Source organism: Gottfriedia solisilvae (assembly GCF_002128405.1).
Classification (GTDB): domain Bacteria; phylum Bacillota; class Bacilli; order Bacillales; family Bacillaceae_G; genus Gottfriedia; species Gottfriedia solisilvae.
In genome coordinates, this window is the sequence record NZ_NETJ01000002.1 from 574326 (window position 1) to 689668 (window position 115343).

The 115343-nt window shown below is 32.7% G+C and carries 140 protein-coding genes, 1 pseudogene and 1 riboswitch (1 of these 142 only partly in view); of the genes and pseudogenes, 114 read left to right on the forward strand and 27 right to left on the reverse strand.

Features of this window, described 5'->3' with window-relative positions:
• Nucleotides 1-498: 498 nt before the first annotated feature.
• From CAB05_RS07495 to CAB05_RS07635, 29 genes and pseudogenes are all read left to right on the forward strand, one after another.
• A pseudogene (locus CAB05_RS07495) lies at nt 499-1335 on the forward strand (DUF4822 domain-containing protein); the annotation flags it as partial.
• Nucleotides 1336-1944: 609 nt separating this feature from the next.
• Entirely contained in the window at nt 1945-2415 is a 471-nt protein-coding gene (locus tag CAB05_RS07505; RefSeq protein ID WP_087999200.1) for a helix-turn-helix domain-containing protein, read from the forward strand.
• A gap of 24 nt (nt 2416-2439) precedes the next feature.
• Entirely contained in the window at nt 2440-2742 is a 303-nt protein-coding gene (locus CAB05_RS07510) for a hypothetical protein (protein WP_087999201.1), read from the forward strand.
• 96 nt (nt 2743-2838) lie between these two features.
• Complete coding sequence (locus tag CAB05_RS07515) at nt 2839-3087, forward strand: hypothetical protein (protein ID WP_087999202.1); 249 nt, start codon at nt 2839-2841, stop codon at nt 3085-3087.
• A gap of 273 nt (nt 3088-3360) precedes the next feature.
• A complete protein-coding gene (locus CAB05_RS07520; protein ID WP_371870369.1) occupies nt 3361-3669 on the forward strand; it encodes a hypothetical protein in 309 nt (102 codons plus the stop codon).
• A gap of 185 nt (nt 3670-3854) precedes the next feature.
• Nucleotides 3855-4379, forward strand: coding sequence for a hypothetical protein (locus CAB05_RS07525; protein WP_087999203.1), 525 nt, complete (start codon nt 3855-3857; stop codon nt 4377-4379).
• A 245-nt stretch (nt 4380-4624) separates the two neighbouring features.
• Entirely contained in the window at nt 4625-5260 is a 636-nt protein-coding gene (gene pnuC, locus CAB05_RS07530) for a nicotinamide riboside transporter PnuC (RefSeq protein ID WP_158093209.1), read from the forward strand.
• Nucleotides 5235-6209: an AAA family ATPase gene (locus tag CAB05_RS07535; protein WP_087999205.1), complete on the forward strand. Its 975-nt coding sequence runs from the start codon at nt 5235-5237 to the stop codon at nt 6207-6209. Before pnuC ends, CAB05_RS07535 begins: the two co-directional genes overlap by 26 nt.
• 204 nt (nt 6210-6413) lie before the next feature.
• Nucleotides 6414-7223: a class I SAM-dependent methyltransferase gene (locus tag CAB05_RS07540; RefSeq protein ID WP_087999206.1), complete on the forward strand. Its 810-nt coding sequence runs from the start codon at nt 6414-6416 to the stop codon at nt 7221-7223.
• A gap of 481 nt (nt 7224-7704) precedes the next feature.
• Nucleotides 7705-7938, forward strand: a complete 234-nt coding sequence (locus CAB05_RS07545; RefSeq protein ID WP_087999207.1) for a hypothetical protein — start codon at nt 7705-7707, stop codon at nt 7936-7938.
• 247 nt (nt 7939-8185) lie between these two features.
• Nucleotides 8186-8623, forward strand: coding sequence for a VOC family protein (locus CAB05_RS07550; protein ID WP_087999208.1), 438 nt, complete (start codon nt 8186-8188; stop codon nt 8621-8623).
• Nucleotides 8624-8854: 231 nt separating this feature from the next.
• On the forward strand, nt 8855-9058 hold the full coding sequence (locus tag CAB05_RS07555) for a nucleic acid-binding protein (protein ID WP_087999209.1): 204 nt from the start codon (nt 8855-8857) through the stop codon (nt 9056-9058).
• 64 nt (nt 9059-9122) lie between these two features.
• Nucleotides 9123-10055, forward strand: a complete 933-nt coding sequence (locus CAB05_RS07560; protein WP_087999210.1) for a GNAT family N-acetyltransferase — start codon at nt 9123-9125, stop codon at nt 10053-10055.
• 164 nt (nt 10056-10219) lie between these two features.
• The gene (locus CAB05_RS07565; protein ID WP_087999211.1) at nt 10220-10684 is read left to right on the forward strand and encodes a hypothetical protein; all 465 of its coding nucleotides are present in this window, start codon (nt 10220-10222) and stop codon (nt 10682-10684) included.
• A gap of 368 nt (nt 10685-11052) precedes the next feature.
• Nucleotides 11053-11598 carry a GNAT family N-acetyltransferase gene (locus CAB05_RS07570; RefSeq protein WP_087999212.1) on the forward strand — a complete coding sequence of 182 codons (546 nt, stop codon included), beginning with the start codon at nt 11053-11055 and terminating at the stop codon, nt 11596-11598.
• A gap of 340 nt (nt 11599-11938) precedes the next feature.
• Nucleotides 11939-13282 carry an FAD-binding oxidoreductase gene (locus tag CAB05_RS07575; RefSeq protein ID WP_087999213.1) on the forward strand — a complete coding sequence of 448 codons (1344 nt, stop codon included), beginning with the start codon at nt 11939-11941 and terminating at the stop codon, nt 13280-13282.
• Nucleotides 13283-13675: 393 nt separating this feature from the next.
• Entirely contained in the window at nt 13676-14176 is a 501-nt protein-coding gene (locus tag CAB05_RS07580) for a hypothetical protein (protein ID WP_087999214.1), read from the forward strand.
• 19 nt (nt 14177-14195) lie between these two features.
• A complete protein-coding gene (locus CAB05_RS07585; RefSeq protein ID WP_087999215.1) occupies nt 14196-14699 on the forward strand; it encodes a hypothetical protein in 504 nt (167 codons plus the stop codon).
• Between the two features lie 248 nt (nt 14700-14947).
• Nucleotides 14948-15385: a VOC family protein gene (locus CAB05_RS07590; RefSeq protein ID WP_087999216.1), complete on the forward strand. Its 438-nt coding sequence runs from the start codon at nt 14948-14950 to the stop codon at nt 15383-15385.
• Between the two features lie 252 nt (nt 15386-15637).
• On the forward strand, nt 15638-16378 hold the full coding sequence (locus CAB05_RS07595) for a DUF2161 domain-containing phosphodiesterase (RefSeq protein ID WP_087999217.1): 741 nt from the start codon (nt 15638-15640) through the stop codon (nt 16376-16378).
• 289 nt (nt 16379-16667) lie between these two features.
• Nucleotides 16668-16997 (forward strand): hypothetical protein, encoded by a 330-nt coding sequence (locus CAB05_RS07600; RefSeq protein ID WP_087999218.1) that lies wholly within the window; start codon nt 16668-16670, stop codon nt 16995-16997.
• A gap of 68 nt (nt 16998-17065) precedes the next feature.
• Nucleotides 17066-17248, forward strand: coding sequence for a hypothetical protein (locus tag CAB05_RS21855; protein ID WP_142283065.1), 183 nt, complete (start codon nt 17066-17068; stop codon nt 17246-17248).
• 283 nt (nt 17249-17531) lie between these two features.
• Nucleotides 17532-18374: a protein-glutamine gamma-glutamyltransferase gene (locus CAB05_RS07605; protein WP_087999219.1), complete on the forward strand. Its 843-nt coding sequence runs from the start codon at nt 17532-17534 to the stop codon at nt 18372-18374.
• 294 nt (nt 18375-18668) lie between these two features.
• Nucleotides 18669-19250 (forward strand): GNAT family N-acetyltransferase, encoded by a 582-nt coding sequence (locus CAB05_RS07610; protein ID WP_087999220.1) that lies wholly within the window; start codon nt 18669-18671, stop codon nt 19248-19250.
• A 237-nt stretch (nt 19251-19487) separates the two neighbouring features.
• A complete protein-coding gene (locus CAB05_RS07615) occupies nt 19488-19883 on the forward strand; it encodes a hypothetical protein (RefSeq protein ID WP_158093210.1) in 396 nt (131 codons plus the stop codon).
• A 191-nt stretch (nt 19884-20074) separates the two neighbouring features.
• A complete protein-coding gene (locus tag CAB05_RS07620) occupies nt 20075-20602 on the forward strand; it encodes a GrpB family protein (protein ID WP_087999222.1) in 528 nt (175 codons plus the stop codon).
• Nucleotides 20603-20759: 157 nt separating this feature from the next.
• Nucleotides 20760-21167, forward strand: coding sequence for a DUF5412 domain-containing protein (locus CAB05_RS07625; protein WP_087999223.1), 408 nt, complete (start codon nt 20760-20762; stop codon nt 21165-21167).
• A 163-nt stretch (nt 21168-21330) separates the two neighbouring features.
• Entirely contained in the window at nt 21331-21960 is a 630-nt protein-coding gene (locus tag CAB05_RS07630) for a CatA-like O-acetyltransferase (RefSeq protein ID WP_158093211.1), read from the forward strand.
• A 309-nt stretch (nt 21961-22269) separates the two neighbouring features.
• Nucleotides 22270-22869, forward strand: coding sequence for a GNAT family N-acetyltransferase (locus CAB05_RS07635; RefSeq protein ID WP_087999225.1), 600 nt, complete (start codon nt 22270-22272; stop codon nt 22867-22869).
• 190 nt (nt 22870-23059) lie between these two features.
• Here CAB05_RS07635 and CAB05_RS07640 read toward each other — a convergent pair whose 3' ends face one another.
• Both CAB05_RS07640 and proC read right to left on the reverse strand, forming a co-directional pair.
• The gene (locus CAB05_RS07640) at nt 23060-23323 is read right to left on the reverse strand and encodes a hypothetical protein (RefSeq protein WP_087999226.1); all 264 of its coding nucleotides are present in this window, start codon (nt 23321-23323) and stop codon (nt 23060-23062) included.
• Between the two features lie 79 nt (nt 23324-23402).
• Nucleotides 23403-24242 (reverse strand): pyrroline-5-carboxylate reductase, encoded by an 840-nt coding sequence (gene proC, locus CAB05_RS07645; protein WP_087999227.1) that lies wholly within the window; start codon nt 24240-24242, stop codon nt 23403-23405.
• A gap of 514 nt (nt 24243-24756) precedes the next feature.
• Here proC and CAB05_RS07650 point away from each other — a divergent pair.
• From CAB05_RS07650 to CAB05_RS07710, 13 genes are all read left to right on the forward strand, one after another.
• Entirely contained in the window at nt 24757-25737 is a 981-nt protein-coding gene (locus tag CAB05_RS07650) for an MBL fold metallo-hydrolase (protein ID WP_087999228.1), read from the forward strand.
• 11 nt (nt 25738-25748) lie between these two features.
• Nucleotides 25749-26537, forward strand: a complete 789-nt coding sequence (locus tag CAB05_RS07655; protein ID WP_087999229.1) for an SDR family NAD(P)-dependent oxidoreductase — start codon at nt 25749-25751, stop codon at nt 26535-26537.
• Between the two features lie 178 nt (nt 26538-26715).
• Nucleotides 26716-28044: an aspartate aminotransferase family protein gene (locus CAB05_RS07660; protein ID WP_087999230.1), complete on the forward strand. Its 1329-nt coding sequence runs from the start codon at nt 26716-26718 to the stop codon at nt 28042-28044.
• A gap of 65 nt (nt 28045-28109) precedes the next feature.
• Nucleotides 28110-28739 (forward strand): CoA transferase subunit A, encoded by a 630-nt coding sequence (locus tag CAB05_RS07665; RefSeq protein ID WP_371870391.1) that lies wholly within the window; start codon nt 28110-28112, stop codon nt 28737-28739.
• Nucleotides 28721-29398, forward strand: coding sequence for a 3-oxoacid CoA-transferase subunit B (locus CAB05_RS07670; RefSeq protein ID WP_087999232.1), 678 nt, complete (start codon nt 28721-28723; stop codon nt 29396-29398). Before CAB05_RS07665 ends, CAB05_RS07670 begins: the two co-directional genes overlap by 19 nt.
• A 244-nt stretch (nt 29399-29642) precedes the next feature.
• Nucleotides 29643-30122, forward strand: a complete 480-nt coding sequence (locus tag CAB05_RS07675) for a PH domain-containing protein (RefSeq protein WP_087999233.1) — start codon at nt 29643-29645, stop codon at nt 30120-30122.
• Nucleotides 30109-31533 carry a PH domain-containing protein gene (locus tag CAB05_RS07680; protein ID WP_087999234.1) on the forward strand — a complete coding sequence of 475 codons (1425 nt, stop codon included), beginning with the start codon at nt 30109-30111 and terminating at the stop codon, nt 31531-31533. Before CAB05_RS07675 ends, CAB05_RS07680 begins: the two co-directional genes overlap by 14 nt.
• 100 nt (nt 31534-31633) lie before the next feature.
• Entirely contained in the window at nt 31634-33070 is a 1437-nt protein-coding gene (locus tag CAB05_RS07685) for an FAD-binding oxidoreductase (RefSeq protein WP_087999235.1), read from the forward strand.
• A 3-nt stretch (nt 33071-33073) separates the two neighbouring features.
• Nucleotides 33074-33616, forward strand: coding sequence for a hypothetical protein (locus tag CAB05_RS07690; RefSeq protein WP_087999236.1), 543 nt, complete (start codon nt 33074-33076; stop codon nt 33614-33616).
• Nucleotides 33617-33913: 297 nt separating this feature from the next.
• Nucleotides 33914-34096 carry a hypothetical protein gene (locus CAB05_RS07695; RefSeq protein WP_087999237.1) on the forward strand — a complete coding sequence of 61 codons (183 nt, stop codon included), beginning with the start codon at nt 33914-33916 and terminating at the stop codon, nt 34094-34096.
• 35 nt (nt 34097-34131) lie between these two features.
• Entirely contained in the window at nt 34132-35640 is a 1509-nt protein-coding gene (locus tag CAB05_RS07700; RefSeq protein ID WP_087999238.1) for an MDR family MFS transporter, read from the forward strand.
• Nucleotides 35641-35779: 139 nt separating this feature from the next.
• On the forward strand, nt 35780-36202 hold the full coding sequence (locus tag CAB05_RS07705; RefSeq protein WP_087999239.1) for an RrF2 family transcriptional regulator: 423 nt from the start codon (nt 35780-35782) through the stop codon (nt 36200-36202).
• A gap of 116 nt (nt 36203-36318) precedes the next feature.
• Nucleotides 36319-37026 (forward strand): nitroreductase family protein, encoded by a 708-nt coding sequence (locus CAB05_RS07710; RefSeq protein WP_087999240.1) that lies wholly within the window; start codon nt 36319-36321, stop codon nt 37024-37026.
• Nucleotides 37027-37091: 65 nt separating this feature from the next.
• Here CAB05_RS07710 and pdxK read toward each other — a convergent pair whose 3' ends face one another.
• A complete protein-coding gene (gene pdxK, locus CAB05_RS07715) occupies nt 37092-37907 on the reverse strand; it encodes a pyridoxine/pyridoxal/pyridoxamine kinase (protein ID WP_087999241.1) in 816 nt (271 codons plus the stop codon).
• A 233-nt stretch (nt 37908-38140) separates the two neighbouring features.
• Nucleotides 38141-38319, forward strand: a riboswitch (Lysine riboswitch).
• 197 nt (nt 38320-38516) lie between these two features.
• Between pdxK and CAB05_RS07720 the strand changes: the two genes are divergently transcribed.
• From CAB05_RS07720 to CAB05_RS07750, 7 genes are all read left to right on the forward strand, one after another.
• Nucleotides 38517-39965 (forward strand): amino acid permease, encoded by a 1449-nt coding sequence (locus CAB05_RS07720; protein WP_087999242.1) that lies wholly within the window; start codon nt 38517-38519, stop codon nt 39963-39965.
• A gap of 168 nt (nt 39966-40133) precedes the next feature.
• A complete protein-coding gene (locus CAB05_RS07725) occupies nt 40134-40832 on the forward strand; it encodes an MBL fold metallo-hydrolase (protein WP_087999243.1) in 699 nt (232 codons plus the stop codon).
• Nucleotides 40833-41390 (forward strand): TetR/AcrR family transcriptional regulator, encoded by a 558-nt coding sequence (locus CAB05_RS07730; RefSeq protein WP_087999244.1) that lies wholly within the window; start codon nt 40833-40835, stop codon nt 41388-41390. It abuts the gene before it with no gap.
• 126 nt (nt 41391-41516) lie between these two features.
• Nucleotides 41517-42518, forward strand: a complete 1002-nt coding sequence (locus CAB05_RS07735; protein ID WP_087999245.1) for a zinc-dependent alcohol dehydrogenase family protein — start codon at nt 41517-41519, stop codon at nt 42516-42518.
• Nucleotides 42519-42673: 155 nt separating this feature from the next.
• Entirely contained in the window at nt 42674-43537 is an 864-nt protein-coding gene (locus CAB05_RS07740; protein WP_087999246.1) for a carbon-nitrogen hydrolase family protein, read from the forward strand.
• 25 nt (nt 43538-43562) lie between these two features.
• The gene (locus CAB05_RS07745) at nt 43563-44234 is read left to right on the forward strand and encodes a GNAT family N-acetyltransferase (RefSeq protein ID WP_087999247.1); all 672 of its coding nucleotides are present in this window, start codon (nt 43563-43565) and stop codon (nt 44232-44234) included.
• Nucleotides 44235-44250: 16 nt separating this feature from the next.
• Entirely contained in the window at nt 44251-44922 is a 672-nt protein-coding gene (locus CAB05_RS07750; protein ID WP_087999248.1) for a GNAT family acetyltransferase, read from the forward strand.
• 91 nt (nt 44923-45013) lie between these two features.
• On the opposite strand, the gene CAB05_RS07755 is transcribed toward CAB05_RS07750, so the two are convergent.
• Nucleotides 45014-45205: a hypothetical protein gene (locus CAB05_RS07755; RefSeq protein ID WP_087999249.1), complete on the reverse strand. Its 192-nt coding sequence runs from the start codon at nt 45203-45205 to the stop codon at nt 45014-45016.
• Between the two features lie 159 nt (nt 45206-45364).
• Between CAB05_RS07755 and CAB05_RS07760 the strand changes: the two genes are divergently transcribed.
• Nucleotides 45365-46300: a VanW family protein gene (locus CAB05_RS07760; protein WP_087999250.1), complete on the forward strand. Its 936-nt coding sequence runs from the start codon at nt 45365-45367 to the stop codon at nt 46298-46300.
• Between the two features lie 203 nt (nt 46301-46503).
• On the forward strand, nt 46504-47634 hold the full coding sequence (locus CAB05_RS07765; RefSeq protein WP_087999251.1) for a GerAB/ArcD/ProY family transporter: 1131 nt from the start codon (nt 46504-46506) through the stop codon (nt 47632-47634).
• Nucleotides 47635-47697: 63 nt separating this feature from the next.
• On the opposite strand, the gene CAB05_RS07770 is transcribed toward CAB05_RS07765, so the two are convergent.
• From CAB05_RS07770 to CAB05_RS07780, 3 genes are all read right to left on the reverse strand, one after another.
• Nucleotides 47698-48081, reverse strand: coding sequence for a VOC family protein (locus CAB05_RS07770; RefSeq protein ID WP_235821390.1), 384 nt, complete (start codon nt 48079-48081; stop codon nt 47698-47700).
• A 65-nt stretch (nt 48082-48146) separates the two neighbouring features.
• On the reverse strand, nt 48147-48821 hold the full coding sequence (gene bshB2, locus CAB05_RS07775) for a bacillithiol biosynthesis deacetylase BshB2 (protein WP_087999252.1): 675 nt from the start codon (nt 48819-48821) through the stop codon (nt 48147-48149).
• A gap of 16 nt (nt 48822-48837) precedes the next feature.
• Nucleotides 48838-49182 carry a YojF family protein gene (locus CAB05_RS07780; RefSeq protein ID WP_087999253.1) on the reverse strand — a complete coding sequence of 115 codons (345 nt, stop codon included), beginning with the start codon at nt 49180-49182 and terminating at the stop codon, nt 48838-48840.
• Nucleotides 49183-49612: 430 nt separating this feature from the next.
• On the opposite strand from CAB05_RS07780, the gene CAB05_RS07785 reads away from it, so the two are divergent.
• On the forward strand, nt 49613-50008 hold the full coding sequence (locus CAB05_RS07785; RefSeq protein WP_087999254.1) for an FtsB family cell division protein: 396 nt from the start codon (nt 49613-49615) through the stop codon (nt 50006-50008).
• Nucleotides 50009-50257: 249 nt separating this feature from the next.
• Nucleotides 50258-50575, forward strand: a complete 318-nt coding sequence (locus CAB05_RS07790; protein ID WP_087999255.1) for a hypothetical protein — start codon at nt 50258-50260, stop codon at nt 50573-50575.
• Between the two features lie 51 nt (nt 50576-50626).
• On the opposite strand, the gene tatC is transcribed toward CAB05_RS07790, so the two are convergent.
• Entirely contained in the window at nt 50627-51361 is a 735-nt protein-coding gene (gene tatC, locus CAB05_RS07795; protein ID WP_087999256.1) for a twin-arginine translocase subunit TatC, read from the reverse strand.
• A gap of 218 nt (nt 51362-51579) precedes the next feature.
• On the opposite strand from tatC, the gene CAB05_RS07800 reads away from it, so the two are divergent.
• The 3 genes from CAB05_RS07800 (at nt 51580) to CAB05_RS07810 (ending at nt 53006) form a co-directional block, all read left to right on the forward strand.
• Entirely contained in the window at nt 51580-52182 is a 603-nt protein-coding gene (locus tag CAB05_RS07800) for a metal-dependent hydrolase (protein WP_158093213.1), read from the forward strand.
• 77 nt (nt 52183-52259) lie between these two features.
• Entirely contained in the window at nt 52260-52697 is a 438-nt protein-coding gene (locus CAB05_RS07805) for a hypothetical protein (RefSeq protein ID WP_087999258.1), read from the forward strand.
• A 12-nt stretch (nt 52698-52709) separates the two neighbouring features.
• Nucleotides 52710-53006: a DUF2653 family protein gene (locus CAB05_RS07810; RefSeq protein WP_087999259.1), complete on the forward strand. Its 297-nt coding sequence runs from the start codon at nt 52710-52712 to the stop codon at nt 53004-53006.
• A gap of 57 nt (nt 53007-53063) precedes the next feature.
• Here the strand turns inward: CAB05_RS07810 and CAB05_RS07815 are convergent, their stop codons facing one another.
• A complete protein-coding gene (locus CAB05_RS07815; protein WP_087999260.1) occupies nt 53064-53258 on the reverse strand; it encodes a YqzH family protein in 195 nt (64 codons plus the stop codon).
• Between the two features lie 166 nt (nt 53259-53424).
• On the opposite strand from CAB05_RS07815, the gene CAB05_RS07820 reads away from it, so the two are divergent.
• The 12 genes from CAB05_RS07820 to CAB05_RS07875 all read left to right on the forward strand — a co-directional run bounded on the left by CAB05_RS07820 (nt 53425) and on the right by CAB05_RS07875 (nt 61926).
• Complete coding sequence (locus CAB05_RS07820; protein ID WP_087999261.1) at nt 53425-54687, forward strand: Y-family DNA polymerase; 1263 nt, start codon at nt 53425-53427, stop codon at nt 54685-54687.
• Between the two features lie 164 nt (nt 54688-54851).
• Nucleotides 54852-55184, forward strand: a complete 333-nt coding sequence (locus CAB05_RS07825) for a YolD-like family protein (protein WP_087999262.1) — start codon at nt 54852-54854, stop codon at nt 55182-55184.
• 82 nt (nt 55185-55266) lie between these two features.
• Nucleotides 55267-55491: a DUF1659 domain-containing protein gene (locus CAB05_RS07830; RefSeq protein WP_087999263.1), complete on the forward strand. Its 225-nt coding sequence runs from the start codon at nt 55267-55269 to the stop codon at nt 55489-55491.
• Nucleotides 55492-55508: 17 nt separating this feature from the next.
• On the forward strand, nt 55509-55724 hold the full coding sequence (locus CAB05_RS07835; protein WP_235821391.1) for a DUF2922 domain-containing protein: 216 nt from the start codon (nt 55509-55511) through the stop codon (nt 55722-55724).
• A gap of 391 nt (nt 55725-56115) precedes the next feature.
• Nucleotides 56116-56949, forward strand: a complete 834-nt coding sequence (locus CAB05_RS07840; RefSeq protein ID WP_087999264.1) for a Cof-type HAD-IIB family hydrolase — start codon at nt 56116-56118, stop codon at nt 56947-56949.
• 323 nt (nt 56950-57272) lie between these two features.
• Nucleotides 57273-57455 carry a hypothetical protein gene (locus CAB05_RS07845; RefSeq protein WP_087999265.1) on the forward strand — a complete coding sequence of 61 codons (183 nt, stop codon included), beginning with the start codon at nt 57273-57275 and terminating at the stop codon, nt 57453-57455.
• Between the two features lie 245 nt (nt 57456-57700).
• On the forward strand, nt 57701-58153 hold the full coding sequence (locus tag CAB05_RS07850; protein WP_087999266.1) for a BclA C-terminal domain-containing protein: 453 nt from the start codon (nt 57701-57703) through the stop codon (nt 58151-58153).
• Between the two features lie 161 nt (nt 58154-58314).
• Nucleotides 58315-58809 (forward strand): DinB family protein, encoded by a 495-nt coding sequence (locus CAB05_RS07855; RefSeq protein ID WP_087999267.1) that lies wholly within the window; start codon nt 58315-58317, stop codon nt 58807-58809.
• A gap of 360 nt (nt 58810-59169) precedes the next feature.
• Entirely contained in the window at nt 59170-59676 is a 507-nt protein-coding gene (locus CAB05_RS07860; protein WP_235821413.1) for a GNAT family N-acetyltransferase, read from the forward strand.
• 22 nt (nt 59677-59698) lie between these two features.
• Nucleotides 59699-59992, forward strand: a complete 294-nt coding sequence (locus CAB05_RS07865; protein WP_087999269.1) for a hypothetical protein — start codon at nt 59699-59701, stop codon at nt 59990-59992.
• 38 nt (nt 59993-60030) lie between these two features.
• Nucleotides 60031-60846: a lipid II flippase Amj family protein gene (locus tag CAB05_RS07870; RefSeq protein ID WP_174567278.1), complete on the forward strand. Its 816-nt coding sequence runs from the start codon at nt 60031-60033 to the stop codon at nt 60844-60846.
• Nucleotides 60847-60984: 138 nt separating this feature from the next.
• Entirely contained in the window at nt 60985-61926 is a 942-nt protein-coding gene (locus CAB05_RS07875) for an aminoglycoside phosphotransferase family protein (protein WP_087999270.1), read from the forward strand.
• 36 nt (nt 61927-61962) lie between these two features.
• Here the strand turns inward: CAB05_RS07875 and srtD are convergent, their stop codons facing one another.
• The 3 genes from srtD to CAB05_RS07890 all read right to left on the reverse strand — a co-directional run bounded on the left by srtD (nt 61963) and on the right by CAB05_RS07890 (nt 63983).
• Nucleotides 61963-62583, reverse strand: a complete 621-nt coding sequence (gene srtD / locus CAB05_RS07880; RefSeq protein WP_087999271.1) for a class D sortase, LPxTATN-specific — start codon at nt 62581-62583, stop codon at nt 61963-61965.
• Nucleotides 62584-62586: 3 nt separating this feature from the next.
• A complete protein-coding gene (locus CAB05_RS07885; protein WP_087999272.1) occupies nt 62587-63609 on the reverse strand; it encodes a processed acidic surface protein in 1023 nt (340 codons plus the stop codon).
• Between the two features lie 173 nt (nt 63610-63782).
• Nucleotides 63783-63983, reverse strand: coding sequence for a CDGSH iron-sulfur domain-containing protein (locus CAB05_RS07890; RefSeq protein WP_087999273.1), 201 nt, complete (start codon nt 63981-63983; stop codon nt 63783-63785).
• A gap of 161 nt (nt 63984-64144) precedes the next feature.
• Between CAB05_RS07890 and CAB05_RS07895 the strand changes: the two genes are divergently transcribed.
• Together CAB05_RS07895 and CAB05_RS07900 are read left to right on the forward strand one after the other, a co-directional pair.
• Nucleotides 64145-64720 (forward strand): GNAT family N-acetyltransferase, encoded by a 576-nt coding sequence (locus tag CAB05_RS07895; protein ID WP_087999274.1) that lies wholly within the window; start codon nt 64145-64147, stop codon nt 64718-64720.
• Nucleotides 64721-64789: 69 nt separating this feature from the next.
• On the forward strand, nt 64790-65953 hold the full coding sequence (locus tag CAB05_RS07900) for an iron-containing alcohol dehydrogenase (RefSeq protein ID WP_087999275.1): 1164 nt from the start codon (nt 64790-64792) through the stop codon (nt 65951-65953).
• A gap of 74 nt (nt 65954-66027) precedes the next feature.
• On the opposite strand, the gene CAB05_RS07905 is transcribed toward CAB05_RS07900, so the two are convergent.
• A complete protein-coding gene (locus tag CAB05_RS07905) occupies nt 66028-66960 on the reverse strand; it encodes an alpha/beta hydrolase (RefSeq protein WP_087999276.1) in 933 nt (310 codons plus the stop codon).
• A gap of 21 nt (nt 66961-66981) precedes the next feature.
• Nucleotides 66982-67227, reverse strand: a complete 246-nt coding sequence (locus CAB05_RS07910) for a zinc ribbon domain-containing protein (RefSeq protein WP_167374463.1) — start codon at nt 67225-67227, stop codon at nt 66982-66984.
• A 101-nt stretch (nt 67228-67328) separates the two neighbouring features.
• On the opposite strand from CAB05_RS07910, the gene CAB05_RS07915 reads away from it, so the two are divergent.
• The 8 genes from CAB05_RS07915 to CAB05_RS07955 all read left to right on the forward strand — a co-directional run bounded on the left by CAB05_RS07915 (nt 67329) and on the right by CAB05_RS07955 (nt 75167).
• Nucleotides 67329-67634, forward strand: a complete 306-nt coding sequence (locus tag CAB05_RS07915; RefSeq protein ID WP_235821393.1) for a YqkE family protein — start codon at nt 67329-67331, stop codon at nt 67632-67634.
• Nucleotides 67635-68432: 798 nt separating this feature from the next.
• Nucleotides 68433-68939, forward strand: coding sequence for an NUDIX hydrolase (locus tag CAB05_RS07920; RefSeq protein WP_087999278.1), 507 nt, complete (start codon nt 68433-68435; stop codon nt 68937-68939).
• Between the two features lie 39 nt (nt 68940-68978).
• Nucleotides 68979-69755, forward strand: coding sequence for a GNAT family N-acetyltransferase (locus CAB05_RS07925; RefSeq protein WP_087999279.1), 777 nt, complete (start codon nt 68979-68981; stop codon nt 69753-69755).
• Between the two features lie 58 nt (nt 69756-69813).
• Entirely contained in the window at nt 69814-70461 is a 648-nt protein-coding gene (locus CAB05_RS07930) for a hypothetical protein (RefSeq protein ID WP_087999280.1), read from the forward strand.
• A gap of 325 nt (nt 70462-70786) precedes the next feature.
• Nucleotides 70787-71065: a PspC domain-containing protein gene (locus CAB05_RS22655; protein WP_087999281.1), complete on the forward strand. Its 279-nt coding sequence runs from the start codon at nt 70787-70789 to the stop codon at nt 71063-71065.
• A gap of 115 nt (nt 71066-71180) precedes the next feature.
• Nucleotides 71181-71753, forward strand: a complete 573-nt coding sequence (locus CAB05_RS07940) for a hypothetical protein (protein WP_087999282.1) — start codon at nt 71181-71183, stop codon at nt 71751-71753.
• A gap of 342 nt (nt 71754-72095) precedes the next feature.
• Nucleotides 72096-73478, forward strand: coding sequence for an L-cystine transporter (locus CAB05_RS07945; RefSeq protein WP_087999283.1), 1383 nt, complete (start codon nt 72096-72098; stop codon nt 73476-73478).
• A gap of 567 nt (nt 73479-74045) precedes the next feature.
• Nucleotides 74046-75167, forward strand: coding sequence for a low temperature requirement protein A (locus CAB05_RS07955; protein WP_142283067.1), 1122 nt, complete (start codon nt 74046-74048; stop codon nt 75165-75167).
• 112 nt (nt 75168-75279) lie between these two features.
• Here the strand turns inward: CAB05_RS07955 and CAB05_RS07960 are convergent, their stop codons facing one another.
• The 4 genes from CAB05_RS07960 to lepB form a co-directional block, all read right to left on the reverse strand.
• A complete protein-coding gene (locus CAB05_RS07960) occupies nt 75280-75465 on the reverse strand; it encodes a hypothetical protein (protein ID WP_087999286.1) in 186 nt (61 codons plus the stop codon).
• A gap of 630 nt (nt 75466-76095) precedes the next feature.
• Complete coding sequence (locus CAB05_RS07970; protein WP_087999288.1) at nt 76096-76521, reverse strand: SRPBCC family protein; 426 nt, start codon at nt 76519-76521, stop codon at nt 76096-76098.
• A gap of 165 nt (nt 76522-76686) precedes the next feature.
• Nucleotides 76687-76977 carry a hypothetical protein gene (locus tag CAB05_RS21860; RefSeq protein ID WP_142283068.1) on the reverse strand — a complete coding sequence of 97 codons (291 nt, stop codon included), beginning with the start codon at nt 76975-76977 and terminating at the stop codon, nt 76687-76689.
• A 179-nt stretch (nt 76978-77156) separates the two neighbouring features.
• Complete coding sequence (lepB, locus tag CAB05_RS07975; RefSeq protein ID WP_087999289.1) at nt 77157-77789, reverse strand: signal peptidase I; 633 nt, start codon at nt 77787-77789, stop codon at nt 77157-77159.
• Between the two features lie 213 nt (nt 77790-78002).
• Here lepB and CAB05_RS07980 point away from each other — a divergent pair, with 213 nt between their 5' ends.
• The 8 genes from CAB05_RS07980 (at nt 78003) to CAB05_RS08015 (ending at nt 82734) form a co-directional block, all read left to right on the forward strand.
• On the forward strand, nt 78003-78329 hold the full coding sequence (locus CAB05_RS07980; RefSeq protein ID WP_087999290.1) for a hypothetical protein: 327 nt from the start codon (nt 78003-78005) through the stop codon (nt 78327-78329).
• Between the two features lie 258 nt (nt 78330-78587).
• Nucleotides 78588-78929, forward strand: a complete 342-nt coding sequence (locus CAB05_RS07985) for a PadR family transcriptional regulator (RefSeq protein ID WP_087999291.1) — start codon at nt 78588-78590, stop codon at nt 78927-78929.
• Entirely contained in the window at nt 78922-79404 is a 483-nt protein-coding gene (locus tag CAB05_RS07990; RefSeq protein WP_087999292.1) for a hypothetical protein, read from the forward strand. The genes CAB05_RS07985 and CAB05_RS07990 overlap by 8 nt, the downstream gene beginning before the upstream one ends.
• The gene (locus CAB05_RS07995) at nt 79401-79934 is read left to right on the forward strand and encodes a permease (protein WP_087999293.1); all 534 of its coding nucleotides are present in this window, start codon (nt 79401-79403) and stop codon (nt 79932-79934) included. The genes CAB05_RS07990 and CAB05_RS07995 overlap by 4 nt, the downstream gene beginning before the upstream one ends.
• Before the next feature lie 234 nt (nt 79935-80168).
• On the forward strand, nt 80169-80594 hold the full coding sequence (locus CAB05_RS08000; RefSeq protein ID WP_087999294.1) for a GNAT family N-acetyltransferase: 426 nt from the start codon (nt 80169-80171) through the stop codon (nt 80592-80594).
• A gap of 214 nt (nt 80595-80808) precedes the next feature.
• Nucleotides 80809-81297: a DUF2798 domain-containing protein gene (locus CAB05_RS08005; RefSeq protein ID WP_087999568.1), complete on the forward strand. Its 489-nt coding sequence runs from the start codon at nt 80809-80811 to the stop codon at nt 81295-81297.
• Nucleotides 81298-81486: 189 nt separating this feature from the next.
• Nucleotides 81487-81729, forward strand: coding sequence for a hypothetical protein (locus CAB05_RS08010; RefSeq protein WP_087999295.1), 243 nt, complete (start codon nt 81487-81489; stop codon nt 81727-81729).
• Nucleotides 81730-81915: 186 nt separating this feature from the next.
• Entirely contained in the window at nt 81916-82734 is an 819-nt protein-coding gene (locus tag CAB05_RS08015) for an MBL fold metallo-hydrolase (RefSeq protein WP_087999296.1), read from the forward strand.
• A 70-nt stretch (nt 82735-82804) separates the two neighbouring features.
• Here the strand turns inward: CAB05_RS08015 and CAB05_RS08020 are convergent, their stop codons facing one another.
• Nucleotides 82805-83533, reverse strand: coding sequence for a hypothetical protein (locus CAB05_RS08020; RefSeq protein WP_087999297.1), 729 nt, complete (start codon nt 83531-83533; stop codon nt 82805-82807).
• 277 nt (nt 83534-83810) lie between these two features.
• Between CAB05_RS08020 and CAB05_RS08025 the strand changes: the two genes are divergently transcribed.
• The 13 genes from CAB05_RS08025 (at nt 83811) to CAB05_RS08085 (ending at nt 94633) form a co-directional block, all read left to right on the forward strand.
• Nucleotides 83811-83999 (forward strand): hypothetical protein, encoded by a 189-nt coding sequence (locus tag CAB05_RS08025; RefSeq protein WP_087999298.1) that lies wholly within the window; start codon nt 83811-83813, stop codon nt 83997-83999.
• A gap of 330 nt (nt 84000-84329) precedes the next feature.
• Nucleotides 84330-84800, forward strand: coding sequence for a flavin reductase family protein (locus tag CAB05_RS08030; protein ID WP_087999299.1), 471 nt, complete (start codon nt 84330-84332; stop codon nt 84798-84800).
• Between the two features lie 55 nt (nt 84801-84855).
• The gene (locus CAB05_RS08035; RefSeq protein ID WP_087999300.1) at nt 84856-86331 is read left to right on the forward strand and encodes a 4-hydroxyphenylacetate 3-hydroxylase family protein; all 1476 of its coding nucleotides are present in this window, start codon (nt 84856-84858) and stop codon (nt 86329-86331) included.
• A 104-nt stretch (nt 86332-86435) separates the two neighbouring features.
• Nucleotides 86436-87182: an IclR family transcriptional regulator gene (locus tag CAB05_RS08040; RefSeq protein WP_087999301.1), complete on the forward strand. Its 747-nt coding sequence runs from the start codon at nt 86436-86438 to the stop codon at nt 87180-87182.
• Between the two features lie 39 nt (nt 87183-87221).
• A complete protein-coding gene (locus CAB05_RS08045; protein WP_087999302.1) occupies nt 87222-87761 on the forward strand; it encodes a 3-hydroxyanthranilate 3,4-dioxygenase in 540 nt (179 codons plus the stop codon).
• Nucleotides 87746-88786 (forward strand): amidohydrolase family protein, encoded by a 1041-nt coding sequence (locus tag CAB05_RS08050; RefSeq protein WP_087999303.1) that lies wholly within the window; start codon nt 87746-87748, stop codon nt 88784-88786. Before CAB05_RS08045 ends, CAB05_RS08050 begins: the two co-directional genes overlap by 16 nt.
• Nucleotides 88755-89216 (forward strand): RidA family protein, encoded by a 462-nt coding sequence (locus CAB05_RS08055; protein ID WP_087999304.1) that lies wholly within the window; start codon nt 88755-88757, stop codon nt 89214-89216. The genes CAB05_RS08050 and CAB05_RS08055 overlap by 32 nt, the downstream gene beginning before the upstream one ends.
• Before the next feature lie 202 nt (nt 89217-89418).
• Entirely contained in the window at nt 89419-90891 is a 1473-nt protein-coding gene (locus tag CAB05_RS08060; RefSeq protein ID WP_087999305.1) for an aldehyde dehydrogenase, read from the forward strand.
• Between the two features lie 19 nt (nt 90892-90910).
• Nucleotides 90911-91693: a 2-keto-4-pentenoate hydratase gene (locus CAB05_RS08065; RefSeq protein ID WP_087999306.1), complete on the forward strand. Its 783-nt coding sequence runs from the start codon at nt 90911-90913 to the stop codon at nt 91691-91693.
• Between the two features lie 14 nt (nt 91694-91707).
• A complete protein-coding gene (locus CAB05_RS08070) occupies nt 91708-92589 on the forward strand; it encodes an acetaldehyde dehydrogenase (acetylating) (protein WP_087999307.1) in 882 nt (293 codons plus the stop codon).
• A gap of 30 nt (nt 92590-92619) precedes the next feature.
• Nucleotides 92620-93648: a 4-hydroxy-2-oxovalerate aldolase gene (dmpG, locus tag CAB05_RS08075; RefSeq protein ID WP_087999308.1), complete on the forward strand. Its 1029-nt coding sequence runs from the start codon at nt 92620-92622 to the stop codon at nt 93646-93648.
• Between the two features lie 3 nt (nt 93649-93651).
• The gene (locus CAB05_RS08080) at nt 93652-94422 is read left to right on the forward strand and encodes a 2-keto-4-pentenoate hydratase (protein ID WP_235821394.1); all 771 of its coding nucleotides are present in this window, start codon (nt 93652-93654) and stop codon (nt 94420-94422) included.
• A gap of 13 nt (nt 94423-94435) precedes the next feature.
• Nucleotides 94436-94633: a tautomerase family protein gene (locus CAB05_RS08085; RefSeq protein ID WP_087999310.1), complete on the forward strand. Its 198-nt coding sequence runs from the start codon at nt 94436-94438 to the stop codon at nt 94631-94633.
• A gap of 232 nt (nt 94634-94865) precedes the next feature.
• On the opposite strand, the gene CAB05_RS08090 is transcribed toward CAB05_RS08085, so the two are convergent.
• Together CAB05_RS08090 and CAB05_RS08095 are read right to left on the reverse strand one after the other, a co-directional pair.
• The gene (locus tag CAB05_RS08090; RefSeq protein ID WP_087999311.1) at nt 94866-96383 is read right to left on the reverse strand and encodes an MFS transporter; all 1518 of its coding nucleotides are present in this window, start codon (nt 96381-96383) and stop codon (nt 94866-94868) included.
• Nucleotides 96384-96401: 18 nt separating this feature from the next.
• Nucleotides 96402-96866: a MarR family winged helix-turn-helix transcriptional regulator gene (locus CAB05_RS08095; protein ID WP_087999312.1), complete on the reverse strand. Its 465-nt coding sequence runs from the start codon at nt 96864-96866 to the stop codon at nt 96402-96404.
• A gap of 234 nt (nt 96867-97100) precedes the next feature.
• On the opposite strand from CAB05_RS08095, the gene CAB05_RS08100 reads away from it, so the two are divergent.
• The gene (locus CAB05_RS08100) at nt 97101-97607 is read left to right on the forward strand and encodes a GrpB family protein (RefSeq protein ID WP_087999313.1); all 507 of its coding nucleotides are present in this window, start codon (nt 97101-97103) and stop codon (nt 97605-97607) included.
• Between the two features lie 24 nt (nt 97608-97631).
• On the opposite strand, the gene CAB05_RS08105 is transcribed toward CAB05_RS08100, so the two are convergent.
• On the reverse strand, nt 97632-98540 hold the full coding sequence (locus CAB05_RS08105; protein WP_087999314.1) for an aldo/keto reductase: 909 nt from the start codon (nt 98538-98540) through the stop codon (nt 97632-97634).
• A 37-nt stretch (nt 98541-98577) separates the two neighbouring features.
• Nucleotides 98578-98727, reverse strand: coding sequence for a Z-ring formation inhibitor MciZ (gene mciZ, locus CAB05_RS08110; RefSeq protein WP_087999315.1), 150 nt, complete (start codon nt 98725-98727; stop codon nt 98578-98580).
• Nucleotides 98728-98814: 87 nt separating this feature from the next.
• Between mciZ and CAB05_RS08115 the strand changes: the two genes are divergently transcribed.
• The 3 genes from CAB05_RS08115 (at nt 98815) to CAB05_RS08125 (ending at nt 101262) form a co-directional block, all read left to right on the forward strand.
• Nucleotides 98815-99360 carry an NUDIX domain-containing protein gene (locus CAB05_RS08115; RefSeq protein WP_087999316.1) on the forward strand — a complete coding sequence of 182 codons (546 nt, stop codon included), beginning with the start codon at nt 98815-98817 and terminating at the stop codon, nt 99358-99360.
• 67 nt (nt 99361-99427) lie between these two features.
• Entirely contained in the window at nt 99428-100108 is a 681-nt protein-coding gene (locus tag CAB05_RS08120; protein WP_087999317.1) for a DUF975 family protein, read from the forward strand.
• A 170-nt stretch (nt 100109-100278) separates the two neighbouring features.
• On the forward strand, nt 100279-101262 hold the full coding sequence (locus CAB05_RS08125) for an alpha/beta fold hydrolase (protein ID WP_087999318.1): 984 nt from the start codon (nt 100279-100281) through the stop codon (nt 101260-101262).
• A gap of 65 nt (nt 101263-101327) precedes the next feature.
• On the opposite strand, the gene CAB05_RS22660 is transcribed toward CAB05_RS08125, so the two are convergent.
• On the reverse strand, nt 101328-102623 hold the full coding sequence (locus CAB05_RS22660) for a methyl-accepting chemotaxis protein (RefSeq protein ID WP_087999319.1): 1296 nt from the start codon (nt 102621-102623) through the stop codon (nt 101328-101330).
• A 137-nt stretch (nt 102624-102760) separates the two neighbouring features.
• Here CAB05_RS22660 and spoIIM point away from each other — a divergent pair, with 137 nt between their 5' ends.
• From spoIIM to CAB05_RS08180, 10 genes are all read left to right on the forward strand, one after another.
• Complete coding sequence (spoIIM, locus tag CAB05_RS08135; RefSeq protein ID WP_235821395.1) at nt 102761-103444, forward strand: stage II sporulation protein M; 684 nt, start codon at nt 102761-102763, stop codon at nt 103442-103444.
• A gap of 67 nt (nt 103445-103511) precedes the next feature.
• Nucleotides 103512-103961, forward strand: coding sequence for a ferric iron uptake transcriptional regulator (gene fur / locus CAB05_RS08140; protein ID WP_087999321.1), 450 nt, complete (start codon nt 103512-103514; stop codon nt 103959-103961).
• A gap of 226 nt (nt 103962-104187) precedes the next feature.
• Nucleotides 104188-104406 carry a YqzK family protein gene (locus CAB05_RS08145; protein WP_087999322.1) on the forward strand — a complete coding sequence of 73 codons (219 nt, stop codon included), beginning with the start codon at nt 104188-104190 and terminating at the stop codon, nt 104404-104406.
• Between the two features lie 6 nt (nt 104407-104412).
• Nucleotides 104413-105339: a site-specific tyrosine recombinase XerD gene (gene xerD / locus CAB05_RS08150; protein WP_087999323.1), complete on the forward strand. Its 927-nt coding sequence runs from the start codon at nt 104413-104415 to the stop codon at nt 105337-105339.
• 103 nt (nt 105340-105442) lie between these two features.
• Nucleotides 105443-106189, forward strand: a complete 747-nt coding sequence (gene map, locus CAB05_RS08155) for a type I methionyl aminopeptidase (RefSeq protein WP_087999324.1) — start codon at nt 105443-105445, stop codon at nt 106187-106189.
• 359 nt (nt 106190-106548) lie between these two features.
• Nucleotides 106549-107247 (forward strand): TerC family protein, encoded by a 699-nt coding sequence (locus CAB05_RS08160; RefSeq protein WP_087999325.1) that lies wholly within the window; start codon nt 106549-106551, stop codon nt 107245-107247.
• Nucleotides 107248-107463: 216 nt separating this feature from the next.
• On the forward strand, nt 107464-108645 hold the full coding sequence (gene deoB / locus CAB05_RS08165; protein ID WP_087999326.1) for a phosphopentomutase: 1182 nt from the start codon (nt 107464-107466) through the stop codon (nt 108643-108645).
• 12 nt (nt 108646-108657) lie between these two features.
• Entirely contained in the window at nt 108658-109476 is an 819-nt protein-coding gene (locus tag CAB05_RS08170) for a purine-nucleoside phosphorylase (RefSeq protein WP_087999327.1), read from the forward strand.
• Between the two features lie 112 nt (nt 109477-109588).
• The gene (locus CAB05_RS08175; protein ID WP_087999328.1) at nt 109589-110896 is read left to right on the forward strand and encodes a pyrimidine-nucleoside phosphorylase; all 1308 of its coding nucleotides are present in this window, start codon (nt 109589-109591) and stop codon (nt 110894-110896) included.
• Between the two features lie 209 nt (nt 110897-111105).
• Complete coding sequence (locus tag CAB05_RS08180; RefSeq protein ID WP_235821396.1) at nt 111106-112404, forward strand: NCS2 family permease; 1299 nt, start codon at nt 111106-111108, stop codon at nt 112402-112404.
• Between the two features lie 289 nt (nt 112405-112693).
• Here the strand turns inward: CAB05_RS08180 and CAB05_RS08185 are convergent, their stop codons facing one another.
• The 3 genes from CAB05_RS08185 to CAB05_RS08195 are packed head-to-tail and all read right to left on the reverse strand — an operon-like array spanning nt 112694 to nt 114957.
• Complete coding sequence (locus CAB05_RS08185; protein WP_087999330.1) at nt 112694-113701, reverse strand: ABC transporter permease subunit; 1008 nt, start codon at nt 113699-113701, stop codon at nt 112694-112696.
• On the reverse strand, nt 113694-114572 hold the full coding sequence (locus tag CAB05_RS08190; RefSeq protein WP_158093214.1) for an ABC transporter ATP-binding protein: 879 nt from the start codon (nt 114570-114572) through the stop codon (nt 113694-113696). Before CAB05_RS08190 ends, CAB05_RS08185 begins: the two co-directional genes overlap by 8 nt.
• Nucleotide 114573: 1 nt before the next feature.
• The gene (locus CAB05_RS08195; RefSeq protein WP_087999332.1) at nt 114574-114957 is read right to left on the reverse strand and encodes a GntR family transcriptional regulator; all 384 of its coding nucleotides are present in this window, start codon (nt 114955-114957) and stop codon (nt 114574-114576) included.
• 188 nt (nt 114958-115145) lie between these two features.
• Here CAB05_RS08195 and CAB05_RS08200 point away from each other — a divergent pair, with 188 nt between their 5' ends.
• Nucleotides 115146-115343: the beginning of a D-alanyl-D-alanine carboxypeptidase family protein gene (locus tag CAB05_RS08200; RefSeq protein ID WP_087999333.1), read on the forward strand. The gene runs 966 nt beyond the window's last position; 198 of the gene's 1164 nt are visible here — the first part of the coding sequence; the start codon lies at nt 115146-115148; its stop codon lies off the right edge, out of view.

Consider the following 115343-nt stretch of genomic DNA (forward strand, 5'->3'; position numbering starts at 1 on the left):
GTTTTAGACAGGAGGAACAAAGTTAGCTAAGGGGGAAAAATTCTTGAGAACCCTCATTCAAGCCATTTTTATATAAAAGAGATTATACAAATTTTGTTAAAAGTAGGAACAAAATAATTATGATAGGATTCAAATGATACAAAAGTATTCTATCGATTAATTATAAATTAAATTTGGGAGTGGAGGATTTATATGACATTTTCTACAAGTAAAAGAAACAAATTATTGACTACTCTTGCTGCTACTGCAATGCTGTTGACAATTGTAACACCTGCATCTGCGAACAATATGAGTACGCTTCAAACTGCAAAAATAAAGGTAAACAATTATTACAAACTATCTATCAGGAATGTTTCAGATGTTCAGAATTCTGCAAAGATCAAAACAGCTACTTTAAATTATTTGAATAAGAGCTTGACTATTAAGAAATATGCAAATGAAAAAGCTTATTTAATTAAAAGGGTCGAGGCTAAATCACATGCAATTAATAAATATTACAAAAATAATCTATTAGAAACAAAAGGACAGGAAATGTCTAATATTCTAAGTAATACAAATTGGCAAGGTACGAGAGTATACGATAAAAATCACCAGGACTTAACAAAGGAGAATGCAAATTTTATTGGTCTTGCAAAATATGATGGGAAATCAGGAAGATATGAATTTTTTGATGCTAAGACAGGTATTAGTCGTGGAGACACGGGAACTTTTTTTATTACAAGTGATGGTAAGAAGAGAATATTAATTTCAGAATCATTAAAATATCAAGCAGTTGTCGATATGATAAAACTGAACAAAGATATTTTTACTTATAAAAGAATGGGAAAAGATGCTAATGGCAACGATGTAGAGGTATTCGTTGAACATGTTCCATTTAAAGGAAAAAATCTTTCTTTTACTAGTCCGGACAAGCAGTTAGATACTACGACGGGTAAAATTATTAATACCCTTGATGGAGATATTATTTTAGGGAACACACTTTGGAACGGAACAAAAGTTTTAGATGAAAACGGTAATGATATAACAATGTATAATACTAACTTTATTAGTCTGGCTAAATATGATAACAAGTCTAATAAATATGAGTTTTTCAGTCTAGCAACAGGTATAAGCCGTGGTGATTATGGATATTTCGATGTAGTTCACGAAAATAAAATAAGAGCCCATGTTTCTATAGGTGATAATAAGTATGGAGCGGTTCTTGAAATCACAGAACTTAATAAAAATAAATTTACTTATAAAAGAACTGGTAAAGACAAAGAAGGTAGGGACATTACTGTATTCGTTGAACATGAACCTTATAAAGGTCAATATAAGCCAAATTTTAGTTTTTAAAAGTTTGGATTAAACGCTAAGAGTTTAGCTTTACTGTGAATGAGAGATCTGGAAACATTTCAAATTTGATCATTAGCTTATTCATATATTTTATCCAAAGAAGCCATTCCACATATGGAGTGGCTTTTTTGATGTAGTAAAGGAAGATGAACACTTGAAATTAAAAAGGTGGAAAAAGTAAATGGGAAAATGGAAAACGTAGTTCAAGGTATAGCATTCAAGGTATAGCATTCAAGGTATAGCAATAGTAATCATATTAACTTTTATTGATAAAATAACAATTTCTTATTTGTTCAAATACATCTCTATAATTGTAATACTATTTACAGTTATGTATATAGTATCTAAAATCAACGTAACATCTATATTTATTATATTTTTACCAGATTTAATTTTAAAATAAGCAGCTAGTTGTCCAATATCACTTTTTTTAAGAATTAATAAATTCCTTATCGGAATAACGAGAGCAGCCAATGGCTGTTCTTTTTATATTCAAGTATTTACAAAGAGTTGTATAAAGTGTAAAATTACACTATAAGTTAATATAGGTAACTTTTGGGTAACATATACATAATCGTTATGAATTTATCTGTTAGGATGTGAACTAATATGAATAAAGATAAACTAATCGAACTCATCTCACAAAATGTGAGGTTGATTCGCCTAGAAAAAGGGTATTCGCAAGAAAAAATGGCAACCGTTCTTGGTATATCAAAGAAAACTCTAGTTCAAATTGAAAAAGAACGAACATCATTAGGATGGACAAACACGGTAGTAGTTTGTGCTTTGTTCAAGGATAGTATGATTTTAAAAAACTTTTTCGGTGATGAGCCGTTTGAGGTAATAGAAACACTCGCACATGATGAAATGAATACTCCAAAAGTTAAAACGTTAGGAGGGAAACTGTTTTGGAATGAAGTTGAGCATAAAGGCATCTATCGTGTACAACAAAACGTAATTAGTCAACATTATCGTATTTTAGATGATTCAGACTATCGATGGTATAGCTCATTTGAACTGGAAGATGTAATGAATCGTCTTTCTGAATTAATAAACAGTCAATCAAAAGATAATACATAAGAAAATTGAATCAAGGAGTTTAGTATGAAAATTATTAGAAAGATTGGTTTGTATCCATTACTACTCGCAGTAACAGCACTCTATACATCACTTAATCTAAAAGAAATGATAAATTGGGATTCAGGGATCGCAATCTTCGGAATGGGGGCCTATTTAGTTAATTTTCTTTTACTAGTTTCACTAGCATGCCTTTTTGATTTTTTTTATGTTGGTTTAAAAAACAAAAAAATAAAAGGTTATTGGATAAGTTTTACATTAATTTCAATGATTATTATATACACATTTTTTTATACAATAAGTATTCTTATTAATACGAACGTATATTAATTAAGCCTTTAAAATGACAATAGCATCACATAAACTAAATTTAAAAAAAGATTGATATCATGACATTATTACCTTGATAGAAAAGAGAGAAGAAGCATGAAGAAGTTATTAGTTTTTATTTTAAGTTTAATTTATGTTTCCTTAATGTATCAAGGGTCATTGTTTATAATCATCCCTTTATTCGGTGCAGTTCTTATACCATTGGGGCTTTTAATTTGTTACCATAAATCAATTTATAAAGATAATTTAATGGGTAATTTAATGTCTGTATTTTCAACTCTATTAGCTACATTTATAGGGATATTAGCTAATTATTGTGGAGCGTATATAAGATGGGAAATTTGAATAACATTCTTCAACCTGATGCTGAATATCTAATGTATATAAAATTTTTTACATTAATTAATTTGGGAGGAGCATTTATACTCGGATTGCTATTTTTGTTTATAAAAATGTTCCAAAGAAAAAGAAAGATAAGACTAAATTAAATCATTTGTGAATTTATTTCTATTATATAATTATTAATATCTTCTCCAACTAACGAGAGCGTTAGTTGAACTAGCGATCAGTTTATAAAATCTAGTGTGTTATTAAATTAACAAGAAAAGGGATGAAATATTGGATAAGTCAAAGTGGATACCATTGAATGATATCAAGGATGATGAAGAAATATGGGCAGGAGCAAGAGTTAGATTATACGATGTTGGATTGGATACAACTGAAAAAGAAAAAGATTACTATGAATTTATAATTTCATACATTTACGATAATAATGACTATCTTCAATTAACCAATTTAACAACAGGTAAAGCAGGATATGTAACCTTTGTTTTAGAAAAGGATTTACCGAACAACTTTGGATTAGGTAAAACATTAAAATATTTATTAGGTTTAGAAAATGCCTATATTAAATTCGAGTTTGAATAATCAAAAACTAAAAGAAGCACCTAATTTGAGGTGTATCCCTATTATATGTCCTTATTCAACTAATGAGCGCGTTAGCTACATAACGAAAGAAAAATAATAATAAAAAGGCGTTGCTCAGAGCAATGCCTTTTTATTCTATTGTATAATTTAAGTACATCTTGAATGTAGGGGGCAATAAAAGTAGAATGAAAGTTTATAAGGCAAAAATTCAATTAGTATTTTTTTTAATAGTAATTGGTTTTATTTCACTGTTTTTTACAATCATGTTCTCGGTTAGTATAAGTCGATTTACTGTTTCAAATTTCTTCATTTGGATTGGATTAATTGCGCTTACTTATTTTTTATTTTGGTGCTCATACTCTTTGTTTCTTTCGAGAAAAAAAGGAGAAGGAGTCCATTGGGATGATGAGGGGGTAGTAGTTGATTTTGAAGGTAATAAAATTTTTTGGAATGAAATTGAAAATATAGAATTTCATAAATCTGAAAATGAGATGCTTACGAGTTCAACATATATAAGAGTATTCATTTATAAAGAAGAGCAAGTTAGATTGAGACATAAACTCCCATTTAAAAATATTTTTTGGAGATATAGTGGTAGCATAGATTGGATTACGATTGAAAAACCAAAAGAAATGCACGAAGCGCTTATTCAATTTTGGCAAGAAAAAAATAAACTTAGTTCTAACAAAAACGAAAACTCATTTAATTAAGTTTTTTGCAAAGTTCTTCTTCTACTAACGCATGAGTAATTTGAATATCAAGATGGACTGTTTTGTCAGTCCTATTTTTTTAGAATTAATGAGCACTTTAATTGATTATGAGATAAGTATATACATTTAAATATTCCTTTGATCTGTTAAAAATATAGCGGAACTGTACGATGAAAATAGTATTCCACGTAAATTATCAGTTTTCATGAAGTTAAAAGGAAGTTTAAATGAGAAAGGAAAGATGTATGAAAAAAATAATAAATTTTATAATTTTAGCAATATTTATTACGATCTCTTATATTACAAATTCTACTTTAATTGAAATATTAGCAAGTTTATTTGGACTAATATGTATATACCTAGCTGCGAAAGAAAACATTTGGACCTATCCAACAGGAATTATAAATATAATTTTGTTTTTACTAATCTTCTACGATGCAAAATTATATGCAGATATGATGTTACAAGGAATGTTTTTCATATTAAGTTTGTACGGATGGGTGTATTGGTTACGTAATCGTGGTGAGAAAAACGTTCGTCCAACAACAAAACTTAATTTAAGTGGATGGATTTTGGTAATAATTTTGACACCTATTTTATCATTTGTATGGGGATATCTTTTAAATGAATACACAGATGCGAGTGTACCATATTTAGATTCATTTATTGCAACAACAAGTGTAGTTGCTCAAGTCCTACTTTCTTCGAAGAAATTTGAAAATTGGTATCTATGGATCCTAGTGGATATTTTATCAGTTGGACTGTATGCATACAAAGGACTTTATACAATAAGCTTTACATATTTTGTATTTTTAATCATTTGTATTTTAGGTGTTGTTAAATGGAGGAAAGAATATGACAAAGGGGTTTATTCTGGGTAAGTTTATGCCACTGCACCGCGGTCATTGTCACCTTATTCAAACAGCTGTTGATACTTGTAATGAAGTGACTGTTCTCGTTTGTAGTTTGCCAACCGAACCAATCGATGGAAACATTAGGTATGAGTGGGTAAAAAAAGCATTTCCAACAGTCAAAGTTATCCATTTTAAGGAGGTTGTTCCACAAGAACCTATAGAACATCCTCAGTTTTGGGATATTTGGACAGAAATTGTGCAGCGCCATCATCCTGAGCAAATTGATTTTGTTTTTTCTTCTGAAGATTACGGATACAAATTAGCAGAATGTGTAGGTGCAAAACATATTCTAGTAGACAAAGAGAGAAGAGTATTTCCAGTTTCAGGTACGCTGGTACGAAATAACCCTTTTGAGGTATGGGACTATATTCCAAATCACGTAAAACCATATTTTGTTAAACGTATTCTTATTCATGGTGGTGAAAGTTGTGGCAAGAGTACGCTAACTAAACAACTTGCAAACCACTTTGGAACGATTGGAGTACAAGAGTTTGCTAGAGAATGGATCGAAAATAATAACAATGAATTTAACTATAGTGATTTAATTCTTTTTGCTGAAGAGCAACATAAACAAATTGAAGAAGGTGTTCAAGTTGCCAATAAACTACTTTTTGCAGATACAGATAGTATGACGACTAAAATATATAGTGAAGAATATTTTGGTAAAGTGCATCCAAGTGTTGAACTATTATCAGAGAAATCAAATTGGGACCTTGTTCTGTTACTGAAACCTACAATACCTTATAAAGAAGAAATACAACGAAATTTTGGTCATAAGCGTGAGTATATGCATGAACGGTTTCAAAATATTTTAATCGAAAAAGGATTGCATTTCGTTGAAATTGATAAAGTAGCTGACGAGCGAATTAAACAAGCAATAGAGGCTATATATAATTTTTTTGATTTTAAAAATTAAATTTATGGGGTTAATATAAAATAATTAATTTAACAATTTCTTTATTCTCTTATACAACTAACGTATGCGTTAGTTGAACAAGAAAATCGACTATTTAGTTAGTCGATTTTTTTATTGATCTAACTAGCAGTTTTGGTTAAAGAAGGATAGAAATGGTTTTATGTTGAATTGGAATTATACAATGAAAATAGTAGGTGGAATTTTATGAGCAAAATTATAAGTTATTATAATCAGTTTGATGAATGGGGAAGGCTTGAACGTGAACCGATAGAGTTCCAAGTTAACTGGCATTTTATAAAAAAATATTTGCCTAAAACAGGATGTATACTTGATAATGGCGCTGGACCTGGAAAATACTCAATGGAGCTTGCTAAAGAGGGTTTTAAGGTAACATTAACCGATTTAACACCAAAATTAGTTGGAATTGCAAAAAATAAAGCTCAGGAATTTCAATTAGAAGGACAATTTGATGGTTTTTATACTGCTGATGCGAGAGAGCTTAATATGTTCAAAGATGAACAGTTTGATGCATCATTAATGCTTGGTCCTATGTATCATTTACAGGAAGAAAATGACCGTATTCAAGCGGTTCAAGAGTTATATAGAGTAACTAAAAAGAATGGACTTGTTTTTGTTGCTTTTATGCCTAGAATCAGACACATATTTAATTCACTCTTATCTCCAAATAATTGGAAGCCAAACGATAAAGTTGATACTATTCTTCAATTTTCTCAATCTGGTTGTTTCAATCACGCAGATGAGGGACGTTTTACAGGCGCATATTATTTTAATATTGAAGACATCAATCCTTTTATGGAAACGCAAGGATTTGAAAGTGTGGATTTAATTGGTTCAAATGTAGGAGCTATTTTAAGCAATGATAGTTGGAATTATTGGAGAGACAAAGGTGAAACTGAGGTAGAAAAAATTATTAAATTAATTAAAGAAAAAGCAACGGACCCTTATATTCTTGGGATTTCCTCTCATCTACTCTACATTGGCAAGAAAAAGTAAAACTAATATTAATTTAAATTCTTCTAACAAGAGCGTTAGTTCAACAGAATCAAGAGTCGCAAATGCGGCTTTTTTCATTTTAAAAGTCACTTAATCGAATGTATTTTTGAAAAAGGTGATTAAAAGACTTTTGCCGAATAATTGAAAAAATTACAATATTCGTAGGTACAGATGTCATTATATATTCTCGGGGAATTAGAAATGTATGTTTTGCCAATAGTTGCGTTTTATTGGTTTGCACGATTTGTTAAAGCTTATGAATCAAAAAACAAACGTAATTAATGGAAAGCCTTGTTCAACTAATGCATGCGTTAGTTGCAACACGAAAAGCTGCCTAGCAGCCTTTTTTTGTTCAAACTGGTAGTTTATTTAAACATAGAAAGATCGAAGAGAAGGGAATATCATTCAAAGACAAGAATTAACATATAATGGAAAAATAAAGTGGGTCTTATATAAATAATTAAAAAAGGAGGTCAAGTATTTGAAAAAGTCAGTAGGGGCAATTTATGTATTAATTTCTCTATTTATGTTTTTTCTCATTCCACTTGTAGAAAGTTTAAGTAAAACAATATGTAATTCAAGTGCTATTTGTCTAAATAGTGACAATAATTATGCACAAATCGAAGGTGTAATATGGATTCCAATTATTACATTGTTAATTGGAGTATGTATTATTTTTAGTAATGAATTAACAAAGTGGTTCAAACTTAAGTGATAATCTTTGAATACATAAATATTAATTATGTTTAACTTTGTTGACAACTAACACATGCGTTAGTTGAAGAACAAGAAGGTCTAGTTTGGCACTCACCTTTTTTATTATGTAATGAGCAATAAAGCTGAATTAACAAAGAACTAGGCTTTTCTTAATGAATTTAATAGAGGTAATAGAATACGATATTTAATTTGGTATTGTTCATTCTGTAAACCAATAATAATTTTGTCATTGGAGGAAGTTGTGTATGAGCAAAATACAAACATTACGGGGATTTGCGACTATTAATTACTGGGCAGATGATATGGAGGCGGCAAAGGCGTGGTACTCGGAGCTGCTGGGCATTGCGCCTTACTTTGAACGGTCAGGACCAGGTGGTCAACTAGCCTATGCCGAGTTTCGACTTGGAGACTACCAGCACGAACTGGGTCTGATCAATCGTCGTTTCGCTCCTACGCAAGCAACGGCTGGCCCTGGTGGTGTCATCATGTACTGGCACGTAGACGATGTGAAAGCCACACTTAACAAGTTGAAGGAAATGGGAGCGGAAGAATACGAACCGCTCACACATCGAGGTGAGGCGGGATTTATCACGGCTTCCGTAACTGATCCATTTGGTAATGTACTGGGTATTATGTACAATCCGCACTATTTGGAGATGTTGAATACCATAATTAAAGGGTGACCAGAGTAATGGCAATATAAAACATAGAGTTGTATTAAAAAAGATTGATAATCAAAATAATTAGTTTCCTTATACAACTAACACATGCGTTAGTTGAACAACATGATCGACTGTTTAGTCGATTTTTTTATTACTCTAAATGGCAGAATAATTGAACAAGGAAAGCAACACTTTATTGTCGAAATAGGTTAATAGATAAATTTATTAATCAAACTAATAGGAGTGTTTGATATGAAAAGGATTTGTAATCAATGCCAAACTGAAATGATAGAAGAATGTAAAGTAACTGTTGAAGGTGACTTGAGTGGTATTAAAATTAGTCAAAAAGGTAAAGGATTTTTCAATAATATATCAGCAAAAACAAAAGCAGCTATATGCCCAAATTGTGGTTATGTTGCTTTTTATATTGACGAGTACAAAGAATTTAAAAAGTAAATCCTGATGTAACTAACTCATGCGTTAGTTATGTTACTTACTGGAAAAAGGGAGAGAGCAATAAATGGAAAAAGAAGTACAAAAGTTTAGTATTAAACATCCGACAGTAGAAGATGCTCAATCGATTACTGATTTGGTGTCATTATGTGATATTGAGGAAATAGGTGAACCAGATATTACTTTGTCAGATGTCCTGGATATGTGGAATTCTATACAGATTGAAACAGATGCTTGGATTGTACTTTCGACAACTAACGAAATAATCGGATATGGTTTTGTTGAGATAACAGGGGCTAACAGAATGGATACTTGTGTATTTGTACACCCTCAGTATAAAAATCAAGGAATTGGTTCAGTTTTATTAAAGAAAGTAGAGGAACGAGCAAAGGTTTTAGCTAAAGGTAAAGATGGTGGGCAAAAGTTAATGAACCAAATTCCTTTTACTAATACCGCTGCTAGGGATCTGGTAGAGAATAGGGGATATCGATTCAGCAGGTTGTATGAAAGAATGAAAATCGAATTAGAAGGTCAACCAATTCAACCGCTATTACCAGAGGGAATAACGTTACAATCCTTTCAAGCCAATTATGATGAAAATACTCTATTCTCGTTATATGACGAGACATTCCGAGATGCATGGGGTTATACCAAAAAAGATTCATCAACATGGATTTCTCAAAAACAGGGTGAAGGATACGACCCAAGCCTTTGGATTATTGCGTGGAAGGATTCTAAACCAGTAGGATTTTTAATGAGTAGGATGCAAGATGATGGGTTATTTATTGATTTACTAGGAGTAAAAAGTGATTATAGAAAACATGGAATAGGTAAGGCAATGCTACTTCATATATTCGGGCTAGCATACCAACGTAAACAAAAAACAATCTTATTGTTTGTAGATACTGATAGCCTAACAAATGCTAACCGCTTATACCAAAATGTGGGAATGTTTCCCCATTCTCAAACAGCTATTTATATGAAGGAACTTACTATCTAACTGTTTTCTCGAAAAAACCACAGAATATTAGCTTTGTTTAGTTACATAAGGAATAGGTTGCTGAATATATGGAAAAGAAACTGGTTTTTAAGGAATATAAATAGTCATTGAGCATAGAATTTTCAGAAAAAACATAGTATAGATTGGCTGAATGGAGCGGGAATATGAAAAAAAGAGAAATCTTCTGGAGCGTCAGTCTTTTCCTTTCTTTTCTTGGTTTCTATCTCATAGAAAACGTATTTACGATTAAACCTAATGTTATTTCGGGGAATGGGAATCTTGCTATTTTAGCTATACTGTTTTTCTCGCCGATTTTTATTACGAGTTACTTCTTAACATATAAACAGGCAAGGCAAATAGCCAACAATACAAAAAATAGAAAAATAGCAGTCATTCTATCTTGTTTTATCGTATGCTTTACAGTATTGATCTTTATATTAGTAGATTATACAAGTGAACTCTTCGTTGCTTTAGGTGGAACACCTTCTAATCCTGATTCAAGAATTTACCGTTTTGGTTGGTTTAATCAGTATACAAATAGCATCTATTTTAATGTTTATACTTTTTTATTAACACATATAATGGTGGTCATCGTCGGTATCCTATCCTTCGTAAGAAAAAACAATTAGACAACTCGATAACTAAACGAAAAACGCTTGGGAGATCCAAGCGTTTTTCGTTTAGTCGATTTTTTTATTAAGCTTGATAGCAGCAGAGTTAAATTAGAAAAGGTATATTCAATAAGTTGACGAAATGTAATATGTACTGAATATTATTGAACTTAGAAAAATTAAGTTAAGGGGAATTCGTATATATTGAAGAAAATAATTATAGAATCATTTATTTTTATACAACTAACGAGAGCGTTAGTTGCAGAGAACTAAGACTGTTTCGCTAGCCTTTTTATTATTTTAATGGCAGTTTAGTTCAATAAAGTTTTATTTGAATGATGAAATTTTTAAAAGTACATTAGTATAAATTATGAGGTGAGAACTTAATGGAAAATGGATTAATTGAATCTATGAGAATAAAGCTATTACCAGTTTCATTAGAACACTCAAAAGACTTATTTATCGTATATAGTGATGATTTAACAACACAATATGTACCTAGAGAAAGACATACTAAATTGGTAGAAACTGAGGAATTAATATTAAGATTTATAAATTTAGTTAAGGAACAAAAAGGTCTTGTTTATACTATTGTAAATAAAGAAGAACAAACAATTATTGGTAATGCAGGTATATATGGATTAGATTTAGAGAATAAAAAGGCTTTTTTAGGAGCTGTAATACATAGTAACTATTGGAGTAAAGGTTTTGTAACGGAAACTCTTAATAAACTGATTGAAATTTGCTTTAAGGAATTAAACCTGGTCAGAGTTGAAGGGAGTTGTGCAGAAGACAATATCGCTTCAGAAAAAATAATGCAGAAAATTGGAATGACCTATGAAGGAACTTTAAGGTCTAATGTAATTATTAACGGGAAAAATACAAACTCAAAAGTATATTCTATCTTAGATAAAGAATTCTTATGTAACTAACGCATGCGTTAGTTGAACGAGATCACGAGTCGCTAATGCGGCTTTTTTTATTGGACTAACTGGCAGTATTAGTTGAATAGGGAATATTGATATTTTAAATGGAAAACTGATTTAAATTTTAGGAACGACGAACTACTTTAGTCATTACTTTCTTTATAAGGAAATAGGAGCCTTTCATCGTAAAAATGAAGTATAGAAGGGATATGATTGCGTTAGGAGAGGTTTAGATTTTGGTGTAGTCACTTGTATGAGGAATCCACTTTTTTACTTTTTTAACATTGATTGTAAAATAATTCATAAAATATAAAATGTACAAAAGTGTTTATAAGGAGTGAAGTGCATGGGATCTACACAGTTAACAGGTCGAGTAATCTTTAAAGGAGCCCCCGGCTATAAAGAAGCCGTTAAGAATTGGAATCCCTATGTTGATACCTTACCTTATGTCTTTGTTTTTGCTCAAAATGAATTCGATGTAAGTAATGCCATTATTTGGGCCCGTGAGAATAATGTTCCCTTGCGTGTTAGAAGTGGCAGGCATGCTCTTGATAAGAACCTCTCAGTAGTAAAGGGGGGTGTTGTTATTGATGTGAGTGACATGCAGAACGTACACTTAGATAAAATGAATTCAACTGCAACCGTACAAACAGGTATTCACGTGGGCCCACTAGTAAAAGGATTAGCTCGAGAAGGGTTTATGGCTCCCTTTGGAGACAGCCCAACCGTTGGCATCGGAGGAATTACGATGGGGGGTGGATTTGGAGTACTCTCACGATCGATAGGTCTGATAAGTGATAACCTCGTTGCATTGAAAACGGTGGATGCAAAAGGTAGAATTCTTGAAGCAAATCAGTACCGAAATGAGGATTTATTTTGGGCTTCTAGAGGCGGAGGGGGAGGTAATTTTGGATATAATACTGAATACACGTTCAAAGTTCGTCGTGCCCCTAAAACAACAACCGTTTTTAATATCATTTGGCCATGGGAACAATTGGAAACGGTTTTTAGAGCTTGGCAGCGATGGGCACCGTTTGTGGATGAACGATTAGGTTGTTTACTTGAGATTTACAGTAAAATAAATGGTCTATGTCATGCAGAAGGAATTTTCCAGGGTTCAAAAACTGAGCTGATTAAATTATTGAAACCTTTAACAAATGCTGGAACCCCGTCAGAAATAATCATAGAAACATTACCTTATCCAGACGCTATTGATTTCTTAGACCCTGACGAACCAATCCCTGGTAGATCTGATCAGAGTGTTAAATTCTCCTCGGCTTGGGGACTTAATCTTTGGTCTGAAAAACCTATTGCAATTATGAAGCAATTTTTAGAAGAAGCAACTGGGACAGAAGCCAATTTCTTTTTTATAAATTGGGGTGGTGCTATAAGCAGAGTTCCTAAGCACAAAACAGCCTTTTTTTGGCGCAGACCATTATTTTATACAGAATGGACTGCTAGTTGGGAAAAGAAGGCTCAACAAACTATGAATCTTGAATCAGTTGAAAGCGTTAGACAGCAGATGAAACCATATGTAACGGGTTCATATGTCAATGTTCCAGACCAAAATATTGAAAATTTTGGAGAAGCATATTACGGCTCTAATTTTGAAAGGCTGCAAAGAGTAAAGGCGAAATATGATCCAGAAAATTTATTTCATTTCCCACAGAGTATACCACCATCTTTTTAAATAGTTAATTTGTCTTGAAAAAAAAATAAAAGCCCTGCGTTTTAAACTGCACCTAAATTGTTAGAAACCATCAAACAATTTAAGTGCAGTTTTAATATGAAGAAGTTTACATTCTTAATTAACTAACGCATGTGTTAGTGATCAAGACTATGAGTTGCTTTCTGCGACTCTTTTTTTATTGCACTTATGGAAGAGGTAAATAAAGTACAATAATAAATAGGCTAATATGCCTTTGAAATTTGAATGACATTATTGAGAAAATTAAGTAAAATACTAAACACTGTCTTGAAGTAATGAAAGATTGCTAGCTAAATAGTAGGATACAATTGAAAAACTTTTTATATAAGCCAAATTGATATTTTGTTAGTCTAATTTTTAAAGGGGGAATATACAATGAGCATTAAAAATCGAATAAAGCAATTATTTCCGTTAGTAATGTGTTTATCTATTATTACTGCTTGTTCAAATGATTCAAACGAACAAGTAATTTCCAAAAAAAAGGAATCTACGAAATTAAAAAGTGGAAATTTTGTATTGCAAATAAAAACACCCACAGAAGTTAGAATGGGTGATAAATTCGAATTAGAAGGTTCAATTAAATATATTGGAGAGAAGGAAACTTATTTACTTCATGGGAGCAAAGATATTCATTTTGTGATAACGAATGTACATGGACAAAATATTGATGATGATACAGCCTACGCAGGTGTTGGCATGGAAACGAAACTAAAAACAGGGGATGTCTTATCTGAAAAAGAAGGTTATAAAATAAATAAAAAAGGTACATATAATATAGCGGTTATTACTAGTTTTGATGAATCAGTAAGTGGAGATATAGAAGATGGTAAGAGAGTTCAAATGAAAATTAATGGATTAAAGTTAATCGTTAAATAATGAATGGGGGAAAAAGTAAATGCATTTTATTAAAAGAATAAATCCATTGTTAGTATTAACAGTGTGCCTATTTGTTATGAACGGATGTTCAAAAAAACCTGAGATCTCTAATGAAAAGGTAACAACCAAAGTAACAAATGGAGATTTTGTCATAACTGTCAAAACTCCAAAAGAAGTGGAAGTTGGTAAAAAAATAGAACTAGAAAGCTCTATTGAATATATTGGAACGAAGAAAACATATTTAATACATAGAAGCAATGGCAAAGATTTTAATTATTCGATAACAAAAAAACATAGACAAAATATAGATGAAATAATTTATCCTATTCACGGCAATGATCAAAATGTAAAAAGAGGTGATGTAATATCCGAAAAAGAAGTTATTACTAAAAATAAAAAAGGTACATACGAGATTATAGTGGATGTAAATTTTGCAAGTTCAAATAAAGTATATAGTAGAAAAAAAGAAGATTTAAAGCCTATTAAAGTGAAAATTGAAGGATTGCAATTAAAAATAAAATAATAGGTGGATAATGTCCGATAAAATTAGTCATTACTTCAGAACTATTATTCCAAATCAAAATAAAGTCTTGTACAACTAACGCATGAGTTAGTTATATAACTTGATCGACTGTATAGTCGATTTTTTTATTAAGCTAAATGGCAGATTTGTTGAAGAAGGATATTTTCCTGATTTAAGCGAATTAGGATTTCAAACAAACCTTACACGAATACAGGTATTGAAAATAACAGGAACATAGGAGGTAAGATATGAAAATTAACAGAATAGATCATGTGAGTATAAACGTAAATAATCTTTCAGAGGCTAAAGCGTTTTTTCTTGATTTAGGACTTGAATTGCATGCTGAATGGGAAATGGATGGAGAACAGTTGGACAGAATAGTTGGGCTTAATGATGTTAAGACGGCATGTGTAGGATTGGGGATGCCAGATGGTCAGACATGGATAGAGCTAGTCAAATTTTATACACCGTCAGATGAAAAAGATATTCAGCAACCTTTTGCAAATACGCTGGGTATCCGACATATTTGCTTTGCTGTTGAAGATATTGAAGCTATTGTTGCAAAATTGAAAAAGAAGGGCACGGAAATCTTTAGTGAGATACAGCAATATGAAGAAAGTTATAAGTTATGTTACGTTCGTGGTCCAGAGGGAATTATTTTAGAGTTGGCGGAGAAAATCAGATAAATATTGAATGGGACTTTAAATAATTTAGATCTCTAATTTTAAAGATTTCTTCTTAAACTATCTGGTGCGTTATTTGTACAAGAAGAGTGAAAAATAGTAATTATGAAAAATCACAAAGCTGTAATTGTTGATTACAAAACAATTGCGGCTTTTATTATTAAATTTTATTAGCAAATTAACAGAATTTAAAAAACTAAAAAATCAGGATTGTATTATACTTAAATTAATAATTTGAGGGAGTATTTTACAAAAATGAAAAATAAAACGGCAAAGTTATACGAAGTTGATTTATATAAGCCTATTCAAAATTATTTTATTCAACGGGAATATGAGGTTTATGGGGAGGTCAACCATTGTGATTTGATTGCTGTGAAAGAGAATGAACTTATTATTGTTGAATTAAAACTTAATCTAAGTGTGGAACTTCTAATACAAGCGACCAAAAGACAGCGTTTATCGGAAAATGTTTATATAGCTATTCCTAAGCCTAATTACAGTCTTTACTCTAAGAAATGGAAAAATATTTGTTATTTAATAAGAAGGCTAGAGTTAGGACTAATAATCGTTTCATTCCTAAAAAGCAAAGGACAGGTGGAAATAAAAATTACACCATCGCATTTTGATCGTAAAAAAAGTATGCAAATGAATAGGAATGAAAGGAAAAGACTTTTAGATGAAATAAAGGGTAGAAATGGAGACCATAATATCGGTGGGAGTAACAAAACAAAAATTATGACTGCTTATAAGGAAAGTTGTATTCATATTGCTTGCTGCTTTGAACGTTTTGGCCCATTATCGCCTAAAGCACTTCGTAATATTGGTACTGGAAAAAAGACATTATCAATCTTAAATAAAAACTATTATGGATGGTTTACTAGGATTAAAAGGGGAACTTACAGTATTAGCGAATTAGGTAAAAAAGAGGTAAAAGAGTACCCTCAACTTGTACATTATTATTCTGAATTAATAGAGAGCACTTCTGAAATTAAATAATCAGATTTTGGCTTAAAGTAAGAGAGATCTTTTAAGAAGATACAATATTACTAAATCAATTTATCAGACTAACACATGCTTTAGTTGGACATCATGAGTTGCTACGGCAGCTCTTTTTTATTATTCAAGTAACTGGCAGTTGAGTTTCGTAAGGAAGATAAATTATTTTTTTTATTTTGGAAAAAATACCTACAATGAAAGTAGTTGCAACTTTTGCTAGGATATTTTGAATTAAATTATTAGTTTCACTATATTAAATCAAATTGAAAAATATGGAGGCTATACTTATATGCAACAGAATTTATTACATGATGAATTAGTGTTCACAGTCGTTAAAAATAAGGCAAAGATTGATGATACTTTGCATAAGGATCATATGGAAATTTGTTTTTCAAGAAACAAAGTGGGCAAGGGAACCGATTGGGTAGCGAAGTTTATAAAACCAAGTTTAGAAGAAGATACAATTGTAAAAGTTTATGATGATCATTTCAAACTACTAGCCAAAGAACCATTAAAAGAAGGAATAGTCGGCTCATATTATAAAAAGATGTCTATCGAACAATTAAGAGAATTATTAATTGAATACGGGTATCAAGAAATAGAACCAATTATCTACTAATTAAACAAAGCGTATTTCAACCTTTTTATTGGTGGAGTAGGAATTTTATCAGCATTCATTTGTGTGGAATGACACTTATTACAGCAGCAGTTTACTCATTATATGTAGCTAAACCATACGGTGCAGACTATTACTGGCGTTTAGGTCCTTTCGGTTCGGTTTTATTTACTATTGGGCTCATTCCACTGGTTATTAGTTTGATATTCTTTTTTATTGGTATTAATTACATAAAGATAGGTATTAATGAGTAATTTTGTTCAACTAACGCATACGTTAGTTGAACAAAATTATAAGTCGACATTGTGATATTTTTAGACAATATAAACTGTACCTCCAATTGTAAGACACAACTTACAATTGAAGGTGCAGTTTTTTCATGGCTAAGTTTACATTGAATCTTCAGTTCATCTTTAAATTTGTGCTAAACAAAAAAGAACCACTGGGAAAGCTTAGGCGATTATACACTTCAAAACGATGTTTGAATATGATGGGTATAAATGAAAATTAATACTAGATGTTGAAAAGAGGTATATTATGAATCATTTTTTAGAGATGCCCAGTCAACAAAGTGACAAAGGGCCGTCTGACAGTATTGTAAGAATGATTAATCAACGGATGAATGAAGATCCAACAGTAAATGCATATCGATCTATTTATGAGTTTGAACATATGTTGCGAAATAATATTATTTTAAGTGCAAGAGCTATGTATCAAAGTAGAGTGAGGTTTGAAGTATTTGCAAGATCTCGATGTAATCCAAGGTACTGGCATTTAATGAGAAACGGAGGATTCCTATTGAGGGAAGGTGTAAGACCTTCTGATGCGATTAAAGATATTTACTTTAACAGTCCATATTATGCGTTTGAATGTGCAACCGGAATGGTCATTATCATTTACAATGCGGTCCTAAATCTTATCGGCGAATACTTATTTAATCAAATCTTTCAAAACATTTATTTATACGGCTGGCATGCTGATCCTGACCTCGGTATAAATTCACATTATGAGCGTTTTCTTCCAGGTGATATCGTATATTTTAATAATCCGGATTTTAATCCGTTAACCCCTGAGTGGAGAGGAGAAAATGCGGTTGTTTTAGGTGATGGTACTTATTTTGGACATGGTTTAGGAATATTAACAGCTGATCAAATAATTTATGTCCTAAATAAAATGAGAAGGCCAAGAGCATATCGGTCAGCCTACCTGACTAATTTAGTAACAAGACCGAATTTTAATCATTTGGCTGAATTAGCGAATTGGCAACGTGACTATTCAGTTAATAAAAATAAGAGTATAGTTGCCCATTATAACGAAAGTTCGATTTCATTTGACCATTATAAGTACTTGTTAAATTGTAATAAAAGTATCAGGTTTTGAAAGAAACCAGTAAACATTTAAAATATATAAATATCATTTATCCATATGTATAGATAACTACTATAAATATAAATAAATATCTTAAATAACTAACGCTTAGCTTTAGTTATTTAAGATAACGGGTCGCAATTTTGGATCTGACCAATCAGGATTGCCTTGAATATCACGAGGTGCATCTGCAGCTCTATTTCTTATACAATTTTTTGCCAATTTAGTGGTAGAAGGAATTAGTGCCTCTTGTATAGAAATATTGTACAAATCATTTTTTAGTAATATTTAAAGGAGAGTGGCTATTTGGAAATAGATAAAATATTTAGCGATTTTCCTATATTAGAAACAGAAAGACTAAAACTAAGGAAGATAACTTTAGAAGATGTAGAAGATATGTATTCATACTGTTCTAATGTGGAAGTGCCCAAGTACTCTTCTTGGAATCCTCACAATTCTTTATCGGAAACAAAGGATTCTATTGAACGGATAATAAGCCATTGGGAAAACAAGAAATTAGTTCATTGGGGTATCGAATATAAAGAAAACGGAAAATTTATTGGAACGATTGAATTTGTCACATGGGAAACACAACATAAAGTTGCTGAAATCGGATATTGTCTTTCTCAGGATTATTGGGGAATGGGTATCGCGCCAGAAGCCGCAAAGGAAGTTATTAAATTTGGCTTTAACAATATGGACTTAGTTCGTATTCAAGCAAGATGCTATTTAGAAAATATTGGTTCAGCACGAGTAATGGAAAAGGCAGAAATGTCTTTTGAAGGGATTATTAGAAAAGGGCTGTTCGCGAAAGGGAAACATCAAGATTTAAAAATGTATTCAATACTAAAAGAAGAACATCTCTCATCAATTAAAAATAGAAAATAAATAACAATAAGACGTTTAATCTGATTCCAGTCCTTATACAACTAAGGCTCAGCTTTAGTTCAACAATATGATCGACTGTTTTATTCGATTTTTTTACTGTGCTAAATGCCAGTTTAGTTAAATAACAAAAAGGAACATTAGCGGGATTTTTTGTCATTGATACCACAAGGGGCGAGGAAATTGACCAAGAAAAACAATTTTATACAGAACCTAATATTTATTCTTTGTATCATTGTAATGATTGGTACAATATATTATTTTCGCCCTATAAATGCAAATAACGTATTTCCTGAATTGAAAAATGTAGAAAAGATAGCTTTCATTGTGCGGTTTGATGAAAAGAAAGATGCTGAGTTTAAAAATATTGAAATTAAAGAAAAAGAAGTAGATTATTTCATAAATTTATTAGAGATGAGCAAGTATCGAAGAGTATTTGGTGAGACAAATATACAAAGTCAAACAAGTGCGTTTGATATTGCAATAGCTCATAATTCGAGCAATTATTCAATTGTTATTAATAATAAAGGATATGTAGTTGTTAATGAAATGAATAGTAAGAAAAAATATAAAATTTTAAGCTCCAAAAATGACACTTTGATAAAGTTAATTAATGAGATGCTTAATGGCAAATAGCGATAAAAGAAATCTTATTCAACTAACGCTCAGCTTTAGTATAAGAGCAAATGCAGTGGAATTTCAGTTCCTATTAGTTAAAATTCTTTTAGAAATTAATAATGTATTAATTTGATTTAAGAATAAGGTTGTATCGAGCTACTAATCATGCTTTTGTTCATTTGCATCAATAAAAATTTGGGGATGATTTATTGAGAAAAACAAACATAGTTCCATGGACAGCAGAATGGGAAATCTCATACCAAAATGAAGCCGAGATCCTAAGAGATATACTTAATGATGAATTAATTGATATTTACCATATAGGGAGTACATCAGTTAAATCGATCGGCTTCGCGAAACCAATTATAGATATTTTAATAGTAGTAAATAATATTGAATTAATTGATCAGTATAACGTTAAATTGGGGTTACTTGGGTATGAACCACGTGGAGAGAATGGTATATCTGGTAGAAGATATTTTCCAAAAGGTAAAGAAAATAGAACGCATCATGTACATATCTTCCAAGTTGGAAATGAAAATATTAAGACTCACTTAGATTTTAAAGCGTATTTGATTGAACACCCTTCAGTTGCTAAAAGTTATGGGGATTTAAAAATAAAATTAGCAGTACAGTTCCCTGATAACACCAAAGAATATCAATTAGGTAAAGAACAATTCGTAAATGAGTTAGTAAGAAAAGTTAAAAATTGGAGTTCTAAGCGAACTTCTTATTAAACTAACGAGAGCGTTAGTTTAGCAACATGAGCTGCTTATTTGCAGCTTTTTTTTATGAAGTGATTTATATCAGATGTTGTTTTTTAGATAAATATAATTTAATAATAAAATTTTCTGATACAATATCTGTAAATTGGTTTAATATGAGGTGCGGTATTTGACTACTAAAATAATAGAAAATAAACAGAAATGGCAAAATAAAAGACTTAAAACAGTAAAAATAATTCTTTTAGGCAGTCTATTATTTGTCGGTCTCTTAGGATATGGAGTATACTGGGCGTTTTTTGATATGAATAGATTGCCAAAAGGAGATTACCTTACAGAGGAAACATCTCCAAACGGGGTCTATACTCTAAAAGCATACACAAATAGTGGAGGAGCAACGACTTCATATACCATACGTGGAGAATTAGTATTTAACAAACGAAATAATAAAACTAAAAATATATATTGGAATTATCATGAGAACACTGCGGATATCAATTGGATAGATAATGATACAGTAGTTATTAACGGACATACCTTAAATGTTCCTAATGATAAATTTGACTTCAGAAATAATTAATTAATAGATAAAATAGTAATGTATGTAATTTTCCTAATGTAACTAACGCTCAGCAATAGTAGAACCTGATTGTTTAAACAACTCCTTGCTACTTATCTGGCGGGAAAGTTTAATAAGAAATTCATTAGATAAAATGATATTTTTACAAGTTAGGAGTGAAGTAATGTCTGAATATCGTGTAGTAGAATTAGAAAAATGGGAGAGAAAAGAATATTATAATTATTACTTTCCAGTAAATGTTACTCATGAAATGACAACGAAAATAGATGTAACTAATGCCGTTGAATATTGCCAAAAAAATAATTATAGCTTCTATGCCTATATGATTTTTAATATTACGAAATCTATTAACTCTATCGAAAATTACCGTTATGATCTTATTGAAGATGAGTTAGTATGTTGGGATTACCTAGTTCCGGCATTTACTATTTTTGATAAAGAAAAAGAAAAATTTCAATGTATTTGGTTAGATAAATTTGAAAGTATGGATGAATTTCAAGCTGCTTATAAAACAGAAGTTGGAAATTACGTGGGCTCGGATAAAATGTTTCCTAAAGATAAACAACCTTTAAACACCTTTGATATATCTGCTATCCCTTGGGTGAGTTTTGATAATTTTTCTTTAAATATCGCTAATTCTTCTTGTTATTTGAAACCAATATTAACTATTGGAAAGTATACTGAACAGAACGGGAGATTATCTATACCTATTTCTATTAAATCTCACCATGCTACAGTAGATGGATTCCATGTAGCAAAATTTTTTGAAAATCTAACAAAAAATATTGATTAAGTATTGGTTATTGATTCAAATGTTGTTTTTTTTGATTTTCTAAATTTCTAAACAACCTAATTCAATTAATGCATGCGTTAAGTCAATAAGAACACGAGTCGCAAATGCGGCTTTTTTTATTGGACTAACATGCGGTTTAATTTAATTAGAAATTAGTTGAATTATCATAAATTAAGCCAAAAATATGGTGGAAATTTTCATGAAATGAGAGAAGAGAAAATTCCCCCAATTTACTGAAAATTGAAAAATAGGTACACTTAGAACATAGAATTCTATAAGAATAAAATTGCAAAAGGTGAAGGTGATTGTATGATTAACTACAAAGGGGCACCAATGATTGAAACAAAAAGACTTATTTTAAGGAAAATGGAAATGAATGATGCAAATAGAATGTTTGACTTCATATTCTCAGATCATCGCGTAATGGATAATTTAATCAAAGGACCACATAAAACCATTTCCGAAACAATCAATCGACTGACTGAAATTACTAAACAATATGAAAGCGATAAGTTTTGTTATTGGGGAATAGTCCTAAAGGAAAGTGGTGAATTAATCGGAACGATTGACCTTTATAATATCAATGAAGATACCGAAAATTGTGAGGTTGGATACGACATAGGCTTTAATTGGTGGAATCAGGGTTATGGAACAGAAGCATTGCAGGCAGTTGTTGAATTTGCATTCCGCTTTATGAATATTCATAAGATATCGGCAACACACGGTATCGATAACCCTGCATCAGGTAAAATCATGTTAAAAGTAGGGATGAAACGCGAAGGCATTATTAGACATATGATTCGAAAAAATAATCAATACAAGGATTGTGGAATCTACGGCATTCTTCAACAGGAGTATTTACAAATGAATTTGCCTAATCAAAGACCAATATTAAATAAAATAGATTAAACGTCTTTTCCACGAAATTTTCGTTTCCGATTATTAGCAACTTAAATATCTATTGATGTATTGTTATTGAACTAACGCATGCGTTAGTTGAAGTGCATGAATGCTGCTTTGGCGGTCGTTTTATTAATGCTATCCAGTTTAATGTAAAGGTGAAATTATCGAAATATGTATATACAAGAAATGACCACTTCTAGTGGTCATTTTTATTTAGCAATGAATTAATAGTTTGGTTGATTGAATCTAACTTAGTAAGGAAGTCCTTTTTGATTAACAGGAGAGTTGTGTCAAATTGAGAGTAGGATTTGGAGTTCGTTTTTGGTTCAACCATCGAATTCCCAACAATATAACTAATAGTGATAAACCCTACTAGAATGATGAGTGTAATGATTAAAGCGATTGTGATGAGAATACGTTTAATGCTAGCTCGTAATACCTCGTTGCTTGTTAATTTCATAATTAAACTCTCCTCCTTAGGACAACGTACAGTTACCTGTATCATTGTATTACCTAAAGAGCAGAGTCATGACAAGCTTTTAAATTTTTAACATTTTTTCATATTCCTCTTGAATTTCTCTAGAACGAACGGTTGCTTCAATAAAACAGTTTAAAAATGATGAAGCGACTTCGCGGTCTTCTAGCACGGAGATACCTGCTTCAGTTGTTCCGTTTGGACTAGTAACTTTTTTCCTTAATGTCAGTGGTGATTTATTTGTTTCTTGTAGCATGGAAATTGAACCAATTAATGTTTGCTGAATAAATGGTTTTGCAATATCTCGGTGTATACCAAGTGACATTGCTGCTCTTTCAAATTGTTCAACCACGTAATATATATAGGCAGGTCCACTACCAAATAGTCCTGTCATTGCGTGTAATTCGTTTTCTTCAACTTTTGCCACAATTCCTACACGTTCAAATAATCTTTTTGCGATCTGTGCTTTTTCAAATGGTAGTTCATCACTATATGAAATAGCAGTAGCTGATTTCCGAACTAAAGAAGATGTTGTAGGCATGGCTCTTATAATATTTATTGATTCTTTTCCTAATAATTGTCTGATTGTATTAATAGAGACACCTGCAACTAATGAAATGATAAGTTGTTTCTCATTGATTAAATCTTTACATTGTTCAAGTGCTGCTCCTACATCCTTTGGCTTCATAGCTAAAAACACAACGCTAGCACCTGTAATCGCAAGCTGCCTGTTTGAAGTTGCTAATACTCCATACTTGTTATGTAAACTATCAAGACGCTCAAGGTCTTCTTTATTTGTAATGGCAATTTGATCACTCTCAAGATAGCCACTCTCTAGCAATCCAACTATTAATGCTTCTGCAATACTACCTGCACCGATAAACGCAACTTTTCCAAGAAACATTACATTTCACCTCACCTATATTGTAATAGATATTTATATTAGAGAAATGATTTGTATATTCCTTGTTGACATCGTCTAAAAAAATAATTTTATTTTTTTTTTAGGTGATGTTAATGTTTTTTAATGATAATTTAATTAAATATTTAATTTAACAGCTGTTTATATTGAAAAATGTTTACTTTTGAAAAATAACAATCTCTTAAAAGTTAACTAGAATAGATAGTATAAACATTCGGGAAAGAATTGGGACAGGTGAGATGATACAGGTGTATATACCTAATACGAAGCTCTCTACGCGCCCTACATGATGGAGTCTAAAATCAACCAACTTTTTTCATGAAGCTTACTTTTAAGGAGAAAGACATTATTAATTTAGTGAAAGATGATTTATTATTTTAGATAAGTTGATTAAAATGGAGTATAGTTAATAGTAAAATAGAGAAATGATTTGTTTGTCATTCATCTTTTATATATTAGAATATATTTTATATAGATTTACATAAGGAGGCATTACATGATTCCTACTAATAAAATCCACAGTATTACTCTTCCGGTTCCATATGCGATGAAAACAGTAAATGTTTTTTTAGTAGAAGGTGCTTTATTAACTTTAATTGATACAGGAACAAATACACCGGAAACTTTAGAAGTGTTAAAAAGTGGTGTAAAGTCAATTGGCTACGATTTAAGGGATATTGAACAAGTTATCTTAACGCATCATCATCCGGATCATTCTGGACTTCTTGAAGTATTTAAAGAGGATGTAAAGATTTTGGGGCATGAACGAAATAAACCATATCTAACACAAGAACAATCTTTTTTAGACTATTACAATGAATATTTCATTGAAAATGCAAAAAGATACGGTGTTCCAAGTCTATTTGTTCAAAAAATGCCTCGTTCTATTAAAAAAATCCCGTACTCTTGCAAACGTTCATTAACTGATGTAATTAGTGAAGGCGATCAGCTAGAAAGCTTATTTAATGTAAAAGTACTTTATACACCTGGCCATGCAACTTCACATATTGCTCTATATAGTGAAGATGATGGAATTGCATTCGGTGGCGATTTACTATTAGATAAGGTGTCGTCAAATCCGTTACTTGAACCACCTTTAGAAGGTGAGCTGGAACGACCAAAGCCATTAATTCAGTATAATCAATCTTTACAAAGAGTAGCTGAGTTACCGATTACGAAATTATATACAGGACATGGTGATCCAGTTACTGATGTAAAAGGTTTAGTCGAGATTAGATTAGAAAAACAAAGAGCTAGAGCAGAAAAAGTATTAGAAATGATCAGGAAGCAACCATTAACTGCATTTGAAGTATGTCAGATGTTATTTCCAAAAATTTATGAAAAACAACTATCACTTACTTTATCAGAAACAATTGGTCAACTAGATTATTTAGAGAATCTTGGTTTTATTCGTTTAGATGAAAGAAATGATGGTATACTTGTTTATAAAGCGAATGAGCATTCAGTCAGTAATTGAGGTGGAAATGTTTGAGGTTAAGGAATCAAACAATCGTTATCACAGGAGCTTCTAGTGGTCTAGGTAGAGACTTAGCATTTTCTGCAGCAGAAGAAGGTGCAAATGTAGTTCTGATTGCGAGAAGAGAAGAAGAACTGAAAAATCTAAAGACAAAGCTAGAAGAAATGTATCCTGTTAAATGTCATTATTTTGTAGTAGATGTGACAGATGAAAATTTAATATATGATGCATTCCATCAAATTGAAGAGCAGTTTGACGGAATAGATGTTTTAATAAATAATGCCGGATATGGTCTTTTTCAAACGGTTGAACAAATGTCACTTCAAGACATGAAGCAAATGTTTGAAGTGAATGTTTTTGGCGTAATGTGCTGCTCTAAGTTGGCACTTTCCTCTATGAAGTTGAAAGGTAAAGGACATATTATCAATATTGCATCTTTAGCAGGAAAAGTGGCGACATCTAAAGCTGCTGCTTATGCTGGTTCGAAACATGCTGTACTTGGTTTTAGTAATGCTTTGCGCCAGGAAGTTGAAAAGGACGGGATATTCATCACAAATGTAAATCCTGGACCAATGGACACACCGTTTTTTGATATCGCAGACGAATCAGGTACTTATGCAAAATCTGTTCGGAAAATGATGCTTGATCCTGAAAAAGTTGCATCAAAGGTGATTTCCTTAATTGGTCAAGATATACACGATGTTGATCTGCCTTCATGGATGGGATTTGGTGCAAAGATTTACTCACTTTTCCCGAAAATAAGCCATCGAGTCATGATGAAGTTTGGAAATAAAAAATAAAATGATATATGTATCAAAAAAAGCTTAGAGACTATTCTCTAAGCTTTTTTTTTGCTTCGTTTCATTATGGTTGTTTAGCACTCCTTTAAGTGAGTGTATTTTCTTTTTATCTAGTCTAACTTTTTGCACGCACAACTATATATAGTATTAAGGATGAATTGAAAGTTGGTGAGGTAGTGTGGCTAAGCGAGAATACTTAATCAAACCGCTAGTAGGAGAAATCTATCCAACAATTGATCGAGGAGAATCAATCTACTTATGGGACAAGCAAGGAAAAAAATATATTGATGGGTCATCAGGTGCTGTGGCTGCAAGTATTGGGCATGGTGTGAAAGAAGTTATTGATGAAATGGTTGGCCAAGCAAATAAGGTGGCATTTGTATATAGGTCACAGTTTACTAGTGATGCAGCTGAAAACTTAGCAAAAAAAATAAGTGAGCTAACCCCAGGTGATTTGAACTGGAGTTTTTTTGTCAACAGTGGGACCGAAGCAACAGAAACAGCTATGAAAATGGCAATTCAGCATTTTCAAGAAAGAGGAATTCATACAAAAACGAAAATCATTTCAAGAATGATGAGTTACCACGGTATAACAATTGGTGCATTATCTATGTCAGGTCACCCGCTTAGAAGAAAACGGTTTACTAGTTTACTTGAGGATTATCCAATGGTTGAGGCCCCTTATTGTAAACGGTGTCCGTACGGTTTAGAAAAAGGCAGATGTGCACTTTTATGTGCGACTTCGCTTGAACGGACAATTCAAAAATTAGGAGCAGAAAATGTAGCTGCTTTTATCGCAGAACCAATTGTTGGTGCAGCAGGTGCAGCATTAACTCCTCCAAAAGGCTATTATGAAAAAATTAGAGAAATATGTACAAAACATGATGTATTGTTTATTGCAGACGAAGTAATGACCGGAATTGGTAGAACAGGAGAAATGTTTGGTATTCATCATTGGAATTGTGTTCCTGATATTTTAGTGCTTGGAAAAGGTTTAGCTGCGGGGTACACGCCTATTGCTGCTGCGGTTGCTAGTGATCGTGTAATGCAGCCTATAATTGAAGGTAGTCGACTTGTCATGAGTGGTCATACATTTAGTGCGAATCCGCTTTCTGCGAGTGTGGCATTGGCAGTATTACATTATGTTGAAAAGTATAATCTAGTCCAAAATTCCAAAAAACAAGGTAAAAAAATAATGAAAACATTAAAAGAATGGAAAAAGCAATTTCCATTCATATTTGATGTGCGTGGTGAAGGATTACTAATTGGAATTGAGCTCGATGAAACTCAATTTGAGAAACATAGTTTAACAACCCACGTTATTGAGATTGCTAGAAATAAAGGACTTTTACTTTATCCGGCTGTAAGTGGACCTAATGGACGTTTGGAAAATAGTTTTTTACTTTCGCCACCACTTGTGATCACAGCGCAACAAGTTGATGAATTATTGATTGTTTTAAAAGAGGTATTTCATGAACTATCTCAGGAAGTGAAAGGGGTCATTTAATGCAAATCAATACATTTGGGAAAATAATTGATATTGAGGAAGCTTTGTCATTCTTTCAAGATGATATGGTACTAATGTTTGGTGGCTTTGGAGGAATCGGTAATCCTCCAACATTGATAAAAGGCATTTTAGAAAAAGGGGTCAAAAACTTAACTTTAATAGGAAATGATACAGGTTTTCCAGATGTAGGTATTGGGCAATTAGTAACAGCCAAAAGAGTCAGAAAGATGGTTACAACGCATATTGGATCAAACCCGAACGCGGGTAAACAAATGACAGATGGTACATTAGATATTGAATTTAGTCCTCAAGGTACTTTTATAGAACGGGTAAGAGCAGGCGGTGTAGGTTTGGGTGGTGTTCTTGTTGATATTGGAATAGATAGTGTAATAGATATCAATAAACAAAGAGTTACTGTTTTAGGTAAAGAATATTTAGTGGAAACACCTTTAACTGCTGATGTTTCAATTGTTTATGCGAAAAAAGCCGATCCATTTGGTAATTTAGTTTTTGACAAAAGTGCACGTAATTCGAATCCATATGTGGCAATGGCTGGAAATATTACGATTGTAGAAGTGGATGAAATCGTTCCTTTAGGTGCACTAGAACCAGAGGAAATCATCGTCCCAGGCGCATTTGTTCATTATATTGTTCAATCGGAAGGAGTGGATTGGAAGTGGGTCTGGGAAAAATAACTGCCCGTGAAGTCATGGCCAAACGAGCAGCACAAGAAGTGAAAAACGGTATGATTGTAAATCTTGGTATTGGCATTCCTTCATTGATTCCGAATTATTTAGCAAAAGATGCATCTGTTATGTTCCACGCTGAAAACGGTGTGTTAGGGATGGGTCCGACTCCTAGGAAGGGGGAGGAAGATGAAAATTTATGCAACGCTGCAGGTCTACCTGTCACGCTAATTCCTGGTTCAAGTTATTTCGATAGCAGTATTGCTTTTGCCATCATACGTAGAGGTTTATTAGATTTAACTGTGCTTGGTGCATTAGAAGTAAGCCAAGATGGAGACTTAGCCAACTGGATTGTTCCAGGTAAAAGAGTACCAGGCATCGGAGGGGCGATGGACTTAGCACAAAAGTCGAAAAAAGTGATCGTTCTAATGAATCATACAAATAAAAATGGCGAACCCAAAATTGTTTCAAAATGTAGTTTACCTCTAACCTCGCCTAAATGTGTTGACTTGATTATTACAGAAATGGCTGTAATTGAAGTGAAAAAAGATAGTGGTGAATTGTGGCTTAATGAAGTAATGGCACCTTATTCAATACGTGATGTGATAGAAAAAACAGGTGCACCACTTTTTGTAAATCAAGATATTATCGTACACAATTGGGAGTAACAAATTCATGTGGGAGCTTTTTGTCGGGTGAAATCCTTCAGTTGGTCGTTGGCTAAATAGGCTCACCACATGAACCCCTCATAATTAATCTGATGTGAAATTCAATCATCTTTTTTTAGAACTTTTTTATCAAATTTTCTAAACATTTTATTATGTTTTGTCGATAAATAGGAGGTTTGTGAAAAGCTTGTCTCATGTTATTATATATAAGTGAGATATTAATGAGATAGAAAAAGGTGATTAAATGAGAGCAGATCCATCTCAAAGACCATCACCGAAAATGAGGTCTGTTTGGAGAATTATTTCATTATTAAGTAGTATTTCTCTACTGGCGCTACCAATCATTTATTATTTTCTGATGAGATACTTTTCATTTCCTTCATTTGTTTTGATGATACTTACTGGTATTGTATTGGCGGCTATTTTATTTTTAACTTTATTTTTACCGTCTTTAAAAATGAAATATACAGCTTATGAGATATACGAAAATGAGCTAGAAATTCAAAAAGGTATGTTCATCATAAAACGAATTATTATTCCAATGGTTAGGGTTCAACATGTTACGACTGAAGTAGGTCCTTTACTTCGCAGATATGGATTATCTACTGTAAATATTTCCACGGCAGCTACCACACATGAAATTGAAGGTTTAGAACACCATGTTGCTGAGAAGCTAAGAGATAAAATCGTTTACTTAGCAAGGATCAGTGATGATGATGTATGAGCCAAAGCGACAACATCCAGCATATATTTTATCAGTTTTAATAGAACAAATTAGAAATATCATTATTCCAATCATTATTTTATTTGTTTCGGGTGATAAAGGATCTATTTTTCAATATTTGTTCGCGATTGTTTTGGTTGTTTTCCCTGTTGTTTCAGCAATTATAAAATGGTATAGATTTACTTATTATGTAACTGAAGATGGATTTAGGATTCGTTCTGGATTATTTGTGATTGAAAACACTTTTATTCAAAAGGAGCGGATTCAGTCTGTTGCCATTAATGCTGGTTTTATTCAACAGCTTTTTCATGTAGTTAGTGTACGAATTGAAACTGCTGGAGGAAAGAAAGCAGAAGGAGTACTGAATGCAATACCAAAGGATGAGGCACTTGCACTCAGAAATGAAATATTACAATTTAAAAAGAAAAAAATAGATGAAGTTCAGACCTCAGAAAAAAGTGAACCGGTTGATGAGTCTTCTGTTGATTTTACAGCGAAAGTGGATTTTAAAAAACTTGTTTTGGCAGGAATTACGTCATTTGAGGTAGGAATTGCGTTTGCAGTTTTAGCTTCTTTATTTTCACAAATAGAGGACTTGCTACCAAACAGTGTTTATGAGGCTATTTATAATCAAATTCAATCTTTTACATATATGATGTTTTTCATCCTATTTTTAGGTTGTTTATTACTTTCTTTGGTATTTACTACGTTAAGATATGTCTTAAAATTTGCTAACTTTACTGTCCATAGAAAAGAATCTCAATTAATGATTACGAGAGGCCTTTTTGAGAAAAATGAATTTAACGTTTCTATCAAGAGAATTCAAGGTGTAGTAGTTGAGGAAGGCATTTTTAGACAATTATTTGGTTATGCAACAATTTATGTAGAAGCGGTTGGAATGGGTGATTCCCAGGAGAATGGGAGACATGTTTTACATCCTTTTATTAAGATGAAACATGTACCAGAATTTTTAACTAATTTTATACCTTCTATTTCATACGATGCCATTTCTCATCGAGCTCCAAAAAGAGCTAGAAAAAGTTACTATTCTTGGAGTATTCTTATTTTCCTCATTGTAGCATTGGCAATCGTTTTACTTCCTTTTGTCCAATTTTGGGCACTAGGACTAGTCTTAATAGGTGTATTTATTGGAGAAATTAGATATCGATATGCTGGCTATACTTTATTGGATCGAACAGTTATATTACAGTCTGGATTTTTCTCTAGAACAACAGCAATTATACCGAGGGAAAGAATTCAAGTATTAATTGGGAAACAAAGCATGCTTCAAAAACGTGCAAAGTTAAAGTCAATTTATATTACGATTCTTTCTAGTCAATTTGGTCGTACATATAAAGTTAAGCATTTAGATGAAAAAGATGTGAATCGAATGATTGGTTGGTTTAGTTAAAAACATTTAAATGTACTATAAAAGACGTGCATACATTTTGTAACACGTCTTTTTTACTGCGCTAATATTTCAATATGTACTTTAAGGGGAGAAAGTCATTTTGTGGAAAAAAATATCAATTGGTTTCATTCTGATTACAGTATTTGTCATAGTGTTTTATACATTGTGGAATAAACCAATTTCGCTTAAAGATGGGATGATTGATGATGTAGCTCATTTGCTTCCGACGAAAATTGATCGAATTGTAAAAGGGAAGGAAATTGAACAACTAAGGAAAATTGTTCTTGATGCAAATAGTCAACATAAAACAGTATCAATTGCAGGGGAGCGCCATAGTCAAGGGGGACATACTTACTATAAAGATGGTGTTGTAATCGATATGAAAACATTTAATAAAGTGAAAAAAGTTGATCCAATCAAAAAAACAGTTGTTGTACAAAGTGGTGCAACTTGGGGAGACATTCAAGAAGCTATTAATCCTTATAACCTGGCTCTGAAAGTAACACAGTCACAAGAAATTTTTTCAGTTGGTGGCTCATTAAGTGTCAATGCACATGGTCGTGATCTTCGTAATCATTCATTAGCTAGTACAGTTAATTGGTTTACATTGCTTCAAGCCGATGGAAACATTATAAAAGTTAGTCGTACAGAAAATAGTGAAATATTTTCATATGTATTAGGTGGTTATGGTTTATTTGGGATTATTCTTGATGTAGAGCTTCAGCTTACTGATAATGAGCTGTATAAGATAGAAACAAGTACAATGGAATATGATAAGTATCCTTCCTACTTTAAAAGTGAAGTATTAGGAAATATGGATGCTAAAATGCATATCGGACGAATTTCAGTTGCACCTGATAGTTTTTTAGATAAGGTATATTCAATTAACTATATGGATACTTCTCGTAAAATGTCTAAGTCAGATAAAGAATTAAAAGAAGATAAATCAGCATTTTTTCCGAAGCTTGCTTTAGGAATGTCTCGAGGATCTGATCAAGGAAAAAATATTTTTTGGGATATTCAATATTATTTTATTGATGCATTAGACGGAAACTTTGAAACTCGTAATAATGTCATGCGTTCTGAAAGTAAGTTTATGGAGTTTGAAGATCGACAAGATACTCAAGTTCTTCAAGAGTTTTTTGTGCCTGTAGATGAATTTATTCCTTATATAGATGATGTAAGAGAGTATTTGGAATCTGAAAATTTAAATGTACTTAACATTACAATTCGATATGTAGAAAAAGATGATGAAACAGTCATGAACTATGCTAAAGAGGATATGTTTGCTTTTGTCATACTCATTCAACATGGAAGAGATCAAAAGTCTATTCAACATGCGAAAAAAGTAGTTCGAAAATGGACTGATATAACGATTCAACATGACGGATCTTATTACCTACCTTACTATCCATATCAAACAAAGCAGCAAATGAAATTAGCATATCCAAGAACAAATGATTTTTTCAAAAAGAAAAGAGAATTCGATCAAAATGGTGTTTTTATGAATACTTTTTACAAAAATTATGGTGAGTAGGATATGAATAAAATAGTAGTCGCAATTTTAAGTGTGGTTGGATTTAGTAGTTCTTTAGTATTTCCATATTACGTTCTCTTTTTAAGAAATATTGGAGATAGTTATGATGTGTTTAGTTTATTGTATGGGCTTTTTTCATTAAGCTTAAGTATTGTTGTCTACTTTGGTGGTAAATTTTTTGAACGATTTTCTCCATATTTATTGATGATGCTTCATTCGTTTTTCTGTAGTTATATATTTTTTTCACTTCATACGATTGAAAATATTAAAATCGTTTATATTGGGCAGGTTTTATTCGGTGGATTTACGGCCCTTTTCAAGCTTGCAGAGAAAAGATTGTTTATGAATGCAACTTCTGAATTTTATCGTAGTTATTTATTTTGGACTTCTTTTGTTACTGCAATTTGTATTATTGGAGTAGGTGTGCTATTTGATTCAATTGATATTCGCTTTATGTTTAATATAGCAGCATTGTTGTTTTTATTAAGTGGATTTGGTCTTGGGGCTAAATTTATTCTAAGAAGTAATAAAGATGATAAGAATTGACTTGTATAGCCAATTTAATATGTTGTAAATGAAAGTTTATACACAACAATGTTTTGTTACTTGTTTTATCGTATTTTTTAATAGATTCTAATTAGATCGTTTTTGCGGTACTAGATATATCACTGTAATACCTCTGTATTTATATAATAGATAGTTTATTAAAAAAATCTAATGTTATTTTTATAAGATGGATATTGTGTAAGTAACGAAACAATGTTATATTATCTAAAAGTAGGCTATGAAATGTATGAAAGTATTTCTATGCCTTTTTAATAGTGATAGAGAGGGAATGATAAAATGTTAAGACATGAAGAGGCTGTCGGTATATTTTACGCTGCATTTGTTATATTAGGATTAACAATAGGCTTAGGAGTTGGCTATTTTACATCACATTTAATTGCTGGTGGATTTCTTGGTTTTGGAATTGGAATAGGTTTAGGTCTTTTAAGCAATGCAATACTGTATATTAATAAAGATTGATTTTTAAAGTTCGAGCGTTAAAAGGAGAGAGAAACATGCAAAAAAGGGAAACAAAATTGGTTCCAGTTATGATTGCATTATTATTAGGAATATTTTTTGCCTCATTAGATAATACGATTGTATCTACTGCGATGCCAACGATGTTAAAAGATCTAGGTGGCTACGATCAGTTTGTTTGGGTAACCTCAGCATACTTAGTAACGGAAATGGCTGGTATGCCTATTTTTGGTAAACTGTCAGATATGTATGGAAGAAAACGATTCTTTATGTTAGGTATTATTCTATTTTTACTTGGATCGATTCTTTGTGGTACTGCTCAGTCTATCGTTCAGCTTAGTATTTACCGAGCAATTCAAGGGATTGGTGGTAGTGCATTAATGCCAATCGCTTTCTCAATCATTTGGGATGTGTTTCCTGTTGAGAAACGCGGGAAAATGAGCGGTATTTTTGGAGCTGTATTTGGTCTTTCTAGTGTTTTAGGTCCATTAATTGGGGCATATATTACAGATTACATTGATTGGAGATTTATTTTCTATATCAATATTCCATTCGGCTTGTTAACACTTGGATTAATCAGCTTTTATTATAAAGAATCAACGAACCATCAAAAACAACAAATTGATTGGTGGGGTGCAACTACATTCGTCATTAGTATTGTCAGTTTAATGTTCGCACTTGAGCTTGGTGGAAAAGAATACGCGTGGGATTCTATTCAAATTTTAGGTTTATTTGGTGCTTTTGCGGTCTTCTTTATCATCTTTTTATTCATTGAAAGAAAAGTTCCCGAGCCAATTATTTCGTTTGAAATGTTCAAAATGCGTCTTTTTGCAGCAAGTAATTTTGTAGGCTTATTTTATGGTGCTGCGTTTATTGCAGCAACAATCTATATCCCGATTTTTATCCAGTTTGTGCAAGGTGGTACCGCAACAAACTCTGGATTAGTACTATTACCAATGATGGTTAGTGTGAGTATTTCTGCTGCATTTGGTGGAGCCTTAGCAAATAAAACTAGCTATCGTAACTTAATGGCAGGTTCTGTCGTCCTATTATTAGCAGGTATTTTATGCTTAGGAACATTATCACCTGATACAACGAAATTCCAAATTGTACTGTATATGATTATTGTTGGACTTGGTGTAGGTGTATCATTCTCAGTTTTAGGTATGGCAGCTATGCACCATTTTGATAATGAAAACCGTGGTTCAGCAAGCTCTACGAACTCATTCCTTCGTGCATTAGGAATGACTGTCGGTATTACAGTATTTGGTGTTATTCAAAGAAATGTCTTTTCAGATAAAATTTCAAGTGCACTTGGGAATAGTGGTGCGCCTCAAAATTTAGATATCAATCAAGCGTTAACACCTGAGGCAAGTAAAATGATTCCTGCTCCGGTTTTAGATAAAATTTCAGAAGTGTTTGCTACTTCTATCGCTCATACTTTCTTATGGACTTTAATTCCAGTTGGTTTAGCGATGATCTCAATTTTCTTAATGGGCAATGAAAAATTATCGAATAAAGAATTACCACAAAGTAATGCATCATAAGTAGGAAGGCTATTTATTGGCCTTCTTTTTTTATTTTTTAAATTCATTTCAATTATAATGCTTGTATTTGCCTTAGCCATCGGAAAGTAGGTTGTCTTTTTTCAAAAATCGTATAGACTAGTATTTGAGGTGAAAGCTTTTGAAAGACAAGGTTTCTAGTACGAAATGGTTTGGACTTGCTCTTCAGTCTTTACTTGTATTGGCAGAGCATGATGGAATTTGTCCAAGTTCTATGATGGCTCAAAAACTTGAAGCACAGTCGACCTTTTTAAGAAAAATTCTTGCCAATTTAGTAAAAGCTGGGATTATTTCAGCAAAAGAAGGGCGAGATGGTGGTTACTACTTAGCTAGAGATGCAAGTGAAATTTCATTAAAAGATGTTTATGATGCAATGAGGTCTGATCCATATTCACAAGGATTTTTAGATGTGAATAGCCATGAATGCTTCACAGCTTCAACTCGTTCAGCTTTATATAATTTAAAAGATGAAATGGAAAGTTGGCTTGTTGAAGGTCTTGCAAAGAAGACTGTCGCTGATTTACTACCAAAAGAAATTAGATAAATAAAATCGAAACATTGTTTCGGTTTTATTTTTTTTTATAAACTGTAGTTGAATTTTATACAGTTAAAGATTTATACTGTATCTGTAAATAATACAGTTTCAAAGGAGAGATTTAAATGACAAAAGTATCATCAGATAGAGAAGAATATTTAAATAAAGTAAATGAAATAGATTTTGGAAACGAGGCTCCTAAACATTTAGATAGTTCTGATTTCTTTACAGTAGCAAAAGAAAGACGTTCAGTACGTCATTATGATCCGAATTTCAAACTAAGTGATGAAGAAGTTCGTGAACTATTAGAAATCGCAGTTCAAGCTCCATCTTCTTCAAACTTACAACCTTGGAGATTTTTAGTTATTAATAAACAAGAAACGAAACAAAAATTACTTCCAATTGCTAATAATCAACAACAAATCGTTGATGCTTCAGTTGTTATTGCAGTTTTAGGTGATACAAAAGCATATGTAAATGCCGATCGAATTTATGATGAATTAGTTGAAAAAGGTATGATGACTCAAGAGGTTAAAGACTTTTATGTAGGCTCAATTGTTAAAAATTATGGTAATTTCCCAGAGGAAATCGCAACAAAAGTAGCGATGATTGATGGTGGATTAGTATCAATGCAACTTATGCTTGCGGCAAAAGCAAAAGGTTTAGATACAGTACCAATGGGTGGCTTTGATCAAGCGAAATTTGTAGAAGCATTCAATGTACCTGAAAACTTCAAACCAGTCATGTTAATCTCTGTTGGTAAGGGAATCAAAGCTGGTTTTGAAAAAGTTCGTTTGACGCTAGATGAAGTTCTTACTTGGGATCAGTTTTAAGAGCAAGGAAAGTAAAAAGAGCATGGTTAAGGGATAGTCCTTAGCCTGCTCTTTTCTTTTGTATTTTATTTTTCTCCATGTAAACGATATGCCATATGGTTTGTTGGACCTACATATTCATTTAATTTAAATGAGTGGCGAATTGCTTCAGTAATATACTTTTTAGCAGTATATATCGCTTCTCTAGGTTCTACTCCTTTAGCTAATTCTGCACAGATTGCTGCAGAATATGTACAACCAGCACCATGTGTATATGTTGTTTCAATTCGGTCAGATTCTAAAAGTTCAATTTTTTCACCGTCAAATAAAACATCAACCGCGTTCTCATGTTGAATTTTGCTTCCGCCTTTTACAAGTACGAATTTTGCGCCTAATGCATGAATCTTACGTGCTGCTTCTTCCATTTGTTCAACTGTTTTAATCGGAGCCATATTTGCTAATTGTGCTGCTTCAAATAAATTTGGTGTTACTACAGTTGATAAAGGAACTAATACATCTCTTAATGCATCATTTGTTTCAGGATGTAAAGCCTCGTCATTCCCTTTGCAAATCATTACCGGGTCAACTACTACACGATTTATATTATGTTTTTTTATTGTTTCTGCTGCTAATTCAATAACTTCTACTGATCCAAGCATTCCTGTTTTCATTGCCTGAATGCCTACACCAACAACGATTGTTTCTAATTGCGCTGCAATTGTACTTATATCAATCGGAAATACTTGATGGTGCCAATGATTATGTGGGTCCATTGCAACTAATGTAGTAATTGCACTCATTCCATATACATTTCTCTCTTGGAATGTTTTTATGTCTGCCTGTAAACCTGCGCCACCACTACTATCTGATCCTGCAAGAGTTAATGCTTTATACACTGTCATATCAAAATTCCTCCTTTGTTCAAACACAATTTTCATTATAGCAAAAAGTACACTAAAAAACAGGAAGTAGGGCAGTTTATAGATGGTAAACAGGAATTATAAATGGAATGGTAACAAGAATTCTAAAGGATTCTTCAGTTGTTTTTGTAGAATTTTGTAGAAAATAATTGACAACTAGATTATTAGATTGGTATAGTGATTTTATAAAATTTAATTAAATATGATCTTTATCTCGTATGGATAGAGGCGCGGTTTTGATGAGTTATTACTTGGAGGTTTATGGAACCTAAGAAAAGTAATGAAAGGCGAAACTGCCGAAGTAACAAAGTTGCCATTCAATTTTGTTGCTGGGCCTATTGCTGAATAAGCGTAGGACTGTCACAAGTTTTACTTGTGGAGGGCTATTGAAGAGATGTTGGCTGTTAGACGCATATAAACTGAGTCTTAAACACGTGAACATTCTTCACGTGTTTTTTTGTGTTTTTTCTAGGAAATTCCAACATTACATAATGTAGGAATTTCTTGAGTAAAATACACAGCAAACAACACTTTTGCGCCCCAAATTCTGCGTAAAGATAGTATTGCAAGAATGAAGAGGAGGCAACAAAGATGGGACAATCAAATCTCCCGCAAAATGAAGGTTCTTTAAAAAGAGGACTTAAAGCAAGACATTTAACAATGATTTCAATTGGTGGCTCTATTGGGACAGGGTTATTTTTAGCAAGTGGCGCATCAATAAGTGAAGCTGGTCCAGGTGGAGCTTTATTAGCTTATTGCTTAATTGGTATAATGGTGTATTTCTTAATGACAAGTTTAGGGGAGATGGCTACTTATCTTCCTGTATCAGGTTCTTTTAGTACGTATGCATCTCGTTATGTAGATCCAGCATTTGGATTTGCGATGGGTTGGAACTATTGGTATAACTGGGCAATCACATTAGCTTTTGAATTAGTTGCTTCAGCAATGTTAATGAAATATTGGTTCCCAAATACTCCTGCTGTACTATGGAGTGCCATTTTCTTAGTGATTATTTTAGGATTAAATTTATTATCAGTTAAAGGTTATGGTGAATCAGAATTTTGGTTTGCTTTAATTAAAGTCGTAACTGTTATTGTCTTTTTAGTAGTTGGTATCGCAATGATTTTTGGAATTTTAGGTGGAGATAGTGTTGGATTTAAAAACTTCACTGCTGGTGGAGCACCGTTCCATAATGGATTTTTAGGTGTGTTATCAATCTTCATCGTTGCTGGATTCTCATTCCAAGGTACAGAGTTGATTGGTGTTGCAGCTGGGGAAACTGAAAATCCAGAGAAAAATGTACCGAAAGCGATTCGACAAATTTTCTGGCGTATCCTTTTATTCTATGTATTAGCAATTTTTGTGATTGGTTTATTAATCCCTTATACTGACCCAGAGTTATTAAGAGGGGACGTTTCAGTAAGTCCATTTACTTTAGTTTTTGAAAAATTAGGTGTAGCTTTTGCAGCTTCTGTAATGAATGCAGTTATTTTAACTTCTGTATTATCAGCAGGGAATAGTGGTACGTATGCCTCTACTCGTATGTTATATACTTTAGCTATTGAAGGAAAAGCGCCAAAATTCTTAACAAAAATTAACAAAAATGGTGTTCCAACAAATGCTTTATATGTAACGCTTGCAGTTGGTTCATTAGCATGCTTAACGTCATTCTTTGGTGAAGGTCAAGTATATACTTGGTTATTAAACTTATCAGGTTTATCAGGATTTATTGCTTGGTTAGGTATTGCGATTTCACATTATCGTTTCCGTAAAGCATATGTTGTTCAAGGAAAAAATTTAAATGATTTACCATATCGTGCAAAATGGTTCCCATTAGGTCCGATTCTAGCATTTTTAGCTTGTTTATTTATCGTACTAGCTCAAAACTATCAAGCGTTCACTGGCAATGTAATTGACTGGCAAGGTGTGCTTGTTTCATACATTGGTATACCAGTATTCCTAATTGTTTGGTTAGGCTATAAATTTAAAAATAAAACAAAAGTAGTTGCTTATAATGAAATGGATTTAAGCAGAAAATAAATTGTAACCCTTCCATCTTTGGTGGAGGGGTTTTTTGTTTGCGTTTAAGCTAGTTTAAGCTTCTATTTTGATTTGATTGGAAATATATTGAAATTAGGTGTTTACAAAAACTAATGGCATTAGTATTATAAAACTAATACCATTAGTTTTTATTTAGGAGGAATTGTGATGAAGGTTACTAAATCTAATTTTCTTTATCAAATCAGTTTTTTACCTAATTTATTCCCTGTAAATTGTTTTTTAGTTGAAGAAGAAAATGAACTTACTTTAATTGATACTGCTTTATCATTCAGTGCTGATAAAATCATTTCTGTTTCGAATGAACTTGGCAAAAAAATTACAAACATTGTACTGACTCATGCTCATGGGGATCATATTGGTTCATTAGATCGTTTAAAATCTATGATGCCTGAAGTTGTTGTATCAATTTCTAAAAGAGATGCGAAATTATTAAAGGGTGATGTTACTTTAGAGCCAAATGAACCCAATTTGCCTATAAAAGGTGGAGTACCTAAAAATATTCAAACCACACCTGATCGATATTTACAAGAAGGTGATACGATTGGGTCATTGTTAGCAATTGAAACACCTGGTCATACACCTGGTTCGATGTCGTTTTTAGATCAACGTACAAACGCTGTGATTGCAGGAGATGCATTTACATTAAGAGGTGGTATTGCAATTTCAGGGCAATTGAACCTTTTATTTCCATTTCCTGCATGGGCAACGTGGAGCAAAGAGGATGCAATCAAAAGTGCTCGTAAAATAAGTCAATTGAAACCAACATTATTGGCAGTTGGTCATGGATCAATGTTAAATAATCCACAAGAAGCAATTGATCATGCATTAAATAAAGGAGATTCGTGAATGTCACCTAGAATTGGTTTAAATTTTAATGAATTACTGAAAACCGCTATTCAGATCGTCGACAATGAGGGGTGGGATGTCTTAACGATTAGCTATTTAGCTAAGAAATTAACGATTCAGCCCCCTTCAATTTATAATCATGTGAAAAATTTAGATGAACTGAAAAATAGTATTGCGCTTTATGGTATCCAGCAGCTTTATGAGGAGCTTCACTCTTCGATTTGTGATCAATCAAAAGAGGCAATTTTTTCTTTAGCTTTTGCATATATACATTTTGCTCGAAAGCACCCTGGATTATATCAATCAACTCTGTCATCAACTCACACTGTAGGTGATGAATACACTGTAGTTGCAACTCGAATTTTAGAGTTGATTATTGAAGTTCTCAAACCATATGATGTAAATGAAATTGATCAAATCCATATTGTCAGGGGGCTAAGAAGTATTCTTCATGGATTTGTTTCACTTGAAGATCATGACGGTTTCGGTATAAACATTCCGATAGACGAGAGTATTAGATATGTATTGAAACATTATATGATGAATATTGTATCTTAAATAAGTAAAAGAACCTTTTAATAATGAAAGGTTTTTTTGTCTTTGTTTTCAGGGTTTCTAATTTATTGAATAAACAAAATATATGTTAAAATATAGAAAATTCGCTATGAGAAAGAAGGAGTAGACATGAACGCAATGGTGATTCATCAGTATGGAAATAGTTCCGAATTTCAAAAAATAGATGTTCCTTACCCGTTTCCTAAAGGAAATCAAGTTCTTGTTAAGATTGCTGCAACTAGTGTGAATCCGATTGATACGAAAATTCGAAAAGGTGTTGTTCAAAACGCATTTCAACCTAATTTTCCAATGATTCTACATAGTGATTTTTCTGGTGAAATTGTAGAAATTGGTGAGGGTGTTTCACGTTTTTCAGTTGGAGATCTAGTATACGGGTTTAATGCAGCAGGCGGAGCCCTATCAGATTACTTATTAGTCGATGAGTCAATTTTGGCAAAAGCACCTAATAATATACAAATTCAAGATTCTGCTAGCTTACCTTTGACTTCAATTACAGCATGGGAAGCTTTAGTTGATAGAGGGAATATAAAAGCAGGAGATCATATTTTAATTCATGGGGGCACAGGAGGAGTTGGGCATGTAGCGATTCAAATAGCTAAATCCTTAGGTGCCACTGTTTCTACTACTGTTTCCTCTAATGAAAAAGCAGCATTAGTCAAATCGCTCGGAGTAGATCACGTCATAAACTATAAAGATGAGCCGGTCTTAGCATACGTTGAGCGTCTGACGAATGGTAAAGGCTTTGATGTTGTCTTTGATACTGTGGGTACTGATAATTTGGATAAATCTTTTCAAGCTGTTAAACAAAAGGGGACGGTTTTAGCGATCGCTGCTCGCTCTACTCATGATTTAACGCCATTACATAGTAAATCCTTATCATTACATGTTATTTTTATCATGCTTTCTCAAAAAACAGAGGAAGGGCGTAAAGAACATGGTGCGATTTTACATAAAATAGCTAATCTTGTAGAGTCCGAAAAAGTAAAGCCACTTATTAATCCAAAGCGTTTTACATTTGAAGAAATAAGTGAAGCTCATAATTATTTTGAAAACAAAGAAGTTGAATATGGAAAGGTAATTGTTGAAAATCAAAGTTTCAAAGTAGAATAAAATATACTTGTTATCCTATAGTAATTAATTATTTATCTTTTCGTAAACTCCGTATGCTATGATAGTTTTAGCATAGGAGTTTTTTGCTCATTTAGTTAAATTATCAAATAAGGTTTATACAATATATATAATTGAAATTGGGAAGAGGGGATTGTATGCAATTAAGAGTTTCAGCTGTTCAATATCATCTCCACACAATCAATTCTTTTGAAGAATTTGTAAATCAAGTGGAGCATTATATAAAAACAGCAGAAGAATTTAGTTCGGATTTTATTGTTTTTCCTGAATTTTTTACAACTCAGCTTATGTCGATTGGCAATGACAAAGGTGAAGCATTAACGATTCAAGAATTACCTAACTTTACTGAGCAATATCGTGCATTATTTATCAAATTTGCTGAGCAATACAAGATGCACATTGTTGCAGGAACTCATGTAATTCGCAAAGGCGATCGATTATACAATGTTGCTCATCTGTTTTATCCGGATGGACGAATTGCAGAACAGGCTAAGCTTCACATTACACCAACTGAAGTAAATGAGTGGAACATGAGCCCTGGTGAAACATTTGAAGTATTTGAGACTGAAAAAGGAAAAATTGCGATGTTAACTTGTTATGACATTGAATTTCCAGAAATCGTTCGAATGGCAAAGGCAAAAGGTGCAGATGTAATCTTCTGTCCTTCATGCACTGATGATCGTCATGGCTTTCATCGAGTTCGTTACACAAGTCATGCTAGAGCAATCGAAAATCAAGTCTATGTTGTAAATACTGGCACTGTTGGTTCGCTTCCAACTGTTGATTTCATGCGTGCTAATTTTGGCCAGGCAGTGGTCGTCACGCCAAATGATATTCCATTCCCGCCAAAAGGTATTTTGGTAGAAGGGGAGATTAATCAAGATATGATTGTTACAGCGGATTTGAATTTAGAGCTTTTATATCAAGTTCGTGAAAAGGGCTCTGTGACTACATGGCGTGATCGCCGAATTGATCTTTACCCAGATTGGGAAACAAATTAAGTAATTCGCATTTGGGGGTTTTAATATGTATCGAAAAGAATTCTTTGTTTTCGACCAAGACAAACCGGTCCCAGTCGTAATCCGTCAATATGTAGAAAAGGACTTTCCTGACTTAATTCGTATTCAACAGGAAAGCTTTCCACCTCCATTTCCATCTGAGCTTTTGTGGAATGAAGAGCAGCTTACTAACCACGTGACTCTTTTTCCACAAGGAGCATTATGTATTGAAGTGAACGGCAAAATGGCAGGTTCAATGACTGGATTACTTGTGAATTTTGATTCGAATCAACCAAATCACACCTGGGACGAGATGACAGATAGTGGATATATTCGTAACCATAACCCAAGTGGAAATACTCTGTATGTTGTTGATATTGGAGTTAGACCAATCTACCGTAAATTAGGTTTAGGCAAGTGGTTGATGTTTTCAATGTATGATATTGTGATTCACTTGCGCTTGGAACGATTGCTCGGGGGAGGACGAATGCCAGGATATCATAAAGTTGCAAAAGAATTGTCTCCCGAGCAGTATTTGGATGCTGTTATAAATGGAGAATTAAAAGATCCAGTTATCTCCTTTTTACTTCGCTGTGGTCGTACGCCAGTCAAAGTAGTAGCAGATTACTTAGAGGATGAAGAATCGTGTCATTACTGTACGTTAATGGAATGGAAAAATCCATTTGCGAATTCAATTTAAGATGGGAGATCAAGTAATGGAATTTAGTAGAATTGTGAATATCAAAGATCCGTTATTTTCACAAATGCATCAATTAATGCAAGATGTATTTCCCCCGGAAGAAGTACTTGAATTTGATCTTTGGAAGGAACCTTTGGAGGACCCTGGTATTCGTGTTTTTGTTGCTGTTCACGAAGGTAAAGTAGTGGGGGCTACAGAGTATCGTTATTACGAGGATTTTAATGTTGCTATGACAGATTTTACAATCATTGGCCAAGCTGGTTTGGGAGTTGGGCCGTTTTTGGCAAAAAAAAGATTAGAAGATTTGCATGCATTAGCTACTGCAAATGGTAAAAAATTATCAGGTATGTTTGCTGAAATCTATGATCCATATCGTGTAGATCATTATGAGTTTGGCGGAGTTAAGCCGATGGATCCTTATGTTCGTCGTGAAGTGTTGGCTCACCTTGGCTATAAGCGTCTTAATTTCTCATATGTTCATCCTTCTTGGAACAATGATGGTGAGGCTATTACAGGTTTAGATCTTTGCTTCCTTCCGATGGATGGGGATATTTATGAGCTACCTACGGACTTAATTGTGAAATTCTTAAAACGTTATTATACTGTTTTACCAAATAAGCCTGAATCATGGTTTACAATGATTGAAAACTTAGAAGCTAAAGAAAAAGTGGAGTTATTATACTTTTAATTTTGGAAATAAAAAGCTTGCCGATAAAGTCCCTGTGATTAGACTAGTCGATAAGCTTTTTTTTATGCCTTTTTTCTCATTAAACTTATGTTTAATCTTCTCTTGCACTATCCTCTGCAATCACTCGTAGTTCTTGATAGAAAAGATCATGATTATGATTGCTTTCTTCATTTTCTGTTTGTTTGTATTTGTCTACAATTTCCAAGAGTTCACCAGTATCTCCTTTGGCATTAATAATTTCTAACAGTTGATTCATGTCATTTGTATACTCATCTTTTTTCATTACAGTACCTCCATTTCTTAAGGTTCGTCATTATTCTTTACTAGCTTCATAAAAAAAACACACCTATGATAGCTTATTTGATTGTTCCTTATTTAAAAGGAGAGAATCACATTAAAGTATAACCTCTTGTTCATACTAATATTGGGAGGTATGCCATTTATGATCCGTACTTGGATAGCTAGTTTCTTTTTATTAACTCAACCTGTTCATCTTCCAGACAGTTTAACGATTAATCAACAAGGACAACCCATTGCCATCGTTAGCCGTGAGAATTTTAACGTGCCTATTCCTGGTATTCCAACGATTGATGAAAATAAATATAATCAATTTATCGACAAACTTGATCAGCAAATTTATCAGGAACCGATCAATGCTAAAATTAATGAACAGGGAAGCATTGTACCTGGGCAGGTAGGGTACAGACTTTATAAAAAGGAGTTTAAAGAGCAGTTTCACTCTTACTTTTATGGAAGTGGCCCTGCAAAGATCGAAGTGCCTGAGTTAGACATTTATCCGAAAGTTGACAGTGAGTTACTTGCTCATATACGGATACAACAGATTGGTCAGTACGTGACTTATTTCAATCCAAACAATAAAAGCCGTTTAAACAATATCTCACTTGCGGCAAAAGCAATTGATAATCATGTTGTTTTCCCTAATGAGATTTTTTCATTTAACCAGGTTGTGGGAAAGAGAAGCAGAGATAAAGGGTACTTGAGTGCTGCCATTATCGTTAAAGGGGAATTATCTGAAGGAGTTGGCGGAGGTATTTGTCAGGTGTCATCAACATTGTTCAATGCTGTGGACCGTGCTGGACTACAAATTGTGGAGCGGTATTCGCATAGCAGGCATGTATCATATGTTCCACCTGGACGTGATGCTACTGTAAGCTGGTATGGACCTGACTTTCGCTTCCAAAACAAATATAATCAACCGATTTTGATTCGAGCTAAGCAATATGGAGGTAGTATTGTTGTTACGCTTCACTCTTCAGATGTCATTAATTACGAAATTCGAAAAGTACCTAAAGCTCCATCGCGTTTACCTAAGGAAATTAATACAAAACCTGAAATACCTAGTTTCAATCCATATTAATATTGAAGACCGGCATGGGAATAATTTTATACATTTCTTTTCTGAAGAATACGAGTTGCTACGGCAGCTTGTTTTTTTTACAGAAGAAATCTCTTCTGAAATTTCAAATTAAACACATGATATGGGAATTTTAGGTAAACATAAAATGGAACGTATTCGGATTGAATTTGTCACTTATGACAGTTAAAAAAGTAGGTAAGTAGATGAATCGAAAAACAACGATTAGTGGTTTTCAATTTTTTTGTATGATTTTTTTGTTTGAAGTTGGAACTTCATCATTATATGGGCTTGCAAGTGATGCGAAGCAAGATGCTTGGATTAGTTTACTGCTTGGTTCACTTTTTGGCTGTATCTTGTTTTATGTGTATATAAAATTATATGAATTGTATCCTCAACAAACGTTTACGAAAGTTACTCAAGAGATATTAGGTGAGTATGCTGGTAAATTAGTAGCAATAGTTTATATGGTCTATTTTATCTATATAGCTGCTAGGGATTTACGCGATTTTGAAGAATTATTAGTCATTACAATTTTTAATGCATCTTCGTTAATTTTGATTGGAATTTTAATGATGTTTATTGTCATGTACGGAGCTCATAAAGGATTAGAAACGTTTGCACGTGCAAATGAATTCATTTTTTTTCTTATCTCTATTATTATTTTGATTATTGTAGGCTTTGAGAGTATTGCTAAGATCTATCAGATCAATAATTTAAGACCCGTTTTGGAAAATGGTTGGAAGCCAGTCATTAAAGCATCTTTCCCACTTGCTACGACATTTCCTTTTGGTGAAGTGATCGTATTTACGATGATCATGCCACATTTAAATAAAACAAATAAGGCATTAAAAGTAGGGATTCCAGCATTGATTTTTTCGGGTATGGTATTAATCTTTTTTACACTTAAAAACATTATGATTTTAGGAGTTTCTGGTTATGAAAGAGCTACTTTTCCACTTTTAACTGCAATTAGTTATATCAATATTGCCAATTTTGTTCAAAGATTGGATCCTCTTATTGTTATTATCATGGTAATCGGTGGTTTTGTTAAAATTTTTCTTTTTTTCTATTGTGCAGTGACATGCTCTGCCGAACTTTTTAAAGTAAAGAAAAGTAGCGATGTTGTTTATCCAATTAGTTTGCTCGTTGTGATTAGTTCTTTATGGATGGCACCAAATGTTCTACATCACTTTAAAGAAGGCTTAGAAATTGTTCCTTTTTACATGCATATACCATTTCAAATGATTATTCCGACGGCTCTGTTAATCATTGCTTTAATACAAAAGAAAACAAAAGTAAAAAACGAAATGGAAGGAGCCAAGAGTGAACCATAAAAAAGGATAGAAATCGCAGAGTATATGTCTGCTTTTCTATCCTTTTTCTGTCTATTTGATGGATTATGAATCCATTGAACTGCAAATTTCGATATAATGTCCATCCGGATCGCCCACATAAGCAACTGTTTGACCCCAAGGCTTTGTAATTGGTTCTTTTATTACTTTTACACCTTTGACGCGTAGTGCTTCTATTGTAGCGACAACATCCTCAGTTACAAAACCAATTTCAAATGTTTGCGAAGATTCAGGTGTACTTTTATAAGTTAATCCAGTCAATTCCTGTACGTTGTCACGCTCGATCAATGCTAGAATTGTGTGCCCTGTGTCTATTTCTACATATGTACCGTGATTCCCACGAACAGGGAAGCCTAATGCTTCTGTGTAGAAAGTAAGGGATTTTTCTAGATTTGAAACATATAAAATTAAGTATCTCATTTTTAACATTTGTTTACCTCCAGAATAATTACTAAATCTCTCACTATTTCTACAGATAACTGAGTTAAACCTTCTTATTCAAAGTGATAAGTGTAGAATGATTCTTTTGCAAAAAACATTTTTAATCGATCGTCTGCAATATCTTCAAATTTTTCAATTGTTGTAATGTCTTTTAACATGGCTTCTGTTTGTGAACGGTGAGCCTTCATTGTTCGAAGTTTTTGACTAGCAACATTCATAATATCATTAACAATGTCAGGTTTGCCTAGTACATCAAAACGCTCTTTCGTGATTGCGATACACCATACAACTGGTCTTTCATCTGAAGCCATTCTGTTAACTGCTTCAATTGCTGCTCTTGCAGTAGCATCATGATCGGGGTGAACACCGTGTTCTGGATAAAAAGTGATCATTAATGTAGGCTGCACATCATCAATCACTTCTTTAATTGCAGATACAACTATTTCTGGATCCTCGAATTCAATTGTTTTGTCATGAAATCCTAGCATTCTTAAATCTTGGATACCCATTTCATTACAAGCGTCTATTAATTCTTTTTTACGAATTTTAGGAAGGGTTTCTCTAGTTGCAAAAAATGGAGTCCCCATGTTGCGTCCCATTTCTCCAAGTGTTAAACAAGCATATGTAACTTGAATTCCTTTGTTTGTAAATTGTGAAATCGTTCCAGCTGCTCCAAATGCTTCATCATCGGGATGAGGGAACACGATTAATACTTTTTCTTCTTTCATTAGTAGTGCTCCTCTCTTAAAATGGTGTATGACTTAATTGTAGTGCAATTGCTAGTTTACCTTCTTCATTATGGCCTGCTAGTAGGAGGCGGTTTTCATCATCAATTTCAAAATCGGTTAAGCCTTCTGCAACTACCCAACCCTCATCAAGCTTTAATCCAACTCTATAAGGACTTTTTCCAGTTACAGTAGCACGGCTGATATTTACTTTTGTATTTCGAATAAATGCATTTACTGTCATGACTTTCTCGTTAAAGTGATTAGCATAAGCACCATTAGTTGTTTCTAAATGTAAATAAACTGTTTGATCTATAAAGTTTTGAAGTGCATCTTGAACTGCACTTAGTTCTAATTTTTGCATCGTTCATACCTCCTATAATGTGTATTATAATCGAACTCTTCTTAAAATGGTAATGAGATGGTTTCGACAATTGGAAACATAAAAAGATCCCTATCAAATTGGGTGATAGGGATTGGGGGGATGTGTATAACATGATTACTAAAATTTAACTGTTTAAATTTTCAGTTAATTTAAATTAAATATACACGATATAAAAATCCTCGTCAACAACTTTAGTTAAAATTTTTAAAATATTCTAAAAATAAAATAGAGACTTTACAATTCTGCAATTTATACCGATTAAATGTATGTACAATAACTCGACAAAATAACGGTACTTTAGTGATAAAAATACATTTTTTTACTTAATTTACCTTTTTTCTCTTTTCTATTAGTTTATTAATTGGTACACTAGACTAGAATAATATTTTTGAAAGTGAGGTAGTTATACGTGAAGGCAGAAGCGCAAAAATTATATAGTCAACAAAGAGAAGTAATAAACAAGCCTTCTCGTAATCAATTTCCACAGGTTCAAAAAGGGAAATCAATTCGACTACATAGACTTGTATTAGCTCTATTATACTTGTCTTTATTTGTTGTAGCTGGAATTTATTGGTTTAGTCAACATCAAATCGTTTCAGCAAAACAAACTGAATTACATAATCTACAAGAAGAACAGAAAAAATTAGCAGTTACGGAAAAAGCACTTGATCGACAAATCAAACTGTTAAATAACCCAGACTATATAGCAAACTATGCTCGCGATGAGTATATGTTCTCTAAAAAAGGGGAAACAATTATCATCGTACCAAAGTCAAAAGAAGAACTTGAACAAAATAATAAATAGTATGTACTTTAAAGATTCTCATTCATATGGGAATCTTTTTCTATTTCTATTATAGAACGATTGTTCTGTAAATGCAAGTGTAAAGTAGAACATATGAATGGGTATTTCGTGAATGAACAAATTATTCCTATTTTCTTACAAATGTCCTTTTTTTGATTCTAATATCCTATGATTTCTACAAAAATTTCACTATTCTGAAAAATATATCTTTGTTATAATTTATATAAGCTTTAAATAAGGAGGATTAACATGTTGAAAAAGTTCATTTATGTATTTGCTATTTTAATTGTACAACTGATTTTGACGTTCCTTGTTAGTGTTCTTTCGGATTCATCTCCTGGTAATTCTGCTATTATGATAGGATTCGCAACGACAATCGTCCTTTATTGGAGAAGCGCAAAAAAACAAAGTTATACACCTTTCCAACAATATCAGTGGTTACGTGCTGTGGGTTTAGAATTAAACGAATTACATAAAGATTTTAAAAGAAAGTTAGCAATTAAAGCTTCGCTAATGTATAGTTTCTCTGGTTTAGTCGTTACGTTGTATTCGTCTCAAATCTTTTAAAAGGTTAGTATAAAAAAAATGGACAAGCATTTTACAATGCTGTCCATTTTTTTATTGCTGATCTTGAACTATTTGCTCACGTTTCATACGTCTTCTATATGCAAAAGTAGAGACGATGATACTACATTCATAAATAATTAGTAAAGGGATGCTTGTCATCATGTCTGATACAAAATCAGGAGGTGAGATTGTTGTCCCGATAATAATTAAAATAAAGTATGCAAATCTTCGTGATTTACGTAAAAATGCTGGTGTTATGATTCCGATACTTGTTAAAAAGAGAATAATAACCGGTAAATCAAAGAAAAATGCAAATGGTATCACTAAATTAAATAAAAAGCTAAAATATCGCTCTGCTGTAAAAGTAACAGTTACGAGTTCAGAACCTATTTCTGTTAAAAATGCTAAAACGTTTGGAAAGATAAAGTAATATCCAAAGGCCATGCCACAAATGAATAAAATAAACAGTGCAGGTATGTATAGCATTGTTGTTTTTTGTTCTTTTATATGTAATGCAGGTTTGACGAATGCCCATAATTGGTATGCAATGACTGGAATGCTACACGCTATAGCGAATACTCCGCCAATCATAAAATAAATCCAAAGGACATCACTAGGACCTAATGCCAATAGCTTTTCATTCAGGCCTCTTACTAGAAAATGAAAAATATCTTTTGTAAAATATAATCCAATTCCTAAAAATAAAACGAATGAAACAATTACTTTTATTATTCGACTTCGAAGTTCATCTAAATGATCAATGACACTCATTTCTTTTTCTTGCATATTTTCCCCCAACGCAAACTGTGAAAGTATTTTATGATAACATCTTAGTTTCCTTCATTTTGTCAGAAAAAAGTTCAATCGTCAATGAATATAAGGGACTTTTAAGAATCAAGTAATTTCCAACTTTTTCTTATATAGTAATAGGCATTCTATTCTTGTCCGACTATAATGAGTTATATGAACATTTATATTTGTTAAGACAAGGAAGGTATGTAATATTGGATGGAAAAAGTCATGTAATTGTAGGATTATTCGCAACAGGAGTAACAATGTATGCAACAAACAATGATGCAATGACCGTTCCACTTATTGTTGGTGCAATCAGTAGTTTGGCTCCAGATTTAGATCATCATAACGGTTCATTAACGAAGAAAGTTTCTACACCACTTAAGATTCTATTTAGCTTTTTATTTTTAGCAGTTTCTTTATTTATCATAATGAAAACGGGGAAATTGATTTATTCTGGATCATGGATATATGGTGTAGGAATATTAGTTCTATTTTTATTTTGTATTAGCTGGCTACGGAATTTAAAAACGATTTTAATGCTGACTGGCTTATTAATTTCATTTATAGGTTGGTTTGCTTTTTATGGAAATTGGTCAATCATTGCACTTGGGCTCTTTATTGCTATTTCTTCAAGGTTAAAGCACCGTGGTCCGACCCATTCTCTTTACTTTTTAGCGATTTGGAGTGGTATTTGCTTTTTTATTCAAAAGGACCTACAAATTGATGGCCTATGGTTAGCTGGGACAGTCGGGTATTTTTCTCATCTTCTAGCTGATCAACTGTTTACAAAACAGAGCATAAAGTGGCTGTAGTTTCTTCTTTCTTACATTTTTTTGATTGAAAACATCCATACTAAAAAAGATGTTGATAATGAAAGAAGGGGCATAATTTGAAGAAAACAAAACTCTGGTTTTTTCCATGTATTATGGGTCTTATTTTAACTTTTTCAATTCCAGTTAGTGCAAACAGTATTTTTCACAATCAGCAAACTGTGAAAGTTTCTGCAAAAACGAGTTTCTCTAGTAAGCAATCATCGATGCAATATGCAGCAAGAAGATCTTATCGCTCAAATAGAAGCTATCGTCCAACTGCTCCTAGATCTAATTATCGTACACCTGGAAATACTGGTAGGAACTTTTTAGGATATGCTGGTGCTTTTGGAATTGGGTCGTTATTTGGTTCGATGCTGCATCCCTTTGGTGGTTATTATGGCGGACAACAATTTGGATTTTCGTTTTTTAGTCTTTTATTTGATATATTAATCATCGTTGCCATTATATGGTTTGTTAAAAAAATCTTTCGTAGGGGAAATAGAAATCATTATTAATTGAGGTGACTGATGAAAATCTATTTAAATGAACAAGACGTGGCAAATGCAATTTGTGTATTTGTTGCCGATTTAGAACGAATCCGCCCCGAAGAAGTGCAAATTGAATTTGTGTTCAATGAAGATGAAGGAGTAAGTTGTCTAGTGAAAATGTATAACCGTAACTTCAATTACGGGGAACAACAAATGTCAGATGCCATCGGTTTTTTTCTTGATGAAGTACATCGATTTTCTTCTCACTCAATGGAAATTATCATTCATTTTCATGAAGATGAAGGAATCACAAGCGAAGTATCATTTACATACTAATAAACCCGAGAGGAACGAATTGTTCTATCTCGGGTTTTTCTATTTTTAAGCTAGATGTTAGGCATAATTTGTTACGTATTCGTAAACAATATCTTGTACTAATTCATGTAACGAACGTTCGCTTTTTTCTTGCTCGGCTAAAATTTGTTTGTACAGTTCATCTAGCATATCATTTGTAATCCACTCTTCATGTTCTCCCCCATATTGCGTTAATGCTCGCTTTATCATTAGCTTTACAAACTGTCCATCCACTTACATCGTTCCTTCCCCCCGAGTTAGTTTAAGTATATCCAAATTTTTCATTACTTCATAGCGAAAAAATTAATTGAAATAGAACGTATATTCGTTTAATATATGTTTATAATAAAAATAAGAACATAGGTTCTGTTATTTTTTGGAAGAATTGGGAGTGATATGTATGAGCGTTTGTTATGAAGAGTTACCACATCATCGTATATTATGCATCGATATGAAAAGCTTTTATGCAAGTTGTTCTGCGGTCATGCTCGAATTAGATCCATTAACATGTTACTTAGCAGTTGTTGGAGATGTTGAAAGAGAAGGTAGTATCGTATTAGCAGCTTCACCACAATTAAAAAAAGAGTTTGGTATTAAAACAGGTTCACGAGTGTTTGAAATTCCAAAAGATCCACGGATTAAAATTGTTAATCCATCAATGGCAAAGTATTTGGAAATATCAACAAACATTGTGAAGTTATTAAATGAATATGTGCCATTAGAGGATTTACATGTATATAGTGTTGACGAATGTTTTTTAAAGGTGGATGGCGTGAAGAAATTATGGGGCGACGCATGGGAAATTGCTGAAAAAATTCAAGCTGACATTTTAGCTCGTTTTAAATTACCATGTTCAATTGGGATTGGCCCTAATATGTTAATGTCAAAGCTCTGTCTCGACTTAGAAGGGAAAAAGAAAGGCATTGCAGAGTGGACATATGAAGATGTAGAAAAAAAGCTATGGGAGGTTAGTCCGCTTAGTGAAATGTGGGGGATTGGTCGAAGAATTGAACGGACCCTTAATTCAATGGGCATTTTTACAGTAGGACAGCTAGCGAAATACCCACTTCACCTGCTTGAAAAAAAGTTTGGTGTGATGGGAAACCAACTATATCATCATGCGTGGGGAGTAGATCTCTCTGAGCTTGGTGCGCCAATTATGAATGGGCAGATTAGTTTCGGAAAAAGCCAAATATTGATGAGAGACTATACAAAAGTAGAAGAAATTAAATTTGTTATTCGTGAAATGTGTGAAGAAGTAGCACGACGTACGCGAAATGCTAAAAAGGCAGGCAGAACAATTACACTAGGAATCGGATATAGTCGCGAGGAGTTTGGCGGAGGATTCTCTCATGCATTTACGATGGATGAACCAACAAATATCACATCGGACTTGTATGAAGTTTGTATGAGACTTTTCGATCAATATTACGAAGGAAAAACTGTGCGACAAGTACTCATTACACTTTCCAATATTGTCAGTGATGAATTGATGCAACTAAATTTATTTGATCAGAAAAAGCCCCAAAAACGAAATCTAGGCTACGTGATGGATGCAGTAAGAAAAAAATATGGATCCAATGCACTTCTATGGGCAGTTTCCTACGCAGAAGGCGGCACCGCACTTGCTAGAAGTAAGCTAGTAGGAGGACATAAAGGGTAACTTGAAAAGTGGAGGCAAATAGTTCTGCCCCGACAAGCGTAAAACGAAGACCGAATCCCAATGTTCGTTACTTGGGACTGCTAACTAGCCAGAATGACATTGAGAAATAGAAGGCGTGATACCAAAACGTTACTAAGAAAGATAGATAAAAGGAGAAGATTGAAATGATTCGTGACCGAGGTACGATCAAATGGACGTCAATGATGTTACCTGAACATGTAAAGATGCTTCGCGACTGGAAAGTGTCACAAAACTATGAACAGCAAAGAGATGTGGATGAGCAGTTATTAGAAGAGATGAATCGCTATCTTCAGCAAGCTGTTTTTGAAGATGAAAATGTACAGATTACGTATTATAAAGATCACCATCATCATAGCGTGAGTGGAAAAGTAGGGAAAATTAATTTACATCAAAATAGACTTTCTATATACGAAGAACAAGCAGGTTATATGGAGCTAATATTAAGTGATATTGTTGATGTAAAGATTGGCACGTGAAGACCCAAATCATAAATATTGTTTGTGTTAGCGAAAAATAACTCCCTTATTTTTATATATACAACGAAAGGGGGAGTTGGAAATGGCGCAAATCGCTACTCAACAACTAACTTTGTATGTAAATTTACATGCAGGAAAAGATGCAGAGGGGAAAAACATCATCAAGAAAAAGGTATACAAAAATGTGAAGGTCGGTGTGGATTTAGAGAAGCTAATCCTGATTGGTAATGCACTGGCATCACTTCAAGATTTACCTGTAGCAGAATTGGAAGTATTAAGTAACGGAGTGCTTTTAAACAATATATAGAAAAGGGGAGATGGAAGATGATCCAAACATTAGAATTAAAATTTTTAAATGAACAAGAGAAAATTGTTACATTAACTGTCGATAATCCTACGATTCCAGTTAATCCAACACTAGTTAAGCAAGTAATGGATAAAATTGTAGCAAATAATGTTTTTACCTCATCTGGTGGAACTGTTGTAGCAGTACAAAGTGCGCGCCTTATTGGTAAAGAAGTCATCGATATTGATCTATGAAAAAAATAAAATGTCCGGACGCTTTAAAATCTGAATTGAAAATGTGAAAAATGGAAGCAACAAGACAGTCTGAAACCTCCTTGCGAATGCAGGAGGTTTTAGTTTGTGACAAAGTATAAAAACTAAGAGATTCAGACTGATTGAAAACGCTTGTCTTTCGAGGCGCAAAGCCGGATGAGGAGCGGAGTTACCTTTGACGGTAATGAGCACCGCAAGCAGGCGAAGCAACGAAGAAAGCGAGCGTTTGTCAACAGTCTGAAACCTCCTTGCGAATGCAGGAGGTTTTTTTATGCGTTATAATAAGAATGTATGAATAAAAATGTTTTTACTAGTAATTAGTGAATACTTAGGCTTAAGATAGTAATAGAATAGTAGAAAAGGAGCGAACGACATGGCATTGATTGCAATTGATATGGATGGCACGCTTGTAAATGGTCAGAATGGAATACCAAAGGAAAACGTAGAAAGCATTCGAGCTGCACAAAAGGAAGGAATCCATGTTGTCATTTCTACAGGTAGAATGTACGAAAGTGCAAAAGAAACTTTGGATGAAGCAGGTTTAACTTGTCCGATTGTTTGTTTAAATGGATCTCAAATTTATGACAATGAAGCCAATATTTTGCATAATGATTCAATGGATAAAGACATATTTGCAAAGACTTTAGCAATTTGTGAAGAGGAAAATAAGACATTTATAATTAGTACAAGTGAAGGTTCTTTTACTAAATGTCGTGATACTTTATATGAAGAGTTTTTTACGAATAAGGAAACTGGAAAAGTTCATAAAGTAACGGCTACTTTAAGAAAGGTTCGTAATTATACATCGGTAGAGGATTTTAAAGATCTTGATGTATATAAGATATTATTTCTTTCGAATGATCCAGAAGTCATTAAAAGAATTCGACTAAGACTTATGCAAGAAGAGAATTTATTAATCACTTCTTCGCATTCAAATAATGTTGAGATTAATGCAGCAAATGTAAGCAAAGGAGCTGCATTGTTAAAACTGGCACCGATTTTAGGTGTAGATTTAAAAGAAAGTATGGCAATTGGAGATAGCTTTAATGATGTATCGATGTTTAATCGGGTAGGTTTTCCAGTAGCAATGGGGAATGCAAAAGAGGAGCTTCAGCGCCAATGTGCATTTGTGACAAAAACAAATGATGAAGCAGGAGTAGCACATGCAATTTATCATTTCTTAAGTCAAAAACAGAAACAAAACTAAATAATATGTGAAAGCCTTATCCATTAATGGATAAGGTTTTTTTGCGTTTAAAAAGACCTTTAAATTTTTTGGAAATCTGTGAGAAAAGATTTACCATCGGAATCCTAAATTTGAACAGGAAGGAGGTGAAATAGGTTGGTTAAAAAACTAGTAAAGGGAAATCTTCCTAGTTATAGAAATAATTAAGTAGACATAGAAAAAGTGATAAAACCGACTAACAATAACTTGGAGTATAGAATCAGTAGGTTGCGTTAGAGCATTATGTTGGTACTAAGAGAAGATGCATAATAGTTATAGAACCAATTTAAAGGAGAGTGGAATCAATGCATTCAATCATTGGCTTTTTACCAATATACTTTCTTATTTTTTATATTGGAATACCGGTAGCTATTGTCTACTTTTTTTATAAGAAATATGAACGTTTAGCGAAAAAAAGGAATGTTGAATTAGAAAAACAAACAGAAGCACTAGAAAGAATTGCTAGTATCATGGAAAGGTCTACGTAAACCTTTTTGTCTAATATCAAGTGCATGAAGTATTATTCGTGATTAGTATAATATCCTACCATCCTTAGTCTTCCAAAGAACTAAGGATTTTTATTTTCCATGTAAATATTGACTAAATTCATGAGAAAATAGTAACGAAAGTGAAAGTAAATCATATTAATAGAGTATAGGAAATATAGACAAGCTTTAAGGACGTTATTTTCAGGTGGAGGATCAATGTCTAATATAATGAATAAGGTGATAGTATGGATTTTGGAAGACATCCAAGACCGCATAGACCAACACCACTAGGCCTAGGTGGAAGACATTTTGCACATATTACAAATAGTAGTGGAGTAATTGCAGTATTGAATGAAGGGACAGACGTTACATTCTCATCTTTCCAAAATATTGGAGAGGAAATCACGATCAATGAGGCAAATGATAGATTAACGATCGAACACCCAGGGAATTATTTTATTATTTATTCAGTAAATACAACTACGGAAACAACACTTTCTACTAGATTACTAGTCAATCGTCGACCTGTAGATGCTACGACAATCACGCCTGTCATCAGTCGAACACAGTATAATAATCAAATTATATTGCCATTAGAAACAGGGGATACGATTTCTCTTCAATTGTTTGGAATTGTAGGATTAGCGACTTTAGCAACAGGAGCAGGAGCTACGCTTACAATCTATAAAATTCATTAATACAGTAAGCCGAGATAGGGTATCTAGGATTCAAAAATGCATTACTGATCATTATGAGGTAGTGCATTTTTTATTGTGTACAAGATAAAATCAAAAAAGGGTAATCATAAAATATAACGAAATAGATAGATGAAGAAATATGTTTGGAAAAGGAGAAATGAATGAGTAAAAAAGAATTGTTATTAGATCAGTTAGCAATCTGTAGAAATGACGAAAGCTGGATTAAGCCTTTAAGTATAGCATTAGAAGGCTTACATAAAGAAGATATAGTTTGGAAGCAATCAGAAGCAATGCATTCAATCCTTGAAATAGTTAATCATTTACATTTTTATAATGAAAGATGGTTAAAGCGATTTAAAGGAGTCTTACCAACAGAAATTGTTGAGCGAAATGCAGATACATTTTTTGAGGTTGATCATGTTACAGAGGAAAGTTGGAAAACGCTTGTTAAAAAGTTAGATGAAGGATTGGCAAGTTGGCAGCAAGTAATAGAGGAGACAACTGAATCAAAACTCCATGAGCATATCCCGACATTTCCAGAAGATGCAAATTGGTGGCAAGCAATTTCCAATCTTTGTACCCATAATACATACCATATTGGACAAATCATCTTTATTCGTAAAGCACAAGGATCATGGCATATTGTAGAAGATTAAGACTGAAGAACTACTCATTAAGCTTTACGCCTCGAAAGACAAGCGTTTTCAATTAGTCTGCTAATCTAATTTTTTGTACTTTGTCTACACATTGGAACACCTATTATGGTGTTTTTTTTTGTGATAGCGAGTGTTAAAGAATTTAATTGGAGAAGCTCTTGAGCCTTTTGAAGGGAAGGAAACAGATAAGTCAATATGTAGGTAAGAATGAATCGTGGGAGCTCACCGCACACTTCATGAAAAAGTGAGCCGAGTATACAACTATCTTTCTATTAAAAGTTACGAAAACAGCCTCCGAAAAAATGAAAAAAATAATTTGAAAATAGTGGTATAATATTCCATAATATAAAAGCATTGGAAGTGTGGAAAGTGCAAATTAGGGAAGCAACACCAATTGATGCAGAGAGGTTTTTAAAATTACTATTGGAAGTTGAAAGTAAAGCAGATTATATGTTATTTGAAGCCGGTGAAAGAAAAACTACAGTGGACAAACAACGCCAGCAGCTAGAAATGATTGAAAAACAGGAGAATGCAACGATTCTTTTAGCAGAAGAAAAAGGCGAATTAATCGGGTATTTAATAACAATTGGTGGTACAACAAATAGGAAAAAACATACTGCATATGTAGTGATTGGTGTATTGGATGGGCATAAAGGGAAAGGAATTGGAACTGCATTATTTGAACAATTAGATGAGTGGGCAATTGTACATAACATCGTAAGATTAGAGCTGACAGTTGTTACACGAAATGAAGCAGGAGTAAATTTATATAAAAAAATGGGTTTTGAAGTTGAAGGAATGAAAAGAAAATCCTTTTTAGTTAAAGATCAATTTTTAGACGAATTTTATATGGCTAAAATACGATAAAAACAACAGGTTGGTGCAGAAGATGAGGTTTATATTAGAAATCATTAGAATCATAGCTATTTTCACTATATTAGGAGCGCTGTTTAGTGGGTTCTTACAATTAATTTATACGAATTTACATGTAACGATCAGCAATCAAAATGGATGGGTCATCGGTGTTAGTATTTTTCTTTTACTATTTGTATTGTATCGAAATAAAATACAATTTTCTGGTTGGTATAGTGGGAAGAAAATGTATAAGCTTTCGAAAAAAACTACACGTTTATTAGTAATTCTATCATGTTGTTTACTGATCTTAGTACCATTCATACATTAAAATACGACTTTAAAAGTTGATGAAAAGAAGTGAAGTTCATGGGAATGATAACGGGAAATGTAATCATGATTTCTTTGTTCATCTTAATTATACATAGTATCGAAACGCTTGCATATTCAGTCAGACTTTCTGGGGCAAGAGTTAAACTGATCGCGTCTGCTTTATCACTATTTAATACAATGGTAATTGTTTCTCGGATGTCAAACATGATCCAACAACCATTTACTGGAGGATTAGTAGATCGTGCGAGAAACAGTCATCAATTAGAATTTATAGACGATCAAATAAGAGTATTGATCGGGGCATCAACTGTTGGGACAATCATTGGTATACTACTGATGCCAACATTTGTAGCTTTATTCTCCAGAGCAATTATTGAATTAAGTAATGAGCGGGGATCTATTTTAACTGTCCTAAAAAAAACATTTACGATTGATATGTTTAAACGAAACTTTAAGCACTTTCGAATGCCTAGATTATCATATTTAAAGGAAATTGATTTAAAAGACATACCATATAAGTTGTTTTTGATTAATTTAATCGTCACAGCAATTTATACGATTGGTGTACTATCAGCCTTATATGCATCTGTATTAGCTCCTGAAAGAACGACAAGTACAGCTATGGCGTCAGGTTTGATCAATGGAGTCGCGACGATATTATTAGCACTTCTAATTGATCCGAAAATATCAGTTTTAGCAGATGATGTTGTAAATAATAGAGGCAGTTATGCAAAATTAAAAGGAATTTCAATCATGATGGTTTCTTCTAGATTATTTGGAACAATCTTTGCGCAAGTGCTATTTATACCTGGGGCGAAGTATATTGCTTGGGTTACACAATTCATGACATAAGAAAAAACTTGCGATATTCATTTAGTTGAATCGCTTTTTTTATTTATCTCGTCTATAAAATTCTAAAATTAATAGACAGAGAATATAGTTTTATTGGAAAATAGTAAACAAGAAATTATATGTAATGGAGAATAAGCGATGATAAAACAAAATGTCCGGTCATCCATTTTAAAAAAATATAATGTTAATGAAAATGATTTCTTAGGCAAGGGGCAGGAAGCAGAGGTTTATTCGTATCATCAAGATCGAGTTTTCAAGTTGTATCGAGTTTCAGCATTTGAAAAACAAAAAATCTTAAAGTCATTTTATGAATCGATAAATGCAAATGTCGTTGATTTCAATTTGCCAAGAATATATGAAATTATAAAAGAAAAAGAAGTTGTCATAACAATCGAGAAACGAATTGAAGGTAGGAATATACAAAAGGATTTGTCTAACTTCGATTACGATCAGTTGAATGCCTTTTTTAAGCAGTACTTATCAACGATTTTAAACATAAAACAAATAAAACTTGAACAGAAAATAGAGGGACATAAATTATTAAAGGATTATGAAATCCCAAATCAGCCAGCAGATTGGAATGAGTTTTTAAAACAATCTCTGATTCAAAAAAATAAAGAAGTAGAAAAATACTTAATAAAGGATGTAAAAGATTACGAAAGTAAATACCTTTATTTTCTAAACGTATTATCCAAGAAATATGAAGGAGAGTATGACTTAATTCATGGAGATTTCTACCCATCTAATCTGTTAGTTAGTGATGAAAGTAAAATTAACGGTGTCATTGATTTTGGGTTAATGACAATGTCTGGTGATTATTTATTTGATGTCGCTTTAAGTTGGATTTTATTTGACCTATATGATGAACTAGGAGCGGTAAAATTAAATCATTACGTAAATATGATCATCGAAACGTTAGGTGAGGAAGTAAAGGGAATTCTATACTTTTACGCACTTTATTATAGTTATTATTCAGCGAATTTCTTTTCAGAAAATTGTAGTGATGGTCACTATGAATGGAGCGTTCGAAATTTAAACAATGAAACGTATTGGGCAGAATTGAAAGATTATATGAAATAACATAAAAAGACTCACTAATCGTAGTGAGTCTTTTCATTATTTATTTACTTCAGATTTTACTAAACCAGCAACAAGTACATAGCGCTGTGGTGCAGGACCGATATAGCGGAAAGGGTAACAAGTACTTACAGTTAAAGTCGGTCTTGGTTTTGGAATAATTACTGTACGATCATCTTTATCAACGATACGAATTTTTCGCACTTCATACGTAAACGTACCAGCTGAAGTTGTTACAATGAGTTGATCGCCAAGTTTCACATCGCCAAGTTGGCGAAATACTGTATCACGGTGACCCGCTAGTACACTATTATCTCTCTCACCTGGTAGAACCGATTTAGCATAATGGCCAATCCCTTTAGAAAGCTCGTCCTCATTAGTACCATGAAATATTGGAATCTCTGCATTGATCCGAGGGATCGTTAATGTTCCCATTTCATCGCCAAATTTTGGAAAAGTCTTATAAAGTGGTTCATTCCTTTTTTTCTGTTCTAACTTTTTTTCTGTTTCTTTATTCACAGATTCTTTAAATTCATCTTTTGTCTGCTTATAAAGCACATATGTTTTAATCATCGTAAAAGCATTTGTCGTAGCGAAAAATAAGCCAACTAGAAAAAGGAAAGCTGAGAGTGTTAAAAGAATTTTCCGTTTACGATTCATCGATTAACGATTAGCGTTTGCTTTTTTACGTAAAGCAAGTGCAGATAACATCATGAATGCACCAGCTAACGCCCACTCAGTTGTGTGAGAAGCAGTTTTTGGTAGTTTTCCGCCATTTTCAGTTCTAGAAATTGTTTGTGGTTTATTCACTACAGTTTTTACATCATCAACTAATCCTGGAATGTCGATTTCAGAGAATAATTCATCTGATAAAACTGCATCTAATAATAAATTACCTGCATTATCAAAAATATCTACATAAAGCTTAACGTTTTCAGCAGTTTCCAATGAATCGTCCATTGTCAGCATTTGAGCAAAAGTAAGAGGTGATTTTACACCGTTTTGTTCAATTGATACTTTCACATCAATTTTTAATGTAGATTGAAGTTCTTTTACGATATTTGCCATTTCAGCTGTTAGTGCAGCTGGAAGTTCTTCAGGCGTTGTTTCCATTGAGAAAATATCTTCATACTGATCAGACAAATCAGTCATTCTCTCAGCTAAAACTTCTAATTTAGCTTCAACTGCAGGATCTTCTGAAACAACATTTTCAATATATTCAGTTAAGGTATTAATTTCATCTTCAGTAATACCCATCATTTCGAAAATATCAGCAAAGTCTTCCATAGTAGGAGAACCAGTATCTTCTTCTTCCATTAAAATTAAATACTCAACATCTGATGTAAAGTAATAAGTATCTAATAAAGTTGCATCTTCATCCATATCATCATAAAAGACTGCAAGTTCTTTCACTTCTTCTTCTGTGTATCCGTACTCATCTAAAAGAGCCGCTAGACTTTCTTCAGTTAAAGGATCCCCTAATGTTTCTTCTAATTCTTCTACAGAATCATAATCTTCAATAGACTCACCATAGTATGAATTTAAGTACTCTTCTAACTCATCTTGAGTCATGTTAATGCTTGTTAAATAAGCATCTAACTCAGTTTGGTCTGGTGCTGCTAAAGCAGTTACTCCTGGTGTAACTAGAGCTGCGGATAAAACGATTGATGCTACGATTTTCTTCATGTTGCTTCCCCCTAAGTATTATCCTATTAGATAAAAAATGAAATGTGCGCAAGTCTATTAGATAGATTATGAATCTTTCAAACTATCATCCAAAATAAGAATAGTGGTATTACACCAAGAGTAAAACCGATTTGTACGAATAACGAACGAATCGGTTTTACAATGTACTTAACTTATTTCGGAGCGCGTACTACAGATTCGAACTTTCCTTTATGTGAAGCATCACAATACGGAAAGTTACTTGATAATCCGCAACGACATAATGAAAAAGCGGCTTTTTGAGGGAATTTATTTCCTTCAGCATCAATTAGCTCAACCGTTCCAGTAACTCGTAAAGGACCATTATCTAGTACTTTAATTTGAACATCAGACATAATATTGCCTCCTAAACACATTTAGATTAATTATACATTAAATTACTATTAAAAAAAAAGGGGGAAATCATACGAATTATACAATTTTGTTATGAATGTTACGAAGGTTACAAGTAAATATGTTATATTAAAGTAATAATTAAAGAATAAAAGGTGAAATCATGATTCGTTTAGCAAAAAAAGAAGATGCAAAGCAAATTGTTCCATTAATCGTACAAGCTATTGAAGATATTGCTTTTATGTTAACAGGAACAAAAACTTATGAAGAAGCAGAAAAATTATTAAAATATTACGTGCAATCTGAGAACAATCGCTTAAGTTATCATAACTGTCTTGTGAAAGTATATGAAGGACAAGTGATTGGTGTCATTATTGCCTATCATGTTTCGGAATTAGCAAAGCTTGATCAAGAAATGCTAGAAATCATCAGTCGAAATGCAAAAAAGGATGCCAAAGTAGATAAAGAAGCAGAAGAAGGCGATTTCTATATTGATACGGTGTCGGTAAATCCAGAATACCAAGGTTTAGGCATTGGTACAGAGCTGTTAAACGGCTTATTGGAACATGCGAAAACAATCGGAGTAAAAAGAGTTTCCTTAAATGTCGATCAAGATAAACCAGCAGCACGTCGTTTGTATGAAAAAGTAGGTTTTGGATATGAAAAGGTTCAACAAATCATGGGAAAACCATACGATTATTTAGTTTTTCCAGTTATTGAAAGAAATATTCGAATCTAAAGTCGTTTCAGATGCATCCTTTCTATGAATTCAGTTAAAATTAAGATGAAAAGAATAGGAGGGAAACGTATGAACTTTTTTACATTTGCAAATCCAACAGAATTAATTTTTGGTAAAGATAGTGTACAAAAACTAAAGGACAAAGCACAAAGCTTTGGAAAAAATGTATTACTTGTTTATGGTGGCGGCAGCGTAAAAAGAAATGGTCTATATGACCAAATTGTAGGGATTTTAAAAGAAGCGGATAAAACAATTCACGAACTAAGTGGGGTTGAACCAAATCCAAGATTATCTACGGTACATAAAGGGATTCAAATTTGTAAAGATGAGCATATCGATTTCATCTTAGCAGTTGGCGGTGGATCAGTTATTGACTGTACGAAAGCAATTGCTGTAGGTGCAAAATTTGATGGTGAGATTTGGGATGTAATTACTCGTAAAGCAGTTCCGACTGGCGCATTAAAATTTGGAACAGTTTTAACACTAGCAGCAACTGGATCTGAAATGAATGCAGGATCAGTTATTACAAACTGGGAAACTAATGAAAAATTAGGATGGGGAAGTAAATTTAGCTATCCAACATTTTCAATCTTAGATCCACAAAACACATTTACAGTTCCACGTGATCAAACAGTATACGGTTCAGTGGATATTATGTCTCATGTTCTTGAGTCATATTTCCATCATGGAACAAATACAAAAATTCAAGACCGTTTTTGTGAAGGGATATTGAAAACTGTCATTGAAACAGCTCCAATTGCAGTCGAAAATTTAGATAATTATGAAGCACGAGAAACGCTTCTTTACAGTGGAACAATGGCATTAAACGGCATACTAAGTATGGGCGTACAAGGAGATTGGGCTACTCATAATATCGAACACGCTGTTTCTGCAGTATCAGATATTCCACACGGTGGAGGATTAGCGATTATATTCCCACATTGGATGGAGTATGTAATGAGTGAAAATGTTGATCGTTTTGGTCAATTTGCAGAAAGAGTTTTCGGCATTGAACAAGGAACAAAATCAAAAGAAGAATGGGCATTAGAAGGAATCAAAGCATTACGTTCATTCTGGAATTCAATCGGTGCACCTAGCAAACTAAGTGAATATGGAATTACAGAAGATCAACTTGAAGAAATGTCAGCAAAAACCGTGAAGTACGGACCATTTGGATACTTTAAAAAATTAGATCAAGAAGATGCTTTAAAAATCTTAAAAGCAGCACTTTAATAGAGAAAAAGGATAGAGAATTAATCTCTATCCTTTTTTGTTATTATGATTAAGTATTTTCGAAAATTTAATTTCTATAAAGTTTTTTGTTTCATAGTCGTTTGTTTCACAATTTCGTCTAAAAAGGATGAAACAGCGACATAGTATTCTGATTTGTTTTCATTCAAGCTCATAGCATGGCCACCATTTTCTGCAAGGAATAATTCTCTTCTTCCTTGAGTTTTCGCATCGTATAATTGCATCGAATGAGAATAAGGGATATATAAATCTGGTTTACTATGAATAAAAAGAATTGGGTTTTTAATATGTGGTATAGCATCTAAAGGAGAAATATCTTTTATCCAAAAACCTTCACGAAGTTTTAACCAAATACTAGCCACAGGCAGAATCAACCATTTAGGAATGTTATATTCAACTTTTAAACGATACACTAGCTGTTCCTCAAATGTAGAAAATGAACAATCAGATATATAAAAATCAGCTGAATCTTCAACAAATCCTGCATACTGTAATAATGTAGCAGCTCCCATTGATTCTCCGTGTATACCAAGTACAATATGACCTTTCAAATCTTTTAAATAATGTATGATAGTTTGTAAATCGTATTTTTCATAAAAACCATAACTAGTTGTATTACCACCTGATTCACCGTGACGTCTATGATCATAGGTTAATACATTAAAACCAAGCTTTAAAAAAAGCTCAACATATTTAATTGAATTATTTTTATTCACAGTTACACCATGCGTAATAATAACCCATTTGTTTGTGTCGTACATTTCATATAAAAATCCTTTTAAATGATATCCATAATGGGATTCAACAGTAAAGGATTGCTTATCAATTGAACGATACCACCCTTCGTCGAATCGTAAATTTTCTGACTCACGCTGGTAGATATAGTCTAATGAATTTGTTTTCATAAACAAAACTTGCTTTGTAAAATAGAAACCAACAATGATAAAGTACACTAAAAAAATGAAAAGGAAAACGATAAAAAACAACATGTTTTAAACATCACTCTTTCTTTAACCAAATAAAATATCTAATATAGTTGAAAGCTCACCACGCGTTTTTCCTTCTAAAATAGAAGGATTATACACTTCTACAAAACCACAGTTTAAACAAGAGACAAATAAATAATGATTATAGTCAATATCAAATAACTTACTTAGACCAGCCCCAGACATTGATACTTCTTTTATTTTAGCATTTGTTTGTTTACACTTTGAACATACAAACTTATCTTTAATCATTTGACCTGCATTAGACATACAAAAACCCCTCTACCTGAAATTTGTTGAACACGAAAAATTAGAATTTTTTGGAAATTAATTTTAACATAAATCAAGTGAATTTCACAAATCTCTATTTCATGATAAAATTAATAAAAATGATTGATAATTACGGTAGGTGGAACAAAATGGCGAAAAAAAGAAAAACACAACAAACGCAACAACCCTCATATGAGCAAAAAGAAAAAAATACATTAGGCTCATTAATGAATGAAGAATTACTTCAAAAATTAAAAGCCACGAAAAAACAATTACAAGATCAAGAAGTGAAACAAAAAGAAGAAGAAGAAGCGAGAATTCGTGAAGAAAAAAGATTAAAAGAAAAGAATAAATCATTCGAAGAGCTATTAAATGAGAGTAATATATCTTGGAAAGATTTTAAATAATAAACGGTTTTAGTGAGATTGAGAGACTTCGCTGAGCAAAATATATGACCTTTAATGCATTGCATTAGAGGTTTTAATTTTGCAAAGATTTTTTAATTAATAATTTCTAAAAGAAAAAACAGTTCCATTCGATGAAAACAGATAGCCAAAAAGGCTGTTTTAGGAGAGTAGTGTTATTGCCTTTAACTACTAATGATTGCATATTAATAGATCGTAAAGAGTTGCTTCGGCGACTCATTTTTTATTTCCATAATTAGCAGATATGATATGTAAAAATGATATAATAAATGTTAATTCTTAGCTTGAATTAAACGAATTCAAAAACTACATAGAGGTACTGAAATTTTTATCAACTACGAACAACATTCTTACATTTTTCATAGCTATTATTACTTCAATTTTTATCATTTTTGTAACTGAGGACGTTAGCAAAGATGGAAGTCAATTATTTGTCGCGATTGTATTTTTTCTTATTTACGTTGCTGTAGGAGTTCCTATTACATTAGTAATTGATTCAATTGTAAAAAAAATACCGAAACAGAAAAGACTAAATACTTATTTAATCCAATTATTACTGTATTTTATTGCAATACTTTTAATTTCATTAATTGAGGGAAGTCAAATACTTAGTAAAATTAAAGCGTTATCTTTTTATGTATATATATATTTTCATATTCTATTTTTACTTAGATTACCAACTGGTCAAGCAAGCTTTACGATCATAGATTTATTCAGAAATGAGCAAAGAAAATAATAGTTACTACAACAAATAGTTTAATATACAAGGGAGTTTAAGTTATGGGAATGTCAGAATACTATAAAAAAATACGTGAAATCATGGGGAATGAACTAATTTTTATGCCATGTGTGGCTGGAATTATTCGTAATCAAGATGGAGAAATTTTATTGCAAAATAAAGGGAACGGCGAAAAATGGAGTCTTCCTGCTGGTGCGATTGAAATGGGAGAAGCCCCTGCTGAAGCAGTTATTCGTGAAGTTTGGGAAGAAACGGGATTAACAGTGAATCCAAAGAAGTTGGTTGGAATTTTCGGAGGAAAAGATTTTCGTTACCAATATCCAAATGGTCATAAAGTTGAATATAACGTTTTTATGTTTGAGTGTGAAGTTGAACACGGGGAGCTTGTTCCAATAGATGATGAGACAGTAGAATTACGTTATTTTGCTCCAAAAGAAATGCCCGAACTTGCTTTACCATATCCGACTTCTATTTTCATTCAAAAAGAAAGTGAGAAAGTCTACTTTCAATGGGATGAAGCGTGGACAAAAAATCTTACATTAAAATAATGAAGTAGTTCAACAAATGTAAATAGGAGGTGCTCAGCAATGAGATTTGAATTTAAAGAATGTAAACAAAGTGATGTTAATCATTTAATCTCGGAATATGTAAATAAACTAAGTTCTCCTATTGATTCCTTTTTAGAGGACCATATCATTCAATCTATATTTTATTCTATTTGTGACAGTTCTGAAGTCATAGGTTATTATGCGATTCATCATAATCAATGCCTTACACAATTTTATTTAGACTTACCTTATTATCATGTTTCGCAAAAGATTTTTAATCAAGTTTTTGAGGAACATTCGGTTCAATCCATAATGGTTCCAACATGCGACGAACTTTTTTTAAGCTTGGTATTAGATCATGATTATAAAATTGAAAAACAAGCTTATTTCTTTCAAGATAATAAAATGGAAATTCCAAAAGAGAAATTATATAAAAACGGAGAATTTAAAGTTGCAGTCCAAAGCGATGCAAAAAAAATAAAAGAGGTATGTCAGGACTTCATTGATGAATTAGAGGATCGTATTGAAAACAAACAAATATTCACTTTAATGGATGGAAACATACTACTGGGAATAGGGATTGCAGAAAGAAGTCAGTTACTCAAAGGTTATGCAAGTATTGGCATGTTTACAAATGAACTATATAGAAATAAAGGGATTGGTAGAACAATGATACATCATTTGAAAGAATGGTGTTATGACAATCATTTAAATCCGATCTGTGGCTGCTGGTATTATAATGTACATTCGAAACAAACATTAGAAAGTGCTGGTATGGTTTCTAAAACTAGATTATTAAACGTCAAAGTCACCTAGTAAATTTAAATACTACAAGATAAAATATAAAACTTAATCATACAACTGGAGAATGCACATGAAAAAATTACTTATACTCGTTTTAGTTTTACTTTTAATTCCTTTTGGATGTGAAAAACGAGAGAAAAATACATTGGATACTTCTAATTTAAAAAAGAGTGATCAATCACGTCTTACAAAGGAACAAAGAAAGATGATTCCCATAACATATGAATCTTCTTCTTTAGAAGAAGAAGGGTTAGAGGCACTTCCATTTACAATAAAAATACCTAATAAACTACCGTTTAAGGTAAAACCGATTGAATCATTATACATTAGTGATGTTGGTCATAATGGTAAGAAATTGAATGTGAGTTATATGCTTTCCCATTTTAGTAAATCAAAATCCTTTGGCATGAATGTAACGATTTATAATTACAAACCAGAGCTCGAGTCTGAACTTGAATCAGAAGAACCGAATGAAATTGTTCAACTAAAAGACGGAGTTAGTGGTACTTATACAGGAATTTCTTCATCTATTGGTGTTTCATATAAACTTGATAAATCAAAAAAAGCAGATGAGGATGATATTGAAAAAGATTTGATTCAAAATACACTTGTTTTTGAAAAAGGTGGTTTATATTATGAACTTGCATTTGTAGCAAATAATGGTACTGCAGAACAGATTAAACGATATGTTACGAATATCGCAAATCAAATGATGTAGGTATTCTTTGTAAAAGATTTTAGACTGTTTTTTAATACATTCATGCTATTTAAGAAAACGTTATTGAAGACAACTCAGGATACTCCTTTTTCGTGGGGCTTGAGCTGAGCCTCCTAGAAAATGGTAGGCATGCAAAAACCACGATGTCCTGTCGTAACGTTGTTTAACTAAAGCATCCCCAGTAGAGGCAAGGTTTGGTAATTAATAATGATGAACTTTATATTGTCGAACTTGTATATAAAAGATATAGTAAATTAGAGACTTTTAGAAAATGTTTTAGAAATAGAATGTTGAAGGTTTAAAATGATTTTGGAGAAAATAGATAATGAACAGAAATCGGTTAATGAAGTCAAATACGGACTATATATTTTTAGGTGTTTGTGGTGGAATTGCAGAAGGGCTTTTGATTCCATCATTTATCGTACGATTGGTATTTATATTTTTGCCAGTTTCAATAGTACTTTATTTAATTTTGGGAGCACTTATGGGCAAGGATGAATCACTCTATGGTAATTTTCGTTATAAAAAGAACAACACATTTAAAACAGTAATATTAGCGCTTGTTTTATCTGCAATCGTTGTAATCTTTTTTAATAGTCTTTGAGGGAAATAGTTTTTAAACTAGCTTTTTACTTCTTCATAATGAACTGCTTCGGCAGTTTTTTTATTGGTTTATAATAAAAATAATAGAATACTAAAACATACAAAGAGGAACCACCATGAAGCAAAATAGAAAAAGAAAATGGATCATTATAGCAATTCTCTTGCTTTTAGCTAATACGTATTTTTATCCCTACTCAAATCTCAGTCTAAATAAGTCATATTCATATAATGCTGATAATGTAATGGTGAGAGGCTATGTTAAGGAATTACGAGATTTTAAAAAAGTTTATAAAAACGATCTGAAAGAAAATGTTTTCTCAGAAGATATAACTTCTAGGGTGGACTACTTATTATTAATGTCTGAGCAGGAATGGCTAGTAAAAGAAGAAGCATCTAAAATGAAACCCTCTTATCTATATAGTCTTTATGAAGATATGAAAATATTAAAAGAAAGTTTAATGGAGTTAGAGTCAGAAAAAAACTTTTCTCAAGAAACAGAGTCTTATTTAACGTATGCAATCATCAGATGTAAGTCGATTCAAAAGCAAATATTATATATACTAAACTCAAAAAATGATTCGAGGTATGATTTGCAAACTTTATATCATAATTTACAAGTCGGTTTTATGGGCTTTTTCGGTATTTTCACTTCTTATTATGAAGCTGCTAAACGGGAGAAGTTAAATTGATAGATTCCTTAAACTAGTTCGAAGTATTTGTAGTGCTTTTTAAAATTTTAAGACAAAAATAGACTTATTAAATTAACATTGGGTTTATTAGGAGGATCTTCAAGTGAAGGTCCTTTTTTTATTACCTAAAACTTTTAGTTTTAAGATCATTTGAGTATGGCTAATTTTGAGTGATCTATGCTTTTTATTGGTTTTTCTAAGAGATGCTTTAAGAAGCATATCTGCGTACTAATCGTCATAAAAGTAAGAATAATAAATAAAAAACAAATTCCTACTTGATTTATATGAATACTTGGATTAGAATTTCGTAAAATAGACTAAATAAAGAAAAGAGGGAAAAGGATGAACACATTTTATATTATTTTGAATGTCGCGGTCTTATTATTGCTTATGTTTGGTTTATATTTATTGCAGAAAAAGAATGTATCTTTTTCAAAACGCGTATTCGCAGGTTTAGGTTTAGGTCTTATTTTTGGTTATATCATTCATTTAATCTATGGAACAGATCATGAAGTTACAGTAGGTACAATTGATTGGTTTAGCATTGTTGGTAGTGGTTATGTAAAACTATTACAAATGATTGTTATGCCACTGGTTTTCATTTCTATTGTCGGAGCATTTACAAAATTAAAGTTAACCAAAAATATTGGGAAAATTAGTTTCCTTGTAATTGGCTTATTACTTGGAACGACTGCTATTTCGGCAGCAATTGGAATCGGTACAGCATTAGGATTTGGACTTGATGGAATTGAGTTAACTGCTGGTGATGCAGAGAATGCTAGAAATGTAGAGTTACAGGATCGTGTTGTGGCTGTAGAAAATATGACTATTCCAAAACAAATCCTTGAATTATTTCCAAGTAATCCATTTTTAGATTTAACAGGTGCACGAGCTACATCTACAATTGCAGTTGTTATATTTGCAGCATTTGTAGGGATTGCTTATCTAGGTGTGAAACGAAAGGATCCTGAGCATGCAGAATTCTTCTCTAAAATTATTGATACTTTATACGCTATAACTATGAGAGTTGTTACATTAATTCTTCGTTTAACGCCATATGGTATTTTAGCAATTATTACAAAAGTTGCAGCAACTAGTGATTATGATGCAATTGTCAAATTAGGTAAGTTTGTAGTGGCTTCATATGTGGCATTAATTTTAGTGTTTATTGTACATTTACTACTATTATCATTTGCAAAACTAAGTCCTTTACATTACGTGAAAAAAGGATTACCAACTTTAACATTTGCCTTTACATCACGTACAAGTGCTGGAACTTTACCGATGACAATAAAGACACAAACGAAAGATTTTGGTGTTTCAGAAGGAATTGCAAACTTTGCTGGTTCATTTGGACTTTCTATAGGGCAAAATGGATGTGCGGGGGTTTATCCAGCGATGTTAGCAGTAATGGTTGCTCCAGCTGCTGGTGTTGATCCTACAAGTATATCATTTATCATCTCTCTAATTATAATCGTAGCGATTAGTTCATTTGGTGTAGCAGGTGTCGGTGGTGGAGCAACATTTGCTGCTTTAATCGTACTATCTGTTATGAATCTACCAATTGCAATCGTAGGGCTTTTAATCTCAGTTGAACCTCTAATTGACATGGGCCGTACAGCATTAAACGTTAGCGGAGCAATGACATCTGGAATTCTAACGAGTAAGGCGACAGGTGAATTCGAAAATGAAGTATACCAACAGCCAAATGTAGTAGAAGCATAAAATTAACAGAAGATACTCATACACTTTTTTGGATAGTCATTATTGGCTATCCAATTTTTATTTCTAATATATAAATAATTAATTATAATTTTATTTTACTAACTGGCGAGTTGCTTAGGGTGACTCGTTTTTTGTTTATAAAAGGAATATAAATAAATAACAAGAATTATATATTTGATAATGAATTCTATAAGCAATGATTTTTTAGATAGAGGTGGAAAAATGACAACAATTTTTAGTTTCATAGGTATCTATTTGATGCCCTTTATTTGTATAGTGTTTATCATAAGCATAATTGATCTTATAAAACTATTAATTAATGGATTGGAAGTCAAAAAGGAATTAACGATAATCATTGTGATTACATTTACATTAATGGTTTATACACCTATTTATTTAATAGTAAACAGTGTCACCATTTGAACTATCAAACGAATGTTTTCCGGTTTTCAACATAAAAGAGGGCAATTTTTCAAAATGATTGTTTCTTTTTAGGATTTGAAAGGCTAAAGACAAAAGTTGTAATCAACTAACACATACTAAAATAGCGAAAAAGGAATGAAAAAAGTGGAAGAGAAAAAAGTGACATGGTTAGAACTATTTTATGATTTACTGTTTGTTTCAGCTGTAACAACTTCAACACATGTACTACTCCACGTGGAGAATGGGTTGGTACATCCAGAATATTTGTTTAAATTTGTCTTAATGTTCATCCCTATATGGTGGTCGTGGACTGGTCAAACGATGTTTACAAATCGGTTTGGAAAAGATCATATTAATCAGCAGGTTTTTATGGTTCTTCAAATGTTTTTTGTGCTCATTTTGGTATCGAGTTTATCAGTGGATTTTGATCAATACTATTTTTCATTTCTAATTGGCTATATTGGAATTAGAGCGATCACAGCGATCCAATATCTACGCGTTTTAAAGCTTGAAAATGGTCATAGAAAACAGGTAGCTATGTACTTAGGAACGCGTTTTTGGATTGGGATTTTCATTTCATTTCTGTCATTATTTTTTGACTCCTGGATGAGGTACGCAGTATTGTATGCTGGGATACTAGTTGATATTATTGTTCCAATTTTAGGACGTAAGTATTTGGTAAAAGCACCAATAAATCCGGCTCATTTGCTAGAACGCTTTGCTTTATTTACTTTAATATTATTTGGAGAATCCGTCATTAGCATCATTACTATACTACAACCATTAAGTGGAAGTTGGCATGCAATATTCTTTTCAATTATAACGTTTATTTTTATTATTTTGATCTGGTTGCATTATTTTCATAACATCGAACGGAAGGTAAACAAACATGCTAAAAGAGCAGGACAGACTATTATTTATGGGCATTTATTTATATTAATGTCTCTAAGCATGATCGCAGCATCTATTAAATTAATGTATGTAAATGAAGTCAGTTATTCATATATGATCTATTTCGTTTTCGGTTCTGTATTGATTTACTATTTATCAACTTCTATTGTTTTTCATAAATGTAAGAATAATAGATTGGATTTGAAAATAAACCATATTGTTTTATTATTAGTGATTCTCATAATCATATTTATAATGAATTTAATACTAGTCGTTCCTCCAATTGGCGTGATGATTGAATTATTACTATTTTTTTTAATTGTTCACTTCTATTCAAAAGTAAGTATGATTTACGAAAAGCTAACAAATCGTTAGTAAAATCGTAAAAAATAAAAATAACCTGTACCTTAGATTTCCATAGATACAGGTGGTATATAGTAAAATATAAGTCCATATATATATTGATTATCTGGGCAAGAAGAAATTTTTATTTACCCAGTAAAGACATAAAACCTTTATAGATTAGAACAAGAGAGAAAATTACAACAGCTAAAATACCAATTATAGTAGTTACTGGTTCTAAACTTGCTAAGAAAGTACCTTCTAAAGGAATTCTTAATAAAGCAAAACCTGCTAAAATACTAGCTAACATTAAAAGAATAGCGCGATCCATTTAGTTATCCCCCCTATCAATATATTTTATGAACAATTGATAGTTATGTTGAATCAAAAACAGGCTATTATAAAAAATGTGTGTTTATCATGCTTTTTCTCAATGAGAAAACCCTTTCAAAGGTTTGATGCTTCAATTTTAGAGATAAAATGTAAATAAAGTAATAAATATGAAAAGGTAAAATGAGGAAAGTCTTACTGACTGTTTTTTATATGAGTAGTTTAAGAGATAAATTGATAGGAGAATGAGTATGAACTATCTAATTTGGATTAGAAAAAGGGAAAGGTGCATGTCTTAATGAAAGATTTTCATTGCTGTGCTACTTGTAAACATTTTAAAGCAGTGAAAGAATCAAGAAATATGAAATATTATTGCAGTCGTTTAGGTTTCGAAACAAAAACGACATATAAATTTGATTGCTGGAGCCCTAATGAGCATGTACTGAAATTGCTGAATAAGAATAACATGCAAAAAGACAGTTGAAAGAAATCTCTAATGCTCATGGGAGGGGTGCATAATTAAAAAAGTGGCATGACCATGGCCTTAAAAAAATCAAAGCCACAGTCAATGCCACAAATTTATTTTAGTAACTATCTAAAAAAAACGATTGCTAGAATCTTCTAGCACTTATTATTTAGATGTTTCCTCTGCATACTTTTTGAAATTATTTAAAATTGCTTGCCAGCCTTGTTGTTGAAACTCAACTGGATTTTGAGTTTCAGCATCAAACGTTTCAACGATTTCAGTAGCGTCTCCTAAATCCTTAAAAGTGATTGTAACTTTTCTACCATCACCTAGTGTATATGCAATATACTCATTTGTATTTACTTCATCATAAATTCCACCAAAATCGAAACCAAAACTTCCATCCTTTGCTTCCATTCTTGATGCGAATTTCCCACCAACTCTTAAATCATTCTCAGAAAAAGGTGTATGCCAGTCATCTGAAGCAGTGTTCCATTTTTTAATATGAGTTGGCTCGTTCCAATAGTGCCATACCTTTTCAACTGGTGCTTGAACAGTTGCTTGAATTGTTACGTTTTCAAATGTTTGCATTTCATTTACCGCCCTTCAAAATAAGAATATTTTATTATGTATTGAACTAAAGCTGCTTAACTACATTGTAAATGATTTCCAAAGGTTATGCTACTTCATCATTATTTCCATAAGCCTAAGTAGTAACCCAATTACATAAATTTTATTTTTAGTTGATTTAATGATTTATTCAATGATTTCGCCGTCTTCCACTTTTATTTCACAATGTGGGCAAAGGACATAATCGTACACCTCTGTTTCAAAATTGATTTGAAATGGCAATCGTACTTTGCAATTAGGGCATTTCCAGAAGAATAGGGTAATGATCACAAATAAGAATAAGAAGAAAATGCCTAAATAAAAAAAGATATTAAACCCGTAAATGAGTCGGCCAATAAAGTTTAGCGGAATTGAGATGAGCCAACAAATAATGGCAATTTTTCTAAGCTTCACAATATCAATAACTTTTTTACCCAAATGATTAGCATCCTTTCATAAAATGGAAAAATATTGAAATATTTAGTAAAATTCTAACACAAATAATGATTAAAGTTACATTTCAATTTCGACAAAATTACTTATTCAAGTGAGAAGAAGGGGATGTAAAAACCCTTCTTTTCATTAGGGAATGAATTCAAAATTAATACACTCAACTATTAGTAATCTTCAGCCATACCCAAAACTTTTCCTTCAATATAGTCTTGAGATATAGGTCCAAGTTCATAGCTGTCTTTTATTCTCCAACCATTATCAGCTAGTATAAACACTTCATTTTTTGGAATGACCACTGATTTAAGGTTTCTATGAAAATATTCTTTCCAATCATTTTCACCTATAATTTCATTCCCATTTGCTTTCATCATTTTTTGATAAGTATGAAAGTCTGAAATTCCATTATTCATAGATTTTGCATAGAAAGCTTTTAATTTTTTGTTGTTAATAAATATCTGACCATCTTTGATTTCAAGTGTTTCCCCGGGTAATCCAATTACTCGAGCAACATTTTTCTGACCAGTTTTTGGTGTTTTGAAGAATACAACCTCACCACGCTGAAATTTATTTTTGATGTAATACTCCTTATCGACCACTAAAGTACCTGAATACTCATTGTGCCCACGATACATAGCATCGTATAAGTAATCTATTTCTGAATACCCAACTGAATCAAATACGGGGACATCTTCAAGAGTTGAGGTGTCTGTTATTGTTTCTATTACAATCGATTTCTCTTTCTGTTGACAGGCGACAAGAATGAGGCACATCCCAAAAATAAAAAATAAGTGTTTCATAAGATCCCCTCCATTTATATCAATATTCTATTTGATGGTAATCATTACCTTTTATCTATTTATGATTAGAACTGTAATGAAAATCGGAATAAATTTATATGGGTTTTGAAGGAATGATCGATCTTAAATAGAAGTATTTAAATAATATGGATATATTTTCCATAAATTAAATTGTTTCGTAACAAGTATTTGTCATTCGAAAGGGAGATGGAATTGAAGAAGTTAATTTTTGCAATCATCACATTAGGAGTTCTAATTGGTTTAACTTGGTTCGTTTCAGATTTAATGAACGCTAAAATGGTTGACTATGCATTTTTTGTTGGACTAATTGTAACGATTGTTATTCGTTTATTCACAAGTAGTGGAGGTTTTGCATCGAATAGTGTAAATTTGAGTACTCAAGCACAGACGGGCATGAAAGTTACCGGAACAGAAGGGCCTATCACAGTAACACAAAAGTCATTCTCTTTTTTAGTGTCTTTATCATTTACCATTATATCCTTACTTACGACAGTCATTTACTACTGGACTGAATTTTAATTTTTAGGATTGAATACAAGACAAAATTAATTTTTTTTAACCGATTTTCCAACGAGGAAATCGGTTTTTTTGATTCACAATAGCTAAGGATCAAACTTTTGTTTAATTAATGGTGGATTGTAGTTGAATTTAAATTGAAACCTGCATATACTGTTAATAACACTATACTGTTAATAACAGTAAAATGTGATTAACAGTATATACTGAGGATTTATCGTTATTGATTTCTTTTACATTAAATTTAGGAGGTTTAGTGTCATGAAGCATACAGGGAGACATACTGGAGCATTTATTTTACTGTTTTTAACAGAGGGAGATAGCTACGGGGGAAAGCTTTGGCAGAAATGTGAGGAAGAGCTTCCCATCAATCCAATTGATAGCTCAATATTATATCGCACACTAAAACAATTAGAAAATGAAGGTGCTGTAGAGTCATATTTAGGTACAACTGAACAAGATAAGCCAATAAAAATGTATAAAATCACTGAGGTTGGAAAAGAAAAGTTAGAAGAATTTCAAGTAAATATTGAAAGAAAAATTAAGAACTTATCATTTTTCTTAGAAAAATATCAGGTATGGAAGGAATCTAACCATGATTAATGGGATCATACTGTACTCTATTGCGATTATTTTTGTTACTATTTCTTTTATAAAGGACAGAAATAAAACAAAAGATGCACTAAAACAGTCATGGAAAATGTTTCGTAATATTTTACCAGATATTTTATCAATTATGCTTTTCGTAGGACTTTCACTATCTTTACTAACACCATCTTTCATTTCTTCATTTTTAGGAGAAGAATCTGGATTGATGGGTATTGTTTATTCTACAATCATAGGTTCGTTTGCACTAATACCAAGTTTTATCGTATTTCCATTAGGGGATACATTAGTCCAAAATGGTGCTGGGCTCCCACAAGTTGCTGCTTTAATGTCGACAATGATGGCGGTTGGAGTGATTACGATACCTATGGAGCAAAAATTATTTGGTCGAGGCTTTGCATATTCACGTAATGCTGCAGGAATCGTTATGTCACTTCTATTTGCATATATTATTTGGGTGGTGATGGGATGAATGCATTAAAAAGATATCGTTTCTTTTTCATATTACTAATTGGTCTTTTGATTCTTACTGTTTTAAATCAAAGGCTAGGATGGAAGGCATTTCAATTAACAGGAAACAGCATTATAAATATGCTATTTCTACTTCCTCCTGTCTTAGTATTTGTTAGTTTACTAGATAAATGGGTAGAAAAAGAAACACTGATCAAATATATGGGGAAAAAATCAGGTATTTATGGGACAGTTTTCTCACTAGTTTTAGGAGTAATTGCAGCAGGTCCCCTATATGTAGCTTTTCCTATGGCAGTCCTTTTTTTACAAAAAGGAGCGAGCATTCGTTACATTGTGTTTTTCTTAGGGGTTTGGACAACAGCAAAAATACCAACAGCAATATATGAATTTACTTCATTCGGCATTAAGTTTACACTGATTCATATTTGTTTTGGTCTCGTATTCTACTATATATTGGGTATAATCTATGAAAAGTTTTATGACGGAAGAAGCTTGATGAAATATGAATTGAATGAACAAAAATCAATGTAGAAAATATTCTTAACTAAATAAATGCGTTCTAAAAAATAGCTTTTTTATTAGTAAAAAGGCTATTTTTATTTTGTAAAAGGCAGGATAGTTAAAAATGAAATAGAAATACACATTAATCATTATCAAATTAATAGGAATCTGAATCTCTTAACTTAATAAGTAAGAAAAATAGATTTTCAATATGGCACATTTAATCACATAATTTCATTATTTTGGTTAAAAGGGAGGAAAAACATGCACATATCTAAACAATGGGTTAAAGAGGATTGTGATTATATTCGAAATAAGGTAATTGAATACAATCTATCAATGCTTCCAGATGAAGTCAAACAATCATCATTTAATGTTAGTTATATACTTAGAAATGATGCCGGGGAAATTGTTGGAGGCATCACTGGAAAGATTGTCTGGTATCATTTACATATAGATTATCTATGGGTGGACGATTCATTAAGAGGTAAAGGCTACGGTGAAAAATTGTTACAACATATCGAGAAAACGGCAATAGAAAATAATTGTAGGCTAATCCTATTAGATACGTTTAGCTTTCAAGCACCAGACTTTTATCAGAAACTAGGCTTTAAGGTAGTGGGGATTGTAGAAGATCATCCGAAAGGATTTAAGCAATATTATTTAGAAAAGAAACTTACACGTGAATAAGATGAATTGTGACTAAGCATGAGATAAACTATCATAATGGACTGCTTCGGTAGTCCTATTTATTTTGCGAAGAGATACTTTAGTTTATAAAAAGTCTACATTTAGTTTCAAAATGAAGTTAAAAATACAATGAAAAGTTCACAAAATGTTCACTTATGAAGACCTTTCCACTAACGCTATAATAACGAAGGTGTTAAAAGAAAGGATGATGGAAATGCCGACAACTAAGAAAGAAAGTTTTTATTTTGGATTAATGATGTGTGCTGGGATGGTCGTGGTCATGACATTTTATAATTTAATCATAAATGACTTGATCGGAGAAATTCCTTTAAAAGGAATACTGTTACAACTTTTGTTGGGCTTTATTGTTGCATTCTTAATAGAGTCATTTATTGTAGGCCCGGTTGCTCAGAAATTAGCTTTATCACTACCATTCGATAAATCTAAAAAGCTTTTTGTGATTCTTTCCATTTCATTTTTTATGGTGATTGGAATGGTTCTCTGTATGTCTCTTTATGGAGTAGTTACTGCCTATTTATCTAACGTTCTAGAAGAATCGTTTGTTAAAAGTTACATTACGATTGCTTCTAGAAATTTTATTTTTGCATTGCCACTACAGCTTCTGATTATGGGACCAATTGTACGCTACTTATTTACTAAATTCGTAAAAAGTCAAAGAATGATGAAGTCTAGTAGTCTATAGAATCCAAAATCCTTTAATGAAGTTTAAGTCAGCTTTCAATTATGTTTGACCAAAAAGTATAGTTATTGAACGGAAGCATGCAATGCGTAGTTCAATAACTTCACATTCAAACGTACTATAGAATATAATTGAGTAAATCTCAAAAAATGGTAACTTTTGTAAGAGTCTACATAAAACGGAGGTTTTAAGATGTTGTTTTTTATCGTCAGCATCGTGCTTTGGACTAGTATCATTGCTGTTCCAGTAACCATCATTTGGGGAATCTGGAAAAAGTCAGTCATCGCCTTTATTAGCAGTGGGATCTTTGCTTCATTATTGTATATATGGATTTGTGTATTTAACGAACTAAGTCACTTTTTTGTCATCGTACCTTTATTTCTTTTCCTAATAGCGTATATGATTTTTCGTAAAAGCGGAAACACCAAACGATAATTATTAAGGTAATAATTAAAAGTAATATAAACAGTTTTTTAATCAATATTTGAAGAAACATCGTCTAATATTATTATTCTGAATATTGTAAATTAAATTCATTAAAAGTTTATTATTATCGACCAAACTTAAATAAATCTTGGTAGGCTTTTGTAATGTTTGAGTGAGGGTAAGGAGGGGATTAGTTTGTTTTTTAAGAAAAAATCATACTTTGGAGAGAAAAATGGCGTAAAGTACATGAATGGAGTCGTAAAATTTCAAAGTGTTACTTTGAATGTTTACTGTTATGTAGTTGATGGCGTATTAATTGATACTGGAGCACAGTCCTTACATAAATATTTTAAATCGTTTGTTGAGCAAACAGATTTTGATCAAGTAATGCTGACTCATTCTCATGAGGATCATTCAGGCAACGCGGCTTATGTTGGAAAAATGAAAAAAGTACCTATATTTTTAAGTGAAAAAGCGATTGATGAATGTAAAAAAAGAGCAGATTATCCTTTATACCGACAATTGTTTTGGGGAAGAAGAAAGGCATTTGATGCGCAAGCAATGCCTGATCAGTTTCAATCCAGAAATGCGACTTGGGAAATCATTGCGACACCAGGGCATGCTAAAGATCATAATGCACTTTTGAATCGTGATACCGGACAATTATTTACTGGAGATTTATATGTAACCGAGCGGACAAAAGTTGTATTAGCAGAAGAACATATCCCAACAATTATACAATCTTTAGAGCAGGTTTTAGCTTATGATTTTGAAGATGTATTTTGCAGTCATGTAGGTTTTGTAGAGGATGGTCGCGCAGCGCTGGAACGAAAGAAAGATTATTTATTATCACTTCAACATGATGTTTTAACTTTACAAAAAGAAGGCGTTACAGCGGAAGAAATCAGTAATAAGCTATTTCCAAAAAAATATCCTATTATAAAATTTTCTAGCGGGGAATGGGATTCACTACACATAGTAACCTCGATTTTGAATGATAAAAATAAAGTATAAATAAAACATATAAAAAACCCTGAATTTTTTATAAATCAGGGATTTTTTTTATTAATATTGAATGATATGATCAGTCAGTATTTTGTTGATTTTTTTTCTTTTTACTATTGACCAACGTAGAATAAGTTGGATGTTCAGTTCCATTCATAAGTTTATAGACATATGCTGATGTTTTTTTATAGCTGTCTTCTAGTTTAGTAGCGATATAGTCAGTTCGTTCAAAAATAATGGAACGGATATGATTGAGTTGGCGGGAGATTTTTTCGGTTAAAGCTTCTTGGGTGTCTAAGCGATTTAGTACCCCTGTTTGGAATTCTTCTTGTTTTTGTAAAGTATCAGCTACTTCTTTTTGTAGTTCAAGCTGTTTATTCAGTAGTAATGTAAGATGTTCGTTTGATGATTCATTTTTTTCCATGCGACTTACCAATTCTTGATAAGTTTCACTTAAGCTATTCATTTGATCAATAATCGATTCTTTTAATAACTTTTCACTTTCTTCTATTGAATGTAACCTTTTTAACATCATATTTTCTAAATCCTCATGGTTACGACTACTAACAATTAGATCATTTATTTGTTCTTTCATTTGATTCCACTGAGTGGTTTGCATCTCTTCTAGTTGTTCATATTGGGGTTTCAGTTCAGCGATTGAATTTGCTAGGTTCGTATTACTTAATTGTTGTTCTTTTATAAGCTCTGTTAAGGCAGTATGTCGAACTAAACTTTGATTTTGGGCCTGAATTTTTTCGATATTTTTATAAACATCTGGATGATCATGTTTATTAATAAATAATCCCATGAATTTTTCTCCCTCCTTTCATTATTGATACGATAATTTATGCACAAAAAACAGAAGGGGGAACGCAGGTTTAAATCGACGAATGATCTATAATGGAAAACACGTACGGAAAATATAGTCAAACCGCATTTTATATCTAATCAGTAGCAAGAAAAATTTGTTTGAGACTGTCTTTAATTTGTCTGTAAGTATTAAATTGTTATCATGATAGATTGATGAAACATCGGGAAACGATTATGATAAATATATAGAAATTTTCCAACTTTTAGGAGGTACTATGATTCTAGCTTGTATTGTAATCGGTATATTAGGTGGGATCTATATCATGTCATTCGAGAAAGTTAACAGATGGTATAATAGCATTTTTACAAGTGGTTCATTAAGTAGTAGTCCCGACTCTTTTTATGTCGTATGTCCAAAGTGTAGTAGTAAAGTAAAAAGAGTTAAAGGTGGTTCAAAACTGTAATACTTGTCACAATTATTTTTAATAAAGAATGTTGTATTAAAAGTTTGTGAAAACAAAGGTGCTATATTAATAAGATATGAAACTCTATCGATTTACTTTCCTCAGTTTTTTTAATTAAGAATAAGAAAAAGAGCATGCTGAACGTGGCATGCTCTTTCTTTTTAAAGTCTGTGAGAACAATGACTACTTTTTATTTAATGAAGAAAAAATCAATTTTTCTTTTAAGAAATATATTAAATTTCATAATGTGAAATTATTTGATTGTTCATAATTTTTAAATTAATTATATTGAATTTAGATTTAAAAAACATGAATGGAGGTGCTTTAAAAATGGATACAAGAGAATTAAGAAATTGCTTTGGTAAGTTTGCTACTGGAGTGACTGTTGTATCGTTTAAAGATGATGATGGCAATAGAAGTGGAATTACGGTTAATTCATTTACATCTGTATCATTAGATCCTGCACTTGTTTTAGTATCAATCGATAAAAGAGCAAAAGCATTACAAGGTTTAAAAAATAGAAATTTTATCGTGAATATCCTTGCTTCTGATCAGGAAAATATTGCTTGGCAATTTGCTGGTCGTCCACAAGATGATTTAGTTATCAATTGGGAAGATACAATGATCGGTCCTAAAATTGGTGGCGCTTTGGCAACAATTGAATGCTTACCTTGGAAAGAATATGACGGTGGAGATCATGTATTGTTTATTGGTGAAGTTAAAGAATTTTCATACCAAAATGAAAGCGCTTTAATGTTTTTTAATGGTTCATTTTTAAATACAAAAGTTAATCAATCTTAGTTTGAGGGGATTTCAATTTTATTCAAATATGATGAAGCGATAAGGGGGAAGTTTAGTGGGAATTCGTACTGGTGCAGAGTATATTGAAGGATTAAAGTCGAGAAAACCTGAAGTATGGCTTGGCGGTGAAAAGGTAGAGGACCTTGTGAATCATCCAGTATTTAAGCAACCGATTCTAGAAATTGCGAAATTATTTGATTTGCAATTTGATGCTAAGTATCAGGAGAAAATTACTCATATTTGTAGTGAAACTGGTGAAAGAATTTCAAATGCATTTTTAGTGCCAAAAACGTTTGAAGATATTAAAGCTCGTGGTGAATTATTTGAAGCATATGCAAAGTCAACTTTCGGGTTAATGGGAAGAACACCAGATTTTTTAAATGTTGTATTAACATCTATGGCAAGTAATTCTTGGTTTTTGGATAAATACAATCCAGAATGGTCTAAAAATGTTCAAAACTATTTTAAATTTGTCCGAGATCAGGATCTATTTTTAACTCATGCCATTATCAATCCACAAAATGACCGAAGCAAGCCTTCATATGAACAAAAAGATCTATTTACTCATTTAGGAGCTGTTGAGGAAACTGCTGAGGGTTTAGTCGTTAGAGGCGCAAAAATGCTGGCTACGCTTGCTCCAATTACAGATGAAGTTATTATTTATTCATTCCCTGGATTCCATGAAGGTGATGAGCGATATGCGTTAGCTTTTGCTTTACCAATAGATACACCAGGTTTAAAAATTATTTGTAGAGAACAAATGCAAGATGGAAAAAGATCATTCTTTGATCATCCTTTAGCTTCTAGATTTGAAGAAATGGATGCGGTACTAGTTTTTGAGGATGTATTAGTCCCTTGGAATCGAGTATTTATCCATAATAATGTTGAGGCAGCTAATAATCTATATCCAAAAACAGGCATTGCTCAGCAACCTGCCCATCAATCCGGCATTAGAGGCTATATTAAACTAGCGTTTGCAACAGAAGTAGCTTGTAAACTAGCTGATTCAATTGGCGTAGATGGCTATTTAAATGTCCAAAATGATTTAGGAGAACTACTTCAAGCAGTTGAAACAATCAGAGCATTACTGCGTACTGCGGAGAATGAATATGAAACTTTACCTTCTGGGGAAGTAAGACCGGCAATGGAACCTCTAGAAACGATTCGAGGATTATTACCAACAATGTATCCAAGAGCGATAGAAGTAATCCAAACGATTGGTGCAGGAGGCTTGTTAATGTCACCTACTGAGGCAGACTTTCAACATCCTGAACTAAGAAATTCATTAGATAAATATTATGTAGGTAGAGAAGGCGTTTCATCTCTTGAGCGAGTGCAATTATTTAAGCTAGCATGGGATTTATGTGGAGAGGCATTTGGACAAAGAGCTCTTCAATACGAAAGATATTATACTGGTGATCCAATTCGAAAAAGAGCAATCTTTTATAATCAAATGAAGCGTAAAAAAACATTTACAATGGTTGATGACGCATTAAATGGTGCGAATAAATTAATAGGTGAACCAATTTAAAAGGACAATCCAATCATCTAGCGAATTCTAAAATTTAACGACTAATTTTAGGAAAGTTGGGTGTTTATGAAATTTTTTAGCTTTTCGTGGGGAGGGAATATCTCATGATCTCTTCAGTTCATAAGATTTCTAGAATATTAGATTGCTTTACAGAAGATGAACCAGTCTTAGGAAATTTAGAAATAGCTGAAAAATTAAATATGAATGCTAGTTCTGTGCACCATTTAGTTAGAACATTGTGTTCGCTTGGTATTTTAATTCAAGATAGTAAAAAGAAATACCGTTTAGGTTGGAAGTTATTAGAATGGAGTAATCATGTAATGCATCAACAAGACATATACAGTGAGGCCATTCCTTTACTAGAAAATCTACTAAAAAACTATAATGGAACTGTACATATCGGTATGTTTGATGCTGGAAATGTAAGATTTGTATTAAAGGTTTCATCAAAAAATTCGATACCAGTACCTACATTTGTAGGGGCGAAAAGACCAGCTTACTGTACGAGTACAGGGAAAATATTACTCTCGTATAATCCAAAATATATAAAGCCAACAATTGAAAGAGGCTTAACCGCATATACAACTAATACAATTACTTGTATTGATACATTACAAAAGGAATTAGCAGCCATTAAAGAAAATGGATATAGCATTAGTAATAATGAAAATGATTTAGGATTATTTGGGATCGCAGCACCAATTCAAACATATGCAGGACACACTTTTGCTGCATTAAACATGGTAGGACCAGTTTCCTATATGATGAGTCAAGACATTGGCCGAATGGTTCAAGATGTAATGAAGACGGCCAAGTTAGTCTCTAATCAATTAGGATATATTAACACGTAATTGTAAACGGTTACAAAGACAACGCCTAGGAGGATAAAAATGAATCTTAAAAGTCGAGTTTTCAATATTGTTAAATTGATAGAGGACAATAAAGAGTTATTAAAACCACCTGTAAATAATAAGGTTATTTGGGAGGATTCAGAATATATTGCCATGATTATTGGTGGCCCAAATAAGCGTAGGGATTTCCATGTTGATCCGGCGGACGAATTTTTCTATCAAATAAAAGGAAGCTGTTACGTTGAATGTATTACTGGCGAAGGAAAGCGAGAAGTAGTTGAAGTAGCTGAAGGTGAAATATTTATGCTACCTTCATTTGTGCCACATTCACCACATCGAGTAAAAGATTCTTATGGAATCGTGATTGAAAGAAAAAGAGCTGTTGGTGAATTAGAAAGCTTCGTCTGGCATTGTGATGAATGTAATTTAGAAATGCATAAAACAACTGTTCAATTAACAGATATCGGTACACAAGTGAAGGAAGCTATTGAACAATTCAATGGTAGCTTAGAGCTAAGAACGTGTAAGCATTGTGGCCATGTCATGAAAGAGGAAGCGGATGAATGGGTATGCGTATAGATTTTCATACACATATCATTCCGGAACAATTACCTAATTTCTTTGAAAAATATGGGCAGGAGCGTTGGCCGATTTTACAACCAACATGTTCCTGCGGTGCCAATATTATGGTCGGCGGTAAAGTCTTTAGAGAAGTTACGGACCAAGTTTGGAGCGCTGAAAAAAGAATCGAGGACATGGCTAAAGAAGGGGTTTGTATGCAAGTATTATCCCCTATACCAGTAACATTTTCATACTGGGCACCCCCTCATGCTGCTTTAGAAATGGCGGTCATTCAAAATGACTTTATTGCAGAAACGGTTAAAAAATATCCAACAAAGTTTCTAGGTTTAGGTACGGTGCCAATGCAGGATTCGGAAGTTGCGATTAAAGAAATGGACCGTTGTATTCATGAATTGGGACTACATGGATTAGAAATTGGAACAAATGTGAATGGTGTGAATTTGGATAGTGAGCAGTTTCAACCATTTTTCGAAATGGCTGAAAAATGGAATGTACCATTATTTATTCATCCTTGGGAAACTTTGGCTAAGGATCGTACGCCAGATCATAATTTTATGTATACAGTTGGCATGCCAAGTGAAACTGCTTTAGCAGCTGCAAGTTTAACATTCGGTGGAGTCATTGAAAAATATCCGAATTTAAAAATTTGTTTTGCACATGGAGGAGGCTCTTTTCCATTCATCTTACCTAGACTAGACCAAGGTTGGGAAGTATGGCCGCATCTTAGAAAAACATCAAAGCCTCCGAGTCATTATGTTCAAAATTTTTATTTTGACTCTTTACATTATGACCCATTAAATATTCAGTTTTTAATTGATAGATTTGGGTATGAAAAGATTGTAATTGGCTCGGATTATCCGTTTTTATTAAGAGAAGTACCACCAGGTAGAGTAATCGATCGCTTACAAGATATAAGTAGTGAAGTAAGAGAAGCTATTTTTAGTAAAAACGCATTAGAATTCTTAAATATAAAGGAGACAAACTTACGATATGGAAAACAAAGTATTGACTCCAGAAGATAGATTAAACAGTTTAGGCTTTACATTAAAGCCCGTTAGAGCAGCTGTAGGTAATTATGTGAGCCTTGTTCGAACAGGAAATCTAATTTTTACAGCCGGGCAAGGGGTAGATGAATTCCACGGTAAGCTTGGGCGTGATTTAACGATTGAAGAGGGATACTTAGCATCACGTCAATCGATGTTAAATTTATTAAGCGCTTTAAAGAACGAACTTGGAGAACTTTCAAGGATCAAAAAAGTTATTAAATTATTAGGCTTTGTTAATTGTACAGATACGTTTACAGAGCAGCCGAAAGTAATGAATGGGGCGTCGGATTTACTCGTTGAAGTGTTTGGTGAAAAAGGAAAACATGCCCGTTCAGCAGTTGGAATGGCACAGCTTCCAAACAATACAGCGATTGAAATTGAGATGATCGTAGAAATTGAAGATTAAGTTAGTAAAGTAAAGCTAAAAAAGATATTCAGACTGATTGAGAACGCTTGACTTTCAAAAGGCACAGCAAGGTAAGAAGCAAATTTACCATTAAAGGTAATGAGCACTACAAGCGAAGCAATGATGAAAGCAAGCGTTTTTCAATTGTCTGTGGTGACATTCGTGTCACCTTTTATTTTATAAAGAATGGTAGGTGTCCTTTATGCAAATACAATTAAATAAAAATAAAACATTACCGATTGATTGTAAGCATTTCATAGATGGTCAATATATTCCTTCGTTTAATCAAAAAACATTCTTAAATATAAATCCAGCGACAGAAGAAGTATTAGGAAAGATTTCTGAAGGTGGCGAACTAGAAATTGATTTGGCAGTAAAAGCTGCTAGAAGAGCTTTAAAAGGTGAGTGGAAACATTTTACGACTGAGCAAAGATCGATTGTTTTAAGAAAAATAGGTGATGGAATTTTAGCAAGAAAAGAAGAACTTGCGGCTTTAGAAGCAATGGATACTGGTAAGCCATATGAACTTGCGCTTGAGGTAGACATTACCCGATCAGCTTACAATTTTTATTTTTTTGCTGATTATATTACTTCATTAGGCACAGAGAGTCATATGCAAAATCAAACCGCATTGCATTATTCATACCGCCGTCCGGTAGGTGTAGTCGGAATGATTAATCCTTGGAATCTTCCATTGCTTCTTTTAACTTGGAAGCTAGCACCTTGCTTAGCAGCGGGAAATACGACGGTGATGAAACCTGCCGAATTAACGCCAATGACGGCAACAATTTTAGCTGAAATATGCAAAGAAGCAGGCGTACCTGATGGTGTCATCAATATTGTCCATGGATTTGGAGCAAATGGAGCAGGTTCAGCTTTAACTGAACATCCTGATGTTGATGCAATTACTTTCACCGGTGAAACGAAAACAGGAACTGCCATTATGAAAGCAGCAGCACCTACACTTAAAAAGCTTTCATTCGAGCTAGGTGGAAAAAATCCTAATATTATTTTTGCGGATTCTAATCTTGATGAAGTGATTGAAACAACATTAAAGTCTTCGTTTATGAATCAAGGTGAAGTTTGTTTATGTGGTTCACGAATATATATTGAACGTTCAATTTATCAAGAATTTCTTGAAAAGTTTGTAGAGAAAACAAATGAATTAAAAATTGGCGATCCATTTGAAGAAGGTACGAAAGTGGGCGCTGTTATTGGAAAAGAGCACTATGACAAAGTATTATCATATATCGAAATTGCAAAAGAAGACGGTGGAACAATTTTAACGGGTGGTAGTAGACCCGAGCATCTTTCAAGTGGATATTTTATTTCACCTACAATTATTAGCGGACTTAGTCATGACTCGAGATGTGTGAAAGAAGAAATTTTTGGTCCTGTTGTAACAGTATTACCATTCGATACTGAGGATGAAGTGATTGAACGGGCAAATGACACTCATTACGGATTAGGCGCAACGATTTGGACGAATGATCTTCGAAAAGCTCATCGCGTTGCACATCAAATTGAAGCGGGGATTATTTGGGTTAATACATGGTATTTAAGAGATTTACGTACACCTTTTGGAGGAATGAAGCAAAGTGGGATTGGACGTGAAGGTGGTATTCATAGTTTTGAGTTTTATAGTGAATTATCCAATATCACAATTAAATTATAAGATTTGAAAGGTGATGAACATGAAAACGACTAAAATAGATGAGATTTCAACACTTTTGCTAGATTCAGAAAGAAATAGAAGTAGTATAAAACCATTATCTGAACAACATCCACATTTAACAGTACAGGAAGCTTATCAAATTCAATTAGCCAATATTGATTTTAAATTAAGCAAAGGACAAAAAATTGTTGGTAAAAAAATTGGTTTAACATCAATTGCGATGCAGGAGTTATTAGGTGTTGATGAACCAGATTATGGACATTTATTAGATACTATGAAAATAGAAAATGGTGGAGAAGTTTCTATAAATGAAACGATTGCACCAAAGGTTGAAGCTGAAATTGCATTTGTATTAAAAAGGGATTTAGTTGGACCAAATGTAACGGTTGAAGATGTAATCAATGCAACAGATTACATTGTCCCTGCAATTGAAGTAGTTGATAGTAGAATTGAAAATTGGAAAATCCGTTTAGAAGATACTGTGGCTGACAATGCATCAAGTTGTTTATATGTCCTTGGTAATCACCGATTTGACATTCATGAAATTGACTTACCAAATGTCATGATGGAATTGTATCGAAACGGTGAACTGATGAACACTGGAAAAGGTAATGCAGTATTAGGAAATCCAATTACATGTGTTGCTTGGTTAGCAAATAAACTAAGTGAATTTGGTATTTCATTAAAGGCAGGAGAAGTCATTTTATCAGGTGCATTATCAGCCGCAATAAATGCAACTGACGGTGATTGTTTTACCGCAAAATTCCCATTATTGGGTGATGTTTCAATTTCATTTTCTTAAAAGAGGTGTAGATGATGCGTAAGTTGAAGGTTGGTATTATCGGGTCAGGAAATATTGGAACTGATTTAATGATGAAACTCATCGATCATGATTTTCTTGAATTGACGACGATGATCGGGATTGATCCAGAATCAGATGGATTAAAACGTGCTAGACAACTTGGATTAGAAGTCATCGAAAACGGTATTGAAGGTTTTATTGATCGTAAAGAAATAGCCGATTTGTTATTTGATGCTACATCTGCAAAAGCACATATCGTTCATGCAAAGATTTTAAGTGATTTAGAGAAAAGAGTAATAGATTTAACACCTGCAGCACTTGGACCTTTCGTTGTACCTTCTGTTAATATAGGGGCACATATTAGGGAAGGTAATGTTAATTTGATTACATGTGGTGGCCAAGCGACAATCCCGGTTGTTCATGCAATTGGTAAAGTTGCTAAAGTAAATTACGCTGAAATTGTTGCAACGATTAGCAGTAAAAGTGCGGGTCCAGGTACCCGTTCCAACATTGATGAATTCACAGAAACGACAGCGCGTGGATTAGAAGAAATCGGTGGAGCTAAAAAAGGAAAGGCAATCATTATTTTAAATCCTGCGGAACCTCCAATTATGATGAGAGACACGATCTATTGTGTATTAGAAAATGAATCATTTAATCCTGAAGAAATTAAAGATTCAATTCACTTAATGGTTAAAAGTGTAAGGAACTATGTACCAGGTTATCGTTTAAGAATGGAGCCAATGATTGAAGGTAATACTGTCATCGTCCATTTGGAAGTAGAAGGTGCGGGAGATTATTTACCTAGCTATTCTGGTAATTTAGACATCATGACTGCCGCTGCAGTAAAAGTAGCTGAAGAAATTGCACAGTATGATTTAGCAAAAACAGTTTAACCTAATTTAATAGAATGAGAGGGATGTAGAATGAATGAAAGAGATGTCCTCATAACTGAGGTGGCTCTTCGAGATGGAAGTCATGCAATCGCACATTCATATAAAGTCGATCAAGTCGTAAGGGTTACAAAAGCACTTGATGAAGCAAATGTTCCTTATATTGAAGTTTCTCATGGTGATGGATTAGGTGGATCATCATTACAGTACGGATTATCAACGACAAATGAATTTGAACTAATTGAAGCTGCTGTTCATACTTGCAAGCAATCAAAAATAGCCGTTTTGCTTTTACCAGGTATTGGGACAGTAAAGGAATTAAAAGTTGCAGCTGATTTAGGCGTAAAAATGGCAAGGATTGCAACTCATGTTACTGAAGCGGACGTATCAAAACAGCATATCTCGAAATCAAAAGAGCTTGGACTTGAAACAGTAGGATTTTTGATGATGTCTCATATGGTACCTGTTGAAAAATTAGTTGAACAGGCATTACTCATGGAAAGCTATGGTGCAGATGTAGTTTATATGGTTGATTCAGCTGGTGCGTTCTTACCACATGAAGTAAAACAACGAATAGCTGCATTACGACAAGCTCTTTCAGTTGAAATCGGTTTTCATGCACATAATAATTTGTCGTTAGCTATGGCCAATACATTAGTGGCAATCGAAGAAGGCGCAACGAGAATTGACGGTAGCGTTCGATGCTTAGGAGCTGGAGCCGGAAATACACAAACGGAAGTTTTAGTTGGCGTACTAGAGCGACTAAACATAAAAACAGGAATCGATTTTTATAAAATGATGGATTTAGCTGAGGATATCGTTGCGCCGATTTTACATACACCTCAAGAGATTACAAGAGGCAGTTTAATTTTAGGCTATGCTGGAGTTTATTCTAGTTTTCTACTTCATGCGAACCGAGCTGCAAAGAAGTGGAATGTAGATGCAAGAGATATTTTGGTAGAGCTGGGAAAACAAAGAGTTGTAGGCGGACAAGAAGATATGATACAAGACGTTGCCAGTAAAATAGCAAAAGAAAGAGCGGTTCTATTGAAGGGGGAATAAATGATGATTACTGAAATTGCGAATAAAATCTATCTACATCAAAAAAATGGTAAAGAAATGGATAAAATTACGAATCACTATCCGGAATTAAATGTAAGTAATGCTTATGAAATTCAAAAGGTTAGCATTGATTATGCTATTAAGAATGGTGATCCACTTATCGGTTGGAAGATGGGCTTAACAAGTATTGCAAAGCAAAAATCAGTAAATGTCGATGAACCAATCTACGGAAGATTAACTCAGTCAATGGAGTTACAAACTTCAGTTCTTAAAATGGAAGGAACAATACATCCTCGTGTCGAACCAGAAATTGCCTTTGTTCTGAATAAACCATTATTTGGTTCTGACATCACAGCTGAAGATGTTTGGAATGCAACTGAATATATTGTACCAGCGTTAGAAGTGATTGACAGTCGTTACAAGAACTTCTCTTTTACGTTAACTGATGTGGTAGCAGATAATGCCTCATCTTCTAAATTCATTCTTGGTGAAAAAACATATTCTCCTACATACACGGCATGGGAACAAATAAATGTTGAGTTATATAAAAATGGAGAAAAGGTTCAAAGTGGAATTAGCTCAGATGTGCTTAATCACCCCGTCGAATCTGTTGTTAAACTAGTAAAAATGATTAGTAAAAATGGATACCAGTTAGATGCAGGTATGATTATATTAACAGGTGGAATTACAGAGGCAGTCCATGTTGGAGCAGGTGATCTCATAGAAGCACATTTTGAAGGATTAGAAAATATGACATTACGAGTTGAAAAGTGAGAGGTGACTTGTAATGCCAATTATTCAAGTTCAAATGTTAGAAGGAAGAAGTAAAGATGTGAAAAATAACCTGTTGAAAGAAATGAATGAAGTAGTTTGTCGTATCTTGGATGTTTCGCCTAATCAAGTTAGAATCTTATTAAATGAGTACTCAGAAGAAAATTGGTCCATTGGCGGAATTTCTAAGGCAGATTTATCAAAAAATAAATAGATAAAAGAAAAAGCCATATCAATAAAGATATGGCTTTTCAGTTTGAAACAAAGTACAAAAACTAAGAGATTCAGACTGCCTGAAAACGCTTGTCTTTCGAGGCGCAAAGATGTATGAGGAGCGGAGTTACCTTTGACGGTAATGAGCACCGCAAGCAGGCGAAGCAACGAAGAAAGCGAGCGTTTGGCGGGCAGTCTGAAATGCCATATCAATTAAGATATGGCATTTTTTACTATTGAGCTTTTTTAGCTCTATTTTCAGCAATCTCTACTGATAAACGTTCTTTACCCATTAAGACAATTGCGATAAAACCTAATAAGATTGGAACTAAAGTCCATTTAAAAGTTGTGGCAACTGAATTTGCCATTGCTTCGGTAATTTTATGAAGAACTTCCGGTGGGATTTGAGCTCTTGCATCAGCTGATAATAATGCACGAGAATCAATCTTTCCAGCAAAACCTTTTATGCTACCTAGTTCGTCACTTAGGTTATTTTTAAATACATGATTTTGTATTGAACCAAAAATGGTTACACCAATTGTCATTCCTAAAGTCCTAAAGAATGTATTTGTAGATGTAGCAATTCCTCTTTTTTGTGGTTCGATTTTATGTTGTGTTGCCATACTTAATAATGAGAATGAACAACCCATACCAAGACCGGCAATAATCATAAAGAATGTAACAGTTTTACGCGAAGTTTCAATATCTAGCGTGCTAAGTAATGCCATTCCAATGAAGAATAAAACAACTGAAACAAGCATGATTGTTCTGTAGCTAAATTTTCTCACAGATTGGCCTGCTACTTGGCTACCTACTACAGATCCAACCATCATTGGAATTAAAATAATACCAGCATTCGTTGCAGTTCCGCCATAAACAGCCTGAACAAAAAGTGGGATTAAAACGGTTGTAATGATAAATGCAGCTCCGTAGAAGAAAGCAACTCCTTGCGTTGCGGCAAATAATTGTTTTTTAAATAAACTAAATGAGATAATCGGTTCTTCGGCTTTTCTTTCGATGAAAATAAATGAAATGAAAAGTACTCCAAAAATGACAAAAAGGCTAATAATTTGAGGTGAATCCCAAGCATACTCATTGCCACCAAGCTCAAGTCCAAACATTAGACTTACTACAGAGCCGACTAATGTAATTGCGCCTAGCCAATCAATTTTCAGTTTTCTTAAATGTAGCGTTTCTTTATAAAATTGAGAAATAAAATATAATGAAATGATGCCTAATGGTAAATTAATATAGAAAATCCAGCGCCAGTCAATTTGATCGGTAATATAAGCTCCTAATAGAGGACCAAAAACACTTGATAATCCAAAAACAGCTCCGAATAAGCCCGTCATTTTCCCTCGTTTTTCTGGCGGGAAAATATCAAATATGATTGTAAAAGCAATCGGCATTAATGAACCTCCACCGATTCCTTGTATTGCACGATATATACTTAACTGTTCGATACTATTTGCAGTTCCACATAATGCTGACCCGATTAAGAAAATGGCAAGACCTAATAAATAAAATCTTTTTCTACCATACATATCAGATAATTTACCAAAAACCGGCATACTTGCCATAGTAGCTACTAAGTATGCAGAAGTAACCCAAACAAATTGATCTAACCCACCAAGTTCTCCTACAATCGTTGGCATTGAAGCAGACACAATTGTATTGTCCATTGCAGCCATTAGCATTCCTAATAGTAGTCCAGTGACGACTAGGCCAACTTTACTTTCTTTTGAAACCATTCAGTTTCCCCCTTATGATTATGTTAATTTTTTTGTTTCTTTAGGAATTAACAAGTTTATATCATTCCAAAACTTAGATAATAATATTAATTCCTCGTCATTGTACTTTTCAAAAATATCAGTAAGTGAGTCAGATAAGGGTTTAAATAGATATGTAATTTCATTATCACGGTGATATAAGGGCTGAATGATTACTTTTCTTCGGTCGTGTGGATCATCTATGCGCTCAACTAATTCTTCTTTTTCAAGTCGATTAATGACGCCTGTTATCGCTCCAGTCGTTAAATTAGTTAAAAGAGATAATTGACCAGCTGTGATTGGTCCTGTATGGCTAAGTAACTCTCGGCACCGTAAATCAGTTGCATTTAGATGTAGCTTTGTTGCGATACCTTCGTTAAACAAGACAATTGAAGTATGAAACTTCCGCATTTCCATAACGAGTGATGAAATAAATTGTTCTCTTGAGATTTTACCTTCTGACATCTTATTTCCTCCTTAATAATTAAGAAGTACAACAACTATTAGTCTAGTAAACTAGCCTATAATGTAAAATAATTATAAATCAACAATTTGAAATAAAGAAGGAATATACTGTATTTTAACCAAAAGTTAATCTATAAATTTAATAGATATAAAATAGAACATTTCATTTGATTTAGTCAGTTCAAAGTCGGTAACAATAGTAAAGTAGACCACCTGATAAAAGGAGAAATTTTTATGAAACGAATAAATGTAGTTCCTTATAAATCATCTTGGGAAAAAGACTTTCAAAATGAAAATAAAAAAATCCAAAATTTATTGCCTGAAAAAGTGGAAATCTATCATATAGGGAGTACGTCCATTCCAAATATGTTTGCAGTTCCAATTGTAGATTTAATGATAGCTGTCCAAAGCTTAAAAGAGTTCGACAGATATAGTAAAGTACTTTGTACTATAGGATATGAGCCGATGGGGGAAACATGCGAAGAAGAAAGACGAATCTTTATGAAATGTGATGGAGATTGTAGTTATCATATTCACATTTTTCAACATGGAAACCCTGAAATTGAGCGTCGGATTGCATTCAGAGAGTTTATGATTGCCCATACAGAACAAGCTTTAGAATATAGTAGATTAAAAAAAGAATTAGCTAATCAATTTTCAAACGATGAAGCTAAATATAAAAAAGGTAGAAGTGAATTTCTAGAAAAGGTTGATCAACAAGTAAGTAAATGGAAGAATTAAATACTCCTTCCGAATAGGAAGGAGTTATCGATGTTCTTCATATTTTCCAATCAAACATATATCATTTATTCGATCTAATTGCTGACTATTTATCGGTTTTGCGTAATAAGCATTTAGATTTTCCATTAATTGTTCTTTATTTCTAGCGCCTATCGCTAAGGTAGTGACAGCTTTATGTTGTAAAATAAACTGCATAGCTAAACTATGTAATGATTGTTCGTCTTGCGTAATTTGGAGAAGCTGTTCAATTATTTCCTTACATTCTTGTTCTGAATAATGTAAGTATCCTTTACTGGAGAGTTTGTTTTTCCAATTATTGCTTAAAAGACCTTTTGCGACTGATCCTCTTGTAATAACAGAGATATTATGTTTCTCAAATAATGGGAAAAATTCCTCAGGACGACGTTCTAGTAGATTATACTGCATCATTACACTTTGAATTGCTGAATGATTGACAAAACGTTCTATTACATTTGGTCTAATGGAGGAAATTCCATAATGACGGATGTAACCTTCTTTAACAAGTTCCTCAAATGCCTCAATTGTTTCTTCATATGAATCTTCAATTGTTCCACCGTGTAGCTGATACAAATCAATAAAATCGGTATTTAATCTGCGTAAGCTTTCTTTGACAGCTTGTAAAATATGTTTCTTTGATGGATCCCATGTCCATTTATCCTGTGTTGCAGTCCAACGGTTTCCAACCTTTGTAGCCAATATTACCTGGTCTCTACGACCTTTTAATGCTTTTCCAACTATTTCTTCATTCTGGCCAAAATCATATAAATCAGCAGTATCTAAATAATTTATACCAGAATCAAGTGCGGCATGGATTGTTTGAATCGCTTCATTTTCATTTGTTCCTAATGACATACAACCTAAACCAATTTCACTAATTTCCAGTTGTGTTGATCCGAGCATTCTTTTTTTCATCATAATCCCTCCAATTGTAATTGTAGGGAATCGTCATTTATTTTACAACATATAGAGCCCGACCATCGGACTTTTTAATCCACTCTTGGACTGTTTCATACTGTTGACTCATCACTTGAAGCGTTTTTAAAATTTCAGTTTTTGACCCCACTAAAATAACTGATGTGTTCGTTCGAGACATTTTCATTTTACTCCCCCAATTTTACGCAATTTATATAATTAAGTGATAAAATGTATGTGAAAACTATACAAATTAGAACAGGTGATGAAAAAAATGAAAAAATTTGAAGAAAAAACACTGTCAGAAGAAAAAATATTCGAAGGGAGAGTCATTTCTCTTTATCATCAAGAAGTTGAATTACCAAATGGTAAATCAAGTACTCGCGAAATCGTAAAACATCCTGGGGCAGTTGCAATCATTCCGATTACAGAAGATGGGAAAATTGTATTAGTAGAACAGTATCGTAAAGCATTAGAAAGAAGTATTCTAGAAATTCCAGCGGGTAAGCTAGAAAAAGGGGAAGAACCGATTAATACAGCAAAAAGAGAATTAGAAGAAGAAACTGGGTATGAAGCAAATGAGTGGAAACATATTCAATCTTTTTATACATCACCAGGTTTTGCTGATGAGTACATACATATTTTTGTTGCAAAAGGATTAAGAAAATTAGAAAACAGTGCACAATTGGATGAAGATGAATTTGTTGAATTGCTAGAGCTCTCAGTTGAAGAATGTTTAGAAGAGTTAAAAAAGGGTTCAATTCATGATGCAAAGACTTGTTATGCGATTCAATACTTACAATTATTAAATAAAAATTAAAAAAGTGTCAATTTATTGTTAGATTGTAGATAGAATAGTAAAGATTAAAAAAGAAAGGAATGAGATAATGAAAATATCATCTATCAAGAAAACAGCCAAAGAACGATTGTCTGGTAATTGGGGTAAAACAATCTTAACACTAGTCTTCTTTGGTGTTATACAAGGTCTTATTCATATGATATTTAATGGACCAGCAAACATATACTATCATGGTCAATTGTTTCTAGGTTATGAAGAGACGATTCCTGCTGGGCCGACAACAATTATTTCTTTCATCACAACTATTCTATCTGCAGTAACAGGTTATGGGTTTTCGGTGTATTTATTAAAACTTATTAGAGATGAAGACCGTAGTTTTTCGGATTTATTCTACTATTTTAAAAGCGGTCACCAATTTGTAAGAGCAGCACTTACAACTATTCTTGTAACTATTTTTGTGTTTCTATGGTTTTTATTATTAGTTATACCTGGAATTATTAAAGGTATTGCTTATTCTCAGGTTGGATATATCCTAAAAGATCATCCTGATATGAAACCATTAGATGCAATAACATTAAGCAGAAGAATGATGGATGGATACAAGTGGAAGTACTTTTTACTATTTTTATCTTTTATCGGATGGGCATTATTAGTTATTATTACTTTTGGAATTGCATTTTTATATGTTGGTCCTTACTACTATGCTGCAATTACACAATTCTATGAAGAAGTAAAAGAAGCATATGAAGCAAAAGGTGAATTAATTTAATATTTTTAAGACGCGCTTTTTTAGGCGTCTTTTTTTGTTGGTGAACTTTTCTAAAAAAATTGGTATTTTAGTAAGTTAGTGAATCGAAAAAGCGTGGAGTTCCTGATATTGAATCGATAAAGGACAAACGGGAAGATGCATCAAAACGCGCACCGCACTTAGTTTAGAATGTGAGTTTCAAGAAATTAACTAAATACTCATTAATAAAAGAAGTTTTTGTTAAAATAGAAAATAAGGAAATGGAATACAATAAACCAAATAAGATCATTACTGAGGTGAAAACCTTGTTTGTAACAGGAGAACTAGGAACGTATCATGTTAAAATAATGGGAGAGGGAAAGGTTACCATATTATTAGAATGCGGTATGATGCATACTCTTCATCAATGGCAGTATTTACAAAAGGAGCTTAGTCAATATGCGAAAGTGATTGCGTATGATCGACTTGGCTATGGAAAAAGTGGGAAGTGGACAAGTGAACGATCAGCTGAGCAGCAAGCTTTTGAATGCTATGATTTATTAATGACATTAAATATTTCAAGTCCACTGGTTGTTGTAGGACATTCACTTGGGGCGTATGTTACATATCAACTGAATCATTTATTTCCAAATAGAGTTCAATCGATGATTCTTCTTGATCCAACTCATCCTCAATTAGAGGATAATGAACAAAAATTATATGATAAATTACTTTATCAATATGCGCTATTGATGAAGAGAGCAAATCAACTAAAGATAACAAACATTTTACCAAGTCAATTAATTAGCAAAATGTTTAAACAGCATACAGAAGAACGATTTGAAATGTTAAGGGCATTAAAAAGCTTAAAACACTGGAAAACTGTAGTAAGTGAATGGAAAAACCTTTATTACAGTAATAAAGGAATTGGAGAAGCACTAAAAAAACAAATAGATATCCCATTGCTCGTTTTAACTGCTTCAAAACAAAGTGGTTTATCATTCGGTAAAAAGAACCAAGCTGAACTATTACAAAGAGTAGAGGATTATCATCAGCAATATGCAAGAATGTCATTAAAAGGTAGTCATAAAACAATTCAAGGCTACACACATTCTTCTATATACGGAAATAATAAAGACACTGCTAAAAATATTAGTCAGTTGATTAGAGATCAAATCGATTTATTCATTAAGTAACACAAACAAGATTAATGAAAAAAGCTGTTTTAGTCATAGACTAGAACAGCTTTTTTAGTAAAAAATTAATTTGTAACTAAAGTTTTTGTTGCAACGTTCATTAATGTTTCTGCTGAAGAAGTTACACGGTGAGTTGCTTGTCCAATTTCATTAATCGTTTCAGCAAGCTGATTAATTTCTTTCTCGGTTTTTTCAACACCTGCGATACTTTTACCCATTTCTTCAACGATTGTTACGAATGATACTTGTGTAGATTCAGCATGAACGCGTCCATCTTTTACAATACCAGACACATCATTGATTGATGTTACTACATCGTGTAAGTAAGTATTTGAGACTTCAATAATTTCTTCGATTTTTGAGATTGAATTTTTCGTTTGCTCAGCTAATTTACGTACTTCTAATGCTACAACAGCAAATCCTTTACCATGCTCACCAGCACGAGCTGCCTCAATTGCAGAGTTTAGAGATAGTAAATTCGTTTGGTCTGCAATACTTTGTACTATTTTAATAACATCAGCAATATCTTGATATGAGCTATTTAAATGCTCAACCACTTCAATCACTTTTTGAGTATTTGTAGAAATAACCCCAATACTATCAGCTAAATCTTTTACTTGATTTTTACCAGTACCAGCAATTTCTTGTGTTTTAATTACTTGTGAATTAGAGTCTTGAACTTGTGTTTTTACTTGGTGACTTTGTTCTACAAGCATTTCAACTGCAGCATTTGTTTGTTGAGTAAGTGCAACAAGCTCTTCAGCAATTTCTTGAATTTGTGCTTTTAATTCTTCTTCAGTTTTACTATGTAATTCAGTTTCTTCTAAAATATTTTCTTTCACGAATTGTGTGAATAATTGTTGTTCGAAATTTAATGATTTCATAATGGCAGTAATAAATTTTGTGCGTTCAATCGCGTCGTCAATTTCAAGGAATGCCACTCTAATATATTCTGTTAAATAACATTGGAAAGCCCCAATATAAAATTCAGGGTTATTTGCTGTATATACTGCTGTTAATCGTTTAATCATATCAACGAAATTAGCATTATAAACTGTTGTGAAATGTAACTCAATTTGTTTTTTGATTAATGTAGTTGGTTCACCAGAATCACCTAAGATACGAAATACTGTATCCATTTTGCTTCCAAGGCTCTCCATCACATTTTCAGTAATTTCTTTTTCATGCTTTTTAATATAAGTCGAATAAAACTGACCTTTAAGCGCTATATCTTCACTTGTGTAACTAATCATTTGGAATTGCTCTAAATGTTTTTGAGATAAATCAACAATTACCTTCACTTGATCAGCTTTCACTGTCGTTACACCTTTACGATTTGTTTTTTTCTTAAACGTAAACATAAATAAATTCCTCCGTTGCCTTTATAAAATTTAACTCTACTCTTATTATCGGAAAGAATTATTTCTTCGTTACTATTTTGTCATCAATTTTCAAACTTTTATAAATTCAAAGAATAAATTACTTGTCCAATCATAAAATGAATAGAGACTACGACGCAGGAGTTGATGGTATGACAAGAAGCTCAGTCCAATTAACGATGAAGAATCATGTGAAGGATTATATGCCACTTTATATTTTTGTAAGTGTCATTTTACTATTTGGTGTTGTTTTCGGAGCAGTCATTGTAAATAGTATGAACGTAAGTCAAAAACAGGATATACTTTCATTTATTACGCAATTTTTTGGACAAGTTAATAATGATGGCTATATAAATGGTAATGAAGTGTTTCTGTCGAGTTATTCGACTCATTTAAAGTTTTTAGCATTAATTTGGATTCTAGGAATCTCAATTATTGGATTGCCAATTATATTAATCTTATTATTTATGAAAGGATTAGTAGTTGGATTTACAGTTGGATTTTTAGTGAACCAGCTAGGGTGGCACGGAATATTATTAGCATTTTCATCTGTCTTTCCGCAAAATGTTATCGTATTACCTCTATATATATTATTAACCGTTTTAGCTGTTCAGTTATCAATTCGAATGATCCGAAAACAATTTATGAAAAATGATAATGAAGCAATCATGAAACAATTAGTATCCTATTCAATCGTTTTTTGTTTAGTAGCAATCTGTCTGAGTATTGCTAGTGTTATCGAAGCTTACGGTTCTTCTTACTTTTTAAAAGCAATTTCAGAAATAATAGTTTCAAAAAATTAGCAAATAATTTTTGACACTTTCTCTTTCTTTGTTATAATTATTATCAAGTGGCGAGGGAGTGAAAAAAATGGAAGAACGAGTTGAACGAATAAAAAAACAACTACATTTAGCAGGATATAAATTAACACCACAACGGGAATCTACAGTTCGTGTTTTATTAGAGAACGAAGAAGATCACCTAAGTGCAGAAGATGTTTACCTCCTAGTGAAAGAAAAATCGCCAGAAATAGGACTTGCTACTGTTTACCGTACGTTAGAATTACTAACTGAGTTAACAATTGTTGATAAAATAAATTTTGGTGATGGCGTTTCAAGATACGATTTAAGACATGAAGGTGCTCAACATTTTCACCATCATTTAATTTGTACTATTTGTGGAGCAGTAGATGAAATTCATGAAAATCTCTTAAGCGATATTGAAAAGACGGTTGAAGAACGTTGGAATTTTAAAATTAAAGATCATCGTTTATCGTTTCATGGTGTATGTCATCGTTGCCATGATTCTGAAGAACAATAAAAGATCGGTAACTATTGAGTGTTTAAACTAAAAATTACATTTTATGAAGTATCCTTGAATATGGATCAATAAAAAGCGAGTAGAGCAGTTCATCAAAATAGGTCTGCTCTTTTTCATGTTCTTAGAGAAGAATAAATCTAATCTTAGAATTGAAGTATGATTTGTCCAAATTTTGCATAGTATGTAGTAATGATGTCTTTACTTCTAGCAAAAAGGTGGTGGTCATATGAAAAAAAGAGCAGTTATTTTTTTGAATGTGTTAAAGGTAGCCATTTTATTTATTACATGTACAATCTTATTTTATTTTGCTATACAATGGATACATTCAGAATATGAGGATATGCATAGATATGACCGACCAGAAGGATCAATGTTAAAAGTTGATAAAGACCATAATCATGGTACTTTAAATCAATTGGTACGGTTTTATCAAAACGGGGAGTAATGAAGAGTGACAACTAATGAAAAAACGCCATTTAAAAAAGAATTTGATTATGCAGCAGAAGATTTTATCCATTTTATTCAAGTAGAAAAAGGATTATCAAAAAATACAATACTATCATATGGTAATGATTTAGAAAGCTATGGTATGTATATGGACCAAGTTGAGCGTATACAAGGACTTTCTAATATTATGAGAATTCATATTATTGGCTATTTAAAATATTTGAAAGAAAGAGATTTAACGGCAAGAACAATGGCTCGTCAATTAGCTACTATTCGTTCGTTTCACCAATTTCTAATCAGAGAAGTAGATGGAATGAAGGATGATCCTTCACTTTTAATCGAAATTCCAAAAGCGCCAAAAGTGTTACCAAAAGTACTCTCACTTGCTGAAGTAGAGGCGTTGTTAGAGGTATCAGACAGCTCTGAATTTGGATTAAGAGATAAGGCGATGCTAGAATTATTATATGCCACGGGAATGCGTGTTTCTGAGTTATTATCTTTAAATCTTTCAGATGTAAATTTAACAATGGGTTTTGTGCGATGCCTAGGAAAAGGAAGTAAAGAACGAATTATTCCACTAGGGAAATTAGCAATTAACTCAATAGAGCAGTATTTAAAAATGGCACGAATTAAATTGATGGGAAAAAAACAAAACGATGCGCTTTTTTTAAACCATCATGGTAATCGAATGTCGAGACAAGGTTTTTGGAAAAACTTAAAGAAACAAGCTGAAAAAGCAAATATTCAGCATGAGTTAACTCCTCATACTTTGCGACATTCATTTGCAACTCATCTGTTAGAAAACGGTGCAGACTTAAGGTCGGTGCAAGAAATGCTTGGACATGCAGACATATCAACAACACAAATTTATACTCATGTAACGAAAAATAGATTAAAAGATGTGTATAAAGAATTTCACCCAAGAGCTTAAAATAGGCTCTTTTTTCCTTTTATATTGTAGGATTTGTTGCCAAGTAAATGCATAATATATTAAATTAGTCATTAAGTGGATACGTAAGAGAGGATGAATAAAAATGATTACGATTAAAACTGAGCGGGAAATCAATTTAATGCATGAAGCTGGGAAGTTATTAGCAGCTACACATAAAGAAATTGCAAAAATGATTAAACCAGGGATTACAACTTGGGAAATTGATCAATTTGTAGAGAAGTTTTTAGCTGAAAATGGTGCTAAGCCAGAACAAAAGGGATATCGTGGATATGAATATGCAACATGTGCATCAATTAATGATGAGATTTGTCACGGATTCCCTCGTAAAAAGGCTTTAAAGGATGGGGACATTGTAACAATTGATATGGTTGTTAATTTAAATGGTGCTCTTGCAGATTCAGCATGGACATATGGCGTAGGAAATATCACAAAAGAAAATAAAGATTTACTAAAAGTTACAAAAGAATGTTTATATAAAGGTATTGAACAAGCTATTGTAGGTAATCGTCTAGGTGATATTGGATATGCGATTCAATCATATGCTGAATCATTAAATTATTCAGTTGTTCGTGATTTTACTGGTCATGGAATTGGGCCAACACTTCATGAAGAACCTTTTGTACCACATTTTGGTATGGCAGGAAAAGGACTTAGACTTCGTGAAGGTATGGTTATCACGATTGAACCAATGATAAATATTGGAACATGGCATTCACAAATGGATGGGAATGGATGGACAGCTCGTACGAGAGATGGTAAAAATTCAGCACAATATGAGCATACATTGGCAATAACAAGTGAAGGTCCAAAAATATTAACAATGCAGTAAAATATTAACATTGATAAAAAATGATCAGTGATTTAAGATAAGAATCGTTACAGCAAACTGAATGAACGAAAAACAAAAATTAAAATTTGATTAACAATTATTGACATAATAGACGAGTTGGCATAATATTATATTACAAACAATCGAATACTCCAAAGGGGAGTAGCGTCAGGAGAAATCCTGAAACAAAGTCGTCAATTCATGAGAATTTATTCTCATCGGCTTTGTTGGCATACAACTAGCGTATGCTCAGCAAGACCTTTGCCGTAGTTCTACAACTATAGGTAAAGGTCTTTTTATTTTTGTAGACACGGATACAGGTTGTTTAATAAAATAGTAGATTATGAGGAGGAAGAGATATGGAAATATTTGGACTGAGTTTAGGCGTACTAGTAAACGTAATCTTTATCGACCTGTTATTAAGTGGAGACAATGCTATCTTAATTGCTTTAGCTGCTAAAAATTTACCTGAAGATCAAAAGAAAAAAGCGGTACTTCTAGGTACAGCAGGTGCAATTGGACTTCGAGTAATATTTGCTGCAATAGTAGTATATTTATTAGAAATCCCATTAATTTATGCAATCGGTGGTTTAATGCTATTATGGATCGCATTTAAATTATTAGTGGATGATGCAGGACATGGTGATGTGAAAAGTGGTGCAACACTTTGGGGTGCTATCAAAACAATTATTGTTGCAGATGCTTTAATGAGTTTAGATAATGTATTGGCACTTGCTGGTGTAGCACATGGAGACTTAACTGCTATCGTAATCGGTATTCTTATATCAATCCCATTAATTGTATGGGGAAGTTCTTTCTTAATGAAAGTAATGAACAAATATCCAATTATTACGACGATCGGTTCTGCAATTTTAGCTTGGACTGCGGCTGGAATGATTACACACGATAATATGATTAAAGATGTATTTGAAAATGAAATGATTGCTACAACTTTTAAAGTTGTATTAACTGCAGTAGTAGTGATTGCTGGTACTTTAGTTGCAAAGAAAAAAGCTCAAAAACACAACGAGAGTTCATCTCAAAATCAAACAGCTTAATAAAACGAAAACAAGCCCAACTTACTATAGGTTGGGCTTTTTTCTAATTAATTATTTATGAAATTTTTTAAAATTAAAGGGAAAAATCGTATCAATATACACAAAATGGAAAATATAATGGTTGAAAAGAATTAGGACAATAAGTATACTTTAGTTGTCAGACATCTGACTCTACACTTTAGTTTCAGTTTGTAGCGATCGTTAGGAGGAAAACAGATGAGTAAAGAATTTAAGCGCGTGTTCCTCGTTGTTATGGATTCTGTAGGTATAGGAGAGGCTCCTGATGCAGAAAAATTTAATGATGTTGGTTCAGATACACTAGGACATATTGCAGAAAAAATGAATGGATTACATATGCCAAATATGGCAAGTCTAGGATTAAGTAATATTCGCGAATTACAAGGAATTAAAAAGGCTGAGAAACCACTTGCATTTTATTCGAAAATGGAAGAGTCATCAGTTGGAAAAGATACGATGACAGGACATTGGGAAATGATGGGGCTTCATATTGACAAGCCGTTTAAAGTATTTGCTGATGGATTTCCTGCTGAGTTAATCAGTGAGCTTGAAAGCCAATTTGGACGTAAAATCATCGGTAATAAACCAGCTTCTGGAACGGAAATTTTAGTAGAGCTTGGCGAGCAGCATATGAAATCAGGAGATTTAATTGTATACACTTCTGCTGATTCTGTTTTACAAATTGCAGCACATGAAGATGTTATACCTTTAGAAGACCTATATAAATATTGCGAGATTGCTCGTAAGTTAACTTTAGATGATCCATATATGATTGGTCGAATTATTGCTAGACCATTTGTAGGAGAACCAGGTGATTTTAAACGTACACCAAACCGTCATGATTATGCACTTAAGCCTTTCGGACGTACTGTAATGAACGAATTACAAGATGCGAATTATGATGTGATTTCAATCGGTAAAATCTCAGATATTTTTGATGGTGAAGGTATTACAAAAGCATTACGTACAGTTTCAAATATGGACGGAATGGATAAATTAGTTGATACATTAAATATGGACTTTACTGGTCTTAGCTTCTTAAATCTAGTTGATTTTGACGCAGTATATGGCCATCGTCGTGACCCATTAGGATATGGTAAAGCACTTGAAGAGTTCGATGCAAGATTACCCGAAGTATTTGAACTGCTTAAAGAAGATGATTTATTAATCATTACTGCAGACCATGGCAATGATCCAACTTTTGCTGGTACTGATCACACTAGAGAATATGTACCTTTAATTGTTTATAGTAAAAAGTTTACTGAAGGTAAAGAGTTACCTATTCCAAAAACTTTTGCAGATGTTGGAGCGACAATCGCTGAGAATTTTGATGTTAAATTGCCATCACATGGATCAAGTTTTTTAGGAAAATTGAGATAAGGTGGAGTTAAAATGAATAAAGAAATGATTGAAAAAGCAGGTTCATTTATTAAAGAAAAAATTAAACATAAACCAAAAATAGGTTTAATTCTTGGTTCAGGCTTAGGGATTTTAGTAGATGAAATCGAAAATCAAGTGAAAATTCCATATCATACGATTCCTGAATTTCCTACTTCTACTGTTGAAGGCCATGAAGGCCAACTAGTATTCGGTGATATTCATGGTGTAAGCGTTGTCGCTATGCAAGGTAGAATTCACTTTTACGAAGGATATGACATGGAAAAAGTAACATTCCCTGTTCGAGTGATGAAGGAGTTAGGTGTTGACATTTTAGTTGTAACAAATGCAGCTGGTGGAGTGAATACATCATTCGAACCAGGTGATCTAATGCTAATCACTGATCATATTAACTTTACAGGAACTAGTCCTTTAATTGGACCTAATAATCCAGAATTAGGCTTACGATTTGTTGATATGTCTCATCCTTACGATCGTGAACTTCGAGATGTTGCAAGAAATGCCGCAAAAGAAGTGAATGTAAACCTTCAAGAGGGAGTTTATCTAGCTGTTACTGGTCCTTCATATGAAACACCAGCAGAAATCCGTATGTTTAGAACATTAGGAGCTGATGCTGTCGGTATGTCAACAGTTTCTGAGGTTATGGTTGCTCGTCACGCCGACTTAAGAGTATTAGGGATTTCATGTATCTCAAATATGGCTGCAGGTATCTTAGATCAACCTTTAAACCATGAAGAGGTAATTGAAACAACTCAAAGAGTAAGATCACAATTTTTATCATTAGTAAAAGAAATTGTTCGTAAATTAGGATAAAAACCTTAAATGAAAAGACTTCTGCACTGCTGTTGTAGAAGTCCCTTTTCGTTCTAGATTAGATAAATAGATACAAAATAGAAGAGACATAACAGATAGGAGAATTCCAAACATGAGAATGGTAGACTTAATTGAAAAAAAACGCGATGGAAAAACTTTAACAACTGAAGAAATCAATTTTATCATTAATGGATTTACAGATGGAAGCGTTCCTGATTATCAAATGAGTGCTTTTGCAATGGCGGTATTTTTAAAAGGCATGACTGAAGTAGAATATAGCGATTTAACTATGGCGATGGTTCATTCTGGTGATACAATCGATCTTTCAAACATTGAAGGAATTAAAGTTGATAAGCATTCTACTGGTGGGGTTGGCGATACAACTACATTAGTATTAGGACCATTAGTTGCTTCATTAGATGTACCAGTTGCAAAAATGAGCGGAAGAGGTTTAGGTCATACTGGTGGAACAATTGATAAATTAGAAGCAGTTGAAGGATTCCACGTTGAACTAACTGAAGAAGAGTTCATAAAACAAGTAAATGATATTAAAGTAGCTGTAATCGGTCAAACTGGTGATTTAACACCAGCAGATAAAAAGTTATATGCGCTACGTGATGTAACTGCGACAGTAAACTCAATCCCTTTAATTTCTAGCTCAATTATGAGTAAGAAAATTGCTGCTGGAGCAGATGCGATTGTATTAGATGTTAAAACTGGCGCTGGCGCATTTATGAAAGACATTGAAGATGCTCGTGATCTAGCAAAAGCAATGGTTAAGATTGGTAACAATGTTGGAAGACAAACTGTAGCAATCATTTCAGATATGAGCCAACCACTAGGACTTGCGATTGGTAATGCTTTAGAAGTAAAAGAAGCAATTGACACATTAAAAGGTGAAGGTCCAAAAGATTTAGAAGAATTATGTTTAATCTTAGGTAGTCAAATGGTTGTTTTAGCGAAAAAAGCTGAAACACTTGATGAAGCAAGAGCTAAACTTGTTGAAAATATGAAAAATGGTAAAGCATTAGAAGTATTTAAAAAATTCTTAGTAGCTCAAGGTGGAGATGGATCTGTAGTTGATGATCCTTCAAGATTACCTCAAGCAAAATACATTCAAGAAGTTGTTGCAAAAGAAGACGGTTATGTATCACGAATCGTTGCTGATGCAGTTGGAACAGCGGCTATGAAATTAGGAGCAGGTCGTGCGACAAAAGAATCTGTTATCGATTTAGCTGTTGGATTAATGTTAAACAAAAAAGTTGGAGATGCAGTGAAGAAAGGTGAATCATTAGTAACTGTTTACTCAAACACAGAGGATATTAGTGAAGTAGAGAAAGACTTACTTGAAAATATCATTCTTTCTAAAGAAAAAGTAGAAGAGCCTACTTTAGTTTATGATTTAATTATGGAAGCTTAAGACTAAGTATAAAAGCTATTCTCATCAGTTGAGAATGGCTTTTTTTCTTTACATGTAAATATATTAATTTGAAATGTAAGAAACTCTTATGGAAAGTTCACCATTAAAATAGTAAATTTTTGTTTTCATATTTGACGATTTCTAGTATAATGTTTAACGTGCCTTAGTGCATGGGTGGGCGAGGGAGACACTATAAGAGAGGAATTCACTTGAAAAATCTTTTAAACAAACAATTTAATCTTGAAGGAAGCGGTACAAACATTAAAACGGAGGTTATTGCAGGCGTTATTTCATTTTTAACACTTGTCTATATCCTTTCAGTAAACAGTACAATACTACATGATGCTGGTATACCGTTTCAAGGGGCAATGATTGCAACAATCCTATCAGCGTTCTTAGGAAGCGTGATGATCGGATTATGGAGCAACTCACCTTTAGTATTAGTACCAGGAATGGGTATTAATGCACTGTTCACTTACACAATGGTTGGAGAAATGGGCATGAGCTGGCAGGAAGCGCTTGCAGTCGTATTTATTAGCGGCGTAATATTGTCCATCTTATCGTTTACAAACCTAGTTAAGAAACTGACAACTGCGATTCCATTATCATTAAAAAGTGCAATAACAGTAGGAATCGGATTTTTCTTAACGTTCATTGGTCTTCAAGAAGGTGGAATTGTCGTAAAAAATGAAGATACTTTTGTATCAATTGCAAACTTCTCAAATCCTGATGTTTTAGCGACAGTCATTACACTTGGAATTGCGATTTACTTATTTATTAAAAATGTTCCAGCCAATTTTTTAATTACAGTTATTCTAGGAACCTTCATTTCGTTTTTACTACATGGTGGCATTGAAAAAGCACACGAAACAACTTCAATTACATTTGAATCTGCGAATCAAGTTGTCGGACAACTGACCTTTACGCATATTATGAGTTTTTCTTTTTGGATCGCAGTATTTTCGTTAACAATGGTCATTTTATTTGAATCAATTGGGATCATACATGGGCAATTAAGTATGATGAATCAAGAGAGTAAGCAGCAGAAGGTCGTACAAGGAACTGCCTTAGGGATCTTGTTGTCAGGTATTTTTGGAACAAGTCCTACTGTCGTTGCCGTAGAAGGTAGTGCAGGTATAAGTTCTGGAGGTCGTACAGGTCTTACTTCTGTTGTAACAGGTCTATTATTTTTAGGATGCTTACTGTTTATGCCACTGATTGCGTATATTCCAACATCTGCAATCGCACCGATTTTAATTATTATCGGTTCATTAATGGTTAAGCACATTACTGATATACAATTGGATGATCCTACTGAGGCAATACCAGCCTTTTTAATATTAGCATTCATTCCCTTAACATATAGTATTATTGATGGAATTGCTTTTGGTTTTATCGCTTATCCGCTAGTTAAGTTAGCGGCTGGTAAAAAAACCGAAATTACACCATATATGGTGGCAATATCTGCATTATTTTTTGTACGTTTTGCATTAAACTTTATTTCATAAAATAATGCTCTGTTAATGTTAATCTTTGATATTTTACAAAAGACATTTTCGAAAAAGAATCTTATAGAATTTTAAGTATAGAATATTTAAAGAGATTGATTGGAGTGGAAGGTGCGAGACTCCTATGGGAGTAGCGGGAAGGGTGAGACCCCGGAGGCTTGCCGAGGAGGCTCGGCTCACGCCCCATGGAAAGCGAGCATCCTGAAACGGAAATCAACATTCTTTTTTAAAAGAGCTTAAAATAAAAAGCGCTATTTCTCGATATAAGAGAAAATAGCGCTTTTTTACTTTATTCAAAAAATTTGTTAAGTCGTTTATAGAAATAGTAACCAGCAATTAACCCAATCAGTAAGCCAATCGCATAAACAACGACATTACTTCCGTTTGCAATTGTAGAAGTAAGAATTGCAATAGAAGTTGCTGATAAATAAACAAATAGAATATTTACAAAATGGCCAAACTTTTTATAAACAAATAGTTTTCCATTATTCGCATTTGCATTTCGACTATAACAAAGCAAACCAATCACTAAAAACACGAAAATATAAATGAGAATGACAACTAGGTTATGGAAATCAAATGTTGGATACGTCACATTTTGCTGATCAAAATCTTTTGTAATACTTAAACTGCCAGATTGGAAAGAGATCGACCAATCGACTATTTTCTTCTCAATTTCTAATAAACCATTAAAATCCTTATTAAATAGTCCTTTTAAATTTGATAGCACACTAAAAAAGATTAAAATGGGTGAAAAAATAGTAAAAATAGTAAACAGTGTTTGTGAAAAATAATGACCAGTCAGTGTACCGATGGCTAAGCCAATTGTTAAAAATGCAATCGAAAATAGAAAAAGTGTAACAAAGATCGGTAAAAATCCACTAGTATCAATATATTGATGTAGAATAGTAGAGTAATGGATTATGAGTGTTAATATGCTTAAAAATACAGTTGCGATAAAAATGTGAACGACACCAAAAATCCATTTTGATAAAAATAATTGTCTTGGTGTATAAGGTAGAGAGAATTGAAAGTCAATACCGCCAGTATTACGTTCAATTCCAATTAATAATATACTCAAAATTAAAACAAGAATTGGAGATATAAATGCTAACGTACTAAATTCACCAATATAAATAAAAGGGTATTCAGTGTAAGAAGCTTCTAATGCTCTATTCATTTCAAATATGTTGTTATAATAACTAAACGGTAAAATGACTACATAAACCAAATATAATAAGATAAGTGCAAGTCTTGATTGTTTAGAATGCTTTAGCCACAATGCTTTACTAAACATATAATTCTCCTCCGTCTTTTAAGAAAAATAAATCCTCTAATGTTAAAGGAAGTTCCTCAAGTAAAAGCGGATTCCTTTTTCCTAATGTCTGCAAAAATTCTTCTTTTTGTCCGCTTACAATTAAAATGGCAACCTTACCTGTTTTAGAAAAGACGGATACATGCTCAAGTTCTGCTATTTCAGAAGGTAATCCATTTTCAAACGCTACTTGTAATTTAAAATGTTTATTTGTACTTTCTTCCATTGTTGCAACATTATCAATTGTTCCTTCTTTTAAGAATAAATATTGATCAATAATTTTTTCCAGCTCAACAAGATGATGTGACGATATTAATACACCAACGGAATTTGTACTTGCATATTCAATGATTAATTGTAAAACTGTACGTTTCACAACTGGATCTAAACCATTCGTTGGTTCATCTAAAATCACGTAATTTGCTCCCGTTGAAAATGTTAACAGTAAATATAATAGTGTCTTCATACCTTTTGAATATTTACGTAAAGACCCATGCGGTAATTTATATTTATTAAGTGCATCTAGAAACTTTTCTTTATCAAAATTAGGATAAGCATTTTCATAGATTGTAATGAGTTCCTTCACAGTAAATTGTTTAATGAAGTTTGTTGTATCACTCATATAGGCGATTTGATTTCGCGTATTTGGTTCAATCGTAATATCTTTGTTGTCGATTAAAATAGCGCCTTCATCAGGCGACAGAATCCCTACAATTGTACGAAGTAAAGTCGTTTTTCCAGCGCCATTTCGCCCAATTAATCCTGTAATTGTTCCTTGCTCTATATCAAATGATATATTTTTTAATATTTCTGTTTCATCAAGTTTTTTACTTAGTTGATGAATTTTTAACAAATTATTCAACTCCCTTTTTTGAATAAACTTCTTTTACCCAATTTATAATCAATTCTTCATCAATACCTTCCATTAGACTTTCAATTAAAAGGTTTGAAAATTTATTTTGATATTTAAGAAGGGTTTGTTCTGATACGGATTCCTTTGTTAAACCAATGACAAACGTTCCTTTACCTCGGACAGTTTCAATTATTCCACTTCGCTCTAACTCTTGATATGCTCTACTAACTGTATTCGGATTAATTAGTAAGGTTGTTGCTAATTCTCTGACAGATGGAAGCTTATCTCCATTTAGTAAAACATTTCTTAAAATTTGTTCTTTCACTTGTAGAACAATTTGTTCCCACAATGGTAAATGACTTCTTGCGACTAAGACAATAATCAAATAATCACCACCTTACAAAATTAGGTGTATTAATTGTACTGAGTGTATGAGTATGATTAATACACTTTATTTATATCATATGCAATGAATGTAGTAAATAGTTCCATACAATCTAATATTTTCTTCTCACTTTGATTAAACTACTTATATTTGGAAAAAATATGTATGAATAGAATGGAGGGTTATTAATGAAAAAGGTAGTTTTTACACTTATTAGTAGTGCATTGATCTTCTCATTATCACTGCCTACAGTAAATGCAAGAGAGACAAGAACCGTAGACGTTGAATTAGCTAAAAATGCATTATCTTCCGTTATTATTGAGCAAGATACAGGTGAAGTTTTATATGAAAAAGATGCGAGAAAGAAGCTTCCACCAGCAAGTATG

Excerpts from the sequence above, each read along its gene's own strand:
- CAB05_RS07985 (WP_087999291.1), top strand. The coding sequence starts at position 78,588 with ATGAAGCATACAGGGAGACATACTGGAGCATTTATTTTACTGTTTTTA.
- CAB05_RS07575 (WP_087999213.1), top strand. The coding sequence starts at position 11,939 with ATGGGATCTACACAGTTAACAGGTCGAGTAATCTTTAAAGGAGCCCCC.
- CAB05_RS07565 (WP_087999211.1), top strand. The coding sequence starts at position 10,220 with ATGAAAAAAAGAGAAATCTTCTGGAGCGTCAGTCTTTTCCTTTCTTTT.
- srtD (WP_087999271.1), bottom strand. The coding sequence starts at position 62,583 with ATGAATCGTAAACGGAAAATTCTTTTAACACTCTCAGCTTTCCTTTTT.
- bshB2 (WP_087999252.1), bottom strand. The coding sequence starts at position 48,821 with ATGAAAGAAGAAAAAGTATTAATCGTGTTCCCTCATCCCGATGATGAA.
- CAB05_RS07695 (WP_087999237.1), top strand. The coding sequence starts at position 33,914 with ATGTTAAGACATGAAGAGGCTGTCGGTATATTTTACGCTGCATTTGTT.
- CAB05_RS07755 (WP_087999249.1), bottom strand. The coding sequence starts at position 45,205 with ATGAAAAAAGATGAGTATACAAATGACATGAATCAACTGTTAGAAATT.
- CAB05_RS08070 (WP_087999307.1), top strand. The coding sequence starts at position 91,708 with ATGCGTAAGTTGAAGGTTGGTATTATCGGGTCAGGAAATATTGGAACT.
- CAB05_RS08115 (WP_087999316.1), top strand. The coding sequence starts at position 98,815 with ATGAAAAAATTTGAAGAAAAAACACTGTCAGAAGAAAAAATATTCGAA.
- CAB05_RS07765 (WP_087999251.1), top strand. The coding sequence starts at position 46,504 with ATGAATCGAAAAACAACGATTAGTGGTTTTCAATTTTTTTGTATGATT.
- CAB05_RS07970 (WP_087999288.1), bottom strand. The coding sequence starts at position 76,521 with ATGCAAACATTTGAAAACGTAACAATTCAAGCAACTGTTCAAGCACCA.
- CAB05_RS07570 (WP_087999212.1), top strand. The coding sequence starts at position 11,053 with ATGGAAAATGGATTAATTGAATCTATGAGAATAAAGCTATTACCAGTT.
- CAB05_RS21855 (WP_142283065.1), top strand. The coding sequence starts at position 17,066 with ATGACACTTATTACAGCAGCAGTTTACTCATTATATGTAGCTAAACCA.
- CAB05_RS07915 (WP_235821393.1), top strand. The coding sequence starts at position 67,329 with ATGATAAAATTAATAAAAATGATTGATAATTACGGTAGGTGGAACAAA.
- CAB05_RS07840 (WP_087999264.1), top strand. The coding sequence starts at position 56,116 with ATGGCATTGATTGCAATTGATATGGATGGCACGCTTGTAAATGGTCAG.
- CAB05_RS07710 (WP_087999240.1), top strand. The coding sequence starts at position 36,319 with ATGACAAAAGTATCATCAGATAGAGAAGAATATTTAAATAAAGTAAAT.
- CAB05_RS08100 (WP_087999313.1), top strand. The coding sequence starts at position 97,101 with ATGAAACGAATAAATGTAGTTCCTTATAAATCATCTTGGGAAAAAGAC.
- CAB05_RS08010 (WP_087999295.1), top strand. The coding sequence starts at position 81,487 with ATGTTGTTTTTTATCGTCAGCATCGTGCTTTGGACTAGTATCATTGCT.
- CAB05_RS07870 (WP_174567278.1), top strand. The coding sequence starts at position 60,031 with ATGGGAATGATAACGGGAAATGTAATCATGATTTCTTTGTTCATCTTA.
- CAB05_RS07600 (WP_087999218.1), top strand. The coding sequence starts at position 16,668 with ATGCAACAGAATTTATTACATGATGAATTAGTGTTCACAGTCGTTAAA.
- CAB05_RS07515 (WP_087999202.1), top strand. The coding sequence starts at position 2,839 with ATGAAGAAGTTATTAGTTTTTATTTTAAGTTTAATTTATGTTTCCTTA.
- CAB05_RS07735 (WP_087999245.1), top strand. The coding sequence starts at position 41,517 with ATGAACGCAATGGTGATTCATCAGTATGGAAATAGTTCCGAATTTCAA.
- CAB05_RS07920 (WP_087999278.1), top strand. The coding sequence starts at position 68,433 with ATGGGAATGTCAGAATACTATAAAAAAATACGTGAAATCATGGGGAAT.
- spoIIM (WP_235821395.1), top strand. The coding sequence starts at position 102,761 with ATGAATAGAGACTACGACGCAGGAGTTGATGGTATGACAAGAAGCTCA.
- CAB05_RS07910 (WP_167374463.1), bottom strand. The coding sequence starts at position 67,227 with ATGTCTAATGCAGGTCAAATGATTAAAGATAAGTTTGTATGTTCAAAG.
- CAB05_RS08065 (WP_087999306.1), top strand. The coding sequence starts at position 90,911 with ATGAAAACGACTAAAATAGATGAGATTTCAACACTTTTGCTAGATTCA.
- CAB05_RS07675 (WP_087999233.1), top strand. The coding sequence starts at position 29,643 with ATGAGAGCAGATCCATCTCAAAGACCATCACCGAAAATGAGGTCTGTT.
- CAB05_RS22660 (WP_087999319.1), bottom strand. The coding sequence starts at position 102,623 with ATGTTTACGTTTAAGAAAAAAACAAATCGTAAAGGTGTAACGACAGTG.
- pdxK (WP_087999241.1), bottom strand. The coding sequence starts at position 37,907 with ATGACAGTGTATAAAGCATTAACTCTTGCAGGATCAGATAGTAGTGGT.
- CAB05_RS07730 (WP_087999244.1), top strand. The coding sequence starts at position 40,833 with ATGTCACCTAGAATTGGTTTAAATTTTAATGAATTACTGAAAACCGCT.
- CAB05_RS07855 (WP_087999267.1), top strand. The coding sequence starts at position 58,315 with ATGAGTAAAAAAGAATTGTTATTAGATCAGTTAGCAATCTGTAGAAAT.
- CAB05_RS07930 (WP_087999280.1), top strand. The coding sequence starts at position 69,814 with ATGAAAAAATTACTTATACTCGTTTTAGTTTTACTTTTAATTCCTTTT.
- CAB05_RS07555 (WP_087999209.1), top strand. The coding sequence starts at position 8,855 with ATGAAAAGGATTTGTAATCAATGCCAAACTGAAATGATAGAAGAATGT.
- CAB05_RS08005 (WP_087999568.1), top strand. The coding sequence starts at position 80,809 with ATGCCGACAACTAAGAAAGAAAGTTTTTATTTTGGATTAATGATGTGT.
- CAB05_RS07590 (WP_087999216.1), top strand. The coding sequence starts at position 14,948 with ATGAAAATTAACAGAATAGATCATGTGAGTATAAACGTAAATAATCTT.
- CAB05_RS07595 (WP_087999217.1), top strand. The coding sequence starts at position 15,638 with ATGAAAAATAAAACGGCAAAGTTATACGAAGTTGATTTATATAAGCCT.
- CAB05_RS07505 (WP_087999200.1), top strand. The coding sequence starts at position 1,945 with ATGAATAAAGATAAACTAATCGAACTCATCTCACAAAATGTGAGGTTG.
- CAB05_RS07725 (WP_087999243.1), top strand. The coding sequence starts at position 40,134 with ATGAAGGTTACTAAATCTAATTTTCTTTATCAAATCAGTTTTTTACCT.
- CAB05_RS07825 (WP_087999262.1), top strand. The coding sequence starts at position 54,852 with ATGATTCGTGACCGAGGTACGATCAAATGGACGTCAATGATGTTACCT.
- CAB05_RS07690 (WP_087999236.1), top strand. The coding sequence starts at position 33,074 with ATGAATAAAATAGTAGTCGCAATTTTAAGTGTGGTTGGATTTAGTAGT.
- CAB05_RS07890 (WP_087999273.1), bottom strand. The coding sequence starts at position 63,983 with ATGTCTGATGTTCAAATTAAAGTACTAGATAATGGTCCTTTACGAGTT.
- CAB05_RS07770 (WP_235821390.1), bottom strand. The coding sequence starts at position 48,081 with ATGTTAAAAATGAGATACTTAATTTTATATGTTTCAAATCTAGAAAAA.
- CAB05_RS07780 (WP_087999253.1), bottom strand. The coding sequence starts at position 49,182 with ATGCAAAAATTAGAACTAAGTGCAGTTCAAGATGCACTTCAAAACTTT.
- CAB05_RS08090 (WP_087999311.1), bottom strand. The coding sequence starts at position 96,383 with ATGGTTTCAAAAGAAAGTAAAGTTGGCCTAGTCGTCACTGGACTACTA.
- CAB05_RS08170 (WP_087999327.1), top strand. The coding sequence starts at position 108,658 with ATGAATAAAGAAATGATTGAAAAAGCAGGTTCATTTATTAAAGAAAAA.
- CAB05_RS08160 (WP_087999325.1), top strand. The coding sequence starts at position 106,549 with ATGGAAATATTTGGACTGAGTTTAGGCGTACTAGTAAACGTAATCTTT.
- CAB05_RS07810 (WP_087999259.1), top strand. The coding sequence starts at position 52,710 with ATGAAAATCTATTTAAATGAACAAGACGTGGCAAATGCAATTTGTGTA.
- CAB05_RS07895 (WP_087999274.1), top strand. The coding sequence starts at position 64,145 with ATGATTCGTTTAGCAAAAAAAGAAGATGCAAAGCAAATTGTTCCATTA.
- CAB05_RS08060 (WP_087999305.1), top strand. The coding sequence starts at position 89,419 with ATGCAAATACAATTAAATAAAAATAAAACATTACCGATTGATTGTAAG.
- dmpG (WP_087999308.1), top strand. The coding sequence starts at position 92,620 with ATGAATGAAAGAGATGTCCTCATAACTGAGGTGGCTCTTCGAGATGGA.
- CAB05_RS22655 (WP_087999281.1), top strand. The coding sequence starts at position 70,787 with ATGAACAGAAATCGGTTAATGAAGTCAAATACGGACTATATATTTTTA.
- CAB05_RS07540 (WP_087999206.1), top strand. The coding sequence starts at position 6,414 with ATGAGCAAAATTATAAGTTATTATAATCAGTTTGATGAATGGGGAAGG.
- CAB05_RS07605 (WP_087999219.1), top strand. The coding sequence starts at position 17,532 with ATGAATCATTTTTTAGAGATGCCCAGTCAACAAAGTGACAAAGGGCCG.
- CAB05_RS07760 (WP_087999250.1), top strand. The coding sequence starts at position 45,365 with ATGATCCGTACTTGGATAGCTAGTTTCTTTTTATTAACTCAACCTGTT.
- CAB05_RS07720 (WP_087999242.1), top strand. The coding sequence starts at position 38,517 with ATGGGACAATCAAATCTCCCGCAAAATGAAGGTTCTTTAAAAAGAGGA.
- CAB05_RS07535 (WP_087999205.1), top strand. The coding sequence starts at position 5,235 with ATGACAAAGGGGTTTATTCTGGGTAAGTTTATGCCACTGCACCGCGGT.
- CAB05_RS07560 (WP_087999210.1), top strand. The coding sequence starts at position 9,123 with ATGGAAAAAGAAGTACAAAAGTTTAGTATTAAACATCCGACAGTAGAA.
- CAB05_RS07900 (WP_087999275.1), top strand. The coding sequence starts at position 64,790 with ATGAACTTTTTTACATTTGCAAATCCAACAGAATTAATTTTTGGTAAA.
- CAB05_RS07940 (WP_087999282.1), top strand. The coding sequence starts at position 71,181 with ATGAAGCAAAATAGAAAAAGAAAATGGATCATTATAGCAATTCTCTTG.
- CAB05_RS07865 (WP_087999269.1), top strand. The coding sequence starts at position 59,699 with ATGAGGTTTATATTAGAAATCATTAGAATCATAGCTATTTTCACTATA.
- CAB05_RS08055 (WP_087999304.1), top strand. The coding sequence starts at position 88,755 with ATGGAAAACAAAGTATTGACTCCAGAAGATAGATTAAACAGTTTAGGC.
- map (WP_087999324.1), top strand. The coding sequence starts at position 105,443 with ATGATTACGATTAAAACTGAGCGGGAAATCAATTTAATGCATGAAGCT.
- CAB05_RS07835 (WP_235821391.1), top strand. The coding sequence starts at position 55,509 with ATGATCCAAACATTAGAATTAAAATTTTTAAATGAACAAGAGAAAATT.
- CAB05_RS07790 (WP_087999255.1), top strand. The coding sequence starts at position 50,258 with ATGTTGAAAAAGTTCATTTATGTATTTGCTATTTTAATTGTACAACTG.
- CAB05_RS07585 (WP_087999215.1), top strand. The coding sequence starts at position 14,196 with ATGCATTTTATTAAAAGAATAAATCCATTGTTAGTATTAACAGTGTGC.
- CAB05_RS08105 (WP_087999314.1), bottom strand. The coding sequence starts at position 98,540 with ATGAAAAAAAGAATGCTCGGATCAACACAACTGGAAATTAGTGAAATT.
- CAB05_RS08050 (WP_087999303.1), top strand. The coding sequence starts at position 87,746 with ATGGGTATGCGTATAGATTTTCATACACATATCATTCCGGAACAATTA.
- CAB05_RS07525 (WP_087999203.1), top strand. The coding sequence starts at position 3,855 with ATGAAAGTTTATAAGGCAAAAATTCAATTAGTATTTTTTTTAATAGTA.
- CAB05_RS07615 (WP_158093210.1), top strand. The coding sequence starts at position 19,488 with ATGATTGGTACAATATATTATTTTCGCCCTATAAATGCAAATAACGTA.
- CAB05_RS07820 (WP_087999261.1), top strand. The coding sequence starts at position 53,425 with ATGAGCGTTTGTTATGAAGAGTTACCACATCATCGTATATTATGCATC.
- deoB (WP_087999326.1), top strand. The coding sequence starts at position 107,464 with ATGAGTAAAGAATTTAAGCGCGTGTTCCTCGTTGTTATGGATTCTGTA.
- CAB05_RS07850 (WP_087999266.1), top strand. The coding sequence starts at position 57,701 with ATGGATTTTGGAAGACATCCAAGACCGCATAGACCAACACCACTAGGC.
- CAB05_RS07875 (WP_087999270.1), top strand. The coding sequence starts at position 60,985 with ATGATAAAACAAAATGTCCGGTCATCCATTTTAAAAAAATATAATGTT.
- CAB05_RS07745 (WP_087999247.1), top strand. The coding sequence starts at position 43,563 with ATGTATCGAAAAGAATTCTTTGTTTTCGACCAAGACAAACCGGTCCCA.
- CAB05_RS07580 (WP_087999214.1), top strand. The coding sequence starts at position 13,676 with ATGAGCATTAAAAATCGAATAAAGCAATTATTTCCGTTAGTAATGTGT.
- CAB05_RS08020 (WP_087999297.1), bottom strand. The coding sequence starts at position 83,533 with ATGGGATTATTTATTAATAAACATGATCATCCAGATGTTTATAAAAAT.
- CAB05_RS07550 (WP_087999208.1), top strand. The coding sequence starts at position 8,186 with ATGAGCAAAATACAAACATTACGGGGATTTGCGACTATTAATTACTGG.
- CAB05_RS07945 (WP_087999283.1), top strand. The coding sequence starts at position 72,096 with ATGAACACATTTTATATTATTTTGAATGTCGCGGTCTTATTATTGCTT.
- CAB05_RS07845 (WP_087999265.1), top strand. The coding sequence starts at position 57,273 with ATGCATTCAATCATTGGCTTTTTACCAATATACTTTCTTATTTTTTAT.
- CAB05_RS08175 (WP_087999328.1), top strand. The coding sequence starts at position 109,589 with ATGAGAATGGTAGACTTAATTGAAAAAAAACGCGATGGAAAAACTTTA.
- CAB05_RS08025 (WP_087999298.1), top strand. The coding sequence starts at position 83,811 with ATGATTCTAGCTTGTATTGTAATCGGTATATTAGGTGGGATCTATATC.
- fur (WP_087999321.1), top strand. The coding sequence starts at position 103,512 with ATGGAAGAACGAGTTGAACGAATAAAAAAACAACTACATTTAGCAGGA.
- CAB05_RS08185 (WP_087999330.1), bottom strand. The coding sequence starts at position 113,701 with ATGTTTAGTAAAGCATTGTGGCTAAAGCATTCTAAACAATCAAGACTT.
- CAB05_RS08145 (WP_087999322.1), top strand. The coding sequence starts at position 104,188 with ATGAAAAAAAGAGCAGTTATTTTTTTGAATGTGTTAAAGGTAGCCATT.
- pnuC (WP_158093209.1), top strand. The coding sequence starts at position 4,625 with ATGAAAAAAATAATAAATTTTATAATTTTAGCAATATTTATTACGATC.
- proC (WP_087999227.1), bottom strand. The coding sequence starts at position 24,242 with ATGTTTCTTGGAAAAGTTGCGTTTATCGGTGCAGGTAGTATTGCAGAA.
- CAB05_RS07700 (WP_087999238.1), top strand. The coding sequence starts at position 34,132 with ATGCAAAAAAGGGAAACAAAATTGGTTCCAGTTATGATTGCATTATTA.
- CAB05_RS08080 (WP_235821394.1), top strand. The coding sequence starts at position 93,652 with ATGATTACTGAAATTGCGAATAAAATCTATCTACATCAAAAAAATGGT.
- CAB05_RS08045 (WP_087999302.1), top strand. The coding sequence starts at position 87,222 with ATGAATCTTAAAAGTCGAGTTTTCAATATTGTTAAATTGATAGAGGAC.
- CAB05_RS08030 (WP_087999299.1), top strand. The coding sequence starts at position 84,330 with ATGGATACAAGAGAATTAAGAAATTGCTTTGGTAAGTTTGCTACTGGA.
- CAB05_RS08085 (WP_087999310.1), top strand. The coding sequence starts at position 94,436 with ATGCCAATTATTCAAGTTCAAATGTTAGAAGGAAGAAGTAAAGATGTG.
- CAB05_RS07960 (WP_087999286.1), bottom strand. The coding sequence starts at position 75,465 with ATGGATCGCGCTATTCTTTTAATGTTAGCTAGTATTTTAGCAGGTTTT.
- CAB05_RS07630 (WP_158093211.1), top strand. The coding sequence starts at position 21,331 with ATGTCTGAATATCGTGTAGTAGAATTAGAAAAATGGGAGAGAAAAGAA.
- CAB05_RS07830 (WP_087999263.1), top strand. The coding sequence starts at position 55,267 with ATGGCGCAAATCGCTACTCAACAACTAACTTTGTATGTAAATTTACAT.
- CAB05_RS07635 (WP_087999225.1), top strand. The coding sequence starts at position 22,270 with ATGATTAACTACAAAGGGGCACCAATGATTGAAACAAAAAGACTTATT.
- CAB05_RS07510 (WP_087999201.1), top strand. The coding sequence starts at position 2,440 with ATGAAAATTATTAGAAAGATTGGTTTGTATCCATTACTACTCGCAGTA.
- CAB05_RS07680 (WP_087999234.1), top strand. The coding sequence starts at position 30,109 with ATGATGATGTATGAGCCAAAGCGACAACATCCAGCATATATTTTATCA.
- CAB05_RS08000 (WP_087999294.1), top strand. The coding sequence starts at position 80,169 with ATGCACATATCTAAACAATGGGTTAAAGAGGATTGTGATTATATTCGA.
- CAB05_RS07885 (WP_087999272.1), bottom strand. The coding sequence starts at position 63,609 with ATGAAGAAAATCGTAGCATCAATCGTTTTATCCGCAGCTCTAGTTACA.
- CAB05_RS07665 (WP_371870391.1), top strand. The coding sequence starts at position 28,110 with ATGGTACTAATGTTTGGTGGCTTTGGAGGAATCGGTAATCCTCCAACA.
- lepB (WP_087999289.1), bottom strand. The coding sequence starts at position 77,789 with ATGAAACACTTATTTTTTATTTTTGGGATGTGCCTCATTCTTGTCGCC.
- CAB05_RS07750 (WP_087999248.1), top strand. The coding sequence starts at position 44,251 with ATGGAATTTAGTAGAATTGTGAATATCAAAGATCCGTTATTTTCACAA.
- mciZ (WP_087999315.1), bottom strand. The coding sequence starts at position 98,727 with ATGAAAATGTCTCGAACGAACACATCAGTTATTTTAGTGGGGTCAAAA.
- CAB05_RS07925 (WP_087999279.1), top strand. The coding sequence starts at position 68,979 with ATGAGATTTGAATTTAAAGAATGTAAACAAAGTGATGTTAATCATTTA.
- CAB05_RS07640 (WP_087999226.1), bottom strand. The coding sequence starts at position 23,323 with ATGAAATTAACAAGCAACGAGGTATTACGAGCTAGCATTAAACGTATT.
- CAB05_RS07740 (WP_087999246.1), top strand. The coding sequence starts at position 42,674 with ATGCAATTAAGAGTTTCAGCTGTTCAATATCATCTCCACACAATCAAT.
- CAB05_RS08040 (WP_087999301.1), top strand. The coding sequence starts at position 86,436 with ATGATCTCTTCAGTTCATAAGATTTCTAGAATATTAGATTGCTTTACA.
- CAB05_RS07905 (WP_087999276.1), bottom strand. The coding sequence starts at position 66,960 with ATGTTGTTTTTTATCGTTTTCCTTTTCATTTTTTTAGTGTACTTTATC.
- CAB05_RS07990 (WP_087999292.1), top strand. The coding sequence starts at position 78,922 with ATGATTAATGGGATCATACTGTACTCTATTGCGATTATTTTTGTTACT.
- CAB05_RS07650 (WP_087999228.1), top strand. The coding sequence starts at position 24,757 with ATGATTCCTACTAATAAAATCCACAGTATTACTCTTCCGGTTCCATAT.
- CAB05_RS08120 (WP_087999317.1), top strand. The coding sequence starts at position 99,428 with ATGAAAATATCATCTATCAAGAAAACAGCCAAAGAACGATTGTCTGGT.
- tatC (WP_087999256.1), bottom strand. The coding sequence starts at position 51,361 with ATGCAAGAAAAAGAAATGAGTGTCATTGATCATTTAGATGAACTTCGA.
- CAB05_RS08095 (WP_087999312.1), bottom strand. The coding sequence starts at position 96,866 with ATGTCAGAAGGTAAAATCTCAAGAGAACAATTTATTTCATCACTCGTT.
- CAB05_RS07995 (WP_087999293.1), top strand. The coding sequence starts at position 79,401 with ATGAATGCATTAAAAAGATATCGTTTCTTTTTCATATTACTAATTGGT.